This window comes from Actinomyces israelii, assembly GCF_030253495.1.
Classification (GTDB): Bacteria; Actinomycetota; Actinomycetes; order Actinomycetales; family Actinomycetaceae; genus Actinomyces; species Actinomyces israelii.
On the sequence record NZ_CP124548.1, the window covers coordinates 460811 to 576153 of the forward strand.

A 115343-nucleotide genomic window follows, 5' to 3' on the forward strand; every position below is an offset into this window, starting at 1 on the left:
ATTGTCCTGGTCGTCAGGCTCAGCGCCCCGAAGGACGACCGGCTCGCCCTTCTCGCGGTCCACGTACAGCCCTGTTCTCTTTCCCTTGGGGAGCCGCATGCGCCTCGTCTCGGCCTCGCGCCGGGCCCTGACCTCGTCGACGGTGCAGACCTTCCACCCTGCTTCCAGCAGATCGGCGACCTGGCGCCATGTCTCGGCAATCCGCCTGGCGGGCGCCCGCCTCCGACGGCGGTCTCCTCAGGGTCTCCTCCACCTCGTCCTTCTGCGACCTCTTGAGCCTCGCCGCGTTCTCACCTCCGGCGCGACCGATTTACCACGGAGCTCAGCCTGGTCCGCCGCCACTGCGACAGCCACTCACGTACCGTCACCTCGACCCGCTCGACCATCTCCGCGACAGTATCCAGGACGACACCGCGCCAGGTGCGCAGATATGTCTGCCGTTGGAGTGAAATGGGGTTACTTGAAATAGTCGGGATATTCGGTGTAAGGATTGTGCTCGGAGTGGTCTGCCCAGTTATCGAGAACCTCCTGCGCCGTGATCTCCGGGAACAGGACTGTGTGCCCGGAGAAGGACTCATCGATGAACCATAGTGCCAGATTTGGGTTTGGGTGCATCTGGCGAACCCAGGCCGCCACTTCCGCAGAGCTGTCAGGATTCCCGTCAATGGAAACCATCTGGTTGTCAGGAAAATGGTCGACAGAAAAAGAGGGCTTATTTTGCGGAGAGATCTGAACGGTGGCGTCAGAGGGGTCTTTTTCTCGGATTTCCCTAAAAACTTCACAGCCTGGCCATCTTCGTTGCGCTTCACGGATGAAGGCGTCAGTGTCGAACATGAAGTCTCTAGGGCTGGTGGTGATAATCATGTGGCTGACTCCCATGATGACTGCTCCTCATGTGTTAGGGCATGAGTCTTACCTCGAAGGAGGTGTCTGGTCCCAGGATATTACGTGCTCGCTGGTAAAGAGAGGCTTGGGCGTCGGGAGTGTTTGTGACGATAATTAGGCGATTTACGGGATTGCCGCCGGATTCAATCACTGCTCGATACTTCCCTATTTCCCCGTCAAATCCTTCCATGAGCTTATCTTGACGCTACAACACCCCGGACGAAACCCTGGGCTGCAGGGCGTGTCTCGGCGAAGGGGCGAGCTCGGTTGCGCCTCCGCCCGCCCTCGCCCCGCCCACCCCCGTGCGTCCGCCCCGCCCGCTACGCTGGCTCTGTGATCGACAACGCCCTTCAACCGCAGGCCGCCCCCGACGCTCCCGAGACGGCGGACGCCGTGCAGCCGGGCCTGTTCATCTCCTTCGAGGGCGGCGACGGCGTCGGCAAGACCACCCAGATCCGCATCCTCGCCGACCTGCTCGCGGCGGCCGACGTCGACCACGTCCTGACCCGCGAGCCCGGCGGCACCGGGCTCGGCGGCGCCATCCGCGAGCTCCTCCTGCACGGCGGCGACATCGCCCCCCGCGCCGAGGCGCTCCTGTACGCCGCCGACCGCGCCCACCACGTCGCCACCAGGATCCGCCCCGCCCTCGAGCGCGGCGCCGTCGTCCTGACCGACCGCTACCTCGACTCCTCGGTCGCCTACCAGGGCGCCGCCCGGGCACTGGGCCCCGAGGACGTCCGCGCCCTGTCCCTGTGGGCCACCGACGGCCTGCTCCCGGACCTGACGATCCTGCTCGACGCCGAGCCGGGACTCGCCGCGCGGCGCACCATGGCCCGCGGCGCCAAGGACCGCCTCGAGCGCGAGACCGACGCTTTCCACGCCGCCCTGCGCGCCCAGTTCCTCGCCCTGGCCGAGGCCGAGCCCGCCCGCTTCGTCGTCATCGACGCCGACCGCCCCGTCGGCGAGGTCGCCGACGACGTCATCGAGGCCGCCGTCGAGGCCGTTCGCCGTCACGGCGCCCGCTTCCAGCATGGGGCCGCCCACCAGCGCGTGCTCATGGGCCTGGAGGCCTTCGTCGCCGCGGTGACCGCCCACCGCGGGGGCGCCCGGTGAGCGTGTGGGACGACGTCGTCGGGCAGGAGGCCGTCATCGCCGCCTTCGAGGCGGCCGCCCGCTCGGCCCGCGCCGTCGCCGAGGCGCGCGAGGGCGCCGCGCAGGGCCCGCAGGCGCACGAGGCCGCTGCGGGGCGTCCGCACATCGCGCAGGGCCCGCCCGCGCCGGAGCGCGGTCCGGCGGCCGACCCGGCCGATTCCGCTGGTCCCGCCGAGCCGGCCGGCCCCGACCGCGCCGTCGACGGCTCGGCCATGACTCACGCCTGGCTGATCACGGGCCCGCCCGGCTCGGGCCGCTCGAATGCCGCCCGCGCCTTCGCCGCCGCCCTGCAGTGCACCGGTCCGACCCCCGGCTGCGGGCGGTGCAAGCCCTGCCGGGACGTCATGAGCGGCGCCCACCCCGACGTCGTGCGCCTGGCCACCGAGAAGCTCCTCATCACCATGGAGGAGGCCAAGGGCCTCATTGGCGAGGCGCAGCGCCGCCCCTGGACCGGCCGCTGGCGCGTCCTGCTCGTCGAGGACGCCGACCGCATGGCCGAGCGCACCACCAATGTGCTGCTGAAGTCCATCGAGGAGCCTCCGCCGCAGACCGTGTGGCTCCTGTGCACCCCGAGCGCCGACGACGTCCTGCCCACCATCCGCTCCCGGTGCCGCCTGGTGACCCTGCGCATACCGCCGGCCGACGCCGTCGCCGAGCTGCTCGTGCGCCGCGACGGCGCCGACCCGGACCTCGCCGCACGGGCCGCCCGGGCCAGCCAGTCCCACATCGGGCTCGCCCGGCACCTGGCCACCGACCCGGGCGCCTGGGAGCGCCGACGCCGCCTCCTGCTCGCGCCCGTCTCCCTGCGCAGCGTCGGGGACGCGGTCCTGGCGGCCGCGGATCTCGTCGAGGCGGCCGAGGCGGAGGCCAAGGACGCCACCACCGAGCGCGACGCACGGGAGAAGGCCGCCCTGCTGCGGGCGCTGGGCCTGGAGGACGGCGCCAGGGTGCCGCCCGCGCTGCGCGCCCAGGTCCGCCAGCTGGAGGAGGACCAGAAGCGCCGCGCCAGGCGCGCCCGCACCGACGTCCTGGACCGGGCCATGATCGACCTGCTCTCCTTCTACCGCGACGTGCTCGCCGCTCAGATGGGCAGCGACGTCGAACCCGTCAACATCGACCTCGCCGAGGCCCTCGACCGGGTCGCCGTCGCCACCGGCCCCGAGCAGTCCCTGGCGCGCATCGCCGCCATCGAGGAGTGCCGGGCGCGGCTGCGCTCCAACGCCGCCCCGCTGCTGGCCGTCGAGTCCCTCATGGTCCAGCTGCGCCCCCAGGCGTGAGGGGCGTGCGCCGGGGCCCATGGGGCCGACGGCGGTCCCCGCGCCGCCTGGCCGGGACTCTTGTCGCTTACTACGCCTCTTTGTCCCTTACTGTACGGGGAAAAGGAGCGTAGTAAGGGACAAAGAGGCGTAGTAAGCGATCCGGGGGCGTAAAGTGCCCTCGGCGCGGCCGGGGAGGCGGGGGCCTCTTCACGTGCCTGCTGATCGCGGTCGCGATCGGCGTCCTCGCTCTTTTCTGCCTGTGTCGGCGCACGGTCTTCGACGCCACCGGCATCCACTCCCGCCTCATGCTGGGCACCCGTCACTACTCGTGGCCCGACTCCTGGGGCGCCTTCATGGTCAGTATCTCACCCTCGGGCAGGGGCAGCTCCGAGGTGTCCGTCCAGGTTCCGGCGGAACCCGCGCCGCGGGGCGCAGGAGCCGGGGCGTCGGCGCGCATGGCGACCCTCGCCGCTCCGCGCCTGACCGTCCGCGGTGCGGAGGCCGGCCGGTGCCGGCTGGAGGAGGACCTCGATGGGATCTGGGCGTGGGCCTTCCAGCGCGGCTACGCCCGCGAGATCACCGCTCGTACGCGGGCGGGGCCCGCTCGCGCGGACTCTCAGGTGCACGACGACGGGGCGGCCGGGCTGTCCTCCGCGGCGGGCGCCGGCTCCGTGGCCGCCCAGGAGGCGAGCAGTCTCAGCGCGTCCTGGCTCGGCGAGCCCGGTTCGACGGCGTAGACCGTCATGCGCATCCCCGGCGCCGTCGTCAGTGGCATGGGCTCGAAGGCCAGGTGCAGCTCGCCGACCACCGGGTGGCGGATGACCTTCTCCCCGCGGCACACGTAGCGCACGTCGTGGCGCGCCCACAGCCTGGAGAACTCGCGGCTGCGGGTGGACAGCTCCCCGATCAGCGCCGTCAGACGCGCGTCCGCCGGACCCGCCCCGGCGGCGAGGCGCAGCATGGCCACCAGGTCCTCCGCACCGGAGTCCCAGTTGGGGAAGAAGTCGCGGCTGCGGGGGTCGAGGAAGACGAAGCGGGCCATATTGACCCCCTGATCCGCCGCCTCCGGAGCGGGATCGAGGAACATGGGGGAGTACAGGGCCCGCGCCATGAGGTTGGAGGCGACGTAGGTGCTCAGGGAGTCCGCCACGAGCGCCGGCACCGCCATGGAGTCGAGGAGCCACTGCACGCCCGGCCGCAGTGCCGCGCCGCTCGTGCGGGAGCGCCGTCGGGTCCGGCCGGTGGATGACACCGAGCGGGCGAGATCGAACAGGTGCTGGCGCTCGGCGTCGTCGAGCAGGAGCGCGGAGGCGAGCGCGTCGAGGACCTCCTCCGAGGCCCCGCCGGCGTGGCCCCGCTCCAGGCGCGTGTAGTAGTCGACGCTCACGCCGGCGAGCATGGCGACCTCTTCGCGACGCAGGCCGGGAACTCGCCGGTTCCCGGCGACGACGGGCAGGCCCACCATCGGCGGGGTGACCTTGGCGCGTCTGGTGGTCAGGAAGTCCTTGATCTCCGCGCGGGCGCCGGCCGACGCCCGGGCCGGGGTGCTGTCGCTCATGCCGGACACGTTATGCCAGAGGCGAACCCGGTCGGGAGGCCCTGACGGGGCCCCGGTCCCGGTGCGGGCCGCACCCCAGGGCGGACGCGCCGTCGGGCCTCGCCGGGTGACACGCCGCTGGACCGCGCCGCTGAGCTGCCCCGTCAAGAACCGGAGCCCCTTTCAGATAACTTTCAGATAAGGAGCGTCCGGGACACGGTCCCCCTTCAGGAGGAGAACCGCGGGCGAACCGGCGCCGTAGGCTGCTGACGTGAGTATCTTGCGTTCGCGTTCCCGCGCCCGCCGCGCCCTCGCGACGGCCGTCGTCCTCCTGACAGCCCTGGCGACGGCGTCCTGCGGCAGCCGGCCCACGGTGACACCCACGCCCGTAGCCGCTGGCGGGCAGGCCACCACGCCCGCCGGACTGGAGAGATTCTACAACCAGGAGATCTCCTGGTACCCCTGCGAGGAGAAGAGCGGCATGCAGGAGGCCGATGCCGCCGCGGGCCCCGGCACCTACTCCTGCGCGCGCGTCACCGTGCCGCTGAGCTATGACGAGCCCGACGGCGCCACCATCGAGCTCGCCCTCAAGCGCCGGACGGCGGACGGCACCAGCATCGGCTCCCTGTTCATCGACCCGGGCGGCCCGGGGGGCTCGGGCGTCAACCTGGTCGAGGGCGTCAAGGGCTACTTCTCCGACGACCTGCTCAAGTCCTACGACGTCGTGGGATTCGACCCGCGCGGCGTGAGCAGCTCCACCGCCGTCGAGTGCCTGACCGACGCCGAGCTCGACGCGGAGCGCTCGGGCGAGGGGGAGAAGCAGATCACCAACAAGACCCCGGCCGATGAGGCGCGGGCCGACGTCGCCGAGCGCGCCACCGAGCTCGAGGGCAAGTGCGAGACCGCCACCACCACCCAGGGGCTGCTCGACCACGTCGACACCATCTCGGCGGCCCGTGATCTCGACATTCTGCGGGCGGTCGTCGGAGACGGCGCCCTGAGCTACCTCGGCTACTCCTACGGAACCTTCCTCGGGGCGACCTATGCCGAGCTGTTCCCCGGCAACGTCGGGCGCCTGGTGCTCGACGGCGCGATCGATCCGACGCTCACGGCCGGGCAGGTCGCGCTGGGGCAGGCGCAGGGCTTCGAGAACGCCCTGCGCTCCTACATCGAGGACTGCCAGAGCGGGCAGGGGTGCCCCCTGACGGGCGACGTCGACTCCGGCGTCAAGCAGGTGCAGGACTTCCTCGACCGGGTCCGGACCCTGCCCCTGAGGACCTCCGACTCGAGGCGGCCGCTGACGTACCCGCTCGCGCAGGACGCGATCCTGAGGGTCATGTACCAGTCCGAGTCCTGGTCCGTGCTCACCCAGGGCCTGGCGCAGGCCATGAACCAGGACGACGGCTCGACCCTGCTCCGCATCTCCGACAGGCTCTCCTCGCGCAATGATGACGGCACCTACAAGGGCAACGGCAGCGAGGCCATCAACGCGATCAACTGCCTGGACTACCCGGTCACCGGGGACACGGCGTCCTGGGACGCCGAGGCGGGGGAGATCAAGGCCGCGTCGCCGACCTTCGGGGAGGCGCTGGTCTACTCGGACCTGTTCTGCCAGTCCTGGGGCCACGAGTCCTCCCGGTCCCGCGACCCGATTCACGCCTCCGGGGCCGCCCCGATCCTCGTCGTCGGCACCACGGGCGACCCGGCCACCCCCTACCCGTGGAGCCAGGCCCTGGCCTCCCAGCTCGACGACGGCCACCTGCTCACCTGGGACGGCAACGGCCACACGGCCTACGGGCGCGCGGGCGACTGCATCACCCGGGCGGTCGACGCCTACCTGCTGGCCGGCCAGTTGCCCGAAGAGGGGAAGACCTGCGCCGGGAGCAAGAGCAAGTGAGCCCGGCCGGCGTGCGGCGGGGCCGTCGTCGGAGCCGTCCGCGGCCGACGGCCCGCGGACGCGGTAGCAGGCTCGGCCGGCGCGGTGCCGGGACCGGCGGTCGTGCGGCTCGGCTCAGCCGTGCGGCTCGGTGAGCTCGCCCGCGATCGACCGACCCACCCGGGCGGCCAGCTCGCCGCCGCGCAGCCCCTGGGCCAGGAGGAACTGCACCTTGGCGTAGGTCGCCTCCAGCGTCATGTCGCCGCTGCCCACGGCTCCGGCGCGCGCGATCGCGTCCCCTGTCTCGTAGCGGCCCAGCACTACCTCGGCCTGGTGGCACTGGGAGGCGACGACGACGGCCGTGCCCGCCTCGACCGCGTCGGCGACGACGTCGGTCAGCCCGGGCTGCGCGCTCGGGACGTTGCCGACTCCGAAGGCCCGCAGGATCACCGCGTCGGGCAGGGGCGTCAGCAGGGCCCGCAGCCGGGAGGCGGTGATGCCCGGGACGAGGTCGACGACGACGACGTCGTGGTGCCCGTACGGCAGGGGCCTCGGACGGTTCGCTCCGGGCGTGCACGCAGCGGGCCGTTGGTCCCACTGGCCCCACTCGGCGTCGGGCGCGGGAGCCCACTGCCAGGGCGCGCCGGCGGTCGCCAGCGGCGCCGCGCACGGGGAGGCGAAGCCCTCGAGGCCCCACGTGCTGGTCTTCGTGGCGCGGTTGCCGGCCAGCAGGTGGTGCCCGAAGAAGAGGGCGACTCCGGTCACCCGCCCGCTCGTGGCGGCGCGCAGGGCCCCGGCGACGTTGGGAGCCGCGTCCGAGCCGACGGCGCCCAGGGGCAGCTGGGCGCCGGTGACGACCACCGGGCGGTCGAAGCCTGTCAGGGCGTAGGACAGGGCGGCCGAGGTGTAGGCCATGGTGTCGGTGCCGTGGAGGACGACGTAGGCGTTCGCCCCTCCGGGGCTCTGAGCGCTCTCCGCGGTCTCGGTGCCCGCGGCGCTCGCTGTGCCCTCAGTGCCCGCCGCCGTGCCCGCCGCCGTGCCCGTCGTGCCCGTCGTCGGGCCCGCGCCGCGATGCGCACGCAGTTCATTAAGGATCTCCTGCCACGACTCGGGTGTCGCATTGGCGGAATCAATAAGCGGGTCGAGGGCGGCCAGCGACACCCTCCCCTCAAGATCGGTGCCCTTAAGGAGCGCGGCGAGCCAGTGGCCGAGATCGGCGCCGGGCACGAGCCCGTCGGGAGAGTCGACCATTCCGATGGTGCCGCCCGCGTAGATGATATGGACGCTCGGTGCTGGCGCGATGGGCATGGTGGGTCTCCTCGGTTCGGTGATCGGGCGCGCGGGGGCGCGGCCCTGTCGGTCGGGCAAGGGCCGGTCGTAATGATCTCAGCGATCTCTTAGGGCTCTCGGCGAGGGCGGGGCCCACGGGGGCGACGGTGAGTCCGGGCGTTCAAAGAGGATAGGGCGGGCGGTGGCGGCTGCCCCGTGTCTCCGTCTCCGGGGGCGGGATGTCGAATGCGTGGAAGAGGGCCGTCTTCGGCGGCGCGCGTCCGGCCCGCGCGAATCCCGGCGCGTCGCCCGCACGACGGTGTCGGCTGACGGTGCGCGAGGGCCTGTGTTCAGTACCACCTCCGCGTGCCCGGCGCACGGATTGCGCGACCGGCGCCGGGGCCGGTAGCCTGCGGTCCGCTGCCATGCAGCACGCCACCTTAGCTCAGTCGGCAGAGCGATTCACTCGTAATGAATAGGTCGTGGGTTCGATTCCCACAGGTGGCTCCGCGCGAGCGCCTCATCCCGGGACCCCAGGGTTCCGGGATTTTTCGTTCTCTGTCGGCCGGCGGGGCCGTCCGGCCCGCCGCCGGTCCCCGCCCGCTCGACGGCATCGGTGGATACCGGCAACGAGGCTTGCGGAAACGAGGGCGGGGGGCGCGGATAACTTGACCCCCGTTTGGGCTTGCATTCAATTCGCTTTGCGTTTAGCGTTGTCACTGATGATTTACTCGCTCGAAAGCGAGGACCGCTGACCCCGAAAGGTGTGTGCCATGGCGCAGAAGACCCAGATCATTCTTGTGGACGACATCGATGGCTCAGAGGCCACCCAGTCCGTCACCTTCGCTCTTGACGGCGTGAACTACGAGATCGATCTCAATGATGACCACGCGGCGGCGTTGCGTGAGACCGTTGAAGAGTGGACGGTGAAGGCCCGGCGCGTGAGCGGCCGTCGTATCCGTCGTCGTGCCGGAGCGGCCCCCAGGACCTCCTCGAACACGCAGAAGGTGCGCGAGTGGGCTCGCGCCAACGGCTACGAGGTCTCCGACCGCGGCCGTATCCCCGCCTCCATCCGCGAGGCCTACGACGCCGCCAACTGACCGGGCTCGGCTGCCGAGCCGGGCCGCCCGCCGGGGGCGGCACGATCTCCGTGCGAGCGGGGCCGCCCTCGGCGGACATCCCGGTGCGACTGACGTGCTGGGCCGGGCCCCTGTGTCCATTGGGACTCAGGGGCCTGGTCGTGCCCGCCCCGGCCTGGCAAGATAGGGGCATGGCTTACACCCTTGTGCTGCTCCGCCACGGCGAGAGCGATTGGAATGCGAAGAACCTCTTCACCGGCTGGGTCGACGTGCCGCTGTCCGAGAAGGGCCGTGCCGAGGCCGTCCATGGAGGTGAGCTGCTCAAGGAGGCGGGGGTCCTGCCTGAGAAGCTCTTCACCTCGATGCTGCGCCGCGCCATTACGACTGCCAACCTGGCCCTCGACGCCGCCGACCGCCACTGGATCCCGGTCGAGCGCAACTGGCGTCTCAACGAGCGCCACTACGGCGCGCTTCAGGGCAAGAACAAGAAGCAGACCCGCGACGAGTACGGCGAGAAGCAGTTCATGCTCTGGCGCCGTTCCTACGACGTTCCTCCGCCGGCCATCGAGGCCGGCAGCGAGTTCTCCCAGGATGCCGACCCGCGCTATGCCGGCGAGCCCATCCCCGCCACCGAGTGCCTCAAGGACGTCCTGAACCGCATGCTCCCGTACTGGGAGAGCACCATTGTCCCCGAGATCAAGACGGGCAAGGTCGTTCTCATCGCGGCGCACGGCAACTCGTTGCGTGCCATTGTCAAGCACCTCGACGGCATCTCCGACGCTGACATTGCGGGTGTCAACATTCCCACTGGCATCCCGCTGGTATACGAGTTGGACGAGGAGACCCTCAAGCCCATCAAGAAGGGCGGTCGCTACCTCGACCCGGAGGCCGAGGCCAAGATCGCGGCGGTCGCCAACCAGGGCAAGTGACGCCGGCGGCATTGATGGTGCTGTAGGCGCACCCGTCTCTACGACGGCGGTCTGCCGCTCCCCCGCGGGGGAGCGGCAGACCGCCGGTGCCTCTTCGCTGGTCCCGGCGCGGGAGTGAACCGATCTCGAGCCGGAATGCGACTGATCTCGGTGAAGGGGACGGCGGCTCAGCCCGGGGCGCCGCCGGAGACCAGGTAGGCCATGCGGCGCGCCACCGACGTCGAGTGATCGCCGAAGCGCTCCAGGAAGCGCCCCATGAGGACCGCGTCAACGACCTGCTGGCGGCTCAGCTCGTTGGCGGGGTCCAGGATCATCTGGAAGGACTGGCGGTGCAGGGCGTCGAGCTCGGAGTCGCCGCGCTGGATCTGCGCCGCCAGGTCCAGGTCGTGGGTCGCGATGAGGCGGGCGACGTCCGCCCCGGCGCGCACGGCGGCGTCGGCCATCTGCAGGATCAGGCCCATGACCGGTTCGGGGACCGGGGGCTCGGGGTAGCGTCCGCGCGCAATGGCGGCCACGTGCCGGGCCAGGTCGCCCTGCCGCTCCAGGGTCTGGGCCATGCGCAGGGCCGAGATCACATTGCGCAGGTCCCCGGCCACGGGCTGCTGACGGGCCAGCAGCATAATGCACATGTCGTCGATGTCCCGCTGCAGGTCGTTGATGCGCTCGTCGGCGTCGATGACCTGCTCGGCGACAATGATGTCCCCGTTGCTGAGCGACTCGGCGGCCCGCTCGATCGCCGTCGCCACCTGCCTGGCCATGGTCTCAAGGTCCGAGCCGAGCTGCTTGAGCTCCTGATTGAAGATGTCTCGCACGGGGTCGCTCCTGATTCTGGGCCGGTTACGGGCCGGGTCGCGGCGGTCGGCCGCCCGGGGTCGGGCGTCTTCCAACGACCATTGTGGCCGCTGAGCGGGGCGGGCGGGGCGGCTCGCCCGGGAGGGCTCGCGATCGGCACCGTCCCGCCTCTACCCTTGGGGTGTGGGAAGCTTCGTGCTGCTGGTCAGCGTCGCCGTCGTGTGTGTCGGGATAGGCGCCGCTGCCGCCTTCGCCCTCGCTCCGCCCCTGTACGGCTCCCGCTCGAACGGCATCACCGCGGGCTCCACCCTTGAGGACGACGGCGTCGTGCCCGTCCTGGCGGCGCTGCGCTCGACCGTCGTCGTGCTCGACGACGACGACGAGGTGCTGCGCGCCTCCGCCACCGCCTACACCTACAACATCGTGCGCGACGACGAGGTCTGCGAGCCGCAGGTGGCCGAGATGGTCGCCCGGGTGCGAGCCGGGGGGGCGCCCGAGGAGGCCGAGCTGGCCGTCGCCCGCGGACGCGTCGCCGGGGCCGGCCAGTTCCACCTGTACGTGCGCGTGGCCGTCATCGGGCGCGGCCGCATCCTCGTCCTCATCGAGGACCGCACCGCCGCCAAGCGGCTGGAGGACATGCGCCGCGACTTCGTGGCCAATGTCTCCCACGAGCTCAAGACCCCAGTCGGCGCTATCGCCCTGCTGGCCGAGACCGTCGAGGGCGCCGTCGACGACCCCGATATCGTGCGCAACTACGTCGGCCGCATACGCCGGGAGACCACGCGCCTGGGCGTGCTCGTCCAGGAGATCGTGGAGCTCTCCCGCCTCCAGGAGGGGGACGCGCTGGTCGAGCCCGACGACGTCGACCTGGACGCCGTCGTCGCCGAGGCCATCGACCGGGTGCGCACCGAGGCCGAGGCCAAGGAGGTCACCCTCATCTCGGGCGGCACCCCCGGCCTGCACGTGCGCGGCGACGCCGCTCTCATCACCACGGCCGTGCGCAACCTGCTGGACAACGCCATCCGCTACTCCGACCCGCGCACGCGCGTGAGCGTGGGGATCAGCATTGATCGCACGGGCGCCGGTGATGGTGCGGGCGGCGCGGACGGTCCCGACGGCGCGGGCGGCGCAGGCGGTTCGGATGCCGACGACGTCGCCGGCGGCGCGGAGGGCGCCGCCGCAGCGGGCTCGACCGACGAGCTGGTGCGCATCGCCGTCGTCGACCAGGGCATCGGGATCGCCAAGGAGGCGCAGGAGCGCGTGTTCGAGCGCTTCTACCGCGTGGACAAGGCGCGGTCGCGGGCCACCGGCGGCACGGGGCTGGGCCTGTCCATCGTCAAGCACGTGGCCGCCGACCACGGCGGCACCGTCGAGCTGTGGTCCACCCCGGGGCGCGGGTCCACCTTCACCCTCGTCCTGCCGCGCCTGGTTCCGGAGCCGCCGGACCCGGCGGGCGCGGCCCCCGAGGCCGAGGCCGCCGTCGCCTCCGGTGCCGCGGGCGCGGCCTTCGCCGCCATCGCCGCGATCTCCGAGGAAGGCCAGACATGACCCGTATCCTGCTCGTCGAGGACGAGGAGAACTACCGAGAGCCGCTGGCCCTCAGCCTGCGCCGCGACGGCTTCGAGGTCGTGGAGGCGCAGGACGGGGCGGCCGCCATCGAGCGCTTCGAGGCGGCCGGCAGGTCCGGCGGGCCCGCTTCGATCGACCTCGTGCTGCTCGACCTCATGCTCCCGCGCCTGTCGGGCACGGAGGTGTGCCGCCGCATACGGCGCATCTCCAGGGTCCCCGTCATTATGGTCACGGCCAAGGACTCCGAGATCGACAAGATCGTGGGCCTGGAGATCGGCGCGGATGACTACGTCACCAAGCCGTACTCCTACCGCGAGCTGCTCGCCCGCGTGCACGCCGTCCTGCGGCGCAGCCATGAGGACGGGCCCCAGGAGCTGCTGCTGAGCGCGGGCCGGGTCATGATGGACGTCGAGCGCCACGAGGTGCGCGTCGACGGCGAGGCCGTCACCATGCCGCTGCGAGAGTTCGAGCTGCTCGAGCTGTTCCTGCGAAACCCCGACCGCGTGCTGACGCGCAGTCAGATTATTGAGCGGATATGGGGGGCGAACTACGTGGGGGACACCAAGACCCTCGACGTCCACGTCAAGCGGATTCGAGCCAAGATCGAGGTCGAGCCGAGCGCGCCCCGGCTGCTGACCACGGTGCGCGGAGTCGGGTACATGCTGGTCACCTCTGACGACTCCGCTTAGCCCCGGGTCCTGGGGCGGCCCGGGGCCGGGGGGGGGTGCAGCCGGGGGGGGCGGGACGGGTCGCTGAAGGTTGCGCGTTCCACCGTGTGACCTGTGAGGTACCTCCCCGGAATATGCGCGCCATTCCCTGGTAAACTGAGGCTCCTGCCATTAGCTACGGAGTGACGTCACCTATGACCTTTGAAGTCGGCGAGACCGTCGTCTACCCCCACCACGGCGCGGCCCGGATTATTGATATCCGCCAGCGCAAAGTACGCGGTGAGGAGAAGACCTATCTACAGCTCGAGGTTGCGCAGGGAGACCTGACAATCCTCGTCCCCGCGGAGAGCGTGGAGCTCATCGGGGTGCGGGACGTGGTGGATGAGGCCGGACTCGAAAAGGTCTTCGACGTGCTGCGCGCCCCGCTCACTGAGGAGCCCACCAACTGGTCGCGCCGTTTCAAGGCCAACCAGGAGAAGATCGCTTCCGGTGACGTTATTAAGGTCGCCGAGGTCGTCCGCGATCTTTCCCGCCGGGACACCGATCGCGGCCTGTCCGCCGGGGAGAAGCGCATGCTGTCCAAGGCGCGCCAGATCCTCGTCTCCGAGCTCGCCCTCGCCGAGAAGACCGCCGAGGACCAGGCCGAGTCCAAGCTCGACGAGGTCCTCGCCTCCGGCACCGCCGCCTGAGAGCCGCTCGTGCCCGCGACGGATGGGGCCGGCAGCACCGATGCTGCCGGACGCGCCGGCGGGGCCGGTTGCGCCGACGGCGATGGGGGCGGCGTCGTCGCCGTCCTGACCGCGGCGGGCTCCGGGACCCGTCTGGGCGCCGCCGGCCCCAAGGCGCTCGTCGAGGTCGCCGGGGAGAGCCTGGTGCGCCGTGCGGTGCGCTGCCTGGCCGCCTCGGGCGTCGTCGATCATGTCGTCGTCACCGCGCCCGCGGAGCACATCGCCCGCTTCGAGGCCGAGCTTGTCTCCGGGCACGCGACTGGGCCCGCCTCCGGGCGTGCGGCGAAGGCCGGGGCCGACTCCGCGGCACGGTCCGACACCGGGACGGCCGGACCCCGCGCCGGTGACCCCGGCGGGGCCCGCGGCGCCCCCATCGGCATTGAGGTCGTTCCCGGCTCGCCCGACTCCCGGCAGGCCAGCGTCTCCCTCGGCCTGGCCGCCGCGCTGGCCGCCCGGCCCGGCGCGGCCGTCGTCCTCGTCCACGACGCCGCCCGCGCCCTCACCCCGCCCGAGGTCGTGCGCCGCGTGGTGGCCGCGGTGCGGGCGGGATACGACGCCGTCGTCCCCGCCGTGCCCGTGAGCGACACGGTCAAGGAGGTCGCCGCCACGGGCCGGGCGGGCGCGGGCCCGGCCGACGCGGGCGGCGCCCCCGCCGCCGACACGCCGGTCGAGGTGGTCGTGGGGACCCCCGACCGCTCCCGGCTGCGGGCGGTGCAGACCCCGCAGGGCTTCGCCTCGGCCACCCTGGTCGCCGCCCACCGGCTGGGCGCCGACCGCGCCGCCGACGAGGCCCGGGCCGCCTCCGACGACGCCGGACTCGTCGAGGCCGCCGGCGGCACCGTCGTCGTCGTCGAGGGAGATCCCCTCGCCATGAAGGTCACCACGCCGCTCGACCTCGCCCTGGCCGAGGTCCTCGCGCCCGCTCGGTGACGCCCGCCGCGGGCGCCGTCGGGCGACGGGCCGCGCCGTCCGTCGCAGTGACCGATCGGCCATCCTCAACGGCGCCAAGGCCGCCGCACGACCGCCTGCGGCGCCGTAGGCTCGCAGCATGACCCACCCCCAGTCCGAGGGCGACCTGCTCAGCGCCCCCCAGCACGAGACCAAGCCCTACAGCGGCATCCATCCGGGCGGGCCGACCCGCCTGCTGTCCTGGCCCGTCCTCGCCTGGGGGCTGTGGGACTGGGGGAGCGCCGCCTTCAACGCCGTCATCACGACCTTCGTCTTCACCGTCTACCTCACCGGCCCCGACTTCGGCGTGAAGGCGGCCAACGAGTCCGCCCTCTCGCTGGGACTGTCGATCGCCGGATTCATTATCGCCCTGCTGGCGCCGGTCACCGGGCAGAGGGCCGACAGGGCGGGGCGGACCGTCTTCTGGCTCGGCGCCTACACGACCATTGTCGTGGCCATCAGCGCGGCGCTGTTCCTCGTGCTGCCGCGGCCGAGCCACCTCTGGCTCGGCATCGCGCTGCTGGGGGTCGGCAACATCTTCTTCGAGCTGGCGAGCGTCAACTACAACGGCATCCTGCCCCAGATCGCCACCAGGGACAGGGTCGGCGCCGTCTCCGGGCTCGGCTGGGGCATGGGCTACGTCGGTGGCATCGTCCTGCTGCTCATTGTGTATGTCGGCTTCATCAATCCCCGCGTCGGCTGGTTCGGGGTCACCGCTGACAACGGGCTGAGCGTCCGCGCCTCCATGCTCGTTGCCGCCGTCTGGTTCGGGCTGAGCGCGATCCCGGTCCTGGTGACCCAGTCCGGCAGGCGGGGCCGGCGGCGTCGGCAGGCCATTCTCGAGGACGCTCAGCGCGGGGCGGACCGGGAGAAGGCCGGGCTCGAGGCCGAGCCGGCCGAGCCGTCGCAGGGGCCGGCCGTGCGGGTCCGCCGGCAGGAGTCGATCTGGGGCTCCTACAAGCGACTGTGGCGCACGCTCGTGGCGCTGCACCGCACTCATCCCGAGGTGCTGTGGTTCCTGCTCGCCGCCGCCATCTTCCGCGACGGCCTGGCCGGCGTGTTCACCTACGGCGGCGTTGTCGCCCAGAACACCTTCGGCTTCACCAGCGGCGATGTTCTCGTCTTCGCCGTCGCGGCCAACGTGATCGCGGGCGTCGCGACCATCGCCTCGGGGGCGCTCGACGACCGCATCGGCCCCCGCAGGGTGATTATCGGGTCGCTGACGATCCTCGTGTGCGCGGGCGTCGGCGTGTTCTTCCTGCACGGCGGCGGAGCGAGGGTGTTCTGGGTGCTCGGCCTGGTCCTGGCCGGGTGCGTCGGCCCGACCCAGTCGGCGGCGCGCTCCTTCCTGGCGCGCGTGATCCCCAAGGGGCGCGAGGGCGAGATCTTCGGCCTGTACGCCACGACGGGCCGCGCCGTGTCCTTCCTGGCGCCGGCGATGTACGGGACGTTCATCTGGATCGGCGTCCTCGTCGGCGGCGCGGAGGCCTCCCACTGGGGCATCCTCGGGATCATGCTGGTCCTGGTGATCGGTCTGCTGCTGACGGTCCGGATCAAGGACCCCGCCGGGCACATCACCGACCTGGGGGACTGAGGGCGGCGCGGGGAGGACCCGCCGGCGCGGGCCGTCGTCGGCCCGGGGCTCGGGGCGAGGCCCGCGGACAGGGCGCGGCACCGGTAGTCGTCTGCCCTGCGGTCCGGGGCCTGGGGCCCTGCGGCCCGGGGCGGTGGCGGCCCGGGGCGCGGCTCAGGCCCGCCGGGCCTCGCGCTCGGCGCGCGTGCGGGCCATGTCCTCCTCGGACAGCGGCCCCTGGGCGGTGCCGGGGGCGCCGTTGTCGCGCACCCAGGAGACGGCGAGCCCCTCCTTGTGCCCGAAGCGGGCCAGGTGGGTGCCCGTGACCCGCTCCAGGCGCGCCAGATCCGCCTCCGTGGTGCGCAGCGCGAGGACGAGCGCGCCCTCGTCGCAGGCCAGCTCGACGACGCCGGTCACCGGGCCCTCCCGGTTGAAGGACAGCGAGCCGGTGGCGGAGGCGTCGTCCCAGGCCGTCGTGATCTTGCGGCCCATGTGGGCGACCAGCTGGCGGCCGTACCGGTCGGGCCGGTCCGTGGCGACGCGGGCGACGGAGCTGCGGTCGAATGCGGGGGTCTCGGAGGCGCTCATGATTTTAAGGCTACCCTTACTCGACAGTCCGTCCGCGGCTCTTCGTCGACGCTTCTCCGGCTCCTCGCCCCCGACTTCCCGCCGGGGGCGACGGGCGGTCAGGCGCCGGCCGGGCCGCCGCCCGTGTCGGGGCCGACCTCGGCCAGGGCGAGCACGTGCCCGTCGGGGTCCAGGGCGTAGCCGACCGACTCGCCCCACGGCCGGCCGGACAGCGGAGCGAGGACGCGGCCTCCGGCGGGCTCGACCCGCTCCAGGGCGGCGGCGGCGTCGCGGCGCCGCAGGTAGATCTCGCAGCGCTGGCCCGTGCCCGGGGTGATGCCCGGAACGCGTGCGACCGAGTCGCGCTCGGGCACGAGGCCCAGCGTGAGGTCCTCGAGGTCGAACTCGGTCATGCCGGGCGCGTCCAGGGCGGGGGAGGCCCCGAGGACCCGGCGGTAGAAGGACGCGGCGCGATCCTGGTCCTCGACGTAGAGGATGACCTCGGTGCGGTGCATGCAAGAACCGTAGCGCAGCTCCCGGCGACCGGCACGGTGTGGCGCGGATCTCCTCCCGGGCGTCTCGGCCACCGGACGCCCCACCTCGTCGAGATCGGTCCGCTTCCGCACGAGTCGCCTCCCGGACGGCACCGCCGGCCTGTTGACTCGCGGCCGTGAACGGCCTACTGTTACAGCCATATAAAAACGATCGTTTCGTTATGGATGGGCCTCGCGCACGCTCCCGGGACCCGGACATGCCGACGAGTCTTCCCACGCCGCTGCACACGAAGGGCCTGACATGTTCACTCGCATAGGTCGCACCGTCTCCCGCCACCCCGTGGGCTTCGTCGTCGGCTGGGCGCTGCTGGTCGTCCTCGCGGCCTCCCTGGTCTTCCAGGGCTGGGGCCGGGGCGGCCTGTTCGAGCGGCTGGCGAGCGGCGAGGTCACCACGCCGGGCACCGAGTCCAACGTCGTGTCCTCCATGACCACCTCCGACGACAGCACCGGCGAGAAGATCACCGTCGTGGTCGACGGCGTTGACGTCGCCGGCGACTATGCGAATGCCGCCGCCGCGGCTACGGCCGCGCGCGAGAAGCTCACCGGGCTCGACGGCGTCGCCTCGGCGACCGACCCCTTCGCACTGCCCGGCTCCGCCTCGCAGCAGGCCAGGACGCTGCTGTCGACGGACGGCGATGGCTACGCCGTCGTCGTCGCCCTCGACGAGGGACTGACCGACAAGGAGGCCGACGCCGCCAACGCGCGCGTGGCCGCCGCGGCCGAGGGCGCCTACCGCGACTCCCTGCGCGAGTACGCCCCAGGCGCGGAGGTGCGTGCCGTCTCCGCGGACCTCATCGGGGACTCCATCGGCGAGCTCGTCCAGAAGGACCTCGCTCGGGGCGAGTCCGTGAGCCTCCCCGTGGCCCTCGTCCTGCTGATCATCATCTTCGGCGGCCTGCTCGCCGCCGGCCTGCCGCTGGCGGGCGCCGTCGTCTCCATCCTCACCGGCATGGGTGCGCTGTGGTGCCTGACCTTCGTCCTGGACGTGCACTCCTTCATCCTCAACGTCATCTCCATTATCGGCCTGGCCCTGTCGATCGACTACGGCCTGCTGTTCGTCAGCCGATACCGCGAGGAGGTCGCGATCCGGCTGGTCGAGTCCGGGTACGACGACGGCCGGCTGCCGCGGGGCGCGGTCATGAAGGCGCTCGTGCGGGACGGCGTCGTGCGCACCGTGGCCACCGCGGGGCGCACGGTCTCCTTCTCGGCGCTGACCATCGCCTGCTCCATCGTGGGCCTGCTCATTATGCGCTCCCCGATGTTCAAGACGATCGCGGCAGGGGCGGCCGCCGTGACGCTGCTGGCCGTGCTGTGCACGGTCACGCTCGTGCCGGCCGTCATCACGCTCCTGGGCGGGCACCTGGTCCGCCCGAGCACGGTCAGCCGGGTGCCCGGCGTCAGCCGCCTCCTGCATGCCGTCGGCGACTCCTCCTCCGACGACGGCGTGTTCAGCCGGCTCTCCCACCGCGTAGTGGCGCACCCGTGGATGGTCATGGTCGTCATCGCCGCGGTCCTGGCGGCCATGGCCGCCCCCATCGGCTCGCTGCGCATGCGCGCCAACATTGTCGAGTACATGCCGGCCGACGCCTCGGTGCGCACCGGGTACGACATTCTGCAGGACGACTACCCGGCACTGGCCACTCCCACGATCAGTATCGTGGCGCAGACCGACCTCGACGGCGCCGCCGGGCTCGTGGAGGAGATCCGGGGCATGGACGGCGTCGTCCGCGCGAGCGCCTCGGAGCTGGCCGACCACGAGGGCGCGGTGCTCATCGGCGTGCTCATGGACGTGGACGACCCGGTGGGCCGGCAGGCCGTCGATGCCGTCGACCGGATCCGGGCGATCGACACCGGGTACCGGTTCTGGGTGGGCGGCGCGGCCGCGCAGCAGACCGACTTCATCGACTCGATGGCCGCCCGGGCGCCCTGGGCCGCGCTCATTGTCATCACGGCCGTCTTCGTGCTGCTGTTCTGCATGACCGGCTCACTGGTGGTGCCGCTCAAGGCGCTCATTATCAACAGCCTCTCACTGATCGCCTCTCTCGGAATCACATCCTGGCTCTTCGAGCACGGGCACCTCGGCCTGCCGCAGACCCCGGGACTGCAGACCTTCATTGTGGCCTGCCTCATGGCGTTCGGGTTCGGCCTGGCCATGGACTACGAGGTCTTCCTGCTGGCACGCATCACCGAGTACTGGGAGGACGGGCATGACAACGACGAGGCGGTCGCCCGCGGCCTGCAGCGCTCAGGACGCATTATCACCTCGGCGGCGGCCATTATTATCGCCGTCTTCCTGGGGTTCGTCTCGGGCGAGATGATCTCCATCAAGGAGATCGGCGTGGGTCTGGCCATTATGGTGGCCGTTGACGCCACGCTCGTGAGGCTGCTGCTCGTGCCTGCGACGATGACGGTGCTGGGCCGGTGGAACTGGTGGGCGCCCGGGCCGCTGGTCCGCCTGTACGGCCGCCTGCGCCAGAGGGCCTGATGGGCCGGCGGACCGGGTGGAGCCGAGGTCGAGGGCGAGGCGGGGCCGGCCGGGGCCCGGGCGAAGGCCCGGACCGGGGCCCGGGAAGGGGAGGCCGCCGCGATCGGCTCACTTCCGGCTCGAGATCGGTCGCCTTCAGTGGCGCGACAGCGTGCGATGGTCTCTGATTAGCTTTTCGTACAGGTCGGCCATTCTTGCCGCCATTGTTGTCGAGTCGAACTCTTGGGCCACATCGAGAGATCCCCTGGACAGCATGTCCAGCTTCTCGGGGTTCGAGAACAGGTCGTTGAAGGCCTGTGCGAGGTCCTCGCCCTCGATTCCGCCGGTCAGCACCGCATTGCGCTTCGTCAGGCCCTCCGTCATCTGCTCGTCGCAGTACACGATCGGCAGACCGCTCGATGCCGCCTCGAGGAAGGTCATTGGTTGGTTGTCGAAGTGGTATGAGGCGAGTGAGAAGACGTCCGCCTGCTTGAGCAGGGCGGCGACCTTGTCGCTCGGCTGCATGCCGGTGAATATGACTCGGTCGGTCACGCGCAGCTCCTCGGCGCGCGTTCTCAGCTCGTGCTCGTACGGGCCTCCGCCGACCAGGACGAGCTTGATGCTCGTGTCGGGAATGAATGGTATCGCCTCGATGAGCGCCTTCTGCCGCTTCTCCGGGCTCAGCCGGGCGACGGATATGATGAACTTCTCTCCCGGGCTTTTCTCTATGGGGGAGTCCTCGGGGTCGGCGTCGCGGTACTGCCTCGTGTTGATGCCGTTGGGGCGCACGTAGCACGGTGCCGTCAGCCCGCCCTCGTCTATTAGTATTCTTGCCAGGTGGTTCGACGGCGATATGCAGGCCTCGCACTTGTTCGCGAAGGCGGCGGTGAGTCGCCAGCCCTGGTGGGAGAACGTCTCCTTGATGGCCTCCCGGCTCATCGAGCGCAGCTGCTCGCGGGACGCCGTCGGCAGAATGGGCCTGGTTCGCAGCACGATCGGGAGCGCCACGGTCAGGGCGATGATCCCGGCCGTCACCATGAGCGGATAGTCGTCGATCAGCTCCGTGTACAGCGTGTGCACCGTCGTAACATGAGGAATGTTCTGGCGCTTCGCCACGCTGTGAGCAAGAACGCCGACGTAGAACTGCATCTGGCTGTGGACGATGTCGAACTCGTACTTGTCGAGCCTTCGTGCCAGACCGGGATAGATGACTCCGGTCTCGCGTTTGTCAAAAACATAGTTCTTTGATGAGGGGACGCGAATGACGTGGTCGTCCTCGTCCCGATACCCCTTGCACCTCGGTGCAATGACGTAGACTTCGTGGCCGAGCCCCTCCAGCGCCTCTTTCAGGTTCGTTGTTGATGTCGCGACGCCGTGCACCGACGGCAGGTAATCGTCAATAAATATGCCAATCCGCACAGTTCATTGTATCACGCCCAAGTTTCGGCGCGCACATGGCGCCGCCTCGCCTATTTATTTTCTTGGTCGAGAGCGGTCCGCTGAATGTCGGGTCCGGGGTCGTGGGGCGGCCGGATGCGCCTGCTCCGGGTCCCGGCAGCGGGCGGGGTGCGCGACGGGTCGGCGTCTGGGCGCGGGCGTCCGGCCCGCGGCGAAGCGGTCTCGACGAGGGGTCGCGCATGCCATTGCACATGCTGTACATGTGCGGTATAAACAGCATGTGCACATCGTTCTCTCCCGGACGTCCGGGACGCCCATGTACGAGCAGATCGTCGACCAGATCCGGCAGGCCATCTGGTCCGGCGACCTGCCCGCCGGGACCCCGCTGCCCTCGCTGCGCCGGCTCGCGAGGGACCTGGAGGTCTCCCTCATCACCACCACCCGCGCCTACAACGACCTTGCCGCCGCGGGCCTCATCGGCAACCAGGCCGGTCGCGGCAGCTTCGTCCTGCCCCAGGACGAGGACGAGACCCGCGCGCGCCTCCTCGCCCGGCTGGACGCCCAGCTCGACGACGCCGTCGCCACCGCCCGGCTCGCCGGGCTCGACCTGTCCGACCTCCACGAAAGGAGCACGCAACGATGGAACGCACTGAACACGGAGTGACCGCCCCGGTGCCCGGGGCCGCGCAGCCAGCGCCCGGCGCGGACGACGGCCCCGGCCGTCCCGATCCCGGCCCCGCCGTCCGCCTCGACGCCGTCGTACGCAGGCAGGGGGCCTTCACCCTCGGCCCCCTCGACATGAGCGTGCCGAGCGGCCTGGTCACCGGCTTCGTCGGCCCCAACGGGGCCGGCAAGACCACCGCCATCAAGGCGATGCTCGGCATGATTGGCATCGATGCGGGCTCGATCGACGTCCTCGGCGCCGCACCGGGGGCGCGCCACGACCGCATCGGCGTCGTCCTGGACGCCGAGGCCCTGCCCGCGGAGTGGACGGCCGTCTCGGCCGCCGGCAACCTGGGGCGCTTCTACCCCGGCTGGGACCAGAGCCTCTTCGACGAGCTGCTGGCTCGCCTGGACGTGCCGCCCCGGGTGCGGGTCAAGGACCTGTCGCGCGGCCAGGGCGTCAAGCTCCGGCTCGTCCTCGCGCTCGCCCACCGCCCCGAGCTCCTCATCCTCGACGAGCCGACCTCGGGCCTGGACCCCGTCGCGCGCCTGGACGTCCTGGACGTCCTCCGCGACTTCCTCGTCGAGGAGGGGCGGACGATCCTCTTCTCGACCCACATCACCTCCGACCCGGAGCGGATCGCGGACCACCTTCACATTATCGGGGCCGGCCGCACCCGCTTCGCCGGTCCCCTGACCGACCTCGCCGAGCAGTGGGCCATGGCCCGCGGCCCCGTCTCGGCCCTGACGCCCGCGGCCGAGGCGGCCCTCGCCGGGACCCGGCGCAACGGGGTGGGCGCCTTCTCCGGACTCATCAGGGTCTCGGACACCGCCGCATTCGGTCCCGACGTCGTCGTCGAGCCCCCTCCATCGAGAAGGCCGTTGCCGCCATGACTCGTGGTCCGGGGTCTGACGGCCTCGCCCGCCACTCCCGTCCCGCCGCTTCGGCGGCCCCGGTCCAGGAGCACTGACATGCGCACCACGTGGAACCTGCTGCGCGCCGAGCTGTCGGCCCACGCCGTCGCGCTGCGCAACTTCGCGATCGTCGCGGCCATTATCACTGCGGCGAACCTCGCCCTGGGCGGGGCGATGCCGGCCGTCGCCGTGTGCACCCTGACGACGGCCTTCCTGCCCGGCGCCCTGTTCGCCCAGGACGAGCGGGCGCACCTGGACGCCATGTACGCGATCCTGCCGGTGACTCGGACGCAGTTCGTGCTCGGCCGCTACCTGCTCGTCGCCCTCGTCGCCGCAGCCACGACCCTGGCGGGCGTTGGCGTCGCGCGATCGACTCGCTCGTGCGCGGCCCCCAGGCCGGCCCCGTTCCGCTGTCCACGGCGGCGGTCGCGGGCGTGGCCCTGGCGGTGGTCGGCGCCGTCGCCGCGGTCCAGCTGCCGCTCTTCCTCGCCCTCGGGCACGCGCGCACGGGCGTGCTCTCCTACGGCGCGACCATGGCCCTCATGTTCGGGGTCATACTCCTGGTCCGCCGGCTCCCCGGGCTCGCGGCAACGCTGCTGGACTGGGCGGGCCGGCCGTTCATCGGGCCGGCCGGGCTGGGGGTCGCGGCGGCGCTGCTTGTCGCCTCCGCCGCGTGTGCGACCCGCCTCTACCGGCGTCGGAGCCTGTGAGTGAGCCGACGGCGGGGCGGCCTTCTGGCCGATGATGGGGCCGGAGGTCCGGGTCACTCGCTGCGCAGCGCCTCCACCGGGTCCTCGCGGGCGGCCCTGGCGGCGGGCACGAGCCCGGCCAGGACGGTGAGCAGCACCGAGACGCCGATGAGGGCGGCGCCGGCCGTCGCCGGCAGCTGGGCGACCGTGGCGACCCCGAACCTGCGCTCCACGAACAGGTTCGCAGGGATGCACACCAGGAGCGTGATGCCGACCCCCATCGCGCCCGCCAGCAGCCCCTCGATGACGGTCTCGGCGTTGAAGACGTGCCTGATGTCGCGCTTGGAGGCGCCGACCGAGCGCAGGATGCCGATCTCCTTCTTGCGTTCCAGGACGGAGATGTAGGTGATGATCGCGATCATGATGGAGGAGACCACCAGGGAGATCGACACGAATGCGATGAGCAGCCAGGAGATGATGTCGACGATCCGGGTCACCGAGCTCATGAGCAGGCCGACGAGGTCGGTGTAGGTGATGACCCTGTCCTGGGCGCCGGCCTTCTCCTGGGCGGTGTTGTAGTCGGCGAGAGCGGCCTTGACCCGCTCTTTGGCGGTGAAGCTCGCGGGGTAGAGGTCGATCTCGCTGGGCACCTCCGGGTCCGCCCAGCCCAGGTCGGCGAGGTTCTTGTCGTAGGTGGCGACGTCGGTCGACATCATTGAGGCCATGAGGGCGGCGAGATCCTCCTGGTCCATGTTGAGGCTGAAGGCGTCCTTGAAGGCCTGCTCGTCGATGTCCATCGCGGAGCCCATCTGGGTGGCGAGCCGGGTCGTGGCGTCCTGCATGGCCGTGCGGATCTGCTCCTGGATCGCCGTCATCATCTGGGTCATGGCGCTGTTCAGGGCGGCCTGGATCGAGCTGCTGAGCGTCTGGACGATGGTGGAGGTGACGGAGGCGGCGACCTGCCGGCCGATAGCGGTGACCAGCTCGTCGCGCACGGCGTCGCTGATCCGGCCGACGTCGGGGTCGGCGCCCAGGGACGCCACGAGGTTCTGCGTGAGCCGGGCGGAGTCGATGACCTGGTCGGAGCCCAGGGTGTCGGCGATGGTCTTCTGGACGTCCGGCTGGGCGAGGTAGTCGGCGGCGAGGGTCGCCAGGTCGGGGCCCCGGCCGTCGCCGTCGGGGTCGTCGGAGACGTGCTGGGCGTAGTAGGCCTGGAAGCCGGCGATGACGCCGGTCATCATGGTCGACACGGCGGTGGAGGCGCCCTCCCTCAGGGCGCCGTCGGCCAGCGCGCCCCGGATGAGGGCCGGGTAGTCGACGTCGGCGAGCTGGGGGAAGCGGCCGGTGAGGTCCTGGGAGGAGACGCTGGACAGGTCGAGCCCCGACAGGTCGATCTCCGGGACGCTGTCGGTCAGGGCGGACAGGTCGAGCCCGGACAGGTCGACGTCGCCGATGCCGGTGGCCTCGAAGCCGGACACGTCCATGCCGGACAGGTCGAGGTCCAGCTTGGAGGGGTCCAGCTGGAAGGCGGCCTGGATCTTGTCGGTGTCGACGGTGAAGAGCGAGGAGAGGTCGATCTCGCCGGCCTTGGCGCCGGCGGCCTCGTCGGCGAAGGTCTTGCCGGTCAGGACGTCGGTGTCCGGGTGGGCGAGCTGGTCCTGGACGATCGCGGAGCCGCTCGCCTGGTCCATGACGTGCCGGGTGAGCGCCGGGGTGTAGGCCAGCCCCCGCTTCAGGGTCATCTTGTCGGAGTCCCTGGCCCGGACGATGCCGGTGATGCGGAGGTCCTCGCCGTCGGCGACCGCCTGCCGCATGAGCTCGGTGTCGTCGGAGCGGTCGGTCCACACGCCGTAGGTGTCGTCGTGGCGGTAGCGGGCGGAGGCGGGCACGAGCTTGAAGGTCACCTGCATGAGGCGGTCGTAGGAGTAGCTGGTCGGGCCCGACGCCGAGGCGGCTGCCGGGTCCGCCGACGGCGTCGCGGAGGCTGCCGGGTCCGGCGACGCCGGGGCGGTCGCGCCGGTGGCGCCGCCGGGCCCGGTGGTGGCGCCCGTCGGCGCTGCCGGGTCCGACGGCGAGCCGGCTCCGGGCACGGCCGCCCCCGGCACGGCCGCCACGCCGGAGGCCCGGCCGGAGAGGTAGTCGCGCATCAGCTGGTCGAGCCGGCTGTGGTCGCGCAGGCCCAGGGTGTACTCGAAGATGTCCGGCAGGGTGCCGTCCTCATCGAGGACCAGCGCCAGCTCGTCCGCCTCCGCGGGCCAGCGTCCGGCGACGACGTCGTACTGGTCCTCGTAGAGGGAGGGCTCCGCCGGCATCTGGTGGAAGGTGTCCATGGACAGGACCGAGGACAGGAACCCGGTGGACATGGCGCCGCTGAGCGGCTCGAAGGCCTGCTCGGGGTTGACCCGGGTGATGGCGGAGCTCGTGTCCGGCAGATAGATCTGCGGGGTGACGTCGTAGAGGTACTCGATGGAGGTGACCTGGTCCCTGATCCCGCCGCCGCCGGAGTCGAGGTACTGCTTGAGAGAGGCCAGGTCGTTGGTCGATCTCGACCCCATCATCTGGTCGAAGGAGTCGATGGTGGTCACCGTGCCGGGGGAGCCCGCGGCCGCCGTCGCCGTCTCCTGCGCGGCCTGCCGCCCCCGGGCCAGCACCGCCGTCATGTCCGTGCCGGTCTTCTGGATGGCCAGCGGGTAGGAGGTCAGCGTCTCCTCCTCGGTGCGGGCGATATAGGCGTTGACGCCGTTGGCGAGCGCCAGGATGAGGGCGATGCCGATAATGCCGATGGACCCCGCGAAGGAGGTCATGAGCGTGCGGCCCTTCTTCGTCATCAGGTTGCTGAAGGACAGTGCGAGGGCGGTCAGGGGCCCCATGGATGTGGCCCGGGCGGTCCTGGCCGCCCGGGCCTCGGAGCCGTCGTCGGCCGGGGCGCAGGGGCGGGAGTCGGCGACGAGGCGCCCGTCGGCGAGCTCGACAATGCGGGTGGCGTACCGGCGGGCGAGCTCCGGGTTGTGGGTGACCATGATGACGAGGCGGTCGCGGGCGATCTCCTTCAGCAGGTCCATCACCTGCACGGAGGTGGCGGAGTCGAGGGCGCCGGTGGGCTCGTCGGCCAGGACGATCTCGGGGTCGTTGATCAGGGCCCGGGCGATGGCGACGCGCTGCATCTGGCCGCCGGAGAGCTGGGCGGGGCGCTTGTGGGCGTGCTCGGCGAGGCCGACCTCGGCGAGCGCGTCCAACGCGCGGCGGCGGCGCTCGGCGCGGGGGGCGCCGGACAGGGTCAGGGCGAGCTCGACGTTGGCCAGGACCGACTGGTGGGGGATGAGGTTGTAGGACTGGAAGACGAAGCCGATGCGGTTGTTGCGGTAGGCGTCCCAGTCGCGGTCCTTGAAGTCCTTGGTGGAGATGTCGTCGATGACCAGGTCGCCGGAGTCGAAGTGGTCGAGGCCGCCGACGACGTTGAGCAGCGTCGTCTTGCCGGAGCCCGACTGGCCGAGGACGGCGACGAACTCGTTGTCGCGGAAGGAGACGGTGACGCCGGCGAGGGCCGTCTGGGTCAGCGATGCCGTGCGGTAGGACTTGGTGATCCTCCGCAGCTCCAGCATGTTGCGATTCTACTGCGATGCGGGCACACAATCAACAACGATCGTTTCTGTTTGTTGTGCTGCCCGGGCCGTCGGCGCCCACGGCGAGCGGTTCCGGGCCCCGGTGGAGCCGCTTCGCGGACGCGCGGCCCGACTCGCGCGCCCGCTTCGGAGGTGGAGAGCGGTTGCCGGCGTCGTCGAGCCGGAAGTGAACCGATCTCGGCGGAGGGGGCGGGCGATTCACAGCGGGCTCATGGTGGGTGGATGCCGGGCTGATAGGCGCCTCATTGACAGTGGAGCCCGTCGCCGTAGCCCGGGCGGCCGCGGGCCTTCGGGAGGCCCGCGGCCTCACCGTCCGAAGGCCGTTCGGCGCCGCCCGCCCGACGCTCTCCGCCAACATCGCACATTTTGAGTCCACCGAACGAGGAGACGCACATGACCCCCTTGACGACACCCCCGGCGCCGCTCGCGCCGTCCCGACCGTCCCGCCCCGACGACGGCGCTATACCCGACACCGGGGTCGCCTTCGCCCTGCGCCGCCGCAGCCTCCTGGTGGGAGGCCTCGGTCTGGCGGCCGCCGGCACGCTCATGGCCTGCGGCTCCTCGGGCGGGACGGATGCCCCCTCCGGCTTCTCCACCGCGACCGGCCCCTTCGCCGGAACCGACACGGCCACAGCCGCCGCGGACGCCGCCGTCGCGCCCGCCTACCACGAGGCCGCCGCCTCCAACACGTCGCTGTCGCCCGGCTCGTGGACCGGCAAGGTCGGGGACAAGGAGATCACGCTGTCGGGCGCCTACCTCGTGGACGGCATCACCGCCACCATCGACGGCGGCACCTTCGAGTCCACCACCGCGGACCAGACGGTCTTCCTGGTCGTGGGCGGCGGCAGCCTGTCGATCACCAACGCGAGGATCACCAAGTCCGGCGACGCCTCCACCGACGGCCGGCACGGCGTGGACGACGCCTACAACTTCTACGGCCTCAACTCCGCCGTCGTCGCCGTGGGAGAGGGCTCCACCGTCACCGTCAACGAGACGACCCTGACGACCGCCGCCTCCGGGGCCAACGCCGTCATCGCCTCCGGCAGCGCCACTGCGCAGGTCACCGCCTGTGCGATCGCCACCACCGGGGAGTCCTCGCGCGGTCTGCACGCCACCTACGCGGGCGTCATCACCGGCTCCGACCTGAGCATCGAGACCCAGGGGGCCCACTGCGCCGCCGTCGCCACCGACCGCGGCTCGGGCACCGTCACGGTCGAGGGCGCCAACGCCTTCACCACCAACGGCGACGGCTCCCCGTGCCTCTACTCCACCGGCCAGATCACCGTGTCCGGCCTGACCGGCCAGGCCAACGGGGCGCAGGCGATCGTCGTCGAGGGAAAGAACCACGCCACCGTCTCCGGCTCGACCCTCACCAGCGCCTCCAGCAGGGGTGGCGTCATGCTCTACCAGTCGATGTCCGGGGACGCCGCCGACTCCGACGCCGCCACCGAGGTCTCCACCCTCGCCCTGAGCGACGTGACCCTCACCTGCACCCAGGACGCCCCGGTCCTCTACGTCACCAACACCTCCTCGCGGGCGACCCTCACCCGCTGCACCCTGACCGCCCCCGGGGGCCTGGCCAGGGCCGACGAGGACCGCTGGGGCACCTCCGGCTCCAACGGCGGCACCCTCGCCCTCGCCATGGACGCCACCACCTCCGACGGCGCCATCACCGCCGGCTCGTCGTCCTCCGTCACGGTGACCACGGCCAACGGAGGAGCGGCCACAGGGACGACCTCGGGGAGCGTCACCGTCTCCTGAGCACCCCCGCCGCAGCGCCCGGCGTGGGGGGGCGGCCCCGCGCCTGTGGCAGGCTCGTGCCATGCGCAAGGAAGCCTTCCCCCGCACAGATCGCCCCCGCGTCGTCGTCACCACCGTCCCCGGGCCCGACGGCCTCAACTCCATGATCCGCCTGCTCACCCACGCCAACGAGATCGACCTGCGCGGCCTGGTCTACGCGGGATCGGACTGCCACTGGGCGGGGGACCCGGCCCGCGGCATCGCCCCGCACCGCTGGCCCGCCCCCGGCGAGACCCTCCACATCGACACGGCCATCGACGCCTACGCCAGGGTCGAGGAGACCCTGCGGGTCCACGACCCCCGCTTCCCCACGGCCGCCCACCTGCGGTCCCTGGTCCGCACCGGCAATGTCGCCGCCGCCGGCGAGATGGACGAGGTCACCCCCGGCTCCGCCCTCATCGCCGACCTCCTGCGCGAGACCGCGCTGACCCCGGACGGCCCGGCGGGCATCGGCGCCCTGGCCGCCTCCGCCGTCGGCGACGCGCCGGCCGACGCCGCCCGTCCCCTGTTCGTCCAGGCCTGGGGCGGGACGTCGACCATCGCCCGGGCCCTGCGCAGCGTTGAGGAGGAGCTGGGGACGCGCCCTGACTGGCCAGTGCTCAAGCAGCGCGTCCTCGACCGCCTCGTCATCTCCTCCTTCGGCGAGCAGGACCCGACCCTGGAGAGCTACATCCGCCCGGCCTGGCCGGGGCTCGAGCACCGCGATGTCGCCACCACCGCCTGGGGCTGCCTGTCCCGCACGGTGCTGGCGGTCCGGGACCGCGGGCTCGTCGGCGCCGGGTGGACCCGGAGGAGCGTCAGCGCCCGGGGCCCGCTCGGGGCCGCCTACCGCGTGTGGGGCGACGGCCGCCGGATGGCCGCGGGCTTCGACGCCGAGGACTACTTCGGCGAGTCCGGCAGGAGCGAGGAGCGGCTGCGCGGCGAGGGCTACCGGATCTGGTGCCCGCTTCAGGAGCCCGGCTCCTTCATCTCCGAGGGCGACACCGCCAACTTCACCCCGCTCGTCCCCAACGGCCTGCGCTCCTGGGAGGACGCCGCCTTCGGCGGCTGGGGCGGCCGCCAGACGCCTGACCCCGACCATCCCGACACCCTCACCTCCGGCACGGTCCTCGCCCGACCGGGGGCGCCGGCGCTCGCGCGCGGCGGGCTCGTCGTCGACCATGCTCCTGGCGGCCCCGACGGCCCCGACGGTCCTGCGCCGCCCGAGTACCACGTGACCCGCTGGTGGCGGGCCGTCCAGAACGAGTTCGCCGCCCGGCTCGCCTGGTCAGTGACCCCACGGTACGAGGACGCCAACCACCCGCCGCTCGTCCTGGTCGCCGGCGCCCCCGCCACCGCCGAGGGCGGGCTGGCCCGCGCCGTGCGCCCCGGCGAGGTCGTCACCCTGACCGCCACGGCCACCGACCCCGACGGTGACGACGTGCTCCTGCGCTGGTGGGCCTACCCGGAGGCCGGGGCCAGCCCGTGCCCCGTGGCTCCGCGGCTTCGGGACGACGGCGCCGGCACCGCCGTCGTCACCGTCCCGGCGGCCGCCGAGCCGGGACAGGCCATCCACCTGATCGCCGAGGGCACCGACACCGGCTCCCCGGCCCTGACCCGCTACCAGCGCGTCGTGCTCACGGTGGCGTGACGGGCGGCGCGGGCCGGGCGGCGGCCTGCGGGACCGGCGGGCGGCCTGAGCTCGTGGACCGGCGGGCGGGCCTCGGCGCCTTGGGCCCAGGAGCGCGGCGAGCTGCGAAAAGCGCTCATGGCCGGGTGCCGGGGTTCTCAGTAGCGCGGGGAGACGGGCGCGATGCCCTTGTAGGAGGCGGCGGCGCCGGCGGACAGGACCGCCGTCGAGCCGGCGCGCATGCCCTCGCGCACCGCCTCCGGGAAGTCGTATCCCGCGGCGAGCGCCGCCGCGAGCACGCCGACCGTCGCGTCCCCGGCGCCCGTGGTGTCGACGACCGGCCCCAGGTCGATCGCCGGGACGTGCACCGCGCCCTCGTCCGAGGCCCGCACCGCGCCGGCCCCGCCGAGCGTGATGAGCACGCGGGCGATGCCCCGCTCGCGCAGCGCCGCCGCTGCGGCCAGGGCCTCCTCAGCCGTCTCGGGCGCCGGGGCCCCCAGGACCAGCCCGCACTCGCTCTCGTTGACGACCAGGACGTCCACGCCCGCCAGGGCCTCCGGCGGGATCGGGTAGACGGGCGCCAGGTTGAGGACGACCCTCGCCCCGGCCGCGTGCGTCCAGGCGATGACGGCCTCATTGGCGGCCGGGGGGATCTCGCCCTGGAGGACGACGACGTCGTCCTCGGCGAGCTCGACCGCCGCGGCCGCCTGCTCCCCGGTGACGCACCCGTTGGCCCCGGCGTCGAGAATGATCGTGTTCTCCCCGGCTGCGCTGACGGTGATGAAGGCGATCCCGGTGGTGACCTCCTCGTCCGTGCGCAGGGCGGAGACGTCCACGCCGTGCGTGCGCAGGTCCTCGCGCAGGGTGATGCCCGCGGGGTCGCCGCCGACGCGTCCGACGAACAGCGTGGTCGCGCCGCCGTGGGCGGCGGCCGCGGCCTGGTTCGCGCCCTTGCCGCCCAGGCGGTAGGTGGTGGAGGTGCCCGAGAGGGTCTCGCCCGGCTGGGGGAAGCGGTCGACCGTGACCGTGATGTCCTGGTTGATGGAACCGACGACGATGACGCGTCCCATTGGTGAGCTCCTTTGCTTCTCTGCTTCGGTCGGGTGTGGAGGCTAGCCGATGCCCGGGCCGGAGGCGGTGTCCGGGGCCTGCCCGTCTTTCGTCGGTGAAATTCGGGGCGGGCGGTGGGCTCGTGCGGGTGGAAACGTTTCCATCCGCAATGGGGGAAGCGTGCCACGTCCGCGGCGCGCGGTCAAGGGTGTCGCGGACGCTTACTACGCTCCTTTGTTCCTTACTACGCTCCTTTTCCTCGTACAGTAAGGGACAAAGGAGCGTAGTAAGCGCTGTGGCGGCGCTGGCCGCGCAGCCGGTCGTCGCCAACGGCTCGGAGATCGTCCGGGGCGGCAGGCGCCCGCAGGGCTCCTTGAACCGATCTCGACGCGGAGTACGACCGATCGCGGCGACTCAGGGCCGGGGCGCGTCGGGCGCCGGGGCAGACAGGTCGGCTACGGAGTCGCGGCGGATGAGTGAGGCGGCCACGCGCTCGGAGGCGGGGCGACCGCCGTCGATCGCCTCGCAGAGCATGTCGACGGCCCGCTCGGCCTGACGCACCGGGTGCTGGGTGATGACCGTCAGTCGGGGGCGCAGGAGGTCGAAGACCTCGAGGTCGTCGTAGCTGATGATCGAGACGTCCCGGCCGAACCGCCGCCCCGTGTCCTGAAGGTGGCGAATCGCCATGAGCGTGTGGGGGGAGTAGCCGAAGACGAGCGCGGTGGCGCCGGTCTCCAGGTGCGCGTCGAGCTCGTCCAGCCACCGCGCGCCGGTGTTCTCCGCTCTAATGACGCGCGCCGACCCCCGCGGGAGCAGCGGGGCGGCGGCCCGCTCGAATGCGGTCAGGCGCTCGCGCCCCGTGGGGGAGCCCAGCAGCCCGGCGACGTAGGTGACCGAGCGGTGCCCGTGGGCGGCCAGCTCCTCGACGGCTGCTCCCAGCCCTGGGGCGGGGTCGGAGTCGATCGAGGGCACGTTCAGCGCGGTGATCGTGCGGTCGACGAACACGAGCGGGATCCGCCGCTCCACGAGCGTGCGCAGTCCCGGGGTGGCGTCGCCCTGCGGGGCGAGGATCACGCCGTCGATGCGCTGCTCCAGCAGGGCCCGCAGGTAGCCGTCCTGCTGCTCGGCGTCCTCGGAGGCCGAGCCGATGATTGTGGTCAGCCCCCGCGCGAACAGGGCGGCCTGGACGGTGTGGGCGAGCTGGGCGAAGAAGGTGTTGCGCACGTCGGGCACCAGCAGGGCGACGACGTCGGAGCGTGCGGCTCGCAGCGAGCGGGCCCGGGCGTTGACGGTGTAGCCGAGCCGGGTGGCGGCGGCCATGACCCTTTCGCGCGAGCGCGTCGAGGTGGAGGGGTGGCCGGTCAGGACGCGGGAGGCCGTCCCCAGGGAGACGCCGGCCAGCGCGGCGACATCCTTGATGGTGGGGGCTCCCACGGCGGTCTCCTCGATTGCGGACGGCGATGGCGGGAGCTCGTGGCGGGAAACGTTTCCACGGCGGGCTCCCTGTGATGCTTGCACGGCCCGGTGCGTCAGTCAAGGAGCGGGGGCGCTTGGTCGTGCGCCGCGCCCGCTCGCAGCCTTGACGTCCGTCCCGGCCTGCCCCCGAGGCGGACGCAGGTGGATCGCAGGCGCCCGGACTCTTCGGGCCGCTGCCGGCGCGGAGGCGGACCGGGCTCGGCGAGGGGTCTGCGGGCCGGGCGCCGGGGCGCGGGCCGGCTGCGGGCCGCCGGCGGCGTTGACGGCCCGACCCGCCCGGAATCAATAGTCTGCGGCGATTCCGGGCTCCGGTGTCGCGAGGCCCGGACCGGGGCGAGTGTGACGATCAGCCAGTACAGCTCGAAGCCGGCGCTGCTGGGCTCGTTGAGGACGGGCTGGCGCTGTGCCCGGGCGATGGCCCGAGCCCGGCGCTGCGAAGACCTGTTGGCCGGGACGACCTGCGACACGGCTGCCACGACCGCGTCCCCCGCATTGTGAGAGCCCGTTGGCGGCGGTCAGGCGAGGCCAGCCCTTCCCCAGGCGTCCCCCGCATTGTGAGGGCCCGTTGCTCAGGCGCCACGGGCGAGGCGAGGGGGCGACGACCGTGCGGGTCAAGCGACGACTGCGCGGGCCGACCGATGGCCGTGGCGCTGACGCTGCCTCGCCCGCCCGCCCGCCCGCGCCGTCGCCCCCGTCCCGGCGGCGTGCCGCCGCCCCGAACGGGTGCGACGGGCGCGAGGCGGCCTCCGGGCAACGATCGCGATCCGTCCCGCCCCCACCCCTTGTGGAAACGTTTCCAAATGTGATAGAAATCGTGTGCGGCGCTTCGGGAGTCAGGGCGCCGCCCTTCGCGCGCCGATTCGTCGGTGCGCGAAGCCCCCTGCCAGATCTCCGCCGCGGTGACGAAGCCGCGTCGGAGACTCCATCACCGCACACACATTCACCGTCACAGTTACAAAGGAGTTGCATGTGGCCACCAAGATGATCCTCGACTGCGATCCGGGTCATGACGACGCGATCGCGATCCTTCTCGCGCTCGGGAGCCCGGAGATCGACCTCCTGGGCATCACGACCATCGGCGGCAACCACAGCCTGGAGAAGGTCACCTACAACGCTCGGGCGCTGTGCGAGCTTGCCGGTCACCCCGAGATGCCCGTCCACGCCGGCTGCATGAAGCCGCTCGTCCGCGAGGCCATCGACGCGGCCTACATCCACGGCGAGACCGGCCTCGACGGCGTCGAGCTGCCCGAGCCGAGCCGGCCTCTGCCCGAGCAGCACGCCGTGACCTGGCTCATCGAGACCGTGATGAGCCACGAGCCCGGGGCGATCACCGTCGTCGCCACCGGCCCCCTGACCAATATCGCGGTGGCGGCCCGCATGGAGCCCCGCATCGTGGGGCGCATCAAGGAGATCGTGCTCATGGGCGGCGCGTACGGCGTGGGCAACGCGACTCCCGTCGCCGAGTTCAACATCCTGTGCGACCCGGAGGCCGCCCACATCGTCTTCAACGAGACCTGGCCACTGACCATGATCGGCCTGGACGTCACCCACCAGGCCCTGTGCACCTCCGAGGTCCAGAAGACCATCAGCTCGGCCAGCCCCAAGCTCGCCGACGCCGTCAACGGCCTCATGGACTTCTTCCGCTCCACCTACCAGGACCAGGAGGCCTTCCCGGACCCGCCCACCCACGACCCCTGCGCCGTCGCCTATGTCATCGATCCCGCGCTCATCCCGACGCGGCGCTGCCCCATCGACGTCGAGCTGCGCGGCGAGCTCACCTACGGCATGACCGTGGCCGACATGCGGGCCCTCGCCGAGAGCCCCGACGTCGGGGGCTCCTGCACGTCTCAGGTCGGAGTCGGCCTGGATGTGGGCCGATTCTGGGCTCTTGTCGCCGACGCCCTCGCCCGCCTGGACTGAGCCGCCCCGAAACAGGGCCGCCCCGGAACAGGGCCGCCCGGCCCGTAGCGGCCTCCGCGCACACCTACTTACTTACCCCAACCGCACACCTCCCGTCTCACACGAAGGGTCGCCTCATGCTCTTAGCCGTCAACATCCTGGGAGTCCTCGTCTTCCTCACCGCAGGATGGCTGTTCTCCCACAACCGCAAGGGGATCCACTGGCAATCGGTCGGAATCCTCACCGCGCTCAACTTCGTCATCGCCTGGGTCCTCACGAGCTTCTCGTGGGGCCGTGCCGCCGTCCAGGGCGCGGCCGCGGGCTTCAACGAGCTCGTCTCGGTGGCGTGGAAGGGCATTAACTTCGCTCTCCAGAACTGGGTCGGCGCCGAGGGCGTGGACCCCACGCCCGTGAACTTCATCGTCAGCGCGCTGCTCCCGATCCTCCTGGTCGTCCCCGTCTTCGACATCCTGACCTACATCGGCTTCCTGCCGTGGGTCATCAAGTGGGTCGGGCGGGGCCTGAGCTTCATCACCCGCCAGCCCAAGTTCGAGACCTTCTACTCGATCGAGATGATGTTCCTGGGGAACACCGAGGCGCTGGCGATCTCCAAGCTCCAGGTGCAGAAGATGAACCCGGCGCGGAACGTCGTCATCGCCATGATGTCGATGAGCTGCGTGACCGCCTCGATCCTCGCCGCCTACATCCAGATCGTCCCCGCCGAGTTCGTCCTGACGGCGGTGCCCATCAACTGCCTCAACGCCCTCATCGTCACCTCCCTGCTCTACCCGGTGGATGTCCCGCCAGAGGAGGATGTCATCGTCACCTACGAGAGCGAGGGCGAGGGCGAGCTCGCCCCCGTCGCAGCCGGTTCCGCGGCGGCCTCCGGGGCAGAGACCGATGGCGGGGCCGACGGCGGGACAGGCGGCGCGGCCGCCGGGGTCGCGACCCGGCAGCGGGACAAGGCCAACTCCGGCGGGCTGGGCGCGATGCTGTCCAGGGCCTTCAAGAAGGAGCCGGGCAGGCCCGCCAAGGAGCCCTTCTTCTCCTTCCTCGGCGACTCCATCCTCGGCGCGGGAAAGCTGGTGCTCATTATCACCGCCAATGTCATCACCTTCGTCGCGCTGGCCGCCCTCATCGACAAGATCCTCGGCGCGTTCTGGGCGCCGCTGTCCCTGGAGTCGATTCTCGGCGTCATTATGTTCGTGCCCGCCCTGCTTCTCGGGCTCGACCCGTCCACCGGCTGGGACATGTCGCAGATCATGGGGCTCAAGCTCGTCACCAACGAGTTCGTCGCCATGGGGCAGATCAGCGGTGAGGTGACGGGCTACGCGCGCCACTACCAGGCCGTCCTGACCGTGTTCCTGACGTCCTTCGCCAACTTCGGCACGCTGGGCATGATCATCGGCTGCTTCAAGGGGCTCGTCGACAAGGAGCGCAACGACCTGGTCGCCAAGAACGTCGGCCGCATGCTTCTGTCCGGAATCCTCGTGTCCCTCATGTCCGCCGGCATTGTCGGCATCTTCGTCTGGTGAACGACGAGAGACAAGGAGAAACGCTCATGACCAAGAAACTCATCCTCGACCTGGACACCGGCATCGACGACGCCCTCGCAATCGCCTACGCGCTCGGCAGCCCCGAGGCCGAGCTCATCGGCATCACCGCCACCTACGGCAACGTCCTCATGAAGGACTCGGTGCGCAACTCCCTGGCGGTCCTCGACGCCCTCGGCGCGGGCTCCGTGCCGGTCTACCCGGGCCTGCCCCACTCCTCGGCCACCGAGGACTTCGCCGTCATGGAGATCTCCGCCTTCATCCACGGCCGCAACGGGGTCGGCGAGGTCGACGTCGCCCCCTCCAGGCGCAGCGCCGCCGCCACAGGCGCCGTCGACTTCATGATCGAGGCCTCGCGCCGCTACGGCGAGGAGCTCGTCTACGTCCCCACCGGACCGCTGACCAACCTCGCCGCCGCCCTGGAGCGCGACCCGGGCCTGGCCGACCGCCTCCGGGTCGTCCTCATGGGCGGCGCCCTGACCGTGTCCGGGAACGTCAGCCCCTGGGCCGAGGCCAACATCAACCAGGACCCCGACGCCGCCGACGTCGTGTTCCGCTCCGGCATCGACGCCACCATGATCGGCCTGGACGTGACCCTGCAGACCCTGCTCACCTACGAGCACACGCGCCGCTGGCGCGACCTGGGGACGCCGGCCGGCACGTTCCTGGCCGACATGACCGACTACTACATCAAGGCCTACGAGACCACAGCCCCGGGCCTGGGCGGCTGCGGCCTGCACGACCCGCTCGCCGTCGGCGTCGCCATCGACCCCGGCCTCGTCACCACCCTGCCCATCAACCTCCAGGTTGACGTCGAGGGCCCGACCCGCGGGCGGACCATCGGGGACGTGGCCCGCCTCAACGACCCCCGCAAGACCAGCCGCGTCGCCGTCGGCGTCGACGTCGACCGCTTCCTGGAGGAGTTCATGACCCGGATCACCTCACTGGTCCAGGGCCGCTGACGCGTACCGATGCGCATCAGGGCCGCGCGCCCCGCCGGGACCACTCCGGCGGGGCGCGCGGCGCTCTGTTCTTCCGTATATCTATGGGCCGCGCCCGATCGCGGCCGGGCCGGGGGCGGGGCCCTCCGCCGTGCTGACGCCGCGCCGGCGGGCGGGGCGCCGGTCATCAGCGGGCCGGCGCCCCGCCCTTGTCGCCGCTCGTGGCGGAGGCCGTCGTTCGAGGCTCCTGACGGCGCTGCTGCGCGCACTTCTCGTCGGCGATTATGCGCTCGGCCTCCTCGTGAGCGGCCTCGGAGGCGAGGGCGAAGAGCTTCTCGAGAAACATGGAGCCTCCTTCTGGATCGAGTCCCCGGAGCATTCCCGCCCCGGGGCCGCAACAGGGGAAACGCACGAGCGACGGTGCCCCGTCGTCGTGCGTCACCGGCGAGTCTAGTGCCATGACGCGCCTGACGGCGCCGTCGAGCCCCGGCCGGAACCGATCTCGAGCCGGAACTGGACCGATCTCGGCGAAGGGGGAGGGAAGACGCCGGACGGGCCGTCAGAGGGCTGCGGGGTGGGCGCCCAGGTCGATGAGCGGCAGGACCAGCTCGCCGGGGTGCTCGGCGTCGTGCAGGACGGTGAGGCGGACGGGCGCTCCGTCGGCCGGGTCGGCGACGGCGTAGCGCGGCCAGCACGAGCCCGCCAGGTCCAGGCGCAGCCGGTGGCCGGCCGGGACGTGGGCCCCGGTGGCCCACATGTCGATCTCGACCTCGACGGGCTCGCCCGGGACGAGCGGGTCGCGGCGGTCCGGTCCGCCGCGCGCCGACAGGCGCAGCGCCCCGTCGGTCAGCAGGACCGACGTGCCGTCCGGGAGGACCTCGGCCAGGGCGGCGTGCAGGTGGGCGTCCTCGGCGTCGGCGGCGACCTGGGCGCGCAGGCGCACCGGCCCGAGCACCGTGACCGGCTCGGCCAGCACCGGGGTGGTGAATACGACGACGTCGTCGCGCGCCTCGATGCCGCTCTGGTCGTGCGGGCCCGCGTTCTCGGCAGGGCCCATGAGCATCTGGCCGCCCTCGGCGGGCACCGGGTCGGCCGGGTTGTGGGTCCAGGACGTGCTCCCCGCGGCGGGCCGCCCGTCGTCGGGCGCGAGCAGGGCGCCGTCGTCGGCGAGCCGCCAGACGCCGGCGACGGCGTCCGGCGCCGGCCAGGCGGGCAGGTCGATCCAGCGGTCGGCGCCCATGATGTAGACGCGCACGGGATCGCGGGGCAGACGGGCGGCGGCCGCGGCGTCCCCGATACTCGCCTTCCAGAAGTCCAGGGTCAGCTCGCCCAGGCCCAGCTCGCGCGTCCCTCCGCCGGGGAAGGAGCGCCCGGCGAGGCGGCCGTCGAAGGCCAGGTGCGTCCACGGGCCGATGACGAGCCGCTGGCGCTTGCCGGCCGGGCCCGCGGCCATGACCCAGTAGCTGCGCAGGGTGCCGCCGAGGAACAGGTCGTACCAGCCCGCCAGGTGGAGGGCCGGCACGTCGAGGCCGGCGAGCCCCTCCCGGGGGTAGGCGACGGACCTCCAGTAGGCGTCGCGCAGCGGGTGGGCGAGCCAGTCGGCGACGTGCGCGCCGGCGCCGTGGGCCCGGGCGAGCCGTCGGGCGGCCTCGGCGATGCCGACGCGCTCCAGGAAGGGGGTGAAGTCCTCCAATGGCTCGGGCAGGGCGTCCTGGGGCGCGTCCGGCCTCCCGTCGTGCGCCAGGCCCGTGCGCACCTGCTGGCGGGCCCACTCGTAGGCGGGGCCCTCCAGGAGGATGCCGCCGCGCATGGCGAGGTCGTCGTCGTAGGTGGAGGGGGCGACCCACGGCGCCATGGCCGCCAGGTGCTCGGTGGAGGCCAGGGCGGCGGTCAGCTGGGTGGTGGACACGTAGGACTGGCCGAAGGTGAGGACTCGCCCGTCGCACCAGGGCAGGGCTGCCAGGGCCTCGCGGGTGGCGACGCCGTCGGAGGCCTCGTCGGCGTAGAAGCGGAAGCCGCCCTCGGAGATGTCCGTGCCGCGGCAGGCCTGGGCGACGACCGCGAAGCCCTCCTCGATGGCCCGGTCCAGGCCCACCGAGGCCTGCATGCCGACGGCGGCGGCCATGAGCCCGGGCTCGTGCGGGTCCGCGCCGGCGGCCGCGGCGATCATGGGCCGCCACGCCCCCAGGTAGGGGCAGCGGGCGAGCAGGACCGGGTGGGCGGCGCCGTCGTCGGGGCGCACGACGTCGGCCCGCAGGACCGTGCCGTCCGGAGCGGGGACCTCGAGGACCTCGTGGACGGCGCGCGAGGCCGCGCCACCGGGAGCGGGCAGCATGAGGGCCGCGCGGAAGGAGTCGGGGACGTCCGGGATCTCGGGGGCGGACTGGTCGGTGCTGGTCATGCGGGGCTCCTGTCCTCCGGTCGGTAGCGGGGGTGCGGCGGTGCAGGCCGCCGCACCCCTCGATTATCAGGCTGCCGGCCGGGGCGCCGCCCGGCTCGCCCGTCGTCCGGGAGCCCGCTCAGCCCGCCAGGTGGTGGCGGCCGTGGCCGAGCACGACCGGTCCGGCGGGAGGTTCGCCGGACCGACCCGGCAGCGTCACCCGCGCCGTGGCCCCCACCGGCACGACCACGTCCAGCTCCAGGCGCCCGTCGTCGTCGAGCCTCCAGGACGAGGCCGCCCAGCCGTAGGGCGTGCGGTGGACGGACTCGGCCGCCCTCAGCCCGCCGCCGGGGACGGGGGCGACGTCAATGACGCGGTAGCCGGGCTCGGCCGGGGCCAGGCCGCCCACCGTCCGCTGCAGCCAGGCGGCCACGGCGCCCAGGGCGTAGTGGTTGAAGCTCGTCATGCCGCCGGGGTTGATCGACCCGTCCGGGAGCATGGAGTCCCAGCGCTCCCACGTCGTGGTCGCCCCCATGGTCACCGCGTAGAGCCAGGACGGGCAGGAGGTCTCCATGAGCAGCCGGTAGGCGGCCTCGGCGTGACCGGTCGCCGACAGGGTCGCGGTGAGCACCGGGGTGCCCGCGAAACCCGTGGCGACGTTCCCGCCCGAGGCCTCCACCAGGTCCGCCAGGTGCCGCCCGGCGGCGGCGCGGCGCTGCTCGTCCCCACACAGGTCGAAGGCGATGGCCAGGGCGTAGGCGCACTGCGAGTGCGAGGTCATGCGCCCAGCGCCGTCGGTGAAGCGGGTCCGGAAGGCCTCGCCGACGGCGTCCGCCAGCTCGCCGTAGCGCGCGGCGTCGTCCGCTCTGCCGAGCTCGGCCGCCCACTGCGAGACGATGCGGGCGGAGCGGGCGAAGAAGGCCGTGGCCACCAGGTGGGGGTCGGTCATGGCCCGCATGGGGTTGTCCGGCGGGGCCGAGGGGTCGAGCCAGTCGCCCAGCTGGAGGCCGGTCTCCCACACGTGGTCGTCGCCGGCCAGGGAGTCCACCAGGTCCACCCAGGCGCGCGCCGAGTCGTACTGGGCGGCCAGCAGGTCCCGGTCGCCGGTGGCGCGGTACAGCTCCCAGGGCACCACCGTGGCGGCGTCGCCCCACACGGCGGCGGGCCGCGGCGGGGTCCACAGGCCCCCCGGGATGACGGGCACGTACCACGGGACGGTGCCGTGGGCCTCCTGCTCGATGGCCAGGTCCGTCAGCCAGGAGGTGAGCAGGCCCGCGCAGCTGTAGTGGAAGGCGGCGGCGGGCGCGAAGGCCTGGATGTCGCCCGTCCAGCCCAGGCGCTCGTCGCGCTGCGGGCAGTCGGTGGGGATGGCCACGAAGTTGTCGCGCATGGACCAGCGCGAGTTCTCGTGCAGGCGGGTCACGCGCTCATCGGAGCAGGCGAAGGCGCCCAGGCGCTCCATGTCGGTGTGGACGACGACGGCGCGCACCGCCCCGTCCGCGATCGCGGCGGCGGCCGCCCGAGCGCCGCCGGGCCAGCCGGCGACGTCGGCGTAGCGGAAGCCGTGGATGGTGAAGGCCGGCTCCCACTCCTCCACGCCGTCGCCGGCGAGCGTGTAGGTGTCGGTCGCGGCGGCCCCGCGCAGGGGGCGGGTGCCCAGAGCCCCGTCCTCCAGGACCTCGGCGTGGCGCAGGGTGACGGTGGCGCCGGCGGGGCCGGCCACGCGGATGCGCAGACGCCCGGAGATGTTCTGCCCGAAGTCGATGAGCACCCGCTCGGGGGCGGTCTCGACCTCGACCTCGCCCAGGCGCATGAGGTGGCGCTCCTGGACGGCGACGGCGACCGGCCGGAGGGTCTCGGCGGTGCGCACGGGCGCGTCGGCGGGCATGACCAGGCGCCCGGCGTCGGAGTCGCCGACGGCGACCGGGGACCAGCCGGAGTCGTCGAAGCCGGGGGAGGACCAGCCTGGGGAGGCGAGGCGGGCGTCGACGGTCTCGCCCTCGTACAGGCCGGTGAAGAGGATCTCGCCCGCGCCCGCCCGCCAGGAGGCGTCGGTGGCGACCACCGACCGCGAGCCGTCGGCGTGGGTGAGCTCGAGCTGGACAATGGCGGCGACGTCCTCGCCGTATAGGTTGCGGTAGCCGCCGTCGAAGCCGATGTGACCGCGGTACCAGCCGTCGGCGAGCTGGGCGCCCAGGGCGTGGCGGCCGGCGCCGGCCCCGCGGGCGGGGTCGGGGGCGCCGGTTGAGCCTGCCGAGTCGGACGGGGCGCCGGCCCCGCGGGGGGCCAGGAGCGTCTCGGTCACGTCGTAGGCGCGGGCCACGAGCCGCTCGCCGTAGACGGTCCAGCCGGGGACGAGCTCGTCGGCGCCGATGCGCACGCCGTCGAGCTCGGCGCGGATGAGGCCGTGGGCGCTGACGTAGGCGCGGGCGGCGACGACCGGCGAGGTCACCTCGAACTCGCGGCGCACGCGCGGCGGACGGCGGTCGGAGCCAGGGTTCTCCGGCCAGGCGGGGCCCACGGGCAGGGCCCGCCAGTCCTCGGGGGCGAGGAGCCCGGTCTCGTAGACGACCGGGGCGGACCAGCCGGTGGCGACGGGGGCGCCGCTCCCGGGGGCGCCGGCGGCACCGGCGGCGGCACCGGCGGCGGGGGCGCCGCCGGGGGCCTCGCCGGATGGGACGTCAGCGGCACCGAGGGCGGTCGTTCCGTCGGGCGCGCCGGCTTCGGCTGCGCCGCAGGGGCCGGGGGCGGTGTCGGGCGACGTCGTGGCGCCGGGCGCGGTGGGCGCGGCGGGCGCCACGACGATCCGGCCCATCACGCGCACGCGCAGGACGACGCGCTCGCGGGAGCCCAGCGGGGCGGCGGGCCAGGCGACCAGGACGCCGTCGGCGGCCGCCAGGGGGAGGCGCTCGGGGGCGGCGAGCGGGGTGCCGGCCAGGTCGGTGCGGGTGATCTCGAGCTCGGCGGCGGCGGGACGCCAGCCGGCCGGGGCGGAGGCGATCTCCCAGGAGATGCGCGGCGCGGGGCGGGCACCGCCCAGGACGTCACCGGGCAGGTACTGCTCCAGACGCAGATGGTCGGGGGCGGCGAGGGGGCCGACGGGGTCGGGCAGGGCTGCGGCGGTGATCTCGGGCTCGGGGACGGTCGGGCGGATGGTCGTGAGAATCGGGCGCTGGGTGCTGGAGTCGGTGTCCACGGAGTCTCCGGTTGCTCGTCATTGAAACGTCTCAATAATAGGTTCTCGCGACCGCCCGGTCAATAGCTTGCTTCAGTCAATAGGTAGCTCCGCGGTCTGCGTCCCGCGCCCGCCCTTTCGTCGAGAGCGGTTCAGTTCCGCACCGGGATCGGTTCAGGACGCCCACCGGGTGCCTGCTCGGGCGCCGTCGCCCTGCGGGGAGTAAGGGTCCCGCGCGCTTTCGGCGCTGGGCCCTGCCCGGACGTGGACTGCTTGGTGTTTTTCAGCCTCCCGCTCCCCGCCGACCGCTCCGCGCTCACCTCTGCCTCAGCGGACCCCGAGTGATCCTTCCCCCTGTTTCCTGACTCAGCCCCCACCGCCTGCGGCACCGGGCCGCAGGATCTCGTCACCTCCGCGACAGTCTGGTCCTTCGCAGGCCACCTCAAGGGCCACCTGCCCCCTTGAACCCACTGCCGAGTCCCTGCGCAGCCACGAGGCGATCCCGCCTCTCCCGCGCGCGGCCCTCTTCTCCGGGCAGCCTCAGTGCTTACTATGGCTGGAATTAAACAAGATCGGTGTGTGATGGTGTGATTGGGAGGTGCTCGAAGTCGTAGTCGAAGGTGCGGTTGGTGATGTAGGCGGTGAAGGCCGCGAAGGTGTTCTCCGGGGTGTCGCGCTGGAGGTTGGCGATATTGTTCTTGGCGGCGTTCCACACGTGTTCTGTGGGATTGTGGTCTGGGGCGTAGGGGGGCATGTAGATGGGTGTGATGCGCTCCAGAGCCTGGCCGGGGGCGTAGAGGTCGGTCAGGGCCTTGGCGTGGTGGAACCTGGCGTTGTCCAGGACGACCGCGATCTTCTTCCCCTCATCGGTCTCGCGCGCCAGGCGATCCATCATGAGGGTGATCTGCTCGGCGTTCTGGTTTCCCTCGATGGGGTAGATCCTCATTTTCTTGGTCGTCAGACTCAGTGCCCCGAAGAACGACCGGCTCGCCTTCTTGCGGTCCACGTACAGCCTTGTTCTCTTTCCCTTGGGAAGCCACATGCGCCGGGTCTCGGCCTCGTGCTCGACGCGGACCTCGTCGACGGTGTAGACTTCCCAGCCTTCTTCCAGCAGATCGTTGACCTGGCGCCGGATCTCGGCCATCCGCCTGGCAATGGCCTTCTCGTCGCGGCGCTTGTCGAACGGGTCGGGGAGCTTGAAGGTCATGCCCAGAAAGCGCATGAGCAGCCGATAGGAGGACTCGGACCTGTACTCGACTCCGAACTTGATCTGCACGACGTCCTTAAGGGCCGGGACGTCCCAGAAACCGGCTTTGACGCCTGCCTCCGAGGGCGGTCTACTGAGAATCTCCTCCAGCTCCTCCTTCTGCGCCCGCTTGAGCTTTGCCGCATTCTCGTTGCCGGCGTGACCGGTTACCACGGAGCCCATCCTGTATCTCCGCCATTCTGACAGCCACTCACGTACCGTCCCCTCGGCCCGCTCGACCATCTCCGCGATAATATCCAGGCCGACGCCGCGGGCAGCGTACACAATCGCCTCCGCCTTCATTCTCACCAGCCTGTAGGTGTCCGAGCGCTTCTTCCACCTGATGAGGATGTCCCGTTCCTCGTCCGTCATGTCGATCTGCATGAGATTATCTTATACGAGGTGCTCCGCAGACGCCAACCAGGAATCCCGCAGCAGCTGCCCCAGAATGCCATTTTGTTTAATTCCGGCCATACGCTCCTTTGTCCCTTACTGTACGAGGAAAAGGAGCGTAGTAAGGGACAAAGAAGCGTAGTAAGCGCCAGCGGTCCACAGGAAGGGGCGGATTACGACCCGGGCTTTCAGCGTCGTCAGCCGGCGGTCTGGCGTCTCCTGACCCTGAGGATCGCGCCTTCGAGCGTCTGGCGCACCGGCGCGGTCAGGCGATGCGCCCGTACTCCTAGGCCATCGAAGACGGCACGAAGAACCGTCTCCTCGTCTGCGTCCGGCGGTGTTCGCAAGAGGACGCTGCGAATGTAGTTCTCGAGCTCGTGCGGGTGGATCTCCTTAAGAGACAGGTAGTCGAATGCGTCACGTCGGTAGCCGGTCAGCAGAGACTGATCCGTGTTCTCGGGCCAGACGAATCCATAGTCGTCCACGGAGCAGCCCGATCCTCGCAGAAGGGCGCGAACCTTCTTCTCGCGCGACGCCGTCATCCTCCTCAGCCCGAAGGCGGCGCACACGAGGGACAGGAATCGGCGCTGCTCGATCGGGAACTCGGCTTCGCATATCTCGCGCGCAGCGGCGCGAAGGAGCTCCACGGACTCCCTGTCCGTGCTCGCCGCGTCGAGAACCTCGCGCGGGCCCCGCGGAGTCGGCGAAGCGGGGACGAAGTCGGTGACCGCGGTGAGGTCCCGACCGGTTCGGACGCCTGGGTCGGGAGAACAGGCCGGGCCGGTTCGCCGGGGCCCGCCGGTGTCAGGGCTCGTGGTGCCTGGGCTCGTGGTGCCTGGACTTGCAGCTTCCTCTGGCGGCGGGGCCGACTGCAACGGCGCTGCCATGGCGGGCCGGAGTGCGGCGATATGCTCGCCGCCACGGCTCTCCTCGACCGCTCCGTCGTCTCCGCCCGCCGCCGGAGACGGGCTTTCCGTCTTCGGGCGCTTGGCGGCGTCGTCTGGCGCGATCTCCTCCGACCGGCGCCGGCCCGTGACCTTCTCCGCCGCTCTGTCGACCGCCTGGCACAGATGCGCGATGACACCGTCGCGGTCCTGCAGCCACTGCGGAAGCCACAGCCGTTCGACGCACGGCCAATCGAGCATCTGGCTGAGCACCCTGACCGGCAGAACGTCGCGGTCGTACACCGTACGGCGCTCGCTCCAGCCGAGGCCGTCGAGAAGGACGGCGACCAGCGGCACATGCGGCTCCTCCGCCCGGGCCAGGACGAGATCAATCCGGAAGTCGGACAGGCCCACGTCGGTGGTGACCGTCATCCCAGCCTCGCGCAGCGCCTGAGCCACGTCTTCGCGATGACAGTCGGGTACACCTGCGCCGAGGGTCTTCCCCACCAGGGTCCGAGTGCCCTGCTCGGCGAGGACGAGGTACCTCTTGAGGTCCTGGAGGCCCCTGGACTCGCTTCGCTCCGCCTGGAGGTGTGCGGGCGCGAAGGAGCAGAAGACGATGACCTGCCTCCTGGCCCGTGTGATCGCCACATTGAGGCGGCGCTCGCCGCCCTGACGATTGAGCGGTCCGAAATTCAGTGGAATATCGCCGCGCTCATTGGCCGAGAACGCGACAGAGAAGAGGATCGTGTCCCGCTCGTCTCCCTGAACATTCTCGAGGTTCTTGACAAAGATGCCCTCGTCGGCGTCCAAGGATGCCGTGATCTTCTGGTCGTCGAGGTCGCGCAGGCGGGTCTCGATGAGATCGCGCTGCTGCGTATTGAACGTGATCACACCCAGCGAGGGGGTCGATCCGCCCGCCTGCGCGAAACGCCGCCGGATCTCGTCGACGATCGCCTCCGCCTCGGCGGAGTTGGTCCGGAAGAAGCGCCTGGACTGCCCTCTCGGAACCGAGCGGATGAATTGCCCATTAACGCGGCGCAGGCTGATTCCGAAGCCTGTCTGTCCGGGATCCCTCTCGGCGGCGACCGGGCTCGGGAAGGAGGAGAGCCTGCCCTGGTAGTAGGACTTGTTGGAGAAGGCGATCAGACCCTCGACCCGACTGCGGTAGTGCCAGGAGAGCCATAGCCGCGGGACGTGAGCGGCCACGCACTCGCTGAGTATGGATTCCTCGTCCAGCGGCTCGTCGTCGGGATCCTCATCGCGGGAGAGCTCGGCAAACGAGGTGGGCGGCATCTGCCGCGAGTCTCCGCAGACGACGACGGAACGCCCGCGGCCCATCGCTCCGACAGCGGCTGCGACCGTGATCTGGGAGGCCTCGTCGAAGACGACGAGATCGAAATCCTGCCTGTCGGCCGGGAAGAATCTCGCGACGGAATCGGGCGACATGAGGACGCAGGGCGTGAGCGCGGTGATGAGGTCGCCGAACTCCCCGACCAGGTCGCGGATCCTGCGCTTTCCCCGCTTGCGCTCGAGCGCGCGACGCAGCGCGGCCATTCGGGCTCTTTCCTCGGTCGCGATGCGCGCCCGCGCCGCCAGCGCATCGGAGACGAGGACCGGGGGGAGCAGTGGGCGCATCTCGTCGAGTGTTCTGGCGTAGCTGCGGACGTATCCGTATTGGTTGTCGGCGGAGAAGGAGCGCAGGGCGCCCCTGGCGCCCTGCAGCTCGAGAGACGCGTGCACAAGACCCAGGTCGAGCGCACTGGGGAGCTCGGTCGCATCGACCTGCCCGCGCAGCATCTGGTTCAGGCATCCGTCCAGGCCGACGCGTCGGAACTCCGCTCCGGCGGTGAGAAAAACGTTGTGCCCGCGCAGATGGCGCTCACGCGCGGAGGCCGAGCCGAGACCACGCAGCGAGTCGAGCACTGGCGATGCTGTGAGAATGCGCGAGTCCCGCGCAAGTGCCCGGAAGGCGGCGGTGTAGTTGCGCAGCCACGTTGCCGTTGCGCGCCTGTCGGGGACTGCGAGCAGCGAGGCGACCGTCTCCTGGGCGGGCCCCGCCTGCCTCTCCGGCGGCGTCCCGAGCTCGGACATCCCCAGAAGTCGATCGAGGACGCCGATGGCGCCCTGGCACGCGGACCGGTCGAAGGGCGTCCACTGCCCGATCCATGCGGCCTCTTCGGGAAGAAGCTCGGTGCGGCATCGGCTCAGCGCGTCTTTGCGGGCTGCCAGACGGATGAGCTCGTCGACGACGGCGAGCAGCTCCGCTCCGTTCTGCGGCATCGGGACGGCGGTCCGATGAGCGGCGAGTGCGCCGAGCGCCCTCTCGGACTTTCTCGTCTTGCCGAAGAACGAATTCTTTGCATCAATGAGCGAGCTGCGCACCGACTGAAGATCCTCATTCAGGACGCTGGGCAGGTAGTACCGGAGCGCCGGGTGCGCGGCGGACAGCTCCGCCGTCAGCTCTCCCATGAGCCACCGTGCCGCCCTCTGCCAGTCCGGCTGGGCGACCATGTTGAGCCGGGCGGTATTGAGCGACGGGTCCTCCAGGGCGGCGGCTGCCTTGTCCCAGTAGCTGTCCGGAAGAGTCCGGACCGCGGCGAGCAGCTTCCCGTCATCCTGCTCCATCACTCCCATGAGCGCCTCGACGCGGCCGAGAATGTCCCCGAGCGCGGCATCGGGAACCGGATTGTTGAGCGGAGAGGGTTCGGGACCCAGGACATCGCCGTAGTCCTGGAGACACTCCATGAGGCGCGGTACGGAATTGTGCAGGGAGGCGACGTCGTCGCGCGTCAGCCTGCCGAGCACCGCGGGCTCGATGGCCAGGGCCGTGCGTCCCAGACCGTAGGCGAGCTCGGATGCGTGGGCGTCGTAGAACGAGAGGCCGGCCGAGTTGCGGCGGTGAAGGGCCTCCCAGTAGCCGGAGAGCCGACGCCGGTAGCTGTCGGCGACACCGGATTTTGCCGTGAGACTGATCCGGTCGGGATGGGTTTCCATGTCCATCGCCCGCAGGATCTTTCGGCGCACGGCGTCGGGGGCCTGACGGCGGCTGTGGAGGTCGAGGACGAGATCGCCGATGTCAGCCTTCTGGAGCCGCCTGGAGACGACGTCGAGGGCGGCTCGCTTCTCCGCGACGAACAGGACGCGGCGCCCCTGCGCGACCGCGCTGACGATGACGTTGGTGATCGTCTGCGACTTGCCCGTGCCGGGAGGCCCTTCGACGACGAGGGTCCTTCCGGCCAGGGCCCTGGCGACAACCTCTGTTTGAGACGCGTCGGCGGGAACCGGGAGCCTGGGGATCAGCTCCTCAAGACCCGGGACGGGTGTATTCGCCGCGGGGTCGTGGAACTCCGTGTTCGGAGAATCAATGAGGTGGCCGACCAGGGGGTTCCGGGCGATGGACTCCCAGGACTCCTCGAGGTCCTTCCACAGCCGGAAGGTGCCGAACTGGAAGATTCCGAGATAGGTCGTGGCCTCGATATGGAAAGGCAGCTTGTCCTCCGCCAGAACCCGCCGGACGACGTCGAACAGCCCCTTGAGGTCAATTCCGGCCCCGTCCTCCTCCGGCTCGCTGAGCTCGGTCAGGTCCAGGTTGAGGTCGGCGCGCAGCCTCTCGATGAGAGAGTAGTTCGGCACCGTGGACCCGGACGGGTCGATTCTCAGGCGGAAGGGGCTGCGGGCCGAGCGCCTTTCAAGATCCACGGGGATGAACACGAGAGGGGAGCGCACCCGCCGCCCCTTGCTCTCCCAGACGAGTGAGCCGAGGGCGAGATAGAGATTGTTGGCGCCGGTCTCCTCGGCCAGGGTCCGCGCCGTGGAGCGCAGGCGTCGCAGTATCGTGTCGTAGACGTCCTCGGAGAGATCGACCTCGACCTCCCTGTGATCACTGAGCCTTGGAGCGAGCCGGGGCGGGTCGAGCTCATCGCGGAACAGCCCTCCGGCGTTGCGCACGAGCGCCGCCCTTTCGCCCGCCTGCCGCAGAGTGATGACCCGGTCGGCGTTGACGAGGTCCTCGAAGTCGCCGATGACCGCCTCGGGCACGGCCAGCTCGACGATCTTGTGGTTCCTGATGGCGGAGTCGGAGCAGTTGATGAGGCGGTTGCGAAGGCTGAGGTCCAGCAGCCGGGCTTTCCACTCCTCGACCCGGTCGGGGGCCTTCCTGCGTGCCGGTCTGCGCCGGGCCCGAGCCGGCGCCTCGTCGGGAATGACGAGAACATCGGGCCGCGGCGCCGCGACGTACTCGATCTCGGTGACGCCGCCGTCCTCGGAACGGCTGCGCAGGGGCATGGGGATAATGCCGCGGTTGCGGGCCTCGCGGACCGGAATGATGACATCGACGGCCGCCGCATCCGCCCCGATCCTCTGCCGGGCCGCCGAGTGCATCTGCGCGAGGGAGGATCGACGCCGTTCTGTCAGCATTGTGGTCTCGATAAGACCGATCTCGCCACGGTCGATCTGGTTGAGCAGCTCCCAGCCGGGCATCGCCAGATCCTCGGATATGTGCTTTTCCGCCCTCCAGTAGCCGATGAGCGCATGCCCGGGCAGGACCACAATGAGCGGCTCGATGCTGAGATACTCCAGCACGCTCGCCATGAGGATCGTCGTGTCCAGGCAGGTGCCCAGGCGTCCTTCGAGGACGTCCTCGGCGGTGCGCACTCGCTGTCCGTGCTCTCCCCAGCTGGTGGGAGGCACCGCGTAGGCGATGTCGTCGTCGTGGATGGCGTCGCACAGCGCCTCGACGATCTGCGGGATCCGTTCGGGGGAGCCCTGGTATCCCTCCAGCGAGCTGGATCCTGTGCGCCTTCCCAGAATCGTGGCGGCGCTGCGGCTGAGCGCGGCCAGGACCGGCTGCTGCGGCTGGACGAAGGCCGCAAGGGTGGCGGCGTCGTCGCTGTACCGGCCGCTGAGGATCCACTGCCTCGGCGAGAGGACGGTGGGCCCCTCGACCAGCATCTCCCGGCTCTCGTCTCCGCACCTCAGCGTCAGGCGCAGGCTGGAGGTCGTCTGGGTCTCGATCTGAAGAAGAGCGGAGCGGTCGGGCTCGAGTGCCGCGGACGCCTTTGCGCCGTCCGGGGTGAGGCGGGCGATGCCGAGCACGACGGGCCGGGTGAGCGCCTCGCCGTCGCTCTCGACGACGGCGGTCACCCCCACATCCGTCAGGCACCGGGAGCCCGATGACGGGCTGAGGGCGGGAACGAGACGGGTTCGCTGCGTGTGGGCCTCTTCGCCGGCCTCCCCCTCACCGTCGACAGGATCGCCCGACGGGCGCGGGGCTGCGATGGACAGGCGCAGGCGGAGCGGAAGAGCCAGCCCCGCCACGGCATGGGCGTAGGAGATGATGGGCGGTACGTCGAGCTCGAGCTCCACCGCGTCCAGAGCGGATGCCGCCGCCGGGGCCGGTGCGGACGGCACTGCGGCTCCGGCGGCGGGACCCGCTGCCGTCTCCGCGGCTGCGCCCTTGGTGCTCTCAACGGCGCCGTCGTCGGGTTGCACAGGGCTCTCGGCGGGCTCCGGGGAGCGGGGGGGGCTGGTCCTGCAACGGCGGTGAGGCGCGCGGTGACCTCGGCGGCGGCCTGTGCGGTGCCGATCAGCCGGAGGACCTCGGCGGCGGCCTGTGCGGCGCCGATCAGCCGGAGGACCTCGGCGACCTCGCTGAGGACGAGGGGCACCTCCGATGGCTCGAAGCGCGAGCCGCGGACGAGTCTGTCGCGCACGACTCGGATGTCGGTCAGCCTGCTGCACAGGCCGGGGTCGGCCTCGAGAATGGGCCGGCCGTCGCGTCCGTGTCCGGTGAGCGCGTAGATCTGAGACAAGAGGTCGTCCAGGTCGAGCTGCCCGGGGGCTTCCCCGTCCCCTGCTGAAAGGGGCTGCTCATGCTCGGGGCGCTCATTGCGCAGGCGTGCGCGCACGTACCGTCCGAGATGCACCGGCAGCGTCTCAAGGACGACCTGGGAGATGAGCTGTTGACTGCCGGGCATGAGGGCCTCTTTCAACTCCGAGGGGGAAGGGAGGGCATGGCAAGTCTGCCACGTCATGGTCGGGGACGGTCGCGAGAGCGCCTCCCGCGATGTCTTGCCACTGGCCGTCAGCCGTTGGGGGCGGGGCGCCGGGGTGGAGCCGTACCGCGGTCTTGGGCGGTGCCGGCGGAATGCGGCCGCCTGCCCCCGGAGGCGGTGCGCTCCATTATGCGTGCCTAGGGGCCGCCAGGCTGCGGACCCGGCGCCACCACCCCCGGGCCGTCGGGCCCGGGGCCCGCACCCCGACCTGGTCCGGGCGCGGGTCCCCGCCGCCAGTGGGCCCGGGAACGAGGCGGGTGGGTGATATCACGTACATCCGCACCTGGGAGGGACTCGATCTGCCTGGCGACTGTTGCCGGGCTGCTGCGCCCAGGAAGGTCGTGGGCTGTGCTACTGGGGTGACCGCACGCGGCACCGACCTCCGTCGTGCGAGGCGATCGATATGGCGGCCCGCAGGTGCCCGTACGCGACAGGGGGAGACGGTACTCCACTCGATTCCACTCGGACCGGGGGTGCCAGTACACCTCTGAGCAGCTCGCCCAGCATCTGGGGAGATATGAGATCATCGCTTCCACAGGCAGGACCGGGGTGCGCTGGGCGGGTGCCCAGGCGGAAGCCGGCAGGCGCCACGCTGAAGAATGAGAGGGTCTATCAGATGGTCCACCGTCGCAAGAAGCAAGGCCGTCCGGGATACTGCCTCCCAGGTCGAGCTGGAATACACGATCAGAAATGACTCCACTCCACCCTGGGGCGCAGGACGCAGGGCGAGGCCGACCAGGAGCACCGGGCAACAAGACAAGCAGCCTGAGGCACAGATTTCAAGGCTGTCCGAGACGCGCCCGGCAGTCCAATCCCGACGGCACAACGTGGTCGTGGCAGGCGCTGTAGTACCAGGCGATGCACGACGCCGAGTACGCTCGCGACTGGGAAGAGTCTGTTATACTCCGCCGAACGTCAGCATAAGGAGATGATCGCAGATGGCGAGCGAGTTGCACTCGATCCGGTGCTCAAGACTTACGAAGCAGTATTGAATCAAGCAGCGGGAAGAGGGGACTTTGTCGGCGGTGGCGTCCCTATTCAAAAGCCATTATAAAACGGTGACCGCAATTCGAGACGTGGATTTTACCGTCGCAGCGGGTGAGAGCGTAGGCCTCCTCGGTGGAAATGGTGCCGGAAAGACTACCCTCCTCCGAATGCTGGCCGGAGTTATCGCTCCAACCCGTGGCAGCATTAATGCTGCCGGCTATGTTCCTAGCGATCATAGATACGCGTACCTGCAGGATATTTCACTGATGATGGGACAGAAGAGTCAACTGCAGTGGGATATTCCGGTGGTCGAGTCCTTCCGTCTCCATCAAGCGATCTACAATGTGACTGATAGTGACTACCGGTCACGCTTGGCCAGTCTCATCGATGTCCTCGGCATCGAGCCCTATCTGTCCAAGCCGACGCGGAGCCTGTCATTGGGCGAGCGTATGCGCTGCGAGGTGGCGAAGGCACTGCTTCACGCTCCTCGGATGCTATTCCTCGACGAGCCTACAATCGGCCTCGACCCGGATGTGCAACGTCAGTTGAGAACATACCTGCGTCGCTACTGTCAGGAGCGGGGGGCATCGCTCCTTCTTACCAGCCACAATATACGTGACATTGAGGAGCTGTGTCCGCGTGTGATTGCGCTAGGCGAGGGTGCTATAATATATGATGGTTCCTTCCGCGGATTGATCGAGCGACACAGACCCGGTGGTAAACTTAATGTAAGCGTTGCCGCTGCGGACGCTTCCACTCTCGAAGCCTGTTGTTCAGCAAGGGGACTTGCTCTCGAGAACGCGGGTGAGGGCGAGTATATGATCGTGATTCCCGAGACCGAGTTCGGCCCTGTTCTGCATTGGCTGTCGGAGCAAGTCACATTGCTCAAGATGAGCCGAGGTGAGCCTCGCACCGAAGACGTGGTCGCCGACCTGTACCAGCAGAGCGGCATGTGAGTGATCCGATGGCTAATGCAAAGAGACTGATTCGGTTTTACCGCGCTCAATTCCGACTTTCGGTCTCTTCTGAACTCGAGTACAAGGGCGCTGTGTGGCTGTGGGCTCTCGTTGGCATATTGCAACCTCTGGTTACCGGATTCGTCTGGATCGCGACTTCGGAGTCTGCCCAAGAGCGCTCCTTCTATGCTCTGTATTTTACTGCCGGTGCGGTTTTCGCCAACCTGACCTCGGTATGGGTGATGTGGGACTACCGGCAACGCATCACTTCGGGTACATTCTCCTCGTATCTTCTGACGCCTGTTCACCCCTTCCATCGGGATCTCTGTGCGATGCTTGCCAGCAAGGTTGTGGGTCTTCCAATTGTCCTTACCGGCGCTGTTCTTACTGGTGCCGCAATGGGTGCCAGTCTCCCTCCGAGCATTTCAGGTGCGCTGCTCGGTCTGGTTGTCCTCGCCCTTGCTGTTGCTCTTCGTTTTGTAGTGGAGTGGGTCTTGGCGTTGGCGGCGTTCTGGATGGTCCGGACGGATGGACTGAACTCGCTCTACTTTGCAGTCGCCACCCTTCTAAGTGGCGCCTTCGCGCCGCTGGACCGGTTGCCCGCATGGATGCGTGCGGCGAGCGAATTTACCCCTTTTCCTTACTTCTTAGGGTACCCTCTGGAGATATTTACTGCGCGGACTACATCAAGGGATGGACTGCGTGTTATCATGGTCCAACTCGTTATGATCTTGATCTTCGGGGTGCTAGGCCGTCTGATCTATAAGCGTGCAGTCCGCCACTACGAAGGAGTGAGCTCGTGATGAAGTCAGTGGCTGCTACTGCTGTGCGGTGGACGCGTATCAATCGCGCTTTGGCTCGAGCTGCGCTGCACACGTTGGTGCAATACAGATCAGATCTGTTTGCTGCGTTGTTCGCATCGATCCTCTCGGTGGCGACAGCACTCGTTGGAATTCTGATCATAGCGTTGAATACTGAGTCACTCAACGGCTGGGACTCGGCGGGGCTCGTTGTGCTTCTGGGCGTGCACCACATTATCGGGGGTGTGGTGGGGTGTAGTCTGATACCTTCTCTGCAAGACGTTGTCGGTATGATCCGTGACGGCTCGTTCGACTATATCGTGGTCCAGCCTATTGATGCTCAGTTCCATTCCGGGGCTCGCGTGTTCCGAGTCGATGCGGTCGCGGGCGTGATTACCGGTGTGGTTCTTGTCCTTGCTGTTTCGCCGCAACTTGATATCACTCTGGTGAGCGTGATGATGTTCCTGGCGACGCTCGTCGCCGCGTCACTGTGCGTGGCAGGTTGGCAGTACGCGGTGGCTGGCCTCGCATTCACGCTTATCCGTGTCGACGCGCTGTTCACTGCCTTCGACCAGCTCTACGAGCAAGCCGGCCGCTGGCCGGTGAATGTGTTCCCATCTTACCTGCGGGACATATTGACCCTCGCATTCCCCATCCTGCTCTGCGTCTCGGTGCCTGCTGCGAGCCTGTCGGCCAGAGGCACCATGGTGCAGGGGGGTGCGGTCGTCACGCTGCTGGTCGCTGCTGTCGGATTCTTGGCGCTCTCGCGATTGATCTGGAAGTGCGGACTTAAAAGATACGTCGGAGGGGCGAGCTGATGATGAGTGATATGCGCATGCTTTTGAGCGGTATGGCTGAAGCTAAACAAGGTCGGTGGACTGCCGGGTGTGTCTCGGGCAGCTTTGAAGGCGGTGTCTCGGGCTGGTTGTCTTGTTGCTCGGTGGTCCTGGTCGGCCTCGCCGGGTGTCCTGTGCCTCGGGGCGGGGTGGAGCTGTTTCTGATCGTGTGTTCCGGGCTTGTTCCGGGCTCGGCCTGAGGGGGGGCGGTGTCCCGGATGGTCTTGCTTCTGCGCGCTCGCCCGGAGAACACCTCCGCGGCCTTCACGGCCTACATCGCCAACCGCACCTTCGACTACGACTTCGAGCACACCCCAGTCACACCACCACACACCGATCTTGTTTAACTCCAGCCATAGTAAGATCGACAGTCATATCGACAGAATCGACAGAGTGTGGCGATGTGGCTGTTGATGCGGGCGACGACGTCGGCGCGCCCCGGCCGGGTGGGGCCGGGGCCTCGGCAAGCGCGCAGCCGCGGTCCTGACGCGGAAGTGAACCGATCTCGAGCCGGAATACGACCGATCTCGGCGAAGGGGGCTGCGGGGCCAGCCGGACGGACGGGCCAGCCGGACGGGCCGGCCGTCCGGTCGGGCGACCGGCGCGGCGGCCCCGGCCCTGCCCGGCCCGCTCAGCTCCTGAGGTAGGCGGGGACCTCGGCGGCGTGCGGGGCGACCTCGACGACGATCTCGGCGAGCCGGCCGCGCAGTCCCTCCAGCCCCGGGATGAAGCCGTAGGTCGTCGCCGCCCCTGGGAGGATCCGGGCCGTCGAGTCGAGGTCGTGGGCCAGGCTCCTCATCAGGGCGCCGGCCGGGTCGTCCCCGTAGACCGGGTGGCCGCAGGCGCGGACCGCCTCAACGACGCGCTCCCAGGCGGGAGCGTCGTCGATGAGGTCGCGCACGGTCAGGACTTCGCGGCGATCGGCCCCGAGCATCTCCGCGGGCGCGCTCACCGTCCGCTCGTGCAGGCCGTGGCCCACGACCTCCGGCTCGGCCCCGGGCAGCACGAGCTCCGCCGTCGCCCCCACGGGCACCGCTACGCGCACGGTCAGGCGGTCCCCGTCGAGCGACCACGACGCCGACGCCGTCCCCAGCGGCAGGCGCCGCACGACGCTCGCCGAGGCGAAGCCGCGGCCCACCTGCGGGGCCACCCGCAGCGTCCGGCCCCCGGAGCCCGCGAGACCGAGCCCGCCGACGTCGGTGAGCAGCCACTGCGTGACCGCCCCGAGCGCGTAGTGGTTGAAGGACGTCATTTCGCCGGGATTGATGGAGCCGTCCGGGAGCATGGAGTCCCAGCGCTCCCAGATCGTCGTCGCCCCCATGGTCACCGGGTACAGCCAGCTCGGGCAGCCCCGCTCCAGCACCAGGCGGGCGGCCGTGGCCGCCTGCCCGCCCCTGACCAGGGCCGCCGGCACCAGGGGAGTGCCGACGAACCCGGTCGAGATGCGGAAGGCGCGCAGGCGCACGAGGTCCGCGAGCCGCCGGCCCGCGCCGGCCACACGCCGGGGCGTGTCCAGCAGGTCCCAGGCCAGCGCCTGGGCGTAGACGGTCGCGCAGTCCGACAGGATGAGGCCGTCGGCCGTGACGTAGGCGTCCAGGTAGGCGGCGCGCACGCTCGCGGCCAGGGCCTCGTAGCGGGCGGAGCGCTCGTCCTCGCCCAGGACCGCCCAGGCGCGGGCGGTGATATCGGCGCTGCGGGCGAAGTAGGCGGTGGCGACGACGTCGGGGTCCGCCTTGGCGGCGCCCGGGTTCTCCGGCGGGGCGTCGGGGTCGAGCCAGTCGCCGAACTGGAAGCCGCCCCGCCACAGGCGCGAGGGCCCGGCCGCGGCGTCCACGCCATCGACGAAGCGCGCCATGGCCTCCACCGCGCCGGCCAGGACGGAGGCGTCGCCGGTGGCCTCGAAGACGGCCCACGGCACGAGCGTGATCGCATCCCCCCAGGCGCAGGTGAGCTTCGTCCCGCCCAGCACGTCGGGGCAGACGACCGGCAGGGCGCCGTCGGGGCTCTGCGCAGCGGCCAGGTCCCTCACCCAGGAGGTCAGGAACCCTGCGGCGTCGTACAGGGACAGGGCGGTGGGGGCGAAGGCGCCGATGTCGCCGGTCCAGCCCAGGCGCTCGTCGCGCTGCGGGCAGTCGGTGGGCACGGTGATGAAGTTGTCGATGGTGGACCAGCGCGTGTTCTCCACCAGCTTGTCGATGAGCGGCTGGTCCGACTCGAACCAGGCCGCCCGCTCCATGCCCGCCGAGACGACGCGCGCCGTGAGGGCGCCCAGCAGCGCGGCGTCATCGCCGTCGAAGCCGTCCACCTCGACGTAGCGGAACCCGTGCTGGGTGAGCGCGGGGACGAAGACGTCCTCGCCTCCGGACAGAGTGACGCGGTCGGTGCATTCGGCCGCGCGCAAGGGGCGGGTGCCGAGCTCGCCTGCTTCCAGGACCTCGGCGTGGCGCAGCGTGATCGTGCGCCCGGCCTCGCCGCGGGCGGTCAGGCGCACGTGGCCGGTGAGGTTCTGGCCGAAGTCGACCACCCGTCTGCCCGACGGCGTCGTGATGACCTCGACGGGCGCGACCTCGCCGACGACGGTGGGCAGCGGCAGGGCGGTGGGCTCCAGTGCGGCGGTGCCGAGGGCGTCCTGCCGGGCCAGGACCTCCACCGGCGCCTCGGCCTCGTGCGCGCCGAGGGCGGGCAGGCGCAGGTCGGTGGACTGGCCGTTGTAGAGGTCGTTGGCGGTGATATTGGAGGGGCGCCAGGCCCACTGCGCGTCCGTGCCGACGGTGGTGCGCGCGCCGTCCGGCCCGCTCAGCTCGACCTGGGCCAGGAGCCACAGGGCCCGCCCGTAGACGCACTCGCGCATCTCCCAGGTCAGGTGCCCGCGGTACCAGCCGTTGCCCAGGACGACGGCGATCTCGTGCTCGCCGGGAGTCAGGGCGGCGGTGACGTCGTGGGTCTGGACGAGGAAGCGGTCGCGGTACTCGGTCCAGCCCGGCGCGAGCTCATCGGTGCCGACCCTGACGCCGTCGATGAAGGCCTCGTAGACGCCGGCCGCGGTCAGGTGCAGGCGGGCGGCGGCCGTGCCGGCCGGGACGCTCAGGCGGCGCACGAGGACGGGGGCGGCGTCGGTGCGCGTGTTCCCAGGGGCGGCAATGGGCCGGGCGGCCCAGTCGGCGCGCTCCAGCAGCCCGGTCTCGACGACGGCGGGGGCGGACCAGGGCGAGAAGGCGCCGTCGGCCCCGGCCACGCGCACCCGCCAGGTGGCGCGCTCGCGGGAGGCGAGGGGGGAGGCGGGCCAGGGGACGAAGGTCGAGGCCGGGCCGTCGAGGGCGATGGTCCCGGTGGTGGCGCTGGTCGCTGGGGCGCCGGCCGGGGCGCGCGTGATCTCGACCTCGGCGCGCTCCTGCGTCCAGCCCGCCGGGGCGCTGGGGATCTCCCAGGACAGGGCGGGCGCGGCGCCGGTGCCGCCGAGCACGTCGGCGCCGGCGCGGTGGTGGTCGGCGCGCAGGCGCTCCGGGGCGGACAGCGGGCCGACGGGGTCCGTCGGGGGCGGGGCCGCGGCGTCGAGGAGAGTGGCGGGAACGGGGATGGCGGACGAGTGGTCGGGCATGGGGGCTCCAGGTGTGCTGAACCGTTTCATAAATGGCGTGCGGCCATCGTAGATGATTGGCTCCAGAGCCGCTGGTCCTGTCGGACCCTTGCGGTCTGCCTCAGGCGCCGCGGTCGCATGTCTAAGGCATGACGGCGCGAGCGGCGGGCCGCGCAGCCCGGGTGCGTCTGAACGTGAACGTTTCGGCCGAGAGCCCGCGTGCCCGGCCCGCTCGCGGCCTCCGCCCTCCCCCGAACCGATCTCGAGCCGGAGCTGCCGATCTCGGCGAGAGGGGCGGGCAGCACCGGCCCTCGCCGGAATCAATCAGTCATCCAGCGGCTCTTTCTCGCTGTGCCGTCAGGTCGCCCGCAGGTCCTCGGCGAAGGAGCGGACGACGGTGGGCATGTCGACGCTGCGATCGAGGAGCCACTCGCTCTGAACCCCCTCGATGAGGGCGACGAGCTGCGTCGCCGTCAGCTCGAGGTCGAGATCCTCCCGGATCCGTCCCGCGGCCCGCTCCGCCGCGAGGTCGGCGCGCAGCTGGGCGCGGAAGCGCCGGGCCAGGCCGATGACGTACTCGTGCGCGGGGTGGTCGGGGTTGACGGCCTCGGCGCGCATGAGCGAGTCGAGCTGGATGAGGCCCGGGATCGCGGCGTTGTGCTCCATGATCCTGGGCAGGGCCTCGAGCAGCCCGTGCTCGGCGAACAGGTCGGCGCGCCACCGGGCCTCGGTCTCCTCGCGGCGGGTGAGCACCGCCTGGAGGATGGTGTCCTTGGTGCCGAAGTGGTGGCGCAGCAGCGTGTGGCTGACCCCGACGGCCTCGGCGATCTGGCGCAGGGAGAGGCTGTTGAAGCCCTGCTCGGCGAAGACCTTCATGGCGGCGTCGATGATCTCGGCGCGGCGGCGCTCGCCGTTGGCGTAGCGGGTGCGGCCGTCCGGCGGGGCGATGGCGGCGCTCGGCCCTGCGGCGGGAGCGGACAGCCTTCCACGGGTCGGGGTCGGCGAGGCTGTCGGTTCCGCGGCTGCGCCTCTCCGGGCCCGATCCGTTGCGGTGCTGCGTCTTCCGCTCGGCATGGCGTTCTCGCCCCTTCTCGCGTGGCCGTCGGCTGAGCTCCTGGGGGCAGCCTATCTGCCGAGACGCGGGACGCGCGACCTGAATAGTGATATAGATCTCTTACAGGTTGGGCAACTTATGACTAGGGTGAAACGTGTCAACAGGTCCGGCCCTTCCCGCCGGCCTCCACCGTCGGCCCAGGCGCCGACCTCATCTCAAGGACGATCGATGAGTACTCCCACCGATGCCCCTCCTTCCGAGGGCGCCGAGGCCGCCCTGACCCTCGCCGTCGAGGAAGTCCCGACCGAGGCCGACGAGGCCGTCGTCGAGCCCGACAACGATGCTGAGCACGGCGCAGCCGGCACAGCCGATGCAGCCGACGCTGACGACGCTGACGACGCTGAGGCCATCACCCGCACCTACGGCAGGCCCTCGCGCACCATCCCGCTGGTCCTCCTGGCCGCCGTGGGCGGGTACATCATGATGCTCACCCTGGGCACGGCCCTCCAGCTGCGGCTGTCGGCCATGGACGAGGCGACCGCCACCACCGTCTACTCGCGCATCACGACCGTGTCGGGCATCCTGATGCTCTTCGCGATCCCGCTGATCGGGGCCCTGTCCGACCGCACGACCAGCCGCTTCGGGCGCCGCCGCCCCTGGATCCTCGGCGGCTACCTCGTCAGCCTCGCCTGCATGGCCGCCATCGGGACCATGACCAGCCACCTCGTCATCGGCGCCGCCTACGTCGTGGGCATTACCGCCGCCCAGGCCGGCTTCAACGCCTACTCCGTCATCCCCGTCGAGGGCGTGCCCAACAAGATGCGCGCCCGGGTCATGGGCTTCATGGGCATGATGGGCGCGCTCGCCATGAGCGCCGGCGCGGCCATCGCGGGCAGGCTCGTCGGCACGCCGGCCCTTATGATGACCGTCCCCGTGCTGCTGGCCCTGGCCACGACCTTCCCCCTCATTCTGCTCTACAAGGACCCCCAGCGGGACAAGGACGACGTCCCGGCCCTGGACCTGCGCGGCCTGTTCGCCGGCTTCTTCGTCAACCCCCGCAAGCACCCGAACTTCGGGTGGGTGTGGCTCTCCCGCTTCCTGGCCGGCGTCGCCATGACCGCCTTCCTGGCCTTCTTCGTCCTCTACCTCATCACCAACCTCCACTTCTCCCCGGCCGAGGCCGGAGCCAAGGCCGGCCTGCTGTCCCTGTACTCCGCGCCCGTGTCGATCGTCCTGTTCACCGGGTCGGGGTGGCTGTCGGACAAGATGGGGCGGCGCAAGCCCTTCGTCATCGGCTCGGCCCTCGTCATGGCGCTCGCTCTGGTCATCGGCGGCCAGGCGGGCAGCTTCAACCAGTTCATCGTCGCCTGGATGGTCTTCGCCGTCGGCCAGGCCATGTACCTCACCGTCGACCTGGCCCTGTGCGCCCAGGTCCTGCCCAATGAGGCGGACACCGGCAAGGACATGGCGGTCTTCGGCCTGGCCCTCAACCTGCCCAATATCCTCGTGCCCGCCGTCGCCCCCACCATCCTGGGGCCGGGGAACAACTACACGCTCCTGTGGGGCGTCGCCGCCGCCCTGTGCGCGCTGGGCGCCGTCGTCATCCCCCTGGTCAAGGGCGTGAAATAGCCCGACGACGACGGTCCACCCGGCCCGGCACCTTCCGGCCGGCCGGGCGGGGCCCGGCCGGCCGCCGTCGCGCCCCGCCCAGACCTCTGGAGCCCGAGAACCCGCTGAGAACCACATGACCGAGACGATCCGAGGAGTCATCCCATGACGACGAACGCCCCAGCCCCCGCCACCCCCTTCCCCGAGGACTTCCTGTGGGGGACCGCCACCGCATCCCACCAGGTCGAGGGCGGCAACACGAACAACGACGTCTGGCTCTACGAGCACGTCCCCGGCACCATGTACGCCGAGTCCTCCGGCGACGCCTGCGACCACTTCAACCGCTACCGCGACGACATCGCCCTGCTCGCCTCCCTGGGCCTGAACGCCTACCGCTTCTCCCTGGAGTGGAGCCGCATCGAGCCGGCGCCCGGCGAGTTCTCCGCCGTCGCCATCGAGCACTACCGCGACATGCTGCGCGCCTGCCGCGAGCACGGGCTCGCCCCGATCGTCACCTACCACCACTTCACCTCCCCGACCTGGCTCATCGCCCGCGGCGGCTGGGAGGACGCCGCCACGCCCGGGCTCTTCGCCCGCTACTGCCGCCGCGTCACCGCCGAGCTCGGTGACCTGTTCGAGGTCGCCTGCACCATGAACGAGCCCAACCTCGCCATCCTGCTCGGGGAGATGGGGCTGTGCGAGGCGACCCCCGCCCAGCGCCTGGGCAACCCCACCTGGGAGGGGGCCGCCCGGGCGCTCGGGACGACGGCGGACAGGGTCGCGGGCTTCCAGCTGAGCGCCACCGAGAAGGCCTTCGAGATCAAGGCCGCCGCGCACAAGGCCGCCGTCGAGGCCATCAAGGCCGTCAAGCCCTCGATGCGGGTCGGCTGGACGCTCGCCAACTCCGACTTCCACGCCGCCCCCGGCGGCCAGCAGCGCGTGGCGGCGATGATCGAGAGGAACAACCTGCGCTACCTGCGGGTGAGCGAGGGCGACGACTTCGTGGGGCTGCAGACCTACAACCGCACCGTGCTCGGCCCCGACGGCCCGGTGCCGCCGGCCGCCGGCGCCGTGGTCAACCCGGCCGGCGAGGAGATCTGGCCCTGGGCGATCGGCGCCGTCGTGCGCCAGGCCTGGGAGACCGTCAAGGTTCCGATCATTGTCACCGAGAACGGCCTCAACACGGAGGATGACACCCAGCGCGTAGACTTCCTGCGCACCGCCATCGCAGAGGTCGGCGCCGCCATCGCCGACGGCGTTCCGGTGGGCGGCTACATGTGCTGGTCGGCCATGGACAACTTCGAGTGGGTCTTCGGCTACGGCCCCAAGTTCGGCATTATCGCCGTGGACCGGGACACTCAGGAACGCACCCTCAAAGAGTCGGCCCGCGTCTACGGCGAGATCGCCCGGACCAACGGCGCCTCCCTGGCCTGAGCCCGGCCCCCTCTCCGCCCCTTCGCCGGGATCGGTCCGGAACCGGACCGATCCCGGCGAAGGGGCGGGCTCACAGCGAGACGACGGTGCGGCCGGCGGCCAGCTCGCGGACCGCGCCGTCGGGGCCGACGAGCTCGCCGCCCACCCCGGCGGGCAGCTCGACCTCGTAGCGCACCGCCGCACCCGGTCCGCCCTGCCGGGCCCAGGACACGGCCACGCGCCCGAACGGCGTGTCGCGGCTGGCCCGGCCCCAGGAGACGGGGCCGCCGGTCAGCGGCGCCACGCGCACCCGCCGGAAGCCCGGCTCGGCCGCCTCGATGCCGCCCACGCGGCGGAACAGCCAGTCGTCCACGCAGCCGAAGGCGTAGTGGTTGAAGCTCATCGCCCCCACGGTGCCGTCCGGGGCGACGGCCGTCCACGACTCCCAGATCGTCGTCGCCCCCCGGACGACCTCGTAGAGCCAGGAGGGGGCGGTGTCCCGGGTGAGCACCGCCCAGGCCAGGTCCTCCCGGCCGGCATCCACCAGGACGTCCAGCAGGAAGGGCACCGAGAGGAACCCGGTGTCCAGGTGCCGCCCGGCGGCCTCGACCAGCGCCGCGAGCCGGTCGGCCGCGGCCCGGCGCCGCCCGGCGTCGGGGATGAGGTCGAAGGCGAGCGCCAGGACGTAGACGCCCTGCAGGTCCGGCTCCATGGTGCCGTCGCCGCCGACGTACTCCGCGGCGAAGGCGCGGCGCACCGCCTCCCAGCGCTCGGCGTAGGAGCTGGCCTCCGCCCCCCGACCCAGGGCCCGGGCGACCAGCGCCATGGTCCGCAGGGCCTCGGCGTGGAAGGCCGAGCCGACGACCTCGCTGGTGAGGCGGGGCGCTACCATGACGGCGTCGAGTGAGCCGTCGGCCAGGGTCGAGGGCGCCAGCCAGTCCCCGAAGTGGAGGCGCGAGCTCCACAGCAGCCGCTGCCGGGCGGCCTCGTCGTCGCTCAATGCCTCCCAGCCGGCGGTCCGGTCCGGACCGTCCCAGTCCTCCGGGTCCCCGCCGCGCAGCCGCGGGGGCAGCTCGGCGGCGGCCTGGCGGGCCTGCATGTCCACCCAGGCCCGCATGGCCGGGTAGCACGCCGCCAGCGTGTCGGCGTCCCCGTAGCGCTCCCACAGCGCCAGCGGCACCCGGATGATCGCGTCCCCCCAGCCGGCCGCGGCCGTGATCCCGCCGATGCCGCCCTGCCCCTCCATGGCCTCCTGGCGCGGGGCGAAGGGCGAGATGATGACGACGCGCCCGTCGTCCTTCTGGTCGGCGCGCACATTGCGCAGCCAGCGGGCCAGGAAGGTGTGGACCTCGGCGTTGTTGGTGGCCGCGGGCGCGAAGACCTGGATGTCCCCGGTCCAGCCCACGCGCTCGCGCTGGGGGCAGTCGGTGGGGATGGACAGGAAGTTGGAGCGCTGGGACCACACGGCGTTGGCGTGCAGCCGGGTCAGACGAGTATCGGAGCACTCCAGGTCGCCGGCGGGCTCCAGGTCGGAGCCGATGACGACGGCGGTGGCGGCGCCGGCGGCGAGCTCGCCCGGGTAGCCGGTCACCCGCGCGTAGCGGAAGCCGTGGAAGGTGAAGGCGGGCTCGAAGACCTCGGGGGAGTCGGGCGTGCCCGTGCCGGCCAGGATCCACGCGTCGCGCTGGTCCTTGTTGGGGCCCTGGACGTTGGAGAAGAAGGTGCCGTCGGCCGCCAGGTGCTCGGAGTGCTCCAGGACGATCTCGGTGCCGGCCGGTCCGACGGCGGACAGCCGCACCCGCCCGGCGATCACCTGGCCGAAGTCCAGCACGGTCTCACCCGCCGGGGTGGTCAGCACCCGGGCGGCTGGCAGCTCCATGAGGCGGCGCACGGGCTCGCCGCGGAAGGGCTCCAGGGCGGTGGCCGGGTCGAGCTCGGCGGCCGGGACGATGCGCACCGGGTCCCAGTCGGCGTCGTCGAACCCGGGGGTCTCCCAGCCGGCGACGGCGGCGGCGAGGCGGTCGTCGCGCTTCTCGCCGACCATAATGTCGCTGTAGCGGACGGGGCCGGCCTGGCTGGAGCGGGCGGAGGCGTCGGGGCCGTAGACGGCGCGGGTGCCGTCGGCGCGGGTGACGGACAGCTGCCACCAGCCGCGCAGGAGGGCGCCGTACTGGGCGGACTCGCCGGTGATGGTCATGCGTCCGGCGAACCAGCCGTCGCCCAGTCGCAGCCCCAGCGTGTGACGGCTCCCGTCGGTTCCGCCCGCGCCGCCCGGGCCGCCGGCTCCCGCCGGGTCGCCCGCGCCGGCCAGGAGGCGGGTGACGTCGTGGACCTCGAGCTCGGTGTAGGCGTGGTAGCTGGTCCAGCCCGGGGCCAGGACCGTGTCTCCCACCAGGACGCCGTCGATGGAGACGTCGATAACGCCCTGGGCGCTCACATAGAGGCGGGCGCGGGTGATCGGCGCGGCGGAGGCCGAGGAGGCCGAGGATGCCGAGGATGCCGAGGATGCCGAGGAGGCGCCCGGCCCCGCCGCCCGATCCGCGTGGCCCAGGTCGAGGTCCTGGCGCACGAGCTTGACCGGGTGGAGGCGCTCGCCGGCGGGCGCGCGGTCCCGGGGCGCGAAGAGGGTCTCGAAGTCGGCCGGCGGCTCGGGCTCCACCGGCGCCTGGGCGGGCTCCACCCAGGGGGAGACGACGTCGGCGGGGTCCAGGAGCGAGGTGGAGAAGGCGGAGACGGCCCACTGCGAGGGGGCCGCGGCCGGGTCGGGGCGGGCGGTGCCGCCGGAGCCGCCCGGGGCGCCCGCCGGAGAGCCGCCCGGGGCGCCCGCCGGAGAGCCGCCCGGGGCGCCCGCCGGAGAGCCGCCCGGGGTGCCTGCCGGAGAGCCGCCCGGGGCGCCCGCGCCGGCGACGACGCCGGGCCCGGCGTCGTCGCCGGGCCCGGCAGCGGGGGCGCCGGTCGCCGTCCACACGCGCACGCGCCAGGTGTAGTCGGCGTCCGAGGCCAGGGGCTCCCCGGTGTAGGGGACCCACGGGCTCATGGGCGGATCATCCACCTCCACGCGGCCGGTGGCCCAGACGGCGGGTTCCAGAGCCTCCCCGGAGGCCGCGTCGAGGCGGCGGACCTCCACCTCGTAGGCGGTGGCGGGCTCGGTGCCGGCGACCTGCCAGGCGAGCACGGGCTCGCGCACGGCGACGCCGAGGGGCTCTCGCTGGTGGTCCACCGTGAGACGGGTCGGCGCCGGTGCGGGGGCGGCGGCGCGGGGCGCGGTGCTGGCGGGGGCGCTCATGGCGAACTCCTTCGTCCTCGAGGTCGGGCGGTGACGGCGGGCGGGCCGGTCCCGCGTCTCAGAACAGGTCGGTGGGGACGTCGAAGGCCTCGACGACGGCGTGCAGCTCGGCGTCACTCACCCCCTCGCCCAGGCCCCCGGCCATCATGTCGCGGACCTCGTACATGGCGCCGGTCTCGGCGTACTCGACCTTGTCGACCGCCGCCAGCGGCGAGTCGTCGGAGCGCACCATAATGCCGTGCTTGGACCACAGGACGATGACGTGGTCGCGCAGGGCACGCACATTGCTCTCCATGAGGGTCTGCGAGCCCGGCACCATGAAGTCGAGCACCTCGATGCCCGCGGGGATCTGGACAATAGTCTCGGGCTCCCAGCGCAGGATGCGGCGGTTGAACGCCTTCGTGCTGCGCAGGTCCCTCACGTGGGAGAGCTGGACCAGGTACGGGGGCTGGGCGTGGATGACGGCCTGGAAGCCCACGCCGCGGCGCTCCACCTGGTCGTTGTGCACGGCCAGGTGTGAGTTGAACTCGCTGGTGGGGCGCTCGTAGGCCCGCTGCGGGTGGGTGTACCAGGTGCCGGTGGCCCCGCCGTCGTCGATGACGAAGGCCGAGACGTTCGCCTCGGGCGAGGCGGCGACGTCGCGCAGGCGGCAGCCCGAGCCGGTCACCAGGACGGTGCGGCCGGCCAGCGCCGGGGCGGGCAGCGGCAGCTCGGTGCCGGGGCGGGCCTGGGGGAAGCGGTCGGCCAGGCCGAGCTCGTCGGCGCCGGCGGCGATGGACACCGAGATATTGCCGGCGCCGGCCTCGACGGCGCTCATGTGGTCCAGGCGGCGTCCGGCGGCGCCCATCTGGGCGAGGACGTCGTTGAGGTCGGGGGTGGTGGGCATGATGTTCCTTCTTCGGTTCCGGTAGTGGATGGTTGGGCGGTCCGGCTGAGAGCCGCCGCGTCACCGTGCGCGCGCCAGGCGGGCGGCGAAGCGGTCGAGCGACCGGGCGGTCAGCGGGCTGCCGACGGCATTGAGGTGGCCGTGGGGGACTCCCGCGCAGGTGACGCACTCGACGTCGGCGCCGGCCGCCGCCAACTGGCGGGCGAACGCCTCGCCGGAGGCGCGCAGGTCGTCGTTCTCGCAGTTCTCGATATAGGTCGGCGGGTAGCCGCCCAGGTCGGCTGCCTCGCCTGGGAAGGCGTAGACGGGCACGTCCCGGACCGGCCCTCCGAGCAGGTTGGCGTTCATGACGGTCACGACGTCGGCGGGGAACCGCAGGACCTGCGGCATCTCCTCCAGACGGGCCGCCAGCTCTTCCGAGGAGGCGGGCCAGCGCTCGGCGTGGACGACGGGGTAGGCGAGCAGCGCCTGCCAGGGGGCGGCGCCGTCGTCTCGGCCGCGCAGGGCGACTCCGGCCGCGAGACATCCGCCCGCGCTGGCCCCGCCGACGGCCAGGCGTGCGGGGTCGATGCCGAGCCCCGCGGCGTGGGCGACTGTCCAGCGGAAGGCGGCGCAGGCGTCGTCGTGCGGCACGGGGTGGTGGGTGGTCCCGTCGTTGCACAGGCGGTAGAAGACCGAGACGACCGTCGCGCCGGTGCGGGTGACCAGGCCGCGGGCGACGGCGTCGGCCTCCGGCATGTCCAGGTCCCCGGCCACGAAGGCGCCGCCGTGGTACCACACGAGCCCGGCGCGCCGGCCGTCGTCGTCGGGGGAGGGGAACGGCGCGACCCATCCCGGCTCGGGGCGGTAGATCCGCAGGGGGACCGGCCCGTGAGGCCCCTCGATCCGACGATCCTCGACGGTCGAGTGGGTCTCCTCCGGGTCCCCGAAGGGAGCCGACCAGGCGTCCATGACCTTCGTGGCCTCCAGGGCCGCCGCCGCCCTGCCGTCGGAGGGCGCGTCCGTCTCGGCATTGATCGAGTCATCGCTGTCGGCGTTGTCGGGTTCGTCGATGCTCGTCTCGGCCCGGCCGGGAGTCTCCTGCGCCGTTGCGCCCGCGGCCGCCGCCATGGCCGTGGCCATGGCCTCCGGAGAGGGCGCCGGCAGGCCCACCAGGAGGGGCAGACGCTCGGTGTAGGGCGGCAGGAAGCCGCCGGCGAGCGGAGTCAGCGGAACGCCGTCGCGGGTGGCGGCGGGCTGCGGCGCCGCAGGCGCGTGCTGCGCGTCATCGATCATCAGGGTGTCCTCTCAAACGGTGGGATGGGGCGCCGGCAGACGGCTCACCCGAAGAGCCGGTGCTCGACGGCGTCCCAGCCGGCGGCGGCGTCGGCCTGCGGCGCGTACCGCACGATCTGGCTGGAGCTGCGGATGAGACGGCGCAGGTCGCTCAGGTCGCCGTCGATGAGCCCGGCGCCGCGGGCGGCCACGACCATATTGCCCAGGGCGGTGCCCTCGGCGGGGCCGGCCAGGACCGGCAGCCCGGTGGCATCGGCGGCCAGCCGGCACAGGAGCCGGTTGTGGATGCCGCCGCCGACCATGTGCACGACCCGCACCTCGCGTCCGGACAGCTCGGCCGCCTCGCGCACGGCGCGCCGGTAGGCCAGGGCCAGGGAGTCGTTGATGCAGCGCACGTACTCCCCGGCGGTGCGGGGCCGGGGCTGGCCGGTGGCGCGGGCGGCGTCGTCAATGCGGGCGGCCATGTCCCCGGGGGCGTAGAAGGCGGCGTCGTTGATGTCGACGACGGTGCGCAGCGGCTCGGCGGCGGCCGCGGCGGCGTCGAGCTCGGGCAGGGAGGTCTCCAGGCCCTGGCTCCGCCAGGTGCGCACGGCCTCGTTGAGGACCCACAGGCCCATGACGTTCTTCAGGTAGCGGACCGTGTGGTCCACGCCGAGCTCGTTGGTGAAGTTGGCCCTCTGCGAGGCCAGGGTGAGCACCGGCTCGTCCAGCTCCAGGCCGACCAGTGACCAGGTCCCGCAGGAGATGTAGGCGAAGTCGGGGTCGGCGGCGGGCACGGCCACGACGGCGGAGGCCGTGTCATGGCTGCCGACGGCGACCACGGGCGTGGGCTCGCCGTCGGGGCCGAAGACCTCCAGCGCCCCGCGCCGCACCGGCCCGATGACGGTGCCCGGCTCGATGACCTCGGGCAGGACGCCGTCCAGGTCGAGGCCGAGCTCGGTGCGCAGCCGCTCCAGCAGGGGCCGCGACCAGGTGCGCAGGCGCGCGTCCACCAGGCCGGTCGTCGAGGCGTTGGTGACCTCGGCGACCCGCTGGCCGGTGAGGAAGCAGGCCAGGAGGTCGGGCAGGAGCAGCAGGGTGCGGGCGTAGGCGCCGTTGGAGGCCCGGGGGATGCCGTTGTCGCGCGCCTGGGCGACGAGCTGGAACACGGTGTTGAAGTCCTGGACCTGCAGCCCGTTGACCGCGTAGATCTCGCGCGCCGGGATCTTGGCGAAGACCTGCTCGGGGATGCCGCGGGTGCGCGCCGAGCGGTAGGCGTGGACCTGCGCGGACAGGGTGCCCGAGCCGTTGACCAGGCCGTAGTCCACCCCCCAGGTGTCGATGCCGATGGCCGACAGGGGGCCGACGTCGCGCACGGCGGCGAGCAGCCCCTCGCGCACCTCGTCCCACAGGCGGAGCATGTCCCAGAACAGGCGCTCGCCCTCGCGGGTGGGCAGGGGGATGGCGCCGTTGGCGAAGCGGCGCGTCTCGGTCAGGGCGATGCGTCCGTCGGCGATGGTGCCGACCATGACGCGCCCGGAGGAGGCGCCGAGGTCGACGGCGCCGACGCGGACGGGAGTGGTGGTCATGAGGGATCCTTTCGGACGGCGACGGGTGCGGGCGGCTCGGGGCCCCGGCCGGGGCCCGTCCGCCGGGCCTGGCGCTGCCGGCCGGGTCGGCGGACGGCGCCGGACCCAGCCGGCGGGCCCGACCCGGCCGAGAATAGGCGGCCTCAGGCGCCCCAGCCCGCCGCGGCGCCGCCGACGCGCTCGGCGCGCACCCGCTCAAGGTAGTCGGAGTCCAGGAAGGCCTGCATGGGGTCCGCGGGCAGGCCCCGGGACTCGCGCAGCTCGGCCAGCAGGGGGCGCACGTCGGTGTTGAAGGCGTCGACGAAGACGTCGTTGGCGCCCAGCACGTCGCCGGCGGCCCGGGCGGCCGCCAGGGCCTCGCGGTCCACGAGGAGGGCCTTGGCGGTGGCCTCCTGGACGTTGGTGGCCGAGCGGATCTCGCCGGGGATCTTCTCCTCCAGGTTGTGGCACTGGTCGAGCATGAAGCTGACGCCCGAGTCGGGGGCCAGCGCCCCGGCGTCGACGATCTCGTTCATAATGCGGAAGAGCTGGTAGGGGTCGGCCGCCCCCACGATGAGGTCGTCGTCGGCGTAGAAGCGGGAGTTGAAGTCGAAGGCGCCGAGCCGCCCCAGGCGCAGCAGCTGGGCGACGATGAACTCGATGTTCGTGCCCGGCGCGTGGTGGCCGGTGTCCAGGACCACCTTGGCCCGCTCGCCCAGCGCCAGGCAGTGCACCAGGGAGGTGCCCCAGTCCGGCACGTCGGTGTGGTAGAAGGCCGGCTCGAAGAACTTGTACTCCAGGACGAGGCCCTGGTCCTCGTCCAGGGCCTCGTAGATCCGGGACAGGGAGTCGGCCAGGCGATCCTGGCGCTCGCGGATGGAGTCCTGGCCGGGGTAGTTGGTGCCGTCGGCCAGCCAGATCTTCAGGGTCGGCGAGCCGGTGGCCCGCATAATGTCGATGCACTCCAGGTGGTGGGCGACGGCCTTGGCGCGAACGCGCTCGTCGGGGTTGCACAGGGAGCCCAGCTTGTAGTCCTCGTCCTGGAAGACGTTGGAGTTGATGGTGCCGATGGAGATGCCCCGGTCCTCGGCGCGGCGGCGCAGGGCGTCGTAGTCCTCCGTCTTGTCCCAGGGGATGTGCAGGGAGACGCGGGGGGTGATGCCGGTCAGGCGGTTGACCTCGGCGACGTCGTCGATCTTCTCGAAGGGGTCGCGGGGCACGCCCGTGGTGGTGAAGACGCGGAAGCGGGTGCCGGAGTTGCCGAAGGCCCAGCTGGGCAGCTCAATGGTCTGGGTCTCCAGCAGGCCGCGGGCCTCGGGGCTCAGGTCGGACAGGGTCGGGGTGGTCATGGGGTTCTCCAATCGGTGAGTTGAGCTCGGTCGACTCGGGTGCGGATGGTGATAGTGGTGGGCCGGGCCGGGCCGGCGACTCGGCGGTCGGGCGCTACGCGTTGGTCACGCGCTCCCCGTAGCGCTCCATCTCGATCTCCTCCAGGCTCTTGCCCTGCGTCCTCGGTGCGCCGATGGTGCCGACGGCGGTGGCGGTCACGAGGAATCCTATGAGAATGACGCCGTCGATCATCAGGCCGTTGGGGCGTGCCAGGATGACCGGGAAGATCAGCGAGATGAGGCCGGAGGCGAGACGCACGACGAAGAAGACGATCCCCTGCGCCGCTGAGCGGTACGGGGTGGCGAAGAGCTCGGGCGACCACACCGAGTAGAAGGCCTGGGCTGACGGTCCGGCGGACAGGCCCCAGACGATGGTGTAGCCGAAGGCGGTCCAGGCGGCGTCGGAGGGGCCGAAGACGAGGACGATCCACGACACGACGGCGAGCAGCCCGCCCGCCAGGTAGTGCCAGCGGTAGGGCACCCGGTCCACCAGGCGCATGAAGACGAAGGTGGATGCGATGACGAAGCCCCAGGAGAGCATGGAGAACAGGTCGGTCTGCAGGGTCTTGTAGCCCATGGAGCTGAGGATGGTGGGCAGGAAGATGCCGTTCTGGGAGGCGGCCTGGTTCCAGCAGGTGTAGATGACCGCCAGGAAGACGAGGGCCGTGATGTTGACGCGGCGGTTGAACAGCTTGCGGAAGGACGACCACATCGACGGCGGCTTGGCCTGCGCCCCGCCCTTGGCCCTCTGCCAGGTCTCGGACTCCTCCAGGCCCTGGCGGATGTACCAGGTCGTCAGGGCGATGACGACGAGGTGGGCGAAGACGATGCGGCTGCCGAGCAGCCCCAGCGGGGTCAGCGCCGCGGCCAGGCCGAAGCCGATGAAGGGGCCGCAGGACCAGGCGAGCTGGGTGGCCCCGATGTGCTTGCCCCGCTGCCCCGTGGGCGCGAGCTCTGCGATGTAGGTCCAGCCGGCGGGCACGGAGGCGCCCACGGCCAGGCCGATAATGACGAACCCGGCGAAGAGCATCGGCAGGTTCACGGTGAAGACGACGACGAGGCCGCCCAGGGCGTAGAGGAGCAGGTCGTAGGTGTAGATGAACTTGCGGCCGTACTTGTCGCACAGGGGCCCGCCGATGAGGGCGCCGATGGCCGCGCCGAAGGCGTTGGCGCTGAAGGCGGCCAGCAGGCCGGCGATGGTGCCGTCGTCGTCGGGGAAGTAGGCGGCGCCCCAGAACCCGAGGGACGTGGCGATGGCGATAATGGATCCGGAGTCGATGTAGTTCGACATGGCGACCGCTGCGGTCGCCTTCCATCCGGTCAGTGGCTTGCGGGCCATGCTGTCCTCCTTGACAGGCGCGTGTGGTCGGGGCCGGGTCAGGCCAGGCGGAAGTACTGGGGCAGGACGGCGGCCCTCCCGCCGTCGGGCTGGGCGAAGTACTGGGCCATCTCGGCCTGCCAGCGGGTGTTGACCTCCTCGTCCTCCATGGCCGCCATGGCCGCGACGACGTCGTCGGACTCGAAGTAGCCCACCACCAGGCCGTCCTCGGGGCGCAGGAACAGGGAGTAGTTGCGCCAGCCGGTGCGGCGCAGCGCCTCGAGCATGTCCTCCCAGACGCGCTGGTGGACCTCGACGTACTCCGCGAGGCGCTCGGGGCGCACTCGGAGCAGGAAGCAGCAGCGCTGCCGGGAGCGGGCGGCCGTGGCGCCCAGCAGGGCGGCGAGTCCTGCCGTGCCGGTCGGCGTGGTGCGGGTCGTGGGCATTGAACATCCTCGTTCGGCATGGACGATGAATTGGCTGTGAATCGTTTCAATCAGGGACTCTACTCGCTTTGAAGCGTTTCATCAAGTGTTCGTCCTCGCTCGTCGCGGCGCCGTCGTCCCGTCAGCATCCCGGGCCGCGTCCCCGTCCAGCCGCGCGGGCACGGCGCGCTCGCTCCCGAGGACCGTTATTCTGCATGGGGAACCAGCCGATGAGACGGCTACGAGATGGGTATGAGATGGGACAGGAGAGGTGCCGTGACTCATCCGTCAGTGCGCGACGTCGCCGAGAGGGCCGGCGTCTCCGTGGGCACGGTCTCGCACGCGCTCAACCACCCCGAGCGCGTGGCCGACTCGACCCTGGAGAGGGTCCGCGCGGCGATCGACGAGCTCGGCTTCGTGCGCTCCGAGACCGCCCGGCGTCTGCGCCACGGCGGCTCCTCGCTGGTCGGGGTGCTCGTCCACGACATCTCCAACCCCTTCTTCACCGAGGCCGCCCGAGGGATCGAGGACCGCCTGCGCGAGGACAACCGGGTCCCCATGCTGGGCTCGACCGACTCCGACCCCGACCGCGAGCGCGAGCTCATGAGCCTGCTGGCGGGCCTGGACGTGCGCGGCGTCATCGTGACGCCCTCGACCTCCACCCTCGACAACCTCGCGGTCCTGGCCGGGCGCGGCATCCGGGTCGTCCTCATGGACCACCCGCCGATCTCGGAGGAGCTGCCCACCGTCTCCGGCGACGACGTCGCGGGCGCGCGCGCCGCCGTCGACCACCTGGTCGATCTCGGCCACCGCCGCATCGGCTTCGTCAACGGGCCGCTGTCGGTGCGCCAGTCCATCGACCGCCGTGACGGCGTGCTGGCGGCGCTGTCGGAGGCCGGGCTCGACCCCGCCGAGGTCCTCCGGGAGGTCGAGGCGGTCAGCGGCGGGCAGGGCTACACGGCCGACGCCGGGGCCGCGGGGGCCGCCGAGCTCCTCCGGGCCGACCCTCCGCCGTCGGCGCTGTTCTGCGCCAACGACCAGCTGGCCATCGGCGCCATGCGCGAGATCCGTCGTCGCGGACTGGCCATCCCCGACGACGTCGCCATCGTCGGCTACGACGACGTGGCCGTCGCCTCCGAGCTCATCACGCCGCTGACCAGCGTCCACGTGCCCATGCGCGACATCGGCCGGGCCGCCGCCGACCTCCTGCTCGCCGACGGCTCCCAGGTGCGGCACGTGTCCTTCGCCCCCGAGCTCGTCGTGCGGGCCTCGACGGCGGGGGCGCCGGGCCGGGCCGGTCCCGGTGCGGAGGCGGACCGGCCTCGGTGAAGGTGGCCGAGGGCGTATGGTGCACGTGCTCGAGCGGGTTTGCCAATATTTGGCGAATTATCGGACGAATATTATGCTGTCTGCGGTTTTCTTCCAAGATGAGTCGCTTGACGTCGTAGGCTGGCCGCGTCCGTTCGCACTCGGGGCCTTCCCCGGTGCCCTGTCGAAGGAGTCTCGTCGTGTCGGAGCCCCAGAAACCGCAGACCAACGCCCCCTCGACCCATGCGTCGGGCGCGGCTTGGCCCTCAATGACGCCTGCCGCCCAGAGCGGGCAACCGGGCCAGGCGGCGGAGGATGAGATGTCTGATGCCGCGCACTCGATGGAGACCGTGAGGGTCGACCCCCGCACCCTGGAGATGCTGCGCGGCAACGGGCAGTCCCGGTCGTCCGCGCAGCCGACTTCCGGGCAGTCGCCCGCAGCGGGGTCGGGCGCCGGCAGTGCGGCCTACGGCGCTCCCGCTGCCGGAGGCCGGGCGCCCGGGGCCTCCGAGCGCGATCTGGCCGCCCGGTCGCTCGAGGGCTCCGCGGCGACAGTCGCCCTTCCCTCGGGAGGATTCCGGCCTCCCGCGGGGAGTCCCGCCCCCGGCTCCCAGCCGACGCCGTCCGGTGGGCCCCGGCCGGCCTCCCAGGGCGGGGCCCAGCAGGCCGCGCCGGGCGGGGCCGCAGGATATGGGGCATACGGAGGGTATGGAGGATATGGGGCGGGTGCTGCTGGTTCCGCTTACGGGCAGCCGACGCCAGCGGCCGGTCCGGCGGCCCCGGGGCAGTCGGCGCCTGCGAACCCCTCTGACGCCGTGGCCGCCACCGTTCAGGCTCCCTTCCCCTCGGCGGCGCCCGGCATGTCCGGCTCCGCACCCACGGGATCGTCGCAGGCCGCTCCGTCTGCGACTCCGCCGATGGGATCCCCGCAGAGCGGCAGGTTCTCCGCCCCGCAGAGCGGCGGGCTCGGCGGGCAGCAGAGTAGTGATGTCGGCACTGCGCCGGGCGGGGCATTCGCCGCTCCCGGTTCATCAGTTGCCTCGGACGAGGCCGTGCCCATGTCGGCCGCCTCGGGGCCTGGTCCCGTGTCGGCGCCGTCGGGATCAGTTCCGGCCGCCGGATCCACCTCCGCGCCGTCGGGATCGGCTCCAGCCGCCGGGTCCGCGGCCTTCGGCTCGCCCTACTCCGGCTACTCGGCTACTGGCCAGGCCCCTGCGCAGCCCGGGGCGTCCGCCATGTCGGTGCCATCGGCCAGCGGCTCGGCCCCGGTGGGGGCGGGCGCCAGCGCGTCCGGCCCTGCCTACTCGGCGCCGCCGACGGGGAATCTGAACGACTACTTCACAGGGGCCGCCGCCCCTGCGCCTGACGCTCAGTCAGCTGGGCTGTCCGCTGCGCCGTCGGACTCCGCGTTCGCCGAGGAGCTGGAGGACGACGTCCCACCGCCCGGCGGCTCCTTCGGCAAGTGGATGCTGACGCTTCTCCTGGCGGGGCTGCCACTGATCGGCATCGTCTACCTGTGCGTCCTGTCCTTCGGCGGATCGGCGCCGGCCTGGCGCCGCAACTGGGCGCGCGCCATGCTCGCCTGGGTGCTGATCGTCGCCGTGCTGTCCGGGATCCTCTTCGCCGTCGCCGGCTCGGCGCTGTTCCAGATGCTGGGCGGGTGAGGGCGGCCTGCGGGCCGGATGGTCGATTCCCGGGGTTCGGGGTGTGTCCGGGCCCCTGGCCGTGGTCGGGGTGCTCGGGGCGGGAGGCGCGAGCGGGCTGGGGCGGATACAGAGATACAGAGGCGGTTCGCGCATGGGGGAGAGGCGGCTCGATGGGACAGATACTGTTTTTCGTTGAGATTCCGCGATTCTGCTCAGATCGTCAAGGTTGGCTGACGTGCTCCCACGTGCACGGACCCTCTGGGCACACGCGGGAGCACGTCAGCTCATCTTGACGGACGTCCGTGAGTCGCGAAATCATGCCGAAAACCGGCGTCCACCCCGGCAAGGCGCTCCTTTTCCATGTGCGACCCTCCCCGTCCCATGTGCGACCCTCCCCGAAGCCCTTCAAGGCGCCCCGCAGCCCACCCGCTCCGCGCCTATCCCGCCCTAGATGATGGTTGATTCCGCGAGAAGAGGCGCGGTCCTCGCGGTCGTACGTTGGTTCGCGTGGTCGTACCTTAAGCGTACGGCCGCGAGGGGTTCAGACCGTGCACCGGTCCAGGTCGGCCTCCCGGGGTCCCGAAGAGCCGGTGGAGGCCCGGCGGCGGGCGCCCCAGGTCTCCTTGAACCGATCTCGAGCCGGAAGTGAACCGATCTCGGCGAAGAGGTCGCCGGGGACCGCCGGCACGGGCGCAGCGCCTGTGACGTTGAGGCTTGCCGCACCCCGGAATCAATCATCTAGAAGCGTCGGGGAGCGGGTGAGGATGCGGCGGTCGCACAGCCCACCCTGCTGGCCCGACAGGAGCGGATCTTGGCGGCCGGGGTGCCTTCTGAGGGTGCCATCGTCATGCTGCCCGCCGGCTGCGAGCCGAGCCCCGGCCCGGCCTACTGCACGGGGGAGAAGCGCACGGCGGTGCCGGAGGCCGTCACCATGAGCATGTTGTTGTCCGTGCCGAGGACCTCGTAGTCGATGTCGACACCGACCACGCCCTCGGCGCCGAGCTCCTGGGCGCGTGCGGTCATCTCGGCCAGCGCTGTCTCGCGGGCCTGGATGAGCTCGCGCTCGTAGGCTTCCGAGCGCCCGCCGACCACGTTGCGGAAACCGGCGGCGATGTCCTTGAACATGTTGACTCCGGCGACGGTCTCGCCGCAGACGACGCGCAGGTACTGGGTGACGGGGTAGCCCTCGACGGTGGGCGTGGTGGTGACGATCATGACACGCTCCTTCACAACGGTTGGTCACAGCCGCGCGGAGCGGCTGTGCGAAGGCTCCCACGGCGCCGTGCCCACGGCATCGTCCTCGCGCCGGAAGCGTGGTCGCCGTCGTGTCATCCCACGGCATGAGGGCTCGGGGCCAGGGCGGGCGAGGATCGGATGGACGCGGGGACCCGCGCAGGGCCGGCCGCGAGCGAGGTGCAGACCATAAAGTGAGTGATCCCAGGGCTGAGCGGCCCCGGGCGACGGAGAAAAAGGTGGCTCCTACGCACTTTTAAGGTGCTCGACGGCCTCGGACGCGATTAGGATCGGCGTGATTCCGCGGTTCTGTGGCGAGGGTGGGGCGGGGGCCGGTGTTAAAAGTGCGTAGGAGCCACCTTTTCCGGTTGATATCGGTCTCCTGGGGGCCCGGAGGGCTGGTGGAGACCCGACGGCGGGCCCCGCTGAACTCCCTGAGCCGATCTCGATCCGGACTACGACCGATCTCGACGAAGGCGGGCGACCGCGGAGCGAGCGGGAGGCGGCGGGGTGCGGACCACTAGCCGCGTATCCGGTACTCCCGGTATCTTCGACTATCTCGCAACTGTCCTCACACTCCCTCTCTAAGGAGCTCCCATGGCACAGCAGCCGTACTACTCCCCGGCGGGCGGCACCGTTCCCCAGCCCGCGTACATCGCGCCCAGCCCGCCGCCGGAGCATCCCGCGGACTCCGTGGGCTCGTGGATGCTGGCGCTGCTGCTCACCGCTCTTCCCGTGATCGGTTTCATCTACGTGCTCGTGCTCGCCTTCGGCGGCTCGGCCTCCGCCTCGCGCTGCAACTGGGCGCGGGCGATGCTCATATGGCAGATCATCGCCCTGGTCGGCGTTATCGCCTTCTTCGTCCTGGGCGGCTGGGCACTGCTCGAGAGCCAGCGCTGACGTTCCGGCACTGCGGCCCGGCCGGGAGCGCCGCGACTCGGGCCGGGCCGGTGCTTTCCGGCTGGGTCGTCGGCCCGGTCATCTCCGCCCTCGCGACCGGAGCCGGGCGAGGGCGCGGGCGTAGCGCGGCCCGATCTGCTCGGGTGTGACGGCGACGCCGTCATGCTCCCATCCGAGCAGGTTCTCGATCCGGAACGAGCGCGAGCACGTGGCGCACGCCAGCGGGACCGACGGGCGCCGCATGCGGGTCACCGTGTGGCCCGCCGGGCACGTCCCCCGCCACCGCCCCTCCACGCGCGGCGCCTGCGGGTCGACCAGGCGCCGGCCGGTGGAGCCGATGCGCCGGGCCTCCGCGCGCCATACGGCGTCGTGCCCGTGGCTGGCGCCGACGCGCGCGTGCGCGATCTCGTGGAGGATCGTCTCGCGGACCTCGGCCTCGTCGTACAGGCTCATCAGGTGGCGCGAGAGCGTGATCCGACGGCACGCGTGGTCGGTCTGCCCGGCACGTCGGCGGGCGCGGTCCAGACCCAGGTCCCAGTCCCCGACGCCGTGGGTCGTCATGAGGGAGCGGGCCAGGGCCAGGACGTCGGGCAGGTGCACGGCCCAGAGCGTAGCGGGCCGCGCCCGGGCGTCGCGGTCCTCGGTCCACCTCTCGACAGCGGGGTGCGACCGCGCGACGGAGCCGGGGAGCCTCTGGCTCGCCCGTCCCCTGCGCGCCGCTGACTCGATGACCTTGATGACGGCGCGTACCGGGCCGGCAGACAACGGCCCGGCGGCGCCCCTTCGATGAGCCTCGGCGCCGACCGGGCGCCCCGCGACACCCTGTCCCGGCCCGCCCGAAGGGCGCTGCGCCGTCGTCGGGCAAGAGACACATCGCGGCCCGATGGCGGCAACGGCTCGGCCCAGGGCTCCGACTGTGGCAGCATGGCGCCGATGCCTCAACGTCCCGCTCCCTCCGCGCGCCGCCGTCCGTCCCGGAGCCACCAGGGCTCTGCGACGGCGCGGTCTGCGTCTGCGCGCTCGAAGCGCCCGTCGGGCTCCTCCGGCACCAGAGGGAGGACCCGACGCGGCCCGGGCCCGCTGGCGCGCCTGCTCCGCTCTCCGCTGGGCTTCCTGCTGGGTGCGTTCGTGCTCACCGTCGCGGTGGGGCTGCTCGTGGCCAGGTTCCTCGATTCCGCACCGTTGCGGGGTATGGCGCCGGTCCCCTCCCGGATCGGGCCGGCTCCTGTGATGACCGACATGACCGGCTTCGATGCGGCGCGCATTATCGACGACGAGGTCTTCTACGACTCGACCACCATGACCGCCCAGGGGGTCGCCGACTTCATCGAGCAGACCAACGCGGGCTGCCAGACGGGCGATGACGGCACGCTCTGCCTGGCGGAGGCGACTTTCGACACCGAGGACCGCGAGGTGACCACCGCCTGCCCCGGCGGGTACAAGGGCGTGGCCGCGGAGAGCGCCGCGCAGATCATCTCCAAGGTGGCGACCTCCTGCGACATCAATCCCCAGGTGCTGCTGGTGCTGATCCAGAAGGAGCAGGGGCTGCTCACCGCCTCGGGCGAGACTCTGACCGCCCGCGTCTACGAGGCCGCCGCGGGCTACGCCTGCCCCGACGGCGCACAGTGCGACTCCAAGTACGCGGGCTTCTTCCGCCAGATCTACGGGGCCGCCATGCAGTTCCAGACCTACCGTCTGAATCCCAAGGCCTACCAGGTGGTCGCGGGCGTCCCCGTGCAGCTGGCCTACTCCCCGGACTCCGCGTGCGGCACCGCCGAGCTGACGGTGGCCAACCAGGCGACCGCGGGCCTGTACGACTACACCCCCTACCAGCCCAATGCCGTCGCGGCCCACGGCGGGAATGACTGCACCAGCTGGGGGAACTGGAACTTCTACGGGTACTTCCGCAGCTTCTTCGGGGATCCGACGCCCTCCACCGCCGACAGCTGAGCCGCCGACTGCGCCGCGGGGCGGGCGGACCGACCTCGCCGCGGAACTGGACCGGTCTCGACGGGAGGGGGCACGGCTCGGCGCTCGCTGAGCGGCTTGCGGGGCCGCCGTGCAAGGATTCGGGTATGGAGTGGCAGCCGGTTCTGGCGACGACCTGGGTCGTCGTGGAGTACGCGATCAAGATCGTCGCACTCGGGACCGTTCCGGAGAACCGCCGCCCGTCGTCGTCGACGGCGTGGCTGCTGCTCATCTTCCTGCTGCCGGTTGTGGGCCTGCCGCTCTACATCTTCCTGGGCAGCCCGTGGATCCACGGCAAGCGCCGCGAGCAGCAGATCGCCGTCAACGAGATCGCCCTGGAGTCCACCAAGGACGTGCCTTACGCGCCCGAGGGCACCGAGCGCTCGCCGTACCTGGACTCGGTCCTGCGGATGAACCGCGCCCTGACGGGCCTGCCGTGCGTGACCGGCGAGGTCATCTCCCTGCACGGCGACTCGGCGACCACCTACGGCGAGATGGCCCGCGCCATTGACGCCGCCACCCACCACGTTCACGTCGAGTTCTACATCCAGTCCTGGGACCCGGTCACTGACGTCTTCTACTCCGCGCTGGAGCGGGCCGCCGCCCGCGGTGTGGCCGTGCGCCTGCTGGTGGACCACCTCGGGTCGCGCAAGTACCCCGGCTGGCGGAGCCTGGGCAGCCGCTTCGCCGCCGCCGGCATCCAGTGGCGGCTCATGATGCCGCTGCTGCCGCACAAGCGGCGCTTCCGCCGCCCCGACCTGCGCAACCACCGCAAGCTCCTCGTCATCGACGGCGAGCGCGCCTTCATCGGCTCCCACAACATTATCGACCCGACCTACCGGCTGCGCTCCAACGTCCGGGCGGGGCGCACCTGGGCGGACCTGAGCGTGGAGGTCACCGGGGACATCGTCGTCGAGGCCGAGGCGGTCTTCGGCATGGACTGGTACTTCGAGTCCGGCGAGGTGCTCGACATCTCAGACATCCTGCCGCAGGCCGGCGGGTCCGGCTCGGTGCCGCAGGTGCTTCGGGAGGCCGAGCCCGTCGGCACCCCGGCGCCCCAGCCGGGGCGCCCCGACGCCGTGGTCAATGCCATGCAGCTGGTGCCCTCGGGGCCCGGCTACCCCACCGAGCCGAACCTGCGGATGGTCCTGTCCCTCATCCAGAACGCCACCGAGCGGGTGTCCATCACGAGCCCCTACTTCGTGCCCGACGAGGCGCTGCTGGCGGCGATGACGACGGCGGCCTACCGCGGCATCGAGGTCGAGCTCTTCGTGGGGCTGGAGTCCGACCACCTCATTGTCAACCACGCGCAGCGCTCCTACTACCAGGTGCTGCTCGCCGCCGGGGTGCGCATCTACCGGTATCCGGCGCCGACCGTGCTGCACGCCAAGTACATGACGGTCGACGACGAGATCGCGGTGATCGGCAGCGCGAACATGGACTTCCGGTCCTTCGCCCTGAACTACGAGGTCATGCTGCTGGCCTTCGGCGGCGACCTCGACGACATGCTGCGCGCCAACGACGCCTACTACCGCGCCGTCTCCGCCGAGCTCACCGCCGAGCAGTGGGCGGCCGAGCCCTGGTGGCGCCGCTATATCGACAATGTCTGCCGGCTGCTGTCCGCTGTTCTGTGAGGCGTGGGGCGGGTGAGCATGGGTGAGCACGGTGGGGTTCTGACCCGATCTCGGTGCGGAAGTGAACCGGTCTCGCGGCGGAATACGACCGATCTCGGCGTCAGGACGGGCCGTTGATGACCGCCTCGAACAGGGCGACGCCGGTGGACAGGTCCCGCAGCCGCATGACGTAGGGGTGGTCGACGTGGAAGTCCGTGATGGGGCCGAGGTTCGGGGCGGTGGCCGCGTCGCCGTGCTCGGAGACGGCGGCCGCGACCGTGCCGTCCTCGCGCACAATGAGCCTCACCTGCTGCCGGTAGGCCGTCGTCTCGAGCTGGGGGCTGATGCGCCCCATCGGGCGGATGTCGGCGCCCAGGGACTCCAGGACGGGGAGGATGTCGATGCCTCCGTCCGGGCTCGTCAGGTCGATGCGCGGCAGCCACAGGTTCACCTCGGGGGACAGGCCCTCGCGCTCCGCCTCGTCGAGCAGGGCGCTGGCCGCCGCCCACGTGTCGGCGGGAAGCGCCTCGGGCAGGGTGCCCTTGTCCGGCAGCACGATGTCCAGGGCGAAGTCCTCCGAGTAGGGCACGCGCAGGACCTTCCAGGTCACAGAGCCGGTGGTCCCCTCGGTGCAGACCATGCTGCTCTGCTGCCTCATCATGGGGACCTGGATGACGCTGCCGTCCGCGCGGGTGAAGTCCTCGTCCTGGGTGCTCTTCTTGTCGAAGAGCTCCTTCCACTGCGCGGCGAAGAGGACGGCGTTCTGCAGCGCGACATCGATCTTGGTGGCGTCCAGCGCCGATGACTTGATGAGGCCCGCCGTGTTCTGCTTGACCCACTCGTCGAGCACGTCCTGGGCCTTGCCGACGTCGGCGCGCCGCAGGTCCGCGGAGAACCAGCGGCGGACGCCGTCGACGAAGTCCTGGCCGACCTCCGCGGGCTTGCCGTGGTCGACGACGACGATCTGGTCGGCGACGTGCACCAGCGGATGCTCGGGGGCCTTGCTGTCGGGCTTGAAGCCGGAGACGTCGCCGTCGTGGGCGAGCAGCGCGGTCTGGATCGCCGACCAGGTCGTGTTGCGGGCCTCCTCGTCCGCGGCGCCGAGGAGCTCGTTGAGCCCCTGGGCCGCCGGGTCCGTGGCGCCGAGCGAGGCCGCCGCCAGGTTGAGGGCGAGGGAGGCCGGGCTCGCCAGGGCGTTGGCGTGCGCGCCGTCGGCGAGCTGGGCCGACAGGAGCGCCGCGCCCAGGGCGTCGCAGGCGCCGACGGCGGCCCTCAGACCGGGCGCCTCCGCCAGGGTCAGCTCGGCGCGGGTCTGGTCGCTTGTCAGCACGGTGCCGCCGATGTCGCGCTTCCAGAGGCCGCAGCCGGCGAGGGCGCCCGCGGCGACGGCGGACAGGAGCAGCGCGGTGCGGCGGCTCGGAGCGGCTGCAGCCCGCGCGGGCGGGCAGCGGGTGTCAGGGGCCGGGGCGGGGCGGCGGTCAGCAGGGCCGGTGGTGCTCATAGGAGGAAGTCTGCCCCTGCTGGGCGCCCTCGGGGAGGGGGGCGCGGAAGAATCCTCCGGTGCGCGAGCGCCTCGGCTCCCCGGATGCCCGAGCTCGAGCCCCGGCCGGGCGGGGAACCGGTGGCCTAGGGTTGGGGCATGATCCCCAAGGGCCCCGAGAGTACTGAGAACCCCGTGTGCGCCGAGAAGGCCGGTTGCGCTGACGACGCCGGGGGCCTCCCGGTTCCCGAGGGCCCCGCGGGCTCCGAGGGCGCTGAGCACCGGCCGCTGCGGCGGGTCGTCTTCCTCATGAACGACATGCACCGCCCCAACGGCATTGTCAGTGCCACCGACCTGCTCGCCACCGAGATGAGGGCGCGTGGCCTCGCCGTCGACATCTGGTGCTTCGGTGCCTGCGACCCTGAGCTGCGCGAACGCCACCACGTCATCGACGTCGTGCCCGGCCGCCGCCTGACCACCAAGATGCCCGGCTTCGCCAGCTCCAAAGCCGTCCTCAAACCACTGCGCCATCTCATCACCCTGGGGTGGTGGCCCTGGACGGTGGCCCGCCTGCGCCGCCTGGCGAGCCGCTGGGAGGAGGAGACCCTGGTCATCGGCGCGGGCCTGGAGTCGGTGCGGCTGCTCGACCAGGCCGGTATCCGCCCGGCTCGCCTTGTTTCCCAGGTGCATACCGATGTGCCCGCCCTGACCGCCGTCCAGCGCGCCCTGGTGCGGGGAGCCGCGACCGTGTCGGCTGCCGTGACCGCCCTGACCCCCGAAGGCGCCCAGGAGCTGCGCTCCTGGGACATGCGCGCCGTCCCCATGACCAATCCGTGCCCGGACCTGGGGGGAGTGGCTGATCCGGCGCACTCGCGCACCGTCGTCTTCCTGGGGCGTCTGTCGGAGGGCAAGCAGGTCGACCATCTCATCCGGGCCTTCGAGGCCGCCGCCCGGCCCGGCTGGCGCCTGCGGATCTACGGCTCCGGCCCCCAGGAGGAGCGCCTGCGGGGCCTGGCGGAGGGCGCCGACGCCGACATCGAGCTGTGCGGGTCCGTCGATGACGTCGGCCCGGTCCTGGCCGGCGCCGCGATCCACGCCCTGCCCTCCCGCTTCGAGGGACTGAGCATGTGCATCCTGGAGGCGAACACCGCCGGCGTGCCCTCCGTGGTGTACGACTGCTCGCCCGGGATGCGCCTGGCCGGCGGGCCGGCCGCCTCGCTCGTGCCCAACGGGGACGTCGAGGCGTTCGGGGCCGCTCTGAGCGTCCTCATGGAGGATGACGCCGCGCGCGCCGACGCCGGGCGGCGCGCCCGCGAGTACGGGCGGCGCTTCAGCACGCCCGCCGTCGTCGATCGGTGGCTCAGCCTGTGGGACGACCTCGCCGCCGGCCCGGCGTGACCATTCTGTGACCACTGGGTGGACGCGCCGGGGCAGAATCTTGGCCAATGCGGCGCGCGCTGCCACGATGGCCCCATGGCACGCCGCTGGCAGATCATCTCCGTTGAACTTGTCTCCGGGCGCGGGCAGATCTTCGCGCCTCCTCCCGGTCGGGACCTCATTGTGCCGCCGTCGACGACCTTCGAGCAGCTCGGCGTCGCGATCGACCTCGCCCTGGCCCGCTGGGACCTGGGGCACCTGCGCGACTTCACGCTCGCCGACGGCACCCGCGTCATCGACGACACCACCGATCTCGAGCTCGGCTTCGGCGGGTTCAGCGGCGGCGCCCTCATTGACAAGGTCCTTCGCCACAACGCCAGGGTCAAGGACTACGTCAATGTCGGCGAGGTCTTCCGGTACGTCTTCGACTTCGGGGACGACTGGACCTGCCGGTGCACCGTCACGAGGTTCGGGGACCCCGAGCAGGAGGTCGGCGTCGTCGTGCAGGAGCCCACCGCGATCTGGGGCTGGGGGGCCCTGCCCGACCAGTACGGGCGTATGCGCCACGACGACGAGGACTTCCCCGGCGACGACGCGGCGCTGACGGCCAAGCAGATGCGCGCCGAGGAGAGCGAGGTAAGCACCTTCCTCATGACCTTCGGCCAGGTCGAGCCCGAGCGGCTGGACCTGCGGGCCGTCCGCGTGGCCCGGGCCGCCGGCGATCCCAACGCGCTGATCGCGGCGCTGACCGGCGTCAACGCCGACCATGCGCTCCAGCAGATCGGCCAGGCCCTCATTGAGGCCTGGGACGGGATTCACAGCCCCGGGCGCGCGCGGGGGCGCAGCGCCGTGCGCGGGCAGCTCGCCTCGGTCATGGCGACCCTGAGCAACCGGCTCCAGTGGCGCGACGAGGACGGCGACGCGATCCTCAGCGCCGAGCTCATTGCCCGGATCCAGGGCGAGGAGCCTGTCGGGCGGCCGCTGTCGGTCGATCTCGAGGAGCTCGCCGACACCATGGCCTCCTACGGCGACGTCAACGGCGGCTACCTCGACCTGGACACCGGGCAGGTGCTGCTGGCCGCCATGGTCTCGGCGCGCGGGATCGACCTCGATGCGGGCAACGAGGAGTTCGGGATCGAGCCGGGGCGCCGGTGGGTCGTGGTCGATGACAGCGCCAAGGCGATCACCACCGCGGACCGGCGCGGCTTCATCCGCCACCTGCAGAGCAGCGGGCGGCAGGACGAGCGGGCCGCCGCGAGCACGCTGTCGTCGGCGATGCAGTCGCAGTCCGCCCGCGGCTTCGACGACGCCATCGACGAGCTCGGTCTGGCCCCGGTGTGGGTCGGGTACCGGGACGACCGCCGCTGGGGCAGGGCCCGCGAGGCGCTCGCGGCGCACGGGGTGCGTCCGACCGTGGTGCGCCCCATCAGCGAGGTCGTGAAGTAGCGCGGCGGCCGGCGGCGCGTGGTCGCCGGCGGTGTGCCGCCCACTCGCTCCCTCCTTTCGCCGAGATCGGTCGTATTCCGGCTCGAGATCGGTTCGTTTCCGCGTCGCGATCGGTTCGCACCATGGTTTGTGCCAGGGCTTGGTGAAGGCGGCCGCACGGAGGGCGCTCGATGCTCGACGGCGAGAGGAGGCGGCTGCTGAGCCCGGACCATCCGGCGGGACCTGGATCCCAGTTTTGCCCCCGACCTTTCCGCATGGTGTCGTCGGGAGCCGTTTGTCGGGGTGCGCGCTGGGTCTGATCCCCGATTCGGGGCTTCCGATGCGGGCAGGGCGGCTCGGGGTGTCCGTCAGAATGACATTGGGCGCCCGGGGCCCGGGCCGGGGGCTGGGGACCCGCATGATTGCGCGGGTCTCGCCGCGTTGCGCTGTCCCTTGAAGTTTTAATGTCATTCTGACGGACATCCGGGCCTCCTGCGCCGCATGTCGAGCGCTCGCCGGCTTTGCTGCCCGACACGGACGATGGGGACGGGCGTCGTTGGAAGCTGTTCGCTGGACGGGACGGGCCTGTCGGCGGCGGTCCGCACCCGGTCAGGGGGCCTCCACGCCTCCGAGGACGCCGTGCGCCGCCCGGATGACAGGTGCGGCCGGTGAGCGCGCCGGCGCGTCAGCTCGACGGGTCGGCGCCCAGCCTGCGGGCGAGATCCTCTGCGGGGAACCAGACCACGCGGCGTCCCTGCTTCGCCGAGGCCAGGTACCCGCGCCTCTCGAGGTCCTGCAGATCGGTGCGCGCCGTCTGGGCGACCACATTGTGCCGCGCCTGATGGTCGGCCACCGTGGCCGTCGCCCCCGGATCCCGCAGGAAGCGCTCGATGACTGCGACCTGCCGGTGGTTGAGGCCGCGACCCCGCAGAAAGCGGTTCGCGTCCCGGAGCTCGGCCGTCTTACGCGTCAGGTACTTATCGAGGTCGTCAATGGCGTGGACGATCACGCGGGCCTGCTCCAGGTAGAAGTAAGTCAGGTCGCCGTCGTCGTCCTCGGTGTACAGGAAGGAGCGCGCGTACCGGGCCGGGGCTCGCCTGAGAAGACGCGAGATCGACAGGAACTCCGCCAGGAAGAACCCCTGGCGGAGCATCGACCAGTAGAAGACGGCGCGGGAGGTGCGGCCGTTGCCGTCGGCGAAGTAGTGGTCGTACCCCATCATGAAGTGCAGGGTGATGGCCCGCAGGAGCGGGGGCATGTAGGGGCCCTCGTCCGCGGCGGTGCTGTTGGCGAAAGCGCACAGGGCGGCCATGCGTTCCGGGAGCTCCTCCGCCGGCGGCGGTACGTGAAGAATCCGGTCCTGGTCCTGCGTGCCGTAGATGCGCACTCTCTCGTCGCCCGGGCGCTGGATGCGTCCGGCGCCGGAGGGGTCGTCGAGCGTGCCCGTCGTGACGCGGCGGTGGATCTCGCGAATCAGGCCGGGGCTCAACGGCTCGTCCTTGAGCGCGATGATCTCCTGCATGGCCTCGTAGTTGTTGAGGATCATCTGCTCGCTGCGGTCCTGCGGGCGGCGGCCCTCGCGCAGCATCTCCTTGGCCCGTACCCGGGAGGTGGAGGCGCCCTCCAGCTGGGAGGACGTGATCGCCTCCTCGCTCAGTGAGGAGATGAGGTGGCGGTTCCTCGTCGCGGGGTTGGCGATCGGCTCGGGCAGGGCGATCTCCCCGCGCGCCCGGGTGGAGACCTGCTCGATGAGGCGAAGAAGCGGATCGGGCAGGTTGTAGGTCAGCGGCGTCCCGTCCCGCAGGGCGAGGGGAGTGGGGCGGGCAGACTGCTCGCGTCGCAGGCGAACCGCGAGCCACCAGTCCTCACGGCTGAATCCCGCGGGCGGCTCATGACGGACGAACCACTCCCATGGGTGGTAGTCGGGGTCCCGGCCGAGTGCCGGCTCGCTCAGGAGAGTGGCCAGCGGTGCCGTCGTGCGCAGGAGCGAGCTCCTCGACGGCGGCGGGATCGGTGTCGTCACGTGTCCTCCTCGGCGGACCGTCACCTGCTACCAGCTGCTAATCTAGCCCATATTAGCAGCTGGTAGCAGGTGGGCGCGGGCGGCGTGGGTCATGCGCATGGGCTGATGAGGCGCATGCGAGCAGGTGGGCGCGGGCGGCGCCCCTCGCGGCCCCGGCCCCGGGGCCGCAGACCTATCCCCACCGCCGCCACGGACCTACTGCATCGTACTCCCGGCCCCCGGGGCGCGAACCGATCTCGAGCCGGAGCCGGACCGATCTCGAGCCGGAGCCGGACCGATCTCGGCGAATTGGGAGGGGAGGGCGGTGCTCCGGTCGAGAGATCGCGTGTCGCCGCCTGCCTCATGAAGGAGGTCGGGGTCTTGTGGAAGACCGCTAATCGGGTTTGGGAGGGTCCTTGTCTCTGCGCGGCGGCTCTCGCCTGCGATGGTGCGATTTAATCGATTTTCGGGCAAGGCGACAGGATGATTCTATTATTTAGAGACTTCTGCTATTGAAGTCGATCGTCGGCGAGACTATCATGGTCGTATCGTTCTTCTCGATAATTGGAGGCTATTGCGAAGAACGACGCTGTCACGAGGGCGCCCAGGCGCTCCTGTCTGGGCGTTAGCGGACCAGAAGGAGGGCTCTCGATGGACAGGGCAAGCACGTTGGGGCGCGTTCTCGCCTCGATGGTCGTCCTGGCGGTGACGATTGGAATCTCTCTGGGCCTCGCAGGTCAGGCTTCTGCTGCACCTCAGTCGCCCGCCGCGAATCCGGGTCAGGCCAAGGTCGCTGAGCTTCAGGAGCAGTACAAGGCCGAGGCGTCTCCTGAGGACTATCAGAGGGCGATTGATGCCTATGACCGGCTGGTTGCGGGGAAGGCGACGGACGTCGCAGCTGCTGAGCAGCCTCAGGGCGCAGCGGCGTCAGGTGAGGGGTATGCCATGTGTGTCAGCATCCCCAAGTGGGCTGTTGTCGCAGTCGCCTGGTATGCCATGGTCGGTGGCGGGGCCGCCGCGGTTGTGGGGACGGTTGCTGACGCGACTATCGTTGGTCTCCCGGCAGGTACTGTGCTCGCTGCTATTGGTGCTGGAGAAGGCATCACTGCCAATGCACTTCTGTACTGGTCCGACCGCACTGATTGGCCCAAGGATGCGTGCATCTGATCTGTGACCTGTGCTGCTGGGTGGCGGGAGTTTCGCTGACTTTGCGGCGGAATTCTCGCCGCTCGCGGTCTCGATGTGCTGGAATATACTGGCGGCGGTTGAGTAGTCGGCAGTAAATCTGTCGATTCACGTTGTGAGGAGTGTGGAATAATGGGCGTCCCGCAGTGGGTCCTGGGCTGGATTGTGTTCGCGCTGTTTGCGGTGCTGGTGATTTACCTTCACCTCCGGAAGCGGCGCTCCGGGACGCGCAATTACCGCGACGATCACGATCGCGGCTGATACGACAAGCGGTCGCGTGCACAAATTCGACAGAAGCCGGGGAGGGAGGCAGTGCCCGTGGGCTTTCCGCAGTGGACGTGGGCGCTGGTGGTCGGGTGGAGCGGCGTGGCCATCGGCGTCGGGGTCCGTCTGTACCGGACCCGGCGCGACTGGATGCGCAAGTACCGCAACGGCCGCGACTGACTCCATGCAGAATCGGCCGGCGCGGGCGGCGGGCCGGCGCGGGTGAGCGGCGGGCGGCTCAGGCGATGCGGGACACGAGCCTGCTGATCCGCTGGAGGCTCACCTTTCGGCTCGTGCCCAGCGTCTGGGCGAACAGGCTCACCCGCAGCTCCTCGAGCATCCAGCGCGCCTCGGTCAGCACCGCCTCGCGCTCGATGTCGGGCGGCGCGGCGGCGGCGCGCTCCCGCGCCCTGTCCACGACGGCGGCCGCCTCCGCCACCTGGTAGGCCAGCGCCGCGTCCTGGCTCGGGGACGCCTCCGCCTTCTCCACGCGCAGCGCCAGCGCCCTGAGGAAGCGCGGCAGGTGAACCAGCTGCTCGGCCGGCGTCGCCGCCACGAACCCGTCGAACACGAGCTCGGCGGCGTGCTCGCGCACCTCCTGGAGCGTGTTCAGCAGCGCCAGGGACGTGTGCGTCCCGACGGTGCGCTCCACCTCCCGCTGGGCGGCGAGCGTGCGCGCAACCGCCTGCGCCACCCGGTAGACCTCGTCCTCGATCTCATCGCGCATGACGGCGGCCAGCTCGGCGAAGACGGCGCGCTCCCGCACCGCGGCCAGGTCGCGGCCCGAGGCCCCAGCCCACCGGTCGGCCACCGTGCGCGCCGCCGCCAGCTCCATGTCCTCCACGAGCGCCTCGGTGCTCCGGTAGGGGCTGGCGGCCAGGGTCAGAGACTCACTCCCCGTCCACCGGCTCGTCACCCGACCGGTGGGCAGGAAGGTCCGCGCCAGGGCGAGCGCCGTGACGCCGCCGCCGTGCTCGCGCGCCTGGGCGGTGGCGTCGGGCGCAATGACCAGGTCTGCGCTGCGCGCACCTGAGGCCCGAAGCATCGGGTAGCCGCGCACGACCAGCCCGGCCGTCCCGGTCGACTCCACCGTCGCCGGGATCGTCGAGCGGTCCGGCGCCTCCAGGCCCGGCACGCCGCTCGGCCAGTCCGACAGGCCCTTCCTCTCCGCCAGGCCGGCGCGGAGCCCGCCCCGCAGGCTCGGGGCGCCCACCTCGGCACCCGGCGCGGGTGCGGCCCCGGGCTGCGAGCCGGCGGCACGGGCCGGGTCGGCAGGGCCGGCCGGGACGCCGTCGGCAGCACCGCCGGACCCGACGACGGCGCCCGAACCGCCTGCCCCGACACCGCCGGCCCGCCGGCCCCGGCCTCTGCGCCCCTTCCCGCCCCGCTTGCGGGCCCGGGCGCTCTCGCGCTCCTGCGCCTCGGCCATCGCCTGCGCCAGCGCCCCGCGCACCACCGAGCGCACCGCCTGCTCCGTGCGCCCCGACAGGCGCTGCTGGAGGGCCACGAGGTCCTTGCCGCGCCCGATCTCCCGCCCGCGGGCGTCCAGGGCGACGAAGGCCATGCGCAGGTGGTCGGGCAGGCGGTCGGCGGCCTCGGCCCAGTCGGCGTCGGTGATCTCGACCTCGCGCAGCCGCGCCACGGCCGCCGCGAAGGCCTCCCTGAAGGAGACCTCCGGCGCGCTGACGCCGACCTCGCCCCCCGGGCTCCCGGCACCGCCAGCACCCCCGGCACTGCCGGCGCCCCCGGCGGGCCCGGCGCCCCCATCCCCGACGACGCCGCCGACCCCCTCAGCGCCCCCGGCCTCCGGGACCTGCTCGCGCACGGTCGCCCACACCTGGGCCCCGACGTCGGGCGCGGGCACGAGCCGACGGCGCACCCGCTTGGGCAGGGCGCGGATGGTCGCGACCACCAGCTCGGGCCGCATCCCCGGCACCAGCCAGTCGAAGCCGTCCGGCACCAGCCGCCCCAGCACCTCCACGGGCACCCGCACGCTCACGCCGTCGTCGGTGGCGCCCGGCTCGAACACGTAGCTCAGGGGCAGGGTGAGGTCGCCCTGGACCCAGGTGTCCGGGTAGCCGGAGGCGTCGTCCCCGCCGGGCAGGAGCAGCTCGCGGGTGTAGTCCAGCAGGTCGGGGCGCCGCCGCCGCTCGCGCCTCCACCAGGCGTCGAAGTCGGCGGCCCCGTAGACGTCGTCGGGCAGGCGGTCGTCGTAGAAGTCGAACAGGGCCTCGTCGTCGGCCAGCAGCCCGTGGACCCGGCGCCGCCGCTCGACGTCGCCGAGCTCCTCGACCAGCTCGCGGTTGCGCTCCACGAAGTCGTGCCGCGCGTGCCAGCCGCCCTCGACCAGCCCGGAGCGGATGAACATCTCCCGGGCGACCTCCCGGGCGGCGGGCGTGCCCACGCTCGCCAGGGTCGCGGGCCGGTCGGCCACCAGCGTCATCCCGTACAGCAGGACCTTCTCGTGGACCATGGCGGCCCCGTGGCGCGTGGACCAGTAGGGCTCGCCGTAGACGTGCTTGGTCAGGCCCGCCCGCTCGCCGGCCTCCTCGACCCAGCGCCCGTCGACCCTCGCCACCGTGCGCGCGAACAGCCGGCTCGTCTCCACCAGCTCGGCGGTCATCACCCAGTCGTAGGTCTTGCGGCGCAGGCCCGAGCCCGGCCAGATGGTGAAGCGGGTGCCGCGCGCCCCGGCGTACTCGCGTCGCCGCTGGTCCCAGTTGCCGACGTTCGACAGCAGCCCCACCAGCAGGGAGCGGTGGACGGCGTCGGCGTCGGGCGTGTCCGCGCTGCGGCCCAGGGCCACGACGGCGGCCGCCACGTCCCCGTGCGCGATCGTGGCCGCCTGCGTGCCCGGCTCCAGGGCCGCCCCGGCCGCGCGGATCGACCGTGCCGTGGGCAGCTCGACGGGGGCGGCGCCCAGCCCCAGGGGCCGGGCGAGCTGGCGCAGCTGGGCGTGGACGTCGAACCACTCGCGCACCCGCAGGTAGTGGAGGAACTCGGAGCGGCACATGCGGCGGAAGGCGCTTCCGGACAGCTCGCGCTGCTGGGTGCGCAGGTAGCGCCACAGGTTGAGGTAGGTCAGGAAGTCGCTCGTCGGGTCGGCGAAGCGCCGGTGCAGGGCGTCGGCCGCCTCCTGGCGGTCGGCCGGGCGCTCGCGCACGTCCTGGATGGACAGGGCGGCCACGATCACCATGACCTCGCCGGCGCAGCCTAGGTCGCCCGCCTCCAGGAGCATGCGGCCCAGGCGCGGGTCGATGGGCAGGCGGGCCAGGCGGCGGCCGACGGCGGTCAGCCGCGGGCCGCGACGGCGGGCGCGGGCCTGCGGGCGGGCCCGGCCGGGCGCGGGCTCGCGGTCGGGTCCGGCATCGACCTGCCCGGCCTGTGCGGCCCGGCCGGGCGCGGGCCCGGTGCTGGCCGGCTCGGCCCGCACAGCCGGGTCGCCCTGCCCGGCCCGCACAGCCAGCTCGGCGCCAGCCGACTCGGCCCGCCCGGCCTGGATCGCCCCGATCTCGGTGAGCAGCTGCACGCCGTCGCGCACGGCGCGCGGGTCGGGGGAGTCCAGGAAGGGGAAGTCCTCGACCGCACCGAGCCCGAGCGCCGCCATCTGCAGGATGACGCTGGCCAGAGAGGTGCGCAGGATCTCCGGCTCGGTGTACTCCGGACGCGAGAGGTGGTCGGTCCGGGAGTACAGGCGGATGGCGATGCCGTCGGCCACGCGCCCGCAGCGGCCCGAGCGCTGGTCGGCGCTGGCCCGGCTGACCGGATCGATCGGCAGGCGCTGGACCTTGGTGCGGTTGGAGTAGCGGGAGATGCGCGCCAGGCCCGGATCGATGACGTAGCGGATGCCGGGCACGGTCAGACTCGTCTCGGCCACGTTGGTGGCCAGCACGATGCGGCGGGTGGAGTGCGCCTCGAAGACGCGGTGCTGCTCGGCGGCGCTCAGGCGCGAGTACAGGGGCACGACCTCGACGGCGCCGGGGGTGCGGGCGCGCCCGTCGGCGGTGTAGCGCGGCCCCAGGTGGTCGACGAGGGCCGACTCGGTGTCCCGGATGTCCCGCTCCCCGGCCAGGAAGACGAGGATGTCGCCGCCGCCCGCGGCCATGAGCTCGTCAACGGCGTCGATAATGCCGGTGACCTGGTCGCGGTCCTCCTGCGGGGGCAGGTCGGTTGGGCCGGCGGCGGGACCGGTGTCGCGGCCGGTGCTGCGGGCCTTCTCGCGCGGGGAGTAGTCCGACGACGGCGAGCGGTGCTCCGCGCCCGAGGGCGACCGGCCCGGCCGTCTGGCGGGGCGCGCGCCCGCAGTGGCCGCGGCGGTTGCGGTGGTTGCAGCGGTCGCAGCGTCGGCGGCGCCCGCGGCATCCGCGGAAGTCGCGGCCCGCCCGCCCCCGGCGGCCGAGCGGATCGCCTCGCGGCGGGCCCGGGCGGCCGCCCGCACCGCCGGGTCGGGGGAGGTCAGGGCGTCGAGCTCGGCGTCGGTGAGCTCGCCCGCAGGGGCGGGGCCCGCGGGCGCGGAGGGGCCGGGGGCCGGAGACGACGAGCCGGCCCGACCGGCCTGCGCGGGCGAGGCAGTCGCGGACCGCTCGCCCTCAGCGGCCCGCCCGCCTCCGGTGGCCCGCGCGGGCGGGGCGTCCGCACCGGGCCCGCCCGCGGCGTCGGCGCCGTCGTCGGGGACGTGCCCGCCGGCGCCGTGCGGGGTGTGCCCGGGGCCGGCGTCAAGGCCGTCGTCGGCCAGGAGCGGGCGGTAGCGGATCTCGACCGGGTAGGTGCGCCCCGACACCTCGATGACGGGGGCGGGCACGGTGAGGGGCTCGCCGCCCCCGTCCGTCTCGCGGCGCCCGAAGTGCTCGGCGAAGCGGGCCGAGTCGATGGTGGCGGAGGTGATGACGACTTTCAGGTCCGGGCGGTCGGGCAGGAGGCGTGCCAGGTAGCCGAGGATGAAGTCGATATTGAGGCTGCGCTCGTGGGCCTCGTCGACAATGATCGTGTCGTAGCGGCTGAGCGCCGGGTCGGACTGGATCTCCGCCAGCAGGATGCCGTCGGTCATGAGCTTGACCAGCGTGGTGGGGCCGGTCTCCTCGGTGAAGCGCACCTGGTAGCCGACGACGCCGTCGCGGCCGATGGGGGTGCCCAGCTCGTGGGCAATGCGCTCGGCGACGCTCCGGGCGGCGATGCGGCGCGGCTGGGTGTGCCCGATCATGCCGGTGATGCCGCGGCCCAGCTCCAGGCAGATCTTGGGGATCTGCGTGGTCTTGCCGGAGCCGGTCTCCCCGGCGACGATGACGACCTGGTTGCCCGCGATCGCCTCGGCGATCTCTGTGCGGCGAGCGCTGACCGGCAGCTCGTCAGGGTAGACGAGCGCGGGCACACTCGCGGCCCGGGCGGCGAGCTGGTCGGGGGTGAAGCCCGGCCAGGGGCGACGACGCCGGGACTGGCGGCGGCCGGTCTTCCGGCGGCCGCGGTGGCCGTGGTCGTCATGGCCGCTGGGGCCGCTGGGGTGCCCACGGTTGTCGTGGTCGCCGTGGTCGCCGTCGTGCCCGCGGTCGCCGTCGTGCCCGCGGCTGCTGTGGCTGCGGTGGCGCAAGCCGCGGGCGAGGTGGGCCGAGGGCGGCGCGCCGGTGCCTGCGCCTGCGCCGGTGCCTGCCTCTGCGGCGTCGTCGAGCTCGCCCGCGATGGCGGGCAGCGGCATGTCCTCGGGGCTCTCGGAGGCGTCCGTGCTCATGGGGTTCGTAGGCTCCATAGGGCGTCCATTGTGCACCTTCGGCGCTTCTGCCCTCCCCGGCGTCGAGATAGACATTTTCGTACGAGGTAGACGGTGACACCGTCTACCTCGTACGAAAATGTCTATCTCGACGGGGCGCGGGACGGGTCGGGCGGGCGGCGCGCAGAAGGAGAGGCGCGGGCACATGGGGGCGAACGCGGCCCGGGGGTCATGCCCGGCGACCACAAGGAGAGGCGCGGGTGCACGCGGGGCGAATGCGGCGTCTTGCGAGCGCCTGCAGAGGCTTGTGGAACCCTGCCGATCGCCCCTGCTGCCACGAAAAGTGATCATCCCACGCAGTATTAAGACGATCGACGGCCTCGGACGCGACAGGAATCGCCATGATTCCGCGGTTTCGTTGCGCGGGCCAGGCGATGCAGGACGTTAAAAGTGCGTGGGATGATCACTTTTCGGGACACGGCTGCACCCGGCGGACGCTGGGCCGGCTCCGGACCGGCATCAGGCCGGGCGCCCTCAGCCGCGCCGTTCGCGGTAGGCGTCCAGGAAGACGCCGTCCGCCGTCAGCCGAGTTCTCAGGGCCGTGGCGTCCAGGGTTCGCAGGTCCGTGACGGCGTCGGTGCGCGCCGCCAGGGCGGCGGCGGTTCCCGAGGCCTGACTGAAGCCCATGACGACCGGTGTCACGCGGACGGCCGCCAGGGCGTCCTGGGTCGCCGACAGGCACCGCCCGGCGACGATCAGGTTGCCGAGCTCGCGCGGCACGAGGCTCCGGTAGGGGATCGAGTACCACGAGCCCTCCCGCAGCGACACGTAGTGGGTGGTGGACCTGCCGTCCGGGTCATGGAGGTCGATCGGGTAGCCGCCCATCGACACCGCGTCGTCGAACATCGTGTTCGTCACGAGCTCGCGGGCGGTGAGCTCGTGCATGCCGCGGATCCTCCGGGACTCGCGCACCCCGATGCTCGGGCCCGTGCCCATGAGCCGGCAGTGCTCGAACCCCGGCACGTGCGCGCGCAGGAAGCGGACCGTCTCATCGGCCTGGCGCCGGCCGATGACCTCCGCCCGGGAGCGCTCGAGGGGGTCGGTGGGGTCGAGGCCCGCGATGCGGGACATATTGATGGTGAACTCCCCGGGCACGGCGCCCTCGAAGGCCAGGACGGCCTCGCGCTCGTAGGACAGGTCGCCCCGGGACCTGGCCTCCGCCAGGATCCGGTAGGCGCCGGAGATGCCCGAGCGCGCGGACCTCGCCACGCGGGCGCCGTCGCCCTGGTAGGTCTGGTCGGGATGCAGCCGCTGGAACTCGTCCAGCACCCGGGAGTCCACCCCGTAGACCTTGAGGTTCATTGTCATCGGCTGAGTGGCCCCGTCCCCGTCCCGGCCCTGGCGCGTCGGCACCCCGGCCGCGGCGGCGAGGTCCGCGTCCCCCGTCGCGTCCACGAACACGTGCGCCCGCAGCGTCATCGGGCCCCGCTTGGACGTGACGCGAATGGCCCGGACCAGCGAGTCGTCGGCGATGCAGTCGATGAGGGTCGAGTGGAACAGGACGGCCACCCCCGACTCCTCGCAGATCTCGTCGAGGACGATCTTGAGCCCCTCGGGGGCGAAGGGCGTCACCGACGAGGCGAACCCCACCGGGTCCTCGATGTGCCCGGGGGACCAGCCCCGGGCGACCAGGCGCTCGACCACCTCGGCCGGGATGCCCCGCACCACCTGGGTGCCCCCGGCGTGGAACGTCATCATGGGGCTGACGCCCATGGCCGTGAGCGCTCCTCCCAGGTACCCGCACTGCTCAATGAGAAGGGTCCTGGCGCCCGTCCTGGCGGCGGCGACCGCCGCGGAGACCCCTCCCGGGCCCCCGCCCACGACGATCACGTCCCAGGTCTCGGACAGCGAGGGCCGCCGCTGCGGGGCGGCGCTGTCCGTCGTCGTACTGGTCAAACCAACCATGTCACCTGCTCCTGAATATCAGCGGGAAGGAATCGTGAGGCGAACCCGTGCGCGGCCGCCTCCGGCAGCGACCGGGGCCGGGCCCCGCGCAGCCGCAGCCATCGCGGAGCCCGCTTGCGCGGCTCGACCTGCGGAAGCTCGACCAGCCCCGCCGCGTCGAGGTGGTGGAGGGTCTCGTGGGCGAGAACGACCAGGGCGGCCTCCCGCGGCGTCAGCCCGTTCCTGCGCGCGTACTCGGCGGTCGTGTCGTCGAAGAGCGTGATTCCGCCCGTGCGCGGCGAGTAGTCGCCGAAGCGCACGACGCCGGCCGCGACGCCGCCGGTGCCGTGCCGCACCCCGCCGCCCGTGCGGCTCAGCAGCTTGCGGAGCGCCTCCTCGGAGGGCTCGTCGCCGAGGAGGTGGAGCGCGGCCCGCTCCCCCAGGTCGAACGCGAGATCGCCCAGGCGGTCGCGGGCGGCGACGCCGGTGCGCCTCAGGGCGGGGTCGGCGCGCACCTCGGCGCGCGCGAGGCGGCGCGAGGGCAGGGGGAAGCGCGAGTCCGGCAGGGCGGCGAGCGGGTCCGCGGCGCCGGGGGCCGCGGCGGGCGGGCCTGCGACGCCGCCAGGGCGCGCGGCGGGAACGCGTGGCGGGGCGGGGGCTGGGCGCATCAGTCCGTGCGTCCCGTGACGATGACGACGACCGGCTCATCGGGGGCCAGGCCCGCGAGCTCGGCGCGGGCGAGCGCAGTCAGCTGCTCGACGCTGCGCATTCCCGACAGGTCCACGATCCGCTTGCCGATCAGCACGTAGGTGTTGGGGAGGCTCGCGCCGCCGTCGTTGTACTCGACGGCCTCGTCGACCCGGCGCCGGACCACCGGCTCCCAGGCGCCCGCGGTTGTGGGGAACACGTTCCCCCCGCTCTTCTGCAGCCGGATGACGCCGTCGGTGTCGATGACCCGCAGCGGGGTGGTGAACCGCTTGATCAGGCCGAGCAGCCGCGGCCGCGCGACGCGGCCGCGAACCGCCCGCAGGGTGGCGGTCGCGCCCAGGACGGTGCAGGCATCGGGGGCCGCGCCGAGGTTGTCCGCGACCCGGCGCACCAGCTCGGCGTCGTCGAGCGCCTGGCGCGAGCGGTCCCCGGACCGCATCTCGGTGGCGCCCACCGCCACGGCGCGGACGAGGTTGCGCTGGGTGTCCACCTCCACGGTGACCTCGATGGTGCCGGGGGCCGCGCCGGAGCGCTCGGCCCGGCCCCGGGCCTCGTTGCGGATGCGGACGATGTCGTCCTCGGTGGGGTCGACGACGGTCCGCTCGACGGTGTCGCGCACCATCGCCAGTGCGACGCCGATCGGGGAGATGACCGCGGCGTTGCGCGCCGTCCGGAACTGGACGCCCATCTCGCCCGCCAGGTGGGGGACCGCGGTCGATGCACCGCCCCCGCCCCCGATGAAGACCGTCGTGCGCGGGTCCATGCCGTACTCGCGCATGAGCGCCTGCGCCACGGCCCGGTTCTTGGCGCTGGCGAGCTCCAGCGCCGTGCGGGCGGCGTCCTCGACGGACACGCCCATGGAGCTGGCCAGCGGCCTCCAGGCGGTGCGGGCGGCCTCGGCGTCGCCGTGCGCGTAGTCGGAGGCCGGGACCAGCCCGGCGATATTGGCGGCGCCCGCGAGCGTGAGCGCCCGTCGCGACCCGTCGGCGCCGCGGACAGCGGCGTAGGCGGGGTCCCCCGCAAGGGGGCGGACCTCGATGAGCACGGGGTCGGTGAGCGGGGGGCTGTAGACCTCGTACTCCAGGCCGGCGATGTGGGCCGAGCGAGGTCCGGTCGCCACGGGCCGCCCGCCGGAGACCTCGACCATGGAGCCGCCCCCGACGCCGACGGTGCGCACGTCCAGGCTCGACAGGTAGGTCTTGTGGCCCCCGACCTGGGAGTAGGCGACCTGGACCCTGCCGTCCTTGACGCAGGAGATGTCCGTCGAGGTGCCGCCGACCTCGAAGAACAGGCCGTCCGTGAGGCGCTCGTACATGAGCGCCCCGGCGACGCCGGCGGCCGGTCCCGACAGGATCGTCAGGATGGGGCGGCGCCGCACCTCGTCCACCGTCATGACGCCCCCGTCGCAGCGCATCACCATGAGCGGCGAGGTGATGCTCGCGGCCTTGATGGCGGACTCGGTCATGGCGGCCGTCTGGAGCATCCGGGGCATGATCGAGGCGTTGACGACGGCGGTGCGCGTGCGCGTCTTGAGCCCGTACAGCTTGGAGATCTCGTTGGTCGCCGTGGACGGCAGCCCGGCCCGGTTGCCGCGCTCGGTGACGAGGCCCTCCCCGGAGCCGTCGTCGACGCTGAACGCCTCGGCGGCCACGATGGAGCTCGCTCCGGCGGAGCACAGGCGCTCGATGGCGGCGTCGATGGCCTCGGGCAGGTCGGTGGCGGCAGACCTGTCGATGTACTCGTTCGAGGTCTTCAGGGTCTTCCCGGGGGCGAGCTCGAGGACTCCCATCTGCGTGTCGGCCCGGGCCTTGACGCCCTCGATCCCCGACCCCAGCGTGATAATGCCGACCGGGGAGACGTCGCCCTCCAGCAGCGCATTGGTCGCCTGGGTCGTGCCGTGGGCGATGAAGACCACCTGGTCGGCGCTCAGGCCCGCGCTGTCCATGAGCCGGTGGAGGGACTCGATGATCCCTGCCGCCACCCCCTCGCGCGCCGTGTGGGTCGTCGGGACCTTGACAGAGCCGACGAGCTCGAATGTCGTGTCGTCTATCGCGACGGCGTCGGTGAACGTGCCGCCGACGTCGATGCCGATGCGCACCTTCATGGATGCATCTCCTTGGTGGGTGCCCCGGCTCGGGGCCCGCCTCGCGGTGGGCGGGCCCCGACCCGCGGAGGGGCAGAGGTGGTTCTAGAGGTATTCGGAGGTTTCAGAGGTACTAGAAGTACAGGGCCGCGGCCGTGATCGAGCCGATGGCCGACGTCGCCCACAGGTAGGGCAGGAGCGTCTTGGTGACCGTGTTGACGTCGACGCCCACGAAGTTCGACACCCACACGTTCTGGGTGTTCGTGGGGTCGCCGACGCCCTGGATGCGCTCCGCCGACAGGAAGCCCCCCATGACCGCCTGGACCGGCAGGAGACCGGAGGCGCTCATGAGTGCGGCGATCCCGGAGCCCAGCCCGAAGAGGTTGAGCGGCCCGCGGTAGAGGGCCAGCGGGGCCAGCACGGCGAAGAAGACGGCGAAGACCACCGGGGAGTGCGGGGTGAGCGTCGTCATCATGGGGGAGAGGACCGCCTTGACGACGGGGTGGGTGACGGACAGGTACAGCATGCCGATGCCGATCATGAGGATGACGGCCGGGGCGGCGTCGGTGATCCCGTCGTAGCAGGTGCGGGTGAGCGTGTTCATCGCCCTGGTGAAGGAGCGCTGGGTCACCAGGAGCACCCAGATGATGGCGACGGTGAATGAGGTCAGGATCGGCACCCCGAGCGCGGCGACCAGGACGATCGGGACGAGGGGCGTCATCATGGCCAGCGGCGCCCGCCAGCCGGTGATGGTCGGCTTGTCGTCGTCGTCCGGCTCCGGGGCCGAGAAGCCGAGCCGCAGGCCGTGGCGGCGGAACTGGATGAGGATGAAGGCGATCGTCATCAGGGCGGTGGCGCCCGCCATAATGATCTCGAAGTTGCGGATGTCGCTGATCGGGACGTTGAAGATGGAGGCGAATGTCTGCCAGTTCGCGACATTGAGCGCGAGCCCGGTGGCGAACGCCATGAGGAAGATGCATCCCGCCGTCGCCGCCGGAATGCCGATCGAGATGAAGATCGGCAGGACGATCGTTCCCACCATAATGATCGATCCCAGGCCGGACAGGACGGTGAAGAGCAGGGCGGTCACGGCGGACAGGAGGAGGACGGCCACGAGCGGGCGGTCGCCGCCGAGCTCGGCCGACTTCTTGATAATGGTCTCCGTGACGCCCGTGCGGTTGAGGAGCTGGCCGAGCCAGGATCCGAAGATGACGGCGCAGTAGGCCGCCGCCATGCGGATGGCGCCCTGCTCGACAATGCCGTTGAGCACCCCGGTGGGTTTATCCGGGGCGTCCGAGGCGATGAGCGGGACGCCCGCGACGACGGCGATGAGCACGGCGAGCAGCGGGAGGGCGACGAGCGTGGGGATCTTCCGCGTGATCATGAGGGCGGTGATTGCGAGGAAGACAAGGATAATAATGATTCCCTGCCACATGGTGAGTGTCCTTCGGGAGTTGTTGGGGATGGATTGGATGGGGTGTCAGATCGAGTCGATCGCGCGCCGGAAGGAGCGGGTGGCCTCGGCCACGCAGGACGCGCCGGCGCCCTTCATGACCATGGCGCCGATCATGACGGCGCCGCACCCCGCGGCCCGGAGCGCCCAGACGTCGTCGGGGTCGATCGCGCGCTGGGTGGGCACGAGGACGGGCTTGCCGGTCGTGCGCACGATGGAGCGGTACCGCAGGAGGTCGGTGACGCTGAGCGGCGAGCCGTACTCCTCGCCGTTGATGATCGACGCCTCGACGACGTCGACGCGGTCCCAGTCGTGCAGGCCGATGAGGTCGGCGCGGGTGTAGGTGTCGTGGATGGCGAGCATCCGGGTCAGGGACGACGCGAGCATGAACGGGGGGCAGTCGTCGGCGTAGGCGGAGAAGAAGCTCAGGCCCATGTCCTCCAGCTCCCTGAGCTCCCGGGGCGTGATGAAGGAGTCGCGGGCCCCGGGCACCAGGCCGACGGGGCGGCCTTGGGCGACCGTGATGAGGTCGTGCAGGAAGGAGCGGTTGTCCTCCAGGGAGCCGAACGTGTTCCCGCTGGCGCGGTGCCAGACGTTGGCGTGGACCTTGATGGCGTCGGCGCCGGCGTCGAGCGCCGCCCGTGCCAGGTCGAGGTCGTTGCGGGGCAGGGAGACGACGAGCGAGAGCGCGCCGTCGCGGATGAGGCTGGTGAAATCGGGCATGGCTTTCCGTGGACCTTTCTGCGGGTCGGTGTGGGATGGGAGCGGGCGGCGGGGGCCGGGAGGCCCGCTCGTCAGGGGGTCAGGAGGGCCTGCTCGCGGGCGCGCGAGGCGAGCAGGCGCAGCCTGGCGAGCGGGTCGGGCGAGGAGATGACGACGATCCGGGGCGGCTCGCCCGCCCACGGCATGCGGCGCCAGTGGTCCTCCAGGTGCATCGCCGTCGCGCCGGCCCAGGTCTCGGACTGGATGACGGCGGCGGCGACGGGGAAGTAGGAGATGAGGATGAACAGCGCCTGGAGGAGGGCGGGCGCGCGGTCGGCCTCGCCGCTGCCGGCGGGCGCGCGGTCGGCGAGGAAGGCCTCGGCGGGCCGCAGGTCGACGACGGTGGGCGAGGCCAGGGGGAACGGCCTGCCGTGCTGCACGAGGACGGCGCTGGCGGACGCCTCCTGGACGAGGACGTGGTTCTTGCGCTCCACCGGCGTCAGGGTCCTGGCCAGGACGTCGCTGGTGGCGATGAGGTGCCCGACGCGCTCGATCATGACCGGGACGCGGAGCTCGGCCCGCAGCAGGTCGGCCAGCCCGATGGAGTCGGCGGACAGCGTCGTGGAGAACATGACGGCGACGTCGGAGCTGCGCAGGTCGTCCTCGAGGACGAGCCCGATGGCGAGCGTGTCGCTCTGGGCGCTCCGGACCGCCTCGGTGATGAGGTCGTGGATGCGGTTGCCGTCGGGCAGGAAGTCGCACAGGCGCTGCTCCTGATCGGCCTCCAGGGCGAGGGAGAAGCGGACGAGGGACACGCCCTGACGGCGGACGCGGACGGTGAGGATCGTGCCGAGGGCATCGTTGAGCGCGAGGAGGACCTTGGGGCGGCCGCGGGTCCTGGCGGCGGTGCCGGTCTCGACGAGCGTGCCGTCCTCCAGGAGCTCGGTGGCGATGCTCGAGACCGTGGAGGTGCTCAGCCCCGTGGCGTCGGCGACGTCGGAGCGGGCCATGGGGGTGCCGCGGAGGAGCGTGCGCAGGAAGGCGTGCCTGTTGCTCGAGCGGAGGGTCCTGGAGGTGCCGGACATCGTCGTCGGTCCAATCTCTTGTTTTTCCGAGTCGCGGAAGAATGGTGGGAGCATAGGGCCGCCTCCGTCGCGTGTCAACTCGCCGCGTTCGCCGTCGTCTACCATGGGCGGTATGTCGGAGCGAAGCCGCGGCACTTGCCTGCGCAGGTGGGAGCGCGTGTCCGAGTGGCCGCTGACGGCCGCCGCGCTCATCTTCCTGGTCGCCTACGCGTGGGAGGTGATCGCCGACCTGCGTGGTGCGGGGCGGCAGGCCGCCGAGCTGGCGATGAACGTGGTCTGGGCGGTCTTCGCCGTGGACTACGCGGGGCGGCTGGTGTGCGCCCCGGACCGCGGCCGGTGGTTCGTCCGGCACCTGGCGGACCTCGCCGTCGTCGCCCTGCCCGTGCTCAGGCCGTTGCGGCTGCTGCGGCTGGTCGCCCTGCTGGGGGTGCTGCACCGCAGTGCCGGCACCGCGCTGCGCGGGCGGATCACGGCGTACACGGCGGGCGGGGTGAGCCTGCTCGTCCTCCTGTCCTCCCTGGCGGTGCTCGACGCCGAGCGGGGCGCGCCCGGAACGCCGATCACCACGTTCGGCGAGGCGGTGTGGTGGTCGCTGGTGACCATCACGACCATCGGGTACGGCGACCTGGCCCCCGTGACGGCGGTGGGCAGGTGCGCGGCGGTGCTGCTCATGGTCGGCGGCGTCGCGCTGGCCGGGGTCGTCACGGCCACGCTCGCCTCCTGGGTCATCTCGCTGGTGGCCGAGGAGAGCGCCGAGCAGGAGGCCGCGACGCGCGCGCAGGTCGAGGACCTCCAGCGGCAGGTGGCCGTGCTGGCCGAGCGCGTCGAGCTGGTGGTGGAGGCCTCGACGGCGGATCCCGGCTCCTCGGCTTCTCCTGACTGACTCCGGCTCTCCTGGCCCATTCGGCCCTTCGGCGGGGCGGGTCTCCGGGGACGACGACGGCGCCGCGCCGCCGGGCGCGTTCTTACGGTGGCCGCCGGCCGCGGAGGGCCGTGCGCCGTCCGCGGAGGGCCGGCGTCGGCGCCTTTCTTGATCAGGGTCCGGAGCGCTCCGAGCCGCGCTGAGATTCTGCCGGTGCCGTCGTAGGACAGTGAGGCGGCGGTAAGGGGCGCGCATCTGCTGAGTCGTCCCGGGCGGCCTCGCGTCTGTGCTGCCGTCCGCGGCTTCTGCGTCAGCCGGTGCTGCGGCAGGGTTCGGGGCGCGGACCCTCGTGGGGTCGCGGCCTGTGGGACAGCGCCGTCGTCGTCCCCTGGGACTGCGCTGTAGGCGGTCTGGACGGGGACGCCAACGGGGCTCTGGAGAAGCTCACCGGCACCACCCGCCTCGGCCGCGTCCCGGGTGGGGGCGACGAGCCCAGGACTGCGGGTGAGAGCCTTCCGGCGCTCAAGGCTCAGCGAGTACCCGATAGGGCTCGGGCGCGTCTCACCACGCTCACTCGGAGGTTCGCACAGCATTCCCCTGGACGCTGCCGGGGCACTTGACGATCGCCTCTCCGGGTGGGAGTGCTCGCGCCGGCCGGGCTGCCCAGGCACGAACGGCGACAGGCGCCGAGGTGCGGTCAGCACTCCGCAGAGCCGCCTGCAGGGCGGTGAGCTCACCTCTGTCTACAGCGAGGTGGTCCTCGACGTCGGCGCGGTTGGGCACCCAGCCCTCGTGCCAGCTGATCGCCAGGCCGTTGATGAGCTCCTCGCGCTCGGCCTGGCTCAGCGGCTCGAACAGGTCGGGCCACCACACGTCGGGGCGGAAGGGGAAGTACGGGTCCGTGCTCATCATCGGTCCTCCTCGGCGGTGAGTCGTACTGTGCGAGGTTATGGGCGCTCCCCGCGGACGGGGCCGGGAGCAGGGCGGTTGTCGGGGCCCGGGCCGGAGCTGTCCGTGACCGGGACGGCTCAGCCGGGCAGGGTGGTGGCGGGCACGGCCCAGTTGCGGCAGATCCTCGTGCCGGGCAGGGTTCCGGCGGTGACCCGGCACGGTCTGAGGAGGCGGGCCGAGGTGTCCGGCGGCCTTGGTAACGCCCACGCGCCCGGCGCCCCGGCGCGGGACTTGGCCGCAGGGTGGTAGTCGGTTTGGGCCTCCATGAGTCCGTCGATCACGTCGTCCTCCTCGACGTCGGCGGCGGGTCTGAGCGTGACGTCGCTGTGTAGTTCACGGCAGCCTCCCTGCAGCTCTGCGTACACCAAGATTGTGGTGCCTAGACTTTGTCTAGAGCAAGTCATGGTGCGGTTGTGCTTGCTGTCGGGGTCCTAGAGCCCCCTTTCCAGGTGCGGAGGCGTGGGTCCTCCGCCCGGCGGTCCAGCTGCAGCCCTGTGAATAGAAATAAGCAACACGATTTGTTTAGCTTCGCCTATCGGTGAACGATGGCGGTGAACGATGGCAAAGACTGCTTGGTGCAACATCCCCGCCTCGTGCAGTATAGACCGCGTGGGAGGTGCGAGCACCGGTTGATGTACGATCTCACTGGTAGCGTGGATTCCGCCCGGGCGTTGGCTCCACGGGACGTGGCGACAGCCCTTGGTCTTATCGCTCACGGTGAGTACAAGATTTCACTGGAGCTGATTTGCGCGCAGGTCGATGAGCGCGACAGCCTGCCGTCCTGCGAGGAGCTGGAAGCGCTACGGAAGCTGGGGGCAGGATAGGTGCTGACGTCAACAGGTTCTTCCGCTACCTCTGTCGACCTGGAAGCGCTTCCCGAAAAGTACTTGTTGTGGACCGACTGGGAGAGTCGAAATATCGCCCTTCCTGAAGACTGGAGCCAGGAGGAGGTAGATGCTTTTGCGCCCAAGATGCTGTCCTCCGCCAGCCAACAGAAGGGCTGCGCGAGAATCGCGGGAGGCCCGCTTCGGTGTCCGCCAAGTAATGGAGCACCTTCCTTGTACGGGATTTCCGCGGCTACTGAGCGTGGGCGGGTCAATATTGTGGCTGACCTGCGGCACCAGTATGTTGTATGGCTGGAATTAAACAAGATCGGTGTGGGGCGGTGTGACTGGGGTGTGCTCGAAGTCGTGGTCGAAGGTGCGGTTGGTGATGTAGGCGGTGAGGGGCGCGAAGGTGTTCTCCGGGGTGTCGCGCTGGAGGTTGGCGACATTGTTCTTGGCGGCGTTCCACACGTGTTCTGTGGGACCCAAGGTCGGGGGCGTACGGGGGCATGTAGATGGGCGTGATGCGCTCCAGAGCCTGACCAGGGGCATAAAGATCGTTCAAAGCCTTGGCGTGGTGGAACCTGGCGTTGTCCAGGACCACCGCGATCTTCTTCCCCTCATCGGTCTCGCGCGCCAGGCGACCCATCATGAGGGCGGTCTGCTCGGCGTCCTGGTTTCCCTCGATGGGGTAGATCCTCATCTTCTTGGTCGTCAGGCTCAGTGCCCCGAAGAACGACCGGCTCACCTTCTTACGGTCCACGTACAGCCTTGCCCTCCTCCCCCTGGGGAGGGCCGCGTGCGTCGGGTCTCGGCCTCGTGGCGGGCGCGGACCTCGTCGACGGCGCCAGGCCTCCCATCCGCCCTGGAGCAGATCGTTGACCTGGCGCCGGATCTGGGCCATCCGCCTGGCGATGGCCTTCTCGTCGCGGCGCCCCTCGAACGGGTCGGGGAGCTTGAAACTCATGCCCAGAAAGCGCATGAGCAGCCGATAGGAGGACTCGGACCTGTACTCGACGCCGGAGCTTGATGGACACGACGTCCTCAAGGGGCCGGGACGTCCCAGAAGCCGGCCCCGGCGCCCGCCTCCGACGGCGGTCTCCTCAGGGTCTCCTCCAGCTCCTCCTTCTGCGCCCGCTTGAGCCTCGCCGCGCTCCCGCCCACGGCATGACCGGTTACCACGGAGCCCAGCCTGGCCTGCCGCCACCGCGACAGCCACTCACGTACCCTCCCCTCGGCCCGCTCGACCATCTCCGCGACAGTATCCAGGCCAACGCCACGGGCAGCGTACACAATCGCCTCCGCCCTCATTCTCACAAGCTTGTAGGTGTCCGAGCGCTTCTTCCACCTGATGAGGATGTCCCGCCCCTCGTCCGTCATGCCGATCCGCACGAGGCAGTCCTATACCAGATGCTCCGCAGACGCCAACCAGGAATCCCGCAGCAGCCGCCCCAGAATGCCATTTTGTTTAATTCCAGCCATAGCCATACCCCACTGCTTTTTTCAGACAGCTCGCACCGCCACTCCTGGCGTTGCGCAGCTCGGCGCGCAGCCCCCCGGGTCTCAGCCGACTCGCCGCGGAAACCCTCCTCACCCCTGGGCGGCGGAATGATCCCTGCACTACCCGCCCACCCAGCTCACCACTCCTCTGGGCCGGCAGACCATTGACAAGCAGCCACCGACGCGATCCTCCGACCCCTTCGCCCGCGCTCTCACGCACAACCCGCAACCCCGAGCTCATCCGAGCACCACGCTCTCAACACACTTCCACCCTATCCCCCCACCAGAACACCGGGCCCCCACTGTCCGAGAAAAACCACTCACTCCACAGATCCTGGCCGGGGCTGACTGGATAGCCGATACCGCCTACACTGCCCACGGCGCGCTGACCTCCGTCAAGAAGACTCCCTACGGAAAGCGCCTGCCATGGGAGAAAGAATTCAACAGGGTCGTGTCATCCACGCGCGCCGCCATCGAGCAGCCGTGAAACACGGCTTTCAGGAGTGCCAGAGACGCGCTCAGCAGTCCAGGCTGCGGTTATTTATATGTTATTCACGGGGACGAGCGCTGGTACTTCTCGCTTAAGCATTTCCATCGCCAGTTCGTCCCGTTCGTTTGATTCGAGCGTCGCAATGGCCTGCTGACAATAACGTACAGCTCCTTTGACTTCAGGATTGGCGAGAATCAAGGTGATCTGACGTTCCTCGTCCGGGCCGCTTCCGATCTGATACACTCCAAACATTTCCTCACTTACTGCGGCTATCGACGGCCGAATAACAATTTCTACTGATATTCCTGGACGATACGTGTCGTCGCACGCAATGCGTGCAACGCAGCCTAGGCACATCCACGCACATTCAATCGAGATGCTATATTCCGGCTGAGGCCTATCGAGAAGCGCCCTTACTGATGCCGCGATTTCCTTCACATGCTCTTCGCCCCAGTTCAATACAATGTATTTTGTCTCACGCAAGGCCAACTCTGTCGCCAACCGCTCCTCTGTGTCGAGAGAGCTTGCATCCGAGTAAAGGGCGATCGCCTCGGCTGAACACCAAAAGAAAATGGCTTGCCTACGAGGGGGAAGACTATTTATCCTGTCGGCCAAACGGTCAATGAGATCGTCGTATGCGGTCATAGTGTTGCCTCTCAATTTCAATGCCGTGCGAGTGCAGTAGGCCTTCGCAGTTGTGATCGCGTGGGCGAGTCCCGTCACGCGGCATCCGCACATCCGTTCCCATCCTTTTCAGATCGGGCACGGCGGCAACGAGGTTCTCCTCGGCGTGCATCCGTCTGCCTCCATTTTCCTTGTCCCGTCTTGACGGGACCCGGGTTAAGCCAAGTTCTTCTGCCATATCTGCCTGTCCTTTGTCAAATCCATTACTCGATCCCACGTAGAGTTTTCCGGCGCTATCCTCTCCGACGGCGAATGTCCTCCGGTTTATTGCCGCTTCATGATCGCCAGCAGTTCTCACTTGTCTGGCAAGAGCCCGCAAAGATGTCTGTTCATCTTCTGGTGTTTTGCCTGTGGTTCCGCATCCTCCGGTTCCGTCGTTGTGGACGAGGATGGGTTGGTTGGTGGTGGTGATGGTACCGCTGGTGGTGGTGAGGCGCAGGGTGGGTACGTCGTGGTGGACGAAGACCTGTTTCACGGTGGCGGGCACCGTCTGGCCGGTGGCGGGGTCCCAGGAGGCGACCTGGTCGCCGGGGGCGCCCCCGTCCAGGCCAGCTGCCGCGGGCCGGGCCCCAGGAGGCGACGGCGCCGCACCGCGGGAGATGACGCCCCGGCAGCCATCGGAGGCAAAGGATCACGCAGTCATCCCCGCGACGACCCAGCAGAAGATGACACCAGGCCCGGGCCGGCCCGCCGGGGCGCAGATCGCGACTCAGCGTCGACGAAGAGGGCCGTCGGAGCCCTGCCACCACCGGCTGCCGCCTTGCAGGGGCCCGCCGCCCGTATCCTGCCGCAGCACCAATCAGTGTGGTTCGGAGTGCTCCGGGCCCTGGTCTCCTTTCTGGTGGTCCTGGCCGTACTCCTCCACGAGGCACCAGTGCAGTGCGTTCCTGCTCGGCTTTCCCAGCTCTCTGTGAGAGACCTTCTCCAGGAAGGCGCGTCGTGCGGTGGTGTCGTCCTCCACCTGGCCCACGATCCAGATGAGGTGCGACAGCACGATGTCGTCGGTGGTGTCCTCCACCAGCCGGTACAGGCAGGGCAGGCGGCGGCGCACGATGGCCCGGCACCGGTCGGCCAGACCGGCATTGCCGACCTCCTCCTCGTGGGGGGAGGTGTAGCCGCAGGTGATCTCCACGAGCATGTCCGTGGCGAGCACGAGCCCCAGAGGCGTGCCGTCCCCGTCGCACACCGCATCGACCAGGATCTGCGTGAGCGGCTCACTCGCCTCCTCAAGCTCGTGGGAGTAGAACGCCGTGCCCTCGATCCGCCAGTACGCCTCGTCGCCCGACCTCGAGTCCGGTGCGCGCAGCATGTCCCTGATAGGGCCGGGATCCATCCCCACACCGTCCCTGACGCGCAGCCCCGCCCAGTCAACTTTGTGATCCTTCATCCCACGGGCCTCCTCTTTCGTGTTTGACGTTATCAGGGAACTGGTCCCTGGAGTACTTTCCCTGACACCTGGGGCAGATCTTGATCTCCACATCAGGGTGCGGTTTTCCCTGAGCCTCAGCCTGTACGAATCTTGGTCGTACGGCCTCGGTGAACTGCACATCACTCGGTTTGACACCGAGCTGTTCGACTACATGATCCTCCGCACAGCGACCACCCCCGGAACGCCCCGCTATTACGCGGCCGTCGGGGGCGTAGCCCGCGGTGACCGTTGCCACCTTGCCGGGCCTCACGTTCATGGCGAGCTCTGGCCGGAGTTAAACAAGATCGGTGTGTGGTGGTGTGATTGGGAGGTGCTCGAAGTCGTAGTCGAAGGTGCGGTTGGTGATGTAGGCGGTGAAGGCCGCGAAGGTGTTCTCCGGGGTGTCGCGCTGGGCTGCCGGTCGTGTCTCGGGCAGCCCAGTGATTGGTCTTTTAGAGTTCGAGCCAAGCGATCGTGTCCAGGCGCCTTCCCGTTCACGCAAATTCAATCAGGCACATCTCTGCAAGTTCAGATGAAATGATGGACTCGTGGGGCAGTTCGATCGTACTTCTGATCGAATTCCCTGAATAGTCAAGAAAAGTGATATCGGGACCCTTGCTGTGCGTGCCGACACTCGCATACATCGTCGTCTCGTCTGAAGACGTGTAATATGCAACTGCGTTCGCGCCTTTAACATAAACCCTTACGTTCGGGAACCAGCGGGCGCCACATGAGACGATGAAGCGATTTGAATCCTCCTCGAAACGTCTCCTGATAAATTTCTTGAACTCGTCAAGGTTGTCTAAAGTCAGATCATCTTCGTAGAAATCCTGAACATTAATAACGTGCTCCATTAAAACTCCTCACGTCTATTCAATAAATGGCGACCTAGAATTACCTACGCGAGTCGTGGGCGTGTGATGCCAGTACCGCTTGGGGGTTGCGTCGTCCGGAGGGATGACGCGTATAACAGACCCTTCCTCGAGTAGAGTCGGGGTATTCGAATGGCACATGCCGCACGTGCCATTAGGGTGATTGACGTACAGTTCCGCTTCGTTTGTCCCTTCTGCTCGCATATATAAGGCTCCTTGACCTTCAACGTGCCTTGCGGCCGGAAGTGGCTTAAGGTTATCCGGAAGAGCGGGTCCGGGTGAGCTTATGAAATTCGAGTAATGAGCCTGGGTTTCCGCGTCACTCCACCTTAGGGCTCCAACCGTGGTTTTCCCATCAGATTCAGGGAGAACGGGCCACCCAGTTGCAGCGTCTTTGTTTAATTCCAGCCATACTTACAAGGTAGCGGGCGCATCGCGATGGAATGCCTCTATCTGGCTGAAGTATCCGTACTGCGCCGCTATCTTGGCTTCGTAGACGTCGTTCCAAATCGCGGTAGTGACTCCCCGTGGACTCGATGTAATGCGGATACAGCGCAGGCCGCCGGTGAGGGATCCTCGCACATGAAGATATGACAGATCGGATATCCGTAAATACAAGCGCAAGGCGTTGTGCCCTCGACGTGCCCACCTGGTTGGGAGCGGGTCGGGGGTGTCAGCAAGCTCTACCGTGAGCCGAGCATCTTCGGGAAAATGCTCGATGAGCATCCGCGAGCAGATCGCCCCCTCCAAGGAGGGCGGGCGTCGGTTGAACACCTCGAGCAGGCCTCGGGATCTGAAGAAACCAGAGGCCCACCAGTTAATGGGGGTATTCGCGCTTGGGTCAGACATAATATCTATATACCTTGTAGTAGTCTAGCGTACACACATTCGACCTCATCCGCATGCTGCGCCCTTCTCTGGACAGGGTGACTTCAATGCGCCCGCCCGGAAGAGCTTGTACGTCCAGTCCGCTCGTGTCCGCGTTTACTTCGCTGCTGACATCCACCTGCCCATGACACTCTAGGAACAGGTCGAGCATGTCGCCACCTTCAGTCCACCAGTCTGGTAGATTCTGAGGAATCTGCCGGACGTCAATGCGCAGCCTCACGACACCTAAGGTGTGGTCTATATCAAGCGCATCGGCGCGCACATTAACCGGATCAGGGCCCTGCGGCCCATATAAGTCGTAGACTATTCCCCCGCCACTTATAGCACTATAGTCAATGTTATTGGTTGGCGCCATTAACGTTACTCCAATCCCCGAATCCGTAGTGACCTAGGGTTCCTGGCACTTCTCCTGTATCAAGGTTGGTTGATGGTCTCACATTGAAGTGAGGACCCTGGTCCCCTTTACCTCCTTCGCCGAACGCGTGCCCTGCCGCATGGTCCTGGATGACGATATGGTCGTGACTGGGATCGGTGAAATGGTATTCGCGTGTCCAAATTACCCCCTCATGGTCTTGGTATGCTTGCGCCTTTGGTGCGCCTCGAAGTTTTACGCTATGGCTGGAATTAAACAAAATGGCATTCTGGGGCGGCTGCTGCGGGATTCCTGGTTGGCGTCTGCGGAGCATCTGGTATAGGACTGCCTCGTGCGGATCGGCATGACGGACGAGGGGCGGGACATCCTCATCAGGTGGAAGAAGCGCTCGGACACCTACAAGCTTGTGAGAATGAGGGCGGAGGCGATTGTGTACGCTGCCCGTGGCGTTGGCCTGGATACTGTCGCGGAGATGGTCGAGCGGGCCGAGGGGAGGGTACGTGAGTGGCTGTCGCGGTGGCGGCAGGCCAGGCTGGGCTCCGTGGTAACCGGTCATGCCGTGGGCGGGAGCGCGGCGAGGCTCAAGCGGGCGCAGAAGGAGGAGCTGGAGGAGACCCTGAGGAGACCGCCGTCGGAGGCGGGCGCCGGGGCCGGCTTCTGGGACGTCCCGGCCCCTTGAGGACGTCGTGTCCATCAAGCTCCGGCGTCGAGTACAGGTCCGAGTCCTCCTATCGGCTGCTCATGCGCTTTCTGGGCATGAGTTTCAAGCTCCCCGACCCGTTCGAGGGGCGCCGCGACGAGAAGGCCATCGCCAGGCGGATGGCCCAGATCCGGCGCCAGGTCAACGATCTGCTCCAGGGCGGATGGGAGGTCTGTACCGTCGACGAGGTCCGCGCCCGCCACGAGGCCGAGACCCGACGCACGCGGCCCTCCCCAGGGGGAGGAGGGCAAGGCTGTACGTGGACCGTAAGAAGGTGAGCCGGTCGTTCTTCGGGGCACTGAGCCTGACGACCAAGAAGATGAGGATCTACCCCATCGAGGGAAACCAGGACGCCGAGCAGACCGCCCTCATGATGGGTCGCCTGGCGCGCGAGACCGATGAGGGGAAGAAGATCGCGGTGGTCCTGGACAACGCCAGGTTCCACCACGCCAAGGCTTTGAACGATCTTTATGCCCCTGGTCAGGCTCTGGAGCGCATCACGCCCATCTACATGCCCCCGTACGCCCCCGACCTTGGGTCCCACAGAACACGTGTGGAACGCCGCCAAGAACAATGTCGCCAACCTCCAGCGCGACACCCCGGAGAACACCTTCGCGCCCCTCACCGCCTACATCACCAACCGCACCTTCGACTACGACTTCGAGCACCTCCCAGTCGCACCGCCACACACCGATCTTGTTTAATTCCAGCCATAGCAACAGAAGACGGCTGCTCGCCTGCAGGTATTCTGGCGTCGCGTTTGGCGGCTCTGAAGGCAGCATTTCTGGAGTCGAAGATCGTGGGTTCTTCACTTGGCTTTACGTCTCCTGCGCTTGGTGTGTCGCAGGGGTCGAGTCCTTTCTTTTTTGGTCCGGTGTCGTTGTGGACGAGGATGGGTTGGTTGGTGGTGGTGTGGACGTGGTAGTTGTTGGTGGCGGGGACGTGGAGGTTGTGGACGGTGGTGGTGCCGGTGGCCTGGATGGCCTGGACTGGACTGCCGGGCGTGTCTCGGACAGCCCTGAAAGCGGTGTCTCGGGCTGCTTGTCTTGCTGCTCGGTGCTCCTGGTCGGCCTCGCCCTGCGTCCTGTGCCCCAGGGCGGAGTGGAGTTGTTTCTGATCGTGTGTACCGGGCTCGACCTGGGAGGCAGTATCCCGGATGGTCTTGCTTCTTGCGGTGGTGGACCATCTGATAGACCCTCTCGTTCCTTGAGGGTCGCACCCGCCGACTTCCGCCCAGGCACCCGCCCAGCACACTCCGGTCCTGCCCGTGGAAGCGTTGATCTCATATCTCCCCAGATGCTGGGCGAGTTGCTCGGAGGTGTACTGGCACCCCCGGCCTGGGGTGGAATACCGTCTCTCCTGTCGTGTGCGGGCACCTGCGGGCCGCCATATCGATCGCCTCGCATAACGGAGTCGGTGCCGCGTGTTGTCGCCCCAATCGCGTACCCGACTGCTTTCTTGGTGCAGCAGCCGGGGACGGTCGCCAGGTACACGAATCCCTCCCAGGTGCGGATACAGGTGGGTGTCGCCCACCCACCTGCTCTCCCGGCCTGTTGGCGGTGAAGTTCCGCCGGACCAGGTCGGGGCGCGAGCCCGGGCCCGGCGGCCGGGACGGTGGCGCCGGGTCCTTTCGGCGTGGCTGCGGCCTGGCGGGCCCTGGGAGCGCACGGGCGGTGCGCACCGTGTCCGGGCTCGTCTCAACGCCTCTGCGGGCCCCGGCGGCGTGGACCCTTCGGTACCCGCAGGGTGCCGCGGGAGCTGTTGAGGACCCACTCGATCAAGGCGCTGAGCTCCTTTCTGCGTCGTGCGGGTCTTGATGGCCGCCTCCCTGTCCAGGCGTAGTACCCGGACCTGGATACTCTCAGACAGCGGCACATCATGGTGATCGGGTAGCTTCCTGTCTACCGCGGTGGACGCAGCGCGTACCGGGCGCCTACCGGGACCCTCTGGGCGAAGGAAGGAAGCCGCTTTTCTCGGAGCTCGCTTCCCCACTCCTGGCCTCTCGCAGCCAGGCGCGCAGCCTCCTGTTCTCCGCCGACTGCTCGGAGGATGCCTCCGCGTCGACAGCCTCCGGGTGGTCCTTCCTCCATTTCTTGACCCAGTTTCCCACCGCCCCAAGGAACCAGCCCGTAGGACCTCGCCACCTCCGCGATAGTCCGGTCCTTCTCGACTACCTCAAGGACCACCTGCTCCTTGAGCCCACTACTGAGTCCCTGTGCCGACATAATCAGATTATACCTCATCTCTCAAAACAGTACTCTTTCCACCACTGTCCAAGAAACACCAGGCACCTCACCGGCGTGAGACCATGCGCCGCCCGGACGGGACGGTGACCCGCTACCTGTACGACGGCAACAACTGGAGTGAGTGGTTTTTCTCGGACAGTGGGGACCCGGTGTTCTGGTGGCGGGATAGGATGGGATTATGTCGAGAGTGAAGTACTCGGATGAGTTCAAGGCGCAGGTTGTGCGTGAGATCGTGGAGAAGGACCGGACGATCGCGTCGGTGGCTGCTTCTTATGATCTGCCGGCCCAGAGGAGTGGTGAGCTGGGTGGGCAGGTACCGCAGGGATCATTCCACCGCCCAGGATGAGGAGGGTTTCCGCAGCGAGTCGGCTGAGACCAGGAGGCTGCGCGCCGAGCTGCGCAACGCCAGGAGTGGTGATGCGAGTTCCTAAAAAAAAGCAGCGGCGTACTTCGCGAGGGAGCAGAAGTGACTCGCAAGGTACGAGACCATTCACCGCCAGGAGCACAGCTACC

General features: G+C 70.7%; 88 protein-coding genes, 1 tRNA gene and 4 pseudogenes (1 of these 93 cut by a window edge). 45 read left to right on the top strand and 48 right to left on the bottom strand.

Annotated elements, in window-relative coordinates; genetic code table 11:
• Nucleotides 1-456: 456 nt before the first annotated feature.
• The gene (locus AIF0345_RS01805; RefSeq protein ID WP_268917541.1) at nucleotides 457-864 is read right to left on the bottom strand and encodes a hypothetical protein; all 408 of its coding nucleotides are present in this window, start codon (nucleotides 862-864) and stop codon (nucleotides 457-459) included.
• A 357-nt stretch (nucleotides 865-1221) separates the two neighbouring features.
• Here AIF0345_RS01805 and tmk point away from each other — a divergent pair, with 357 nt between their 5' ends.
• Together tmk and AIF0345_RS01815 are read left to right on the top strand one after the other, a co-directional pair.
• Entirely contained in the window at nucleotides 1222-1998 is a 777-nt protein-coding gene (gene tmk, locus AIF0345_RS01810) for a dTMP kinase (protein WP_404975996.1), read from the top strand.
• Nucleotides 1995-3314: a DNA polymerase III subunit delta' gene (locus AIF0345_RS01815; protein ID WP_268917542.1), complete on the top strand. Its 1320-nt coding sequence runs from the start codon at nucleotides 1995-1997 to the stop codon at nucleotides 3312-3314. Before tmk ends, AIF0345_RS01815 begins: the two co-directional genes overlap by 4 nt.
• A 304-nt stretch (nucleotides 3315-3618) precedes the next feature.
• Here AIF0345_RS01815 and AIF0345_RS01820 read toward each other — a convergent pair whose 3' ends face one another.
• Both AIF0345_RS01820 and AIF0345_RS01825 read right to left on the bottom strand, forming a co-directional pair.
• Entirely contained in the window at nucleotides 3619-3753 is a 135-nt protein-coding gene (locus AIF0345_RS01820; RefSeq protein ID WP_268917543.1) for a hypothetical protein, read from the bottom strand.
• A gap of 159 nt (nucleotides 3754-3912) precedes the next feature.
• On the bottom strand, nucleotides 3913-4854 hold the full coding sequence (locus AIF0345_RS01825) for a helix-turn-helix domain-containing protein (protein WP_285296943.1): 942 nt from the start codon (nucleotides 4852-4854) through the stop codon (nucleotides 3913-3915).
• A 250-nt stretch (nucleotides 4855-5104) separates the two neighbouring features.
• Between AIF0345_RS01825 and AIF0345_RS01830 the strand changes: the two genes are divergently transcribed.
• Nucleotides 5105-6730: an alpha/beta hydrolase gene (locus AIF0345_RS01830; protein WP_285296944.1), complete on the top strand. Its 1626-nt coding sequence runs from the start codon at nucleotides 5105-5107 to the stop codon at nucleotides 6728-6730.
• 114 nt (nucleotides 6731-6844) lie between these two features.
• Here AIF0345_RS01830 and AIF0345_RS01835 read toward each other — a convergent pair whose 3' ends face one another.
• On the bottom strand, nucleotides 6845-8017 hold the full coding sequence (locus AIF0345_RS01835) for an asparaginase (protein WP_285296946.1): 1173 nt from the start codon (nucleotides 8015-8017) through the stop codon (nucleotides 6845-6847).
• Nucleotides 8018-8412: 395 nt separating this feature from the next.
• Here AIF0345_RS01835 and AIF0345_RS01840 point away from each other — a divergent pair.
• The 3 genes from AIF0345_RS01840 (at nucleotide 8413) to AIF0345_RS01850 (ending at nucleotide 9986) form a co-directional block, all read left to right on the top strand.
• A tRNA-Thr gene (locus tag AIF0345_RS01840) sits at nucleotides 8413-8485 on the top strand.
• A 266-nt stretch (nucleotides 8486-8751) separates the two neighbouring features.
• Nucleotides 8752-9078 (top strand): histone-like nucleoid-structuring protein Lsr2, encoded by a 327-nt coding sequence (locus tag AIF0345_RS01845; protein WP_043562357.1) that lies wholly within the window; start codon nucleotides 8752-8754, stop codon nucleotides 9076-9078.
• A 170-nt stretch (nucleotides 9079-9248) separates the two neighbouring features.
• The gene (locus AIF0345_RS01850) at nucleotides 9249-9986 is read left to right on the top strand and encodes a phosphoglyceromutase (protein WP_043562358.1); all 738 of its coding nucleotides are present in this window, start codon (nucleotides 9249-9251) and stop codon (nucleotides 9984-9986) included.
• Between the two features lie 167 nt (nucleotides 9987-10153).
• On the opposite strand, the gene phoU is transcribed toward AIF0345_RS01850, so the two are convergent.
• Nucleotides 10154-10798 (bottom strand): phosphate signaling complex protein PhoU, encoded by a 645-nt coding sequence (gene phoU / locus AIF0345_RS01855; RefSeq protein WP_043562359.1) that lies wholly within the window; start codon nucleotides 10796-10798, stop codon nucleotides 10154-10156.
• A 163-nt stretch (nucleotides 10799-10961) separates the two neighbouring features.
• On the opposite strand from phoU, the gene AIF0345_RS01860 reads away from it, so the two are divergent.
• The 5 genes from AIF0345_RS01860 (at nucleotide 10962) to AIF0345_RS01880 (ending at nucleotide 16285) form a co-directional block, all read left to right on the top strand.
• Nucleotides 10962-12326, top strand: a complete 1365-nt coding sequence (locus AIF0345_RS01860) for a sensor histidine kinase (RefSeq protein WP_285296947.1) — start codon at nucleotides 10962-10964, stop codon at nucleotides 12324-12326.
• Nucleotides 12323-13036: a response regulator transcription factor gene (locus AIF0345_RS01865; protein ID WP_043562361.1), complete on the top strand. Its 714-nt coding sequence runs from the start codon at nucleotides 12323-12325 to the stop codon at nucleotides 13034-13036. Before AIF0345_RS01860 ends, AIF0345_RS01865 begins: the two co-directional genes overlap by 4 nt.
• 173 nt (nucleotides 13037-13209) lie before the next feature.
• Nucleotides 13210-13704 carry a CarD family transcriptional regulator gene (locus AIF0345_RS01870; RefSeq protein ID WP_043562362.1) on the top strand — a complete coding sequence of 165 codons (495 nt, stop codon included), beginning with the start codon at nucleotides 13210-13212 and terminating at the stop codon, nucleotides 13702-13704.
• A gap of 9 nt (nucleotides 13705-13713) precedes the next feature.
• Nucleotides 13714-14673 carry an IspD/TarI family cytidylyltransferase gene (locus AIF0345_RS01875; protein ID WP_404975964.1) on the top strand — a complete coding sequence of 320 codons (960 nt, stop codon included), beginning with the start codon at nucleotides 13714-13716 and terminating at the stop codon, nucleotides 14671-14673.
• A 118-nt stretch (nucleotides 14674-14791) separates the two neighbouring features.
• Nucleotides 14792-16285: an MFS transporter gene (locus AIF0345_RS01880; RefSeq protein WP_043562363.1), complete on the top strand. Its 1494-nt coding sequence runs from the start codon at nucleotides 14792-14794 to the stop codon at nucleotides 16283-16285.
• 153 nt (nucleotides 16286-16438) lie between these two features.
• Here the strand turns inward: AIF0345_RS01880 and AIF0345_RS01885 are convergent, their stop codons facing one another.
• Nucleotides 16439-16852, bottom strand: a complete 414-nt coding sequence (locus AIF0345_RS01885; protein ID WP_285296948.1) for a DUF2218 domain-containing protein — start codon at nucleotides 16850-16852, stop codon at nucleotides 16439-16441.
• A 98-nt stretch (nucleotides 16853-16950) separates the two neighbouring features.
• Complete coding sequence (locus AIF0345_RS01890) at nucleotides 16951-17346, bottom strand: VOC family protein (RefSeq protein WP_052374905.1); 396 nt, start codon at nucleotides 17344-17346, stop codon at nucleotides 16951-16953.
• A gap of 280 nt (nucleotides 17347-17626) precedes the next feature.
• On the opposite strand from AIF0345_RS01890, the gene AIF0345_RS01895 reads away from it, so the two are divergent.
• Complete coding sequence (locus AIF0345_RS01895; RefSeq protein ID WP_285296949.1) at nucleotides 17627-19870, top strand: MMPL family transporter; 2244 nt, start codon at nucleotides 17627-17629, stop codon at nucleotides 19868-19870.
• 135 nt (nucleotides 19871-20005) lie between these two features.
• Here the strand turns inward: AIF0345_RS01895 and AIF0345_RS01900 are convergent, their stop codons facing one another.
• Nucleotides 20006-21268: a glycosyltransferase gene (locus tag AIF0345_RS01900; RefSeq protein ID WP_268917548.1), complete on the bottom strand. Its 1263-nt coding sequence runs from the start codon at nucleotides 21266-21268 to the stop codon at nucleotides 20006-20008.
• Nucleotides 21269-21527: 259 nt separating this feature from the next.
• Here AIF0345_RS01900 and AIF0345_RS01905 point away from each other — a divergent pair, with 259 nt between their 5' ends.
• The 4 genes and pseudogenes from AIF0345_RS01905 (at nucleotide 21528) to AIF0345_RS01920 (ending at nucleotide 23535) form a co-directional block, all read left to right on the top strand.
• A complete protein-coding gene (locus AIF0345_RS01905; RefSeq protein ID WP_043562367.1) occupies nucleotides 21528-21911 on the top strand; it encodes a GntR family transcriptional regulator in 384 nt (127 codons plus the stop codon).
• A complete protein-coding gene (locus tag AIF0345_RS01910; RefSeq protein WP_268917549.1) occupies nucleotides 21887-22804 on the top strand; it encodes an ABC transporter ATP-binding protein in 918 nt (305 codons plus the stop codon). The genes AIF0345_RS01905 and AIF0345_RS01910 overlap by 25 nt, the downstream gene beginning before the upstream one ends.
• A gap of 195 nt (nucleotides 22805-22999) precedes the next feature.
• Nucleotides 23000-23128: pseudogene (locus AIF0345_RS01915) on the top strand (ABC-2 transporter permease); the annotation flags it as partial.
• A gap of 77 nt (nucleotides 23129-23205) precedes the next feature.
• Nucleotides 23206-23535, top strand: coding sequence for a hypothetical protein (locus AIF0345_RS01920; RefSeq protein ID WP_285297962.1), 330 nt, complete (start codon nucleotides 23206-23208; stop codon nucleotides 23533-23535).
• 53 nt (nucleotides 23536-23588) lie between these two features.
• Here AIF0345_RS01920 and AIF0345_RS01925 read toward each other — a convergent pair whose 3' ends face one another.
• On the bottom strand, nucleotides 23589-27116 hold the full coding sequence (locus AIF0345_RS01925; RefSeq protein ID WP_268917551.1) for an ABC transporter ATP-binding protein/permease: 3528 nt from the start codon (nucleotides 27114-27116) through the stop codon (nucleotides 23589-23591).
• Between the two features lie 414 nt (nucleotides 27117-27530).
• Here AIF0345_RS01925 and AIF0345_RS01930 point away from each other — a divergent pair, with 414 nt between their 5' ends.
• Nucleotides 27531-28898: a hypothetical protein gene (locus AIF0345_RS01930; RefSeq protein WP_285296950.1), complete on the top strand. Its 1368-nt coding sequence runs from the start codon at nucleotides 27531-27533 to the stop codon at nucleotides 28896-28898.
• Nucleotides 28899-28959: 61 nt separating this feature from the next.
• Nucleotides 28960-30567, top strand: coding sequence for a DUF1593 domain-containing protein (locus AIF0345_RS01935; RefSeq protein ID WP_285296951.1), 1608 nt, complete (start codon nucleotides 28960-28962; stop codon nucleotides 30565-30567).
• A gap of 137 nt (nucleotides 30568-30704) precedes the next feature.
• Here the strand turns inward: AIF0345_RS01935 and AIF0345_RS01940 are convergent, their stop codons facing one another.
• Both AIF0345_RS01940 and AIF0345_RS01945 read right to left on the bottom strand, forming a co-directional pair.
• Nucleotides 30705-31616, bottom strand: a complete 912-nt coding sequence (locus AIF0345_RS01940; protein WP_273166487.1) for a ribokinase — start codon at nucleotides 31614-31616, stop codon at nucleotides 30705-30707.
• Between the two features lie 394 nt (nucleotides 31617-32010).
• On the bottom strand, nucleotides 32011-33030 hold the full coding sequence (locus AIF0345_RS01945; protein ID WP_043562373.1) for a LacI family DNA-binding transcriptional regulator: 1020 nt from the start codon (nucleotides 33028-33030) through the stop codon (nucleotides 32011-32013).
• 1011 nt (nucleotides 33031-34041) lie between these two features.
• Between AIF0345_RS01945 and uriH the strand changes: the two genes are divergently transcribed.
• The 3 genes from uriH to AIF0345_RS01960 all read left to right on the top strand — a co-directional run bounded on the left by uriH (nucleotide 34042) and on the right by AIF0345_RS01960 (nucleotide 37486).
• Nucleotides 34042-34992, top strand: coding sequence for a uridine-preferring nucleoside hydrolase UriH (gene uriH, locus AIF0345_RS01950; RefSeq protein ID WP_285296952.1), 951 nt, complete (start codon nucleotides 34042-34044; stop codon nucleotides 34990-34992).
• Nucleotides 34993-35108: 116 nt separating this feature from the next.
• Entirely contained in the window at nucleotides 35109-36506 is a 1398-nt protein-coding gene (locus tag AIF0345_RS01955) for a NupC/NupG family nucleoside CNT transporter (RefSeq protein ID WP_285296953.1), read from the top strand.
• A gap of 26 nt (nucleotides 36507-36532) precedes the next feature.
• Nucleotides 36533-37486 carry a nucleoside hydrolase gene (locus AIF0345_RS01960; protein WP_043562305.1) on the top strand — a complete coding sequence of 318 codons (954 nt, stop codon included), beginning with the start codon at nucleotides 36533-36535 and terminating at the stop codon, nucleotides 37484-37486.
• A 166-nt stretch (nucleotides 37487-37652) separates the two neighbouring features.
• Here the strand turns inward: AIF0345_RS01960 and AIF0345_RS01965 are convergent, their stop codons facing one another.
• The 5 genes from AIF0345_RS01965 to AIF0345_RS01985 form a co-directional block, all read right to left on the bottom strand.
• Nucleotides 37653-37811: a hypothetical protein gene (locus tag AIF0345_RS01965; RefSeq protein ID WP_273166494.1), complete on the bottom strand. Its 159-nt coding sequence runs from the start codon at nucleotides 37809-37811 to the stop codon at nucleotides 37653-37655.
• Nucleotides 37812-38024: 213 nt separating this feature from the next.
• Complete coding sequence (locus AIF0345_RS01970; RefSeq protein ID WP_285296954.1) at nucleotides 38025-39866, bottom strand: CocE/NonD family hydrolase; 1842 nt, start codon at nucleotides 39864-39866, stop codon at nucleotides 38025-38027.
• Between the two features lie 118 nt (nucleotides 39867-39984).
• Nucleotides 39985-43041, bottom strand: coding sequence for an alpha-L-rhamnosidase (locus AIF0345_RS01975; RefSeq protein ID WP_285296955.1), 3057 nt, complete (start codon nucleotides 43039-43041; stop codon nucleotides 39985-39987).
• Between the two features lie 541 nt (nucleotides 43042-43582).
• Nucleotides 43583-44650 (bottom strand): IS630 family transposase, encoded by a 1068-nt coding sequence (locus tag AIF0345_RS01980; RefSeq protein WP_285296956.1) that lies wholly within the window; start codon nucleotides 44648-44650, stop codon nucleotides 43583-43585.
• Nucleotides 44651-44856: 206 nt separating this feature from the next.
• Nucleotides 44857-51036, bottom strand: a complete 6180-nt coding sequence (locus AIF0345_RS01985; RefSeq protein ID WP_285296957.1) for a DUF4011 domain-containing protein — start codon at nucleotides 51034-51036, stop codon at nucleotides 44857-44859.
• Nucleotides 51037-52675: 1639 nt separating this feature from the next.
• Here AIF0345_RS01985 and AIF0345_RS01990 point away from each other — a divergent pair.
• The 4 genes from AIF0345_RS01990 (at nucleotide 52676) to AIF0345_RS02005 (ending at nucleotide 55525) form a co-directional block, all read left to right on the top strand.
• Nucleotides 52676-53542, top strand: a complete 867-nt coding sequence (locus AIF0345_RS01990) for an ABC transporter ATP-binding protein (RefSeq protein WP_285297875.1) — start codon at nucleotides 52676-52678, stop codon at nucleotides 53540-53542.
• Entirely contained in the window at nucleotides 53539-54345 is an 807-nt protein-coding gene (locus tag AIF0345_RS01995) for an ABC transporter permease (protein WP_285296958.1), read from the top strand. Before AIF0345_RS01990 ends, AIF0345_RS01995 begins: the two co-directional genes overlap by 4 nt.
• Nucleotides 54345-55160 (top strand): ABC transporter permease, encoded by an 816-nt coding sequence (locus tag AIF0345_RS02000; RefSeq protein WP_285297876.1) that lies wholly within the window; start codon nucleotides 54345-54347, stop codon nucleotides 55158-55160. Before AIF0345_RS01995 ends, AIF0345_RS02000 begins: the two co-directional genes overlap by 1 nt.
• 236 nt (nucleotides 55161-55396) lie before the next feature.
• Nucleotides 55397-55525 (top strand): hypothetical protein, encoded by a 129-nt coding sequence (locus AIF0345_RS02005; RefSeq protein WP_285296959.1) that lies wholly within the window; start codon nucleotides 55397-55399, stop codon nucleotides 55523-55525.
• Nucleotides 55526-55809: 284 nt separating this feature from the next.
• On the opposite strand, the gene AIF0345_RS02010 is transcribed toward AIF0345_RS02005, so the two are convergent.
• Nucleotides 55810-58776 (bottom strand): family 78 glycoside hydrolase catalytic domain, encoded by a 2967-nt coding sequence (locus AIF0345_RS02010; protein WP_285296960.1) that lies wholly within the window; start codon nucleotides 58774-58776, stop codon nucleotides 55810-55812.
• Nucleotides 58777-59112: 336 nt separating this feature from the next.
• On the bottom strand, nucleotides 59113-59829 hold the full coding sequence (locus AIF0345_RS02015) for a TetR/AcrR family transcriptional regulator (RefSeq protein ID WP_285296961.1): 717 nt from the start codon (nucleotides 59827-59829) through the stop codon (nucleotides 59113-59115).
• 208 nt (nucleotides 59830-60037) lie between these two features.
• On the opposite strand from AIF0345_RS02015, the gene AIF0345_RS02020 reads away from it, so the two are divergent.
• Both AIF0345_RS02020 and AIF0345_RS02025 read left to right on the top strand, forming a co-directional pair.
• Nucleotides 60038-61438, top strand: coding sequence for an MFS transporter (locus tag AIF0345_RS02020; protein WP_285296962.1), 1401 nt, complete (start codon nucleotides 60038-60040; stop codon nucleotides 61436-61438).
• A gap of 144 nt (nucleotides 61439-61582) precedes the next feature.
• Complete coding sequence (locus AIF0345_RS02025) at nucleotides 61583-62851, top strand: glycoside hydrolase family 1 protein (protein ID WP_285296963.1); 1269 nt, start codon at nucleotides 61583-61585, stop codon at nucleotides 62849-62851.
• Between the two features lie 70 nt (nucleotides 62852-62921).
• On the opposite strand, the gene AIF0345_RS02030 is transcribed toward AIF0345_RS02025, so the two are convergent.
• From AIF0345_RS02030 to AIF0345_RS02060, 7 genes are all read right to left on the bottom strand, one after another.
• Complete coding sequence (locus tag AIF0345_RS02030; protein WP_285296964.1) at nucleotides 62922-66116, bottom strand: family 78 glycoside hydrolase catalytic domain; 3195 nt, start codon at nucleotides 66114-66116, stop codon at nucleotides 62922-62924.
• A gap of 58 nt (nucleotides 66117-66174) precedes the next feature.
• Nucleotides 66175-67002, bottom strand: coding sequence for a class II aldolase/adducin family protein (locus tag AIF0345_RS02035; protein ID WP_285296965.1), 828 nt, complete (start codon nucleotides 67000-67002; stop codon nucleotides 66175-66177).
• A 60-nt stretch (nucleotides 67003-67062) separates the two neighbouring features.
• On the bottom strand, nucleotides 67063-68277 hold the full coding sequence (locus AIF0345_RS02040; protein ID WP_285296966.1) for an alpha/beta hydrolase: 1215 nt from the start codon (nucleotides 68275-68277) through the stop codon (nucleotides 67063-67065).
• 44 nt (nucleotides 68278-68321) lie between these two features.
• Nucleotides 68322-69845 carry a rhamnulokinase gene (locus AIF0345_RS02045; RefSeq protein WP_285296967.1) on the bottom strand — a complete coding sequence of 508 codons (1524 nt, stop codon included), beginning with the start codon at nucleotides 69843-69845 and terminating at the stop codon, nucleotides 68322-68324.
• Nucleotides 69846-69988: 143 nt separating this feature from the next.
• Nucleotides 69989-71173: an L-rhamnose isomerase gene (gene rhaI / locus AIF0345_RS02050; protein WP_285296968.1), complete on the bottom strand. Its 1185-nt coding sequence runs from the start codon at nucleotides 71171-71173 to the stop codon at nucleotides 69989-69991.
• A 94-nt stretch (nucleotides 71174-71267) separates the two neighbouring features.
• Nucleotides 71268-72551: an MFS transporter gene (locus AIF0345_RS02055; RefSeq protein ID WP_285296969.1), complete on the bottom strand. Its 1284-nt coding sequence runs from the start codon at nucleotides 72549-72551 to the stop codon at nucleotides 71268-71270.
• Between the two features lie 38 nt (nucleotides 72552-72589).
• On the bottom strand, nucleotides 72590-72976 hold the full coding sequence (locus AIF0345_RS02060; protein ID WP_285296970.1) for an L-rhamnose mutarotase: 387 nt from the start codon (nucleotides 72974-72976) through the stop codon (nucleotides 72590-72592).
• Between the two features lie 255 nt (nucleotides 72977-73231).
• On the opposite strand from AIF0345_RS02060, the gene AIF0345_RS02065 reads away from it, so the two are divergent.
• Entirely contained in the window at nucleotides 73232-74284 is a 1053-nt protein-coding gene (locus tag AIF0345_RS02065) for a LacI family DNA-binding transcriptional regulator (RefSeq protein WP_285296971.1), read from the top strand.
• Between the two features lie 1214 nt (nucleotides 74285-75498).
• On the top strand, nucleotides 75499-75927 hold the full coding sequence (locus AIF0345_RS02070; protein ID WP_285296972.1) for a hypothetical protein: 429 nt from the start codon (nucleotides 75499-75501) through the stop codon (nucleotides 75925-75927).
• Between the two features lie 867 nt (nucleotides 75928-76794).
• Here the strand turns inward: AIF0345_RS02070 and AIF0345_RS02075 are convergent.
• Complete coding sequence (locus AIF0345_RS02075) at nucleotides 76795-77124, bottom strand: heavy metal-binding domain-containing protein (RefSeq protein WP_043562315.1); 330 nt, start codon at nucleotides 77122-77124, stop codon at nucleotides 76795-76797.
• A 615-nt stretch (nucleotides 77125-77739) separates the two neighbouring features.
• Here AIF0345_RS02075 and AIF0345_RS02080 point away from each other — a divergent pair.
• Nucleotides 77740-78042 (top strand): hypothetical protein, encoded by a 303-nt coding sequence (locus AIF0345_RS02080; RefSeq protein WP_285296973.1) that lies wholly within the window; start codon nucleotides 77740-77742, stop codon nucleotides 78040-78042.
• A 78-nt stretch (nucleotides 78043-78120) separates the two neighbouring features.
• Here the strand turns inward: AIF0345_RS02080 and AIF0345_RS02085 are convergent, their stop codons facing one another.
• Nucleotides 78121-78642, bottom strand: a complete 522-nt coding sequence (locus AIF0345_RS02085; RefSeq protein WP_043562337.1) for a SprT-like domain-containing protein — start codon at nucleotides 78640-78642, stop codon at nucleotides 78121-78123.
• A 528-nt stretch (nucleotides 78643-79170) separates the two neighbouring features.
• Between AIF0345_RS02085 and AIF0345_RS02090 the strand changes: the two genes are divergently transcribed.
• Nucleotides 79171-79992, top strand: coding sequence for a hypothetical protein (locus tag AIF0345_RS02090; protein WP_285296974.1), 822 nt, complete (start codon nucleotides 79171-79173; stop codon nucleotides 79990-79992).
• Nucleotides 79993-80117: 125 nt separating this feature from the next.
• Complete coding sequence (locus tag AIF0345_RS02095; RefSeq protein ID WP_285296975.1) at nucleotides 80118-81644, top strand: phospholipase D-like domain-containing protein; 1527 nt, start codon at nucleotides 80118-80120, stop codon at nucleotides 81642-81644.
• Nucleotides 81645-81744: 100 nt separating this feature from the next.
• Here AIF0345_RS02095 and AIF0345_RS02100 read toward each other — a convergent pair whose 3' ends face one another.
• Nucleotides 81745-83124 (bottom strand): serpin family protein, encoded by a 1380-nt coding sequence (locus AIF0345_RS02100; protein ID WP_043562318.1) that lies wholly within the window; start codon nucleotides 83122-83124, stop codon nucleotides 81745-81747.
• A 138-nt stretch (nucleotides 83125-83262) separates the two neighbouring features.
• On the opposite strand from AIF0345_RS02100, the gene AIF0345_RS02105 reads away from it, so the two are divergent.
• The gene (locus AIF0345_RS02105) at nucleotides 83263-84501 is read left to right on the top strand and encodes a glycosyltransferase (RefSeq protein ID WP_156966679.1); all 1239 of its coding nucleotides are present in this window, start codon (nucleotides 83263-83265) and stop codon (nucleotides 84499-84501) included.
• 75 nt (nucleotides 84502-84576) lie between these two features.
• Nucleotides 84577-85926, top strand: coding sequence for an IS1096 element passenger TnpR family protein (locus AIF0345_RS02110; RefSeq protein ID WP_043562319.1), 1350 nt, complete (start codon nucleotides 84577-84579; stop codon nucleotides 85924-85926).
• A gap of 664 nt (nucleotides 85927-86590) precedes the next feature.
• On the opposite strand, the gene AIF0345_RS02115 is transcribed toward AIF0345_RS02110, so the two are convergent.
• Entirely contained in the window at nucleotides 86591-87928 is a 1338-nt protein-coding gene (locus tag AIF0345_RS02115) for a Fic family protein (protein ID WP_285296976.1), read from the bottom strand.
• Nucleotides 87929-88558: 630 nt separating this feature from the next.
• Here AIF0345_RS02115 and AIF0345_RS02120 point away from each other — a divergent pair.
• From AIF0345_RS02120 to AIF0345_RS02130, 3 genes are all read left to right on the top strand, one after another.
• A complete protein-coding gene (locus AIF0345_RS02120; RefSeq protein ID WP_285296977.1) occupies nucleotides 88559-89074 on the top strand; it encodes a hypothetical protein in 516 nt (171 codons plus the stop codon).
• A 150-nt stretch (nucleotides 89075-89224) separates the two neighbouring features.
• Nucleotides 89225-89353: a hypothetical protein gene (locus tag AIF0345_RS02125; protein ID WP_285296978.1), complete on the top strand. Its 129-nt coding sequence runs from the start codon at nucleotides 89225-89227 to the stop codon at nucleotides 89351-89353.
• A gap of 57 nt (nucleotides 89354-89410) precedes the next feature.
• Nucleotides 89411-89536 carry a hypothetical protein gene (locus AIF0345_RS02130; protein WP_285296979.1) on the top strand — a complete coding sequence of 42 codons (126 nt, stop codon included), beginning with the start codon at nucleotides 89411-89413 and terminating at the stop codon, nucleotides 89534-89536.
• Nucleotides 89537-89594: 58 nt separating this feature from the next.
• On the opposite strand, the gene AIF0345_RS02135 is transcribed toward AIF0345_RS02130, so the two are convergent.
• From AIF0345_RS02135 to AIF0345_RS02165, 7 genes are all read right to left on the bottom strand, one after another.
• On the bottom strand, nucleotides 89595-95078 hold the full coding sequence (locus AIF0345_RS02135) for a DUF3418 domain-containing protein (protein WP_285296980.1): 5484 nt from the start codon (nucleotides 95076-95078) through the stop codon (nucleotides 89595-89597).
• A gap of 513 nt (nucleotides 95079-95591) precedes the next feature.
• Nucleotides 95592-97022 (bottom strand): FAD-dependent oxidoreductase, encoded by a 1431-nt coding sequence (locus tag AIF0345_RS02140; RefSeq protein ID WP_285296981.1) that lies wholly within the window; start codon nucleotides 97020-97022, stop codon nucleotides 95592-95594.
• Nucleotides 97010-97669: a hypothetical protein gene (locus AIF0345_RS02145; RefSeq protein ID WP_273167263.1), complete on the bottom strand. Its 660-nt coding sequence runs from the start codon at nucleotides 97667-97669 to the stop codon at nucleotides 97010-97012. The genes AIF0345_RS02140 and AIF0345_RS02145 overlap by 13 nt, the downstream gene beginning before the upstream one ends.
• On the bottom strand, nucleotides 97669-99813 hold the full coding sequence (locus AIF0345_RS02150) for a hydantoinase/oxoprolinase family protein (protein ID WP_268918735.1): 2145 nt from the start codon (nucleotides 99811-99813) through the stop codon (nucleotides 97669-97671). Before AIF0345_RS02150 ends, AIF0345_RS02145 begins: the two co-directional genes overlap by 1 nt.
• A gap of 112 nt (nucleotides 99814-99925) precedes the next feature.
• Entirely contained in the window at nucleotides 99926-101227 is a 1302-nt protein-coding gene (locus AIF0345_RS02155) for a C4-dicarboxylate ABC transporter (protein WP_268918734.1), read from the bottom strand.
• A gap of 45 nt (nucleotides 101228-101272) precedes the next feature.
• The gene (locus AIF0345_RS02160) at nucleotides 101273-101968 is read right to left on the bottom strand and encodes a hypothetical protein (RefSeq protein ID WP_285296982.1); all 696 of its coding nucleotides are present in this window, start codon (nucleotides 101966-101968) and stop codon (nucleotides 101273-101275) included.
• A gap of 71 nt (nucleotides 101969-102039) precedes the next feature.
• Complete coding sequence (locus AIF0345_RS02165) at nucleotides 102040-103086, bottom strand: hypothetical protein (protein WP_285296983.1); 1047 nt, start codon at nucleotides 103084-103086, stop codon at nucleotides 102040-102042.
• 58 nt (nucleotides 103087-103144) lie between these two features.
• Between AIF0345_RS02165 and AIF0345_RS02170 the strand changes: the two genes are divergently transcribed.
• Nucleotides 103145-103915 (top strand): potassium channel family protein, encoded by a 771-nt coding sequence (locus tag AIF0345_RS02170; protein WP_285296984.1) that lies wholly within the window; start codon nucleotides 103145-103147, stop codon nucleotides 103913-103915.
• 549 nt (nucleotides 103916-104464) lie between these two features.
• Here AIF0345_RS02170 and AIF0345_RS02175 read toward each other — a convergent pair.
• Together AIF0345_RS02175 and AIF0345_RS02180 are read right to left on the bottom strand one after the other, a co-directional pair.
• Nucleotides 104465-104806 carry a hypothetical protein gene (locus AIF0345_RS02175; RefSeq protein ID WP_285296985.1) on the bottom strand — a complete coding sequence of 114 codons (342 nt, stop codon included), beginning with the start codon at nucleotides 104804-104806 and terminating at the stop codon, nucleotides 104465-104467.
• Nucleotides 104807-104922: 116 nt separating this feature from the next.
• Entirely contained in the window at nucleotides 104923-105210 is a 288-nt protein-coding gene (locus AIF0345_RS02180; RefSeq protein ID WP_285296986.1) for a hypothetical protein, read from the bottom strand.
• A gap of 267 nt (nucleotides 105211-105477) precedes the next feature.
• Here AIF0345_RS02180 and AIF0345_RS16570 point away from each other — a divergent pair, with 267 nt between their 5' ends.
• A complete protein-coding gene (locus AIF0345_RS16570) occupies nucleotides 105478-105669 on the top strand; it encodes a MafI family immunity protein (protein WP_353962055.1) in 192 nt (63 codons plus the stop codon).
• 318 nt (nucleotides 105670-105987) lie between these two features.
• Here the strand turns inward: AIF0345_RS16570 and AIF0345_RS02185 are convergent, their stop codons facing one another.
• The 10 genes and pseudogenes from AIF0345_RS02185 to AIF0345_RS16585 all read right to left on the bottom strand — a co-directional run bounded on the left by AIF0345_RS02185 (nucleotide 105988) and on the right by AIF0345_RS16585 (nucleotide 112197).
• The gene (locus AIF0345_RS02185) at nucleotides 105988-106158 is read right to left on the bottom strand and encodes a hypothetical protein (RefSeq protein ID WP_285296987.1); all 171 of its coding nucleotides are present in this window, start codon (nucleotides 106156-106158) and stop codon (nucleotides 105988-105990) included.
• Between the two features lie 58 nt (nucleotides 106159-106216).
• Nucleotides 106217-106651, bottom strand: a pseudogene (locus AIF0345_RS16575) (transposase); the annotation flags it as partial.
• Between the two features lie 62 nt (nucleotides 106652-106713).
• Nucleotides 106714-107061 (bottom strand): helix-turn-helix domain-containing protein, encoded by a 348-nt coding sequence (locus AIF0345_RS02190; protein ID WP_285296988.1) that lies wholly within the window; start codon nucleotides 107059-107061, stop codon nucleotides 106714-106716.
• 649 nt (nucleotides 107062-107710) lie between these two features.
• On the bottom strand, nucleotides 107711-108304 hold the full coding sequence (locus AIF0345_RS02195) for a hypothetical protein (RefSeq protein WP_285296989.1): 594 nt from the start codon (nucleotides 108302-108304) through the stop codon (nucleotides 107711-107713).
• Nucleotides 108279-108818 carry a hypothetical protein gene (locus tag AIF0345_RS02200; protein WP_285296990.1) on the bottom strand — a complete coding sequence of 180 codons (540 nt, stop codon included), beginning with the start codon at nucleotides 108816-108818 and terminating at the stop codon, nucleotides 108279-108281. The genes AIF0345_RS02195 and AIF0345_RS02200 overlap by 26 nt, the downstream gene beginning before the upstream one ends.
• Nucleotides 108819-109142: 324 nt before the next feature.
• Nucleotides 109143-109730, bottom strand: coding sequence for a hypothetical protein (locus AIF0345_RS02205; protein ID WP_285296991.1), 588 nt, complete (start codon nucleotides 109728-109730; stop codon nucleotides 109143-109145).
• A 316-nt stretch (nucleotides 109731-110046) separates the two neighbouring features.
• Nucleotides 110047-110253 (bottom strand): hypothetical protein, encoded by a 207-nt coding sequence (locus AIF0345_RS02210; protein ID WP_285296992.1) that lies wholly within the window; start codon nucleotides 110251-110253, stop codon nucleotides 110047-110049.
• Entirely contained in the window at nucleotides 110246-110605 is a 360-nt protein-coding gene (locus tag AIF0345_RS02215) for an Imm1 family immunity protein (RefSeq protein WP_285296993.1), read from the bottom strand. Before AIF0345_RS02215 ends, AIF0345_RS02210 begins: the two co-directional genes overlap by 8 nt.
• Nucleotides 110606-110620: 15 nt before the next feature.
• Nucleotides 110621-111031: a DddA-like double-stranded DNA deaminase toxin gene (locus AIF0345_RS16580; protein ID WP_353962066.1), complete on the bottom strand. Its 411-nt coding sequence runs from the start codon at nucleotides 111029-111031 to the stop codon at nucleotides 110621-110623.
• Nucleotides 111032-111849: 818 nt separating this feature from the next.
• Nucleotides 111850-112197, bottom strand: a complete 348-nt coding sequence (locus tag AIF0345_RS16585; protein ID WP_353962056.1) for an HNH/endonuclease VII fold putative polymorphic toxin — start codon at nucleotides 112195-112197, stop codon at nucleotides 111850-111852.
• Nucleotides 112198-112215: 18 nt separating this feature from the next.
• Between AIF0345_RS16585 and AIF0345_RS02220 the strand changes: the two genes are divergently transcribed.
• From AIF0345_RS02220 to AIF0345_RS16600, 6 genes and pseudogenes are all read left to right on the top strand, one after another.
• A complete protein-coding gene (locus AIF0345_RS02220; protein ID WP_285296988.1) occupies nucleotides 112216-112563 on the top strand; it encodes a helix-turn-helix domain-containing protein in 348 nt (115 codons plus the stop codon).
• Between the two features lie 77 nt (nucleotides 112564-112640).
• A complete protein-coding gene (locus AIF0345_RS02225) occupies nucleotides 112641-112862 on the top strand; it encodes a hypothetical protein (RefSeq protein WP_285296994.1) in 222 nt (73 codons plus the stop codon).
• A pseudogene (locus AIF0345_RS16590) lies at nucleotides 112859-113059 on the top strand (transposase); the annotation flags it as partial. The gene AIF0345_RS02225 and the pseudogene AIF0345_RS16590, both read left to right, overlap by 4 nt.
• A 58-nt stretch (nucleotides 113060-113117) precedes the next feature.
• Complete coding sequence (locus AIF0345_RS02230; RefSeq protein WP_285296995.1) at nucleotides 113118-113288, top strand: hypothetical protein; 171 nt, start codon at nucleotides 113118-113120, stop codon at nucleotides 113286-113288.
• A 1720-nt stretch (nucleotides 113289-115008) separates the two neighbouring features.
• Nucleotides 115009-115176, top strand: coding sequence for a transposase (locus AIF0345_RS16595; protein ID WP_353962057.1), 168 nt, complete (start codon nucleotides 115009-115011; stop codon nucleotides 115174-115176).
• Between the two features lie 142 nt (nucleotides 115177-115318).
• Nucleotides 115319-115343, top strand: a pseudogene (locus AIF0345_RS16600) (IS3 family transposase); its annotated part runs 524 nt beyond the window's last position; the annotation flags it as partial.

Coding starts and splice junctions, on each gene's coding strand:
- AIF0345_RS01805 (WP_268917541.1), bottom strand. CDS start 864: ATGATTATCACCACCAGCCCTAGAGACTTCATGTTCGACACTGACGCC.
- AIF0345_RS01820 (WP_268917543.1), bottom strand. CDS start 3,753: ATGCGCGCCGACGCCCCGGCTCCTGCGCCCCGCGGCGCGGGTTCCGCC.
- AIF0345_RS01825 (WP_285296943.1), bottom strand. CDS start 4,854: ATGAGCGACAGCACCCCGGCCCGGGCGTCGGCCGGCGCCCGCGCGGAG.
- AIF0345_RS01835 (WP_285296946.1), bottom strand. CDS start 8,017: ATGCCCATCGCGCCAGCACCGAGCGTCCATATCATCTACGCGGGCGGC.
- AIF0345_RS01845 (WP_043562357.1), top strand. CDS start 8,752: ATGGCGCAGAAGACCCAGATCATTCTTGTGGACGACATCGATGGCTCA.
- AIF0345_RS01850 (WP_043562358.1), top strand. CDS start 9,249: ATGGCTTACACCCTTGTGCTGCTCCGCCACGGCGAGAGCGATTGGAAT.
- AIF0345_RS01865 (WP_043562361.1), top strand. CDS start 12,323: ATGACCCGTATCCTGCTCGTCGAGGACGAGGAGAACTACCGAGAGCCG.
- AIF0345_RS01870 (WP_043562362.1), top strand. CDS start 13,210: ATGACCTTTGAAGTCGGCGAGACCGTCGTCTACCCCCACCACGGCGCG.
- AIF0345_RS01880 (WP_043562363.1), top strand. CDS start 14,792: ATGACCCACCCCCAGTCCGAGGGCGACCTGCTCAGCGCCCCCCAGCAC.
- AIF0345_RS01885 (WP_285296948.1), bottom strand. CDS start 16,852: ATGAGCGCCTCCGAGACCCCCGCATTCGACCGCAGCTCCGTCGCCCGC.
- AIF0345_RS01890 (WP_052374905.1), bottom strand. CDS start 17,346: ATGCACCGCACCGAGGTCATCCTCTACGTCGAGGACCAGGATCGCGCC.
- AIF0345_RS01895 (WP_285296949.1), top strand. CDS start 17,627: ATGTTCACTCGCATAGGTCGCACCGTCTCCCGCCACCCCGTGGGCTTC.
- AIF0345_RS01910 (WP_268917549.1), top strand. CDS start 21,887: ATGGAACGCACTGAACACGGAGTGACCGCCCCGGTGCCCGGGGCCGCG.
- AIF0345_RS01925 (WP_268917551.1), bottom strand. CDS start 27,116: ATGCTGGAGCTGCGGAGGATCACCAAGTCCTACCGCACGGCATCGCTG.
- AIF0345_RS01930 (WP_285296950.1), top strand. CDS start 27,531: ATGACCCCCTTGACGACACCCCCGGCGCCGCTCGCGCCGTCCCGACCG.
- AIF0345_RS01935 (WP_285296951.1), top strand. CDS start 28,960: ATGCGCAAGGAAGCCTTCCCCCGCACAGATCGCCCCCGCGTCGTCGTC.
- AIF0345_RS01940 (WP_273166487.1), bottom strand. CDS start 31,616: ATGGGACGCGTCATCGTCGTCGGTTCCATCAACCAGGACATCACGGTC.
- AIF0345_RS01955 (WP_285296953.1), top strand. CDS start 35,109: ATGCTCTTAGCCGTCAACATCCTGGGAGTCCTCGTCTTCCTCACCGCA.
- AIF0345_RS01960 (WP_043562305.1), top strand. CDS start 36,533: ATGACCAAGAAACTCATCCTCGACCTGGACACCGGCATCGACGACGCC.
- AIF0345_RS01965 (WP_273166494.1), bottom strand. CDS start 37,811: ATGTTTCTCGAGAAGCTCTTCGCCCTCGCCTCCGAGGCCGCTCACGAG.
- AIF0345_RS01970 (WP_285296954.1), bottom strand. CDS start 39,866: ATGACCAGCACCGACCAGTCCGCCCCCGAGATCCCGGACGTCCCCGAC.
- AIF0345_RS01980 (WP_285296956.1), bottom strand. CDS start 44,650: ATGCAGATCGACATGACGGACGAGGAACGGGACATCCTCATCAGGTGG.
- AIF0345_RS02000 (WP_285297876.1), top strand. CDS start 54,345: ATGAAGTCAGTGGCTGCTACTGCTGTGCGGTGGACGCGTATCAATCGC.
- AIF0345_RS02005 (WP_285296959.1), top strand. CDS start 55,397: ATGGTCTTGCTTCTGCGCGCTCGCCCGGAGAACACCTCCGCGGCCTTC.
- AIF0345_RS02010 (WP_285296960.1), bottom strand. CDS start 58,776: ATGCCCGACCACTCGTCCGCCATCCCCGTTCCCGCCACTCTCCTCGAC.
- AIF0345_RS02015 (WP_285296961.1), bottom strand. CDS start 59,829: ATGCCGAGCGGAAGACGCAGCACCGCAACGGATCGGGCCCGGAGAGGC.
- AIF0345_RS02020 (WP_285296962.1), top strand. CDS start 60,038: ATGAGTACTCCCACCGATGCCCCTCCTTCCGAGGGCGCCGAGGCCGCC.
- AIF0345_RS02025 (WP_285296963.1), top strand. CDS start 61,583: ATGACGACGAACGCCCCAGCCCCCGCCACCCCCTTCCCCGAGGACTTC.
- AIF0345_RS02030 (WP_285296964.1), bottom strand. CDS start 66,116: ATGAGCGCCCCCGCCAGCACCGCGCCCCGCGCCGCCGCCCCCGCACCG.
- AIF0345_RS02035 (WP_285296965.1), bottom strand. CDS start 67,002: ATGCCCACCACCCCCGACCTCAACGACGTCCTCGCCCAGATGGGCGCC.
- AIF0345_RS02040 (WP_285296966.1), bottom strand. CDS start 68,277: ATGATCGATGACGCGCAGCACGCGCCTGCGGCGCCGCAGCCCGCCGCC.
- AIF0345_RS02045 (WP_285296967.1), bottom strand. CDS start 69,845: ATGACCACCACTCCCGTCCGCGTCGGCGCCGTCGACCTCGGCGCCTCC.
- rhaI (WP_285296968.1), bottom strand. CDS start 71,173: ATGACCACCCCGACCCTGTCCGACCTGAGCCCCGAGGCCCGCGGCCTG.
- AIF0345_RS02055 (WP_285296969.1), bottom strand. CDS start 72,551: ATGGCCCGCAAGCCACTGACCGGATGGAAGGCGACCGCAGCGGTCGCC.
- AIF0345_RS02060 (WP_285296970.1), bottom strand. CDS start 72,976: ATGCCCACGACCCGCACCACGCCGACCGGCACGGCAGGACTCGCCGCC.
- AIF0345_RS02070 (WP_285296972.1), top strand. CDS start 75,499: ATGTCGGTGCCATCGGCCAGCGGCTCGGCCCCGGTGGGGGCGGGCGCC.
- AIF0345_RS02075 (WP_043562315.1), bottom strand. CDS start 77,124: ATGATCGTCACCACCACGCCCACCGTCGAGGGCTACCCCGTCACCCAG.
- AIF0345_RS02080 (WP_285296973.1), top strand. CDS start 77,740: ATGGCACAGCAGCCGTACTACTCCCCGGCGGGCGGCACCGTTCCCCAG.
- AIF0345_RS02095 (WP_285296975.1), top strand. CDS start 80,118: ATGGAGTGGCAGCCGGTTCTGGCGACGACCTGGGTCGTCGTGGAGTAC.
- AIF0345_RS02100 (WP_043562318.1), bottom strand. CDS start 83,124: ATGAGCACCACCGGCCCTGCTGACCGCCGCCCCGCCCCGGCCCCTGAC.
- AIF0345_RS02105 (WP_156966679.1), top strand. CDS start 83,263: ATGATCCCCAAGGGCCCCGAGAGTACTGAGAACCCCGTGTGCGCCGAG.
- AIF0345_RS02110 (WP_043562319.1), top strand. CDS start 84,577: ATGGCACGCCGCTGGCAGATCATCTCCGTTGAACTTGTCTCCGGGCGC.
- AIF0345_RS02120 (WP_285296977.1), top strand. CDS start 88,559: ATGGACAGGGCAAGCACGTTGGGGCGCGTTCTCGCCTCGATGGTCGTC.
- AIF0345_RS02125 (WP_285296978.1), top strand. CDS start 89,225: ATGGGCGTCCCGCAGTGGGTCCTGGGCTGGATTGTGTTCGCGCTGTTT.
- AIF0345_RS02135 (WP_285296980.1), bottom strand. CDS start 95,078: ATGAGCACGGACGCCTCCGAGAGCCCCGAGGACATGCCGCTGCCCGCC.
- AIF0345_RS02140 (WP_285296981.1), bottom strand. CDS start 97,022: ATGGTTGGTTTGACCAGTACGACGACGGACAGCGCCGCCCCGCAGCGG.
- AIF0345_RS02145 (WP_273167263.1), bottom strand. CDS start 97,669: ATGCGCCCAGCCCCCGCCCCGCCACGCGTTCCCGCCGCGCGCCCTGGC.
- AIF0345_RS02150 (WP_268918735.1), bottom strand. CDS start 99,813: ATGAAGGTGCGCATCGGCATCGACGTCGGCGGCACGTTCACCGACGCC.
- AIF0345_RS02155 (WP_268918734.1), bottom strand. CDS start 101,227: ATGTGGCAGGGAATCATTATTATCCTTGTCTTCCTCGCAATCACCGCC.
- AIF0345_RS02160 (WP_285296982.1), bottom strand. CDS start 101,968: ATGCCCGATTTCACCAGCCTCATCCGCGACGGCGCGCTCTCGCTCGTC.
- AIF0345_RS02165 (WP_285296983.1), bottom strand. CDS start 103,086: ATGCTCCCACCATTCTTCCGCGACTCGGAAAAACAAGAGATTGGACCG.
- AIF0345_RS02170 (WP_285296984.1), top strand. CDS start 103,145: ATGTCGGAGCGAAGCCGCGGCACTTGCCTGCGCAGGTGGGAGCGCGTG.
- AIF0345_RS02175 (WP_285296985.1), bottom strand. CDS start 104,806: ATGATGAGCACGGACCCGTACTTCCCCTTCCGCCCCGACGTGTGGTGG.
- AIF0345_RS16570 (WP_353962055.1), top strand. CDS start 105,478: ATGTACGATCTCACTGGTAGCGTGGATTCCGCCCGGGCGTTGGCTCCA.
- AIF0345_RS02195 (WP_285296989.1), bottom strand. CDS start 108,304: ATGACCGCATACGACGATCTCATTGACCGTTTGGCCGACAGGATAAAT.
- AIF0345_RS02205 (WP_285296991.1), bottom strand. CDS start 109,730: ATGAAGGATCACAAAGTTGACTGGGCGGGGCTGCGCGTCAGGGACGGT.
- AIF0345_RS02215 (WP_285296993.1), bottom strand. CDS start 110,605: ATGGAGCACGTTATTAATGTTCAGGATTTCTACGAAGATGATCTGACT.
- AIF0345_RS16585 (WP_353962056.1), bottom strand. CDS start 112,197: ATGCTCCGCAGACGCCAACCAGGAATCCCGCAGCAGCCGCCCCAGAAT.
- AIF0345_RS02225 (WP_285296994.1), top strand. CDS start 112,641: ATGAGTTTCAAGCTCCCCGACCCGTTCGAGGGGCGCCGCGACGAGAAG.
- AIF0345_RS16595 (WP_353962057.1), top strand. CDS start 115,009: ATGTCGAGAGTGAAGTACTCGGATGAGTTCAAGGCGCAGGTTGTGCGT.